Origin of the sequence: Lentzea sp. NPDC058450 (assembly GCF_042721395.1) — a bacterium.
Lineage (GTDB): Bacteria > Actinomycetota > Actinomycetes > Mycobacteriales > Pseudonocardiaceae > Lentzea.
In genome coordinates this window covers 1-110557 of record NZ_JBHXLO010000022.1, presented here as the reverse complement: position 1 = coordinate 110557, position 110557 = coordinate 1, and the positions used below count along the sequence as shown (strand labels likewise).

Annotated in this window: 115 protein-coding genes and 1 tRNA gene (1 of these 116 cut by a window edge); 70 read left to right on the top strand and 46 right to left on the bottom strand. The window is 69.4% G+C overall.

Annotation, left to right across the window (positions count from 1 at the left end; genetic code table 11):
- Positions 1 to 139, bottom strand: partial view of an NUDIX hydrolase gene (locus tag ACFWNN_RS29515; protein WP_382443188.1) — the beginning only. It extends 656 nt beyond the left edge of the window; the window shows 139 of its 795 coding nt (coding positions 1–139); the start codon lies at positions 137 to 139; its stop codon lies beyond the left edge, outside the window.
- A 39-nt stretch (positions 140 to 178) separates the two neighbouring features.
- Here ACFWNN_RS29515 and ACFWNN_RS29510 point away from each other — a divergent pair, with 39 nt between their 5' ends.
- From ACFWNN_RS29510 to dnaN, 3 genes are all read left to right on the top strand, one after another.
- Positions 179 to 535, top strand: coding sequence for a hypothetical protein (locus ACFWNN_RS29510; RefSeq protein ID WP_382443187.1), 357 nt, complete (start codon positions 179 to 181; stop codon positions 533 to 535).
- Between the two features lie 14 nt (positions 536 to 549).
- On the top strand, positions 550 to 1446 hold the full coding sequence (locus ACFWNN_RS29505; RefSeq protein WP_382443186.1) for a Gfo/Idh/MocA family protein: 897 nt from the start codon (positions 550 to 552) through the stop codon (positions 1444 to 1446).
- 516 nt (positions 1447 to 1962) lie between these two features.
- The gene (gene dnaN / locus ACFWNN_RS29500; protein ID WP_382443185.1) at positions 1963 to 3054 is read left to right on the top strand and encodes a DNA polymerase III subunit beta; all 1092 of its coding nucleotides are present in this window, start codon (positions 1963 to 1965) and stop codon (positions 3052 to 3054) included.
- Between the two features lie 228 nt (positions 3055 to 3282).
- On the opposite strand, the gene ACFWNN_RS29495 is transcribed toward dnaN, so the two are convergent.
- From ACFWNN_RS29495 to ACFWNN_RS29485, 3 genes are all read right to left on the bottom strand, one after another.
- A complete protein-coding gene (locus tag ACFWNN_RS29495) occupies positions 3283 to 4530 on the bottom strand; it encodes an MFS transporter (RefSeq protein WP_382443184.1) in 1248 nt (415 codons plus the stop codon).
- Positions 4531 to 4904: 374 nt separating this feature from the next.
- Positions 4905 to 5579 carry a Crp/Fnr family transcriptional regulator gene (locus ACFWNN_RS29490; protein WP_030477589.1) on the bottom strand — a complete coding sequence of 225 codons (675 nt, stop codon included), beginning with the start codon at positions 5577 to 5579 and terminating at the stop codon, positions 4905 to 4907.
- A 259-nt stretch (positions 5580 to 5838) separates the two neighbouring features.
- The gene (locus tag ACFWNN_RS29485; RefSeq protein ID WP_030477588.1) at positions 5839 to 6078 is read right to left on the bottom strand and encodes a hypothetical protein; all 240 of its coding nucleotides are present in this window, start codon (positions 6076 to 6078) and stop codon (positions 5839 to 5841) included.
- Positions 6079 to 6214: 136 nt separating this feature from the next.
- On the opposite strand from ACFWNN_RS29485, the gene nth reads away from it, so the two are divergent.
- Genes nth through ACFWNN_RS29465 form a run of 4 tightly spaced genes read left to right on the top strand, consistent with a single transcriptional unit; the run spans position 6215 to position 9338 of the window.
- Complete coding sequence (gene nth / locus ACFWNN_RS29480) at positions 6215 to 6922, top strand: endonuclease III (RefSeq protein WP_382443244.1); 708 nt, start codon at positions 6215 to 6217, stop codon at positions 6920 to 6922.
- Positions 6919 to 7479, top strand: a complete 561-nt coding sequence (locus ACFWNN_RS29475) for a TlpA family protein disulfide reductase (RefSeq protein WP_382443183.1) — start codon at positions 6919 to 6921, stop codon at positions 7477 to 7479. The genes nth and ACFWNN_RS29475 overlap by 4 nt, the downstream gene beginning before the upstream one ends.
- Complete coding sequence (locus ACFWNN_RS29470; RefSeq protein WP_382443182.1) at positions 7476 to 8135, top strand: NUDIX hydrolase; 660 nt, start codon at positions 7476 to 7478, stop codon at positions 8133 to 8135. Before ACFWNN_RS29475 ends, ACFWNN_RS29470 begins: the two co-directional genes overlap by 4 nt.
- Positions 8136 to 8150: 15 nt before the next feature.
- Positions 8151 to 9338 carry a MarP family serine protease gene (locus ACFWNN_RS29465; RefSeq protein ID WP_382443181.1) on the top strand — a complete coding sequence of 396 codons (1188 nt, stop codon included), beginning with the start codon at positions 8151 to 8153 and terminating at the stop codon, positions 9336 to 9338.
- On the opposite strand, the gene ACFWNN_RS29460 is transcribed toward ACFWNN_RS29465, so the two are convergent.
- Complete coding sequence (locus ACFWNN_RS29460) at positions 9316 to 10014, bottom strand: TetR/AcrR family transcriptional regulator (RefSeq protein ID WP_382443180.1); 699 nt, start codon at positions 10012 to 10014, stop codon at positions 9316 to 9318. The two genes, ACFWNN_RS29465 and ACFWNN_RS29460, sit on opposite strands and share 23 nt — an antisense overlap.
- A 69-nt stretch (positions 10015 to 10083) precedes the next feature.
- On the opposite strand from ACFWNN_RS29460, the gene ACFWNN_RS29455 reads away from it, so the two are divergent.
- Entirely contained in the window at positions 10084 to 11568 is a 1485-nt protein-coding gene (locus ACFWNN_RS29455; protein ID WP_382443179.1) for an FAD-dependent oxidoreductase, read from the top strand.
- On the opposite strand, the gene ACFWNN_RS29450 is transcribed toward ACFWNN_RS29455, so the two are convergent.
- From ACFWNN_RS29450 to acs, 4 genes are all read right to left on the bottom strand, one after another.
- Complete coding sequence (locus tag ACFWNN_RS29450; RefSeq protein WP_382443243.1) at positions 11540 to 12457, bottom strand: alpha/beta fold hydrolase; 918 nt, start codon at positions 12455 to 12457, stop codon at positions 11540 to 11542. The two genes, ACFWNN_RS29455 and ACFWNN_RS29450, sit on opposite strands and share 29 nt — an antisense overlap.
- Complete coding sequence (locus ACFWNN_RS29445; protein ID WP_382443178.1) at positions 12454 to 12894, bottom strand: phage holin family protein; 441 nt, start codon at positions 12892 to 12894, stop codon at positions 12454 to 12456. Before ACFWNN_RS29445 ends, ACFWNN_RS29450 begins: the two co-directional genes overlap by 4 nt.
- Positions 12891 to 14048: a Na+/H+ antiporter NhaA gene (gene nhaA / locus ACFWNN_RS29440; RefSeq protein WP_382443177.1), complete on the bottom strand. Its 1158-nt coding sequence runs from the start codon at positions 14046 to 14048 to the stop codon at positions 12891 to 12893. Before nhaA ends, ACFWNN_RS29445 begins: the two co-directional genes overlap by 4 nt.
- Before the next feature lie 125 nt (positions 14049 to 14173).
- Positions 14174 to 16156, bottom strand: a complete 1983-nt coding sequence (acs, locus tag ACFWNN_RS29435; RefSeq protein ID WP_382443176.1) for an acetate--CoA ligase — start codon at positions 16154 to 16156, stop codon at positions 14174 to 14176.
- 259 nt (positions 16157 to 16415) lie between these two features.
- On the opposite strand from acs, the gene ACFWNN_RS29430 reads away from it, so the two are divergent.
- Entirely contained in the window at positions 16416 to 17144 is a 729-nt protein-coding gene (locus tag ACFWNN_RS29430) for an oxidoreductase (RefSeq protein WP_382443175.1), read from the top strand.
- On the opposite strand, the gene kynU is transcribed toward ACFWNN_RS29430, so the two are convergent.
- Positions 17137 to 18237, bottom strand: coding sequence for a kynureninase (kynU, locus tag ACFWNN_RS29425; protein ID WP_382443174.1), 1101 nt, complete (start codon positions 18235 to 18237; stop codon positions 17137 to 17139). The two genes, ACFWNN_RS29430 and kynU, sit on opposite strands and share 8 nt — an antisense overlap.
- Entirely contained in the window at positions 18234 to 19049 is an 816-nt protein-coding gene (locus ACFWNN_RS29420) for a tryptophan 2,3-dioxygenase (RefSeq protein WP_382443173.1), read from the bottom strand. The genes kynU and ACFWNN_RS29420 overlap by 4 nt, the downstream gene beginning before the upstream one ends.
- Positions 19050 to 19155: 106 nt before the next feature.
- Here ACFWNN_RS29420 and ACFWNN_RS29415 point away from each other — a divergent pair, with 106 nt between their 5' ends.
- The 3 genes from ACFWNN_RS29415 to ACFWNN_RS29405 all read left to right on the top strand — a co-directional run bounded on the left by ACFWNN_RS29415 (position 19156) and on the right by ACFWNN_RS29405 (position 21598).
- Positions 19156 to 19596 (top strand): Lrp/AsnC family transcriptional regulator, encoded by a 441-nt coding sequence (locus ACFWNN_RS29415; protein ID WP_211257779.1) that lies wholly within the window; start codon positions 19156 to 19158, stop codon positions 19594 to 19596.
- A gap of 443 nt (positions 19597 to 20039) precedes the next feature.
- Entirely contained in the window at positions 20040 to 20471 is a 432-nt protein-coding gene (locus ACFWNN_RS29410; RefSeq protein WP_382443172.1) for an RrF2 family transcriptional regulator, read from the top strand.
- Positions 20468 to 21598, top strand: a complete 1131-nt coding sequence (locus ACFWNN_RS29405; protein ID WP_382443171.1) for a globin domain-containing protein — start codon at positions 20468 to 20470, stop codon at positions 21596 to 21598. Before ACFWNN_RS29410 ends, ACFWNN_RS29405 begins: the two co-directional genes overlap by 4 nt.
- Here the strand turns inward: ACFWNN_RS29405 and ACFWNN_RS29400 are convergent.
- From ACFWNN_RS29400 to ACFWNN_RS29390, 3 genes are all read right to left on the bottom strand, one after another.
- Positions 21587 to 22498 (bottom strand): N-acetylmuramic acid 6-phosphate etherase, encoded by a 912-nt coding sequence (locus ACFWNN_RS29400; RefSeq protein WP_382443170.1) that lies wholly within the window; start codon positions 22496 to 22498, stop codon positions 21587 to 21589. The genes ACFWNN_RS29405 and ACFWNN_RS29400 overlap by 12 nt on opposite strands.
- Positions 22495 to 23415 carry a MurR/RpiR family transcriptional regulator gene (locus tag ACFWNN_RS29395; protein WP_382443169.1) on the bottom strand — a complete coding sequence of 307 codons (921 nt, stop codon included), beginning with the start codon at positions 23413 to 23415 and terminating at the stop codon, positions 22495 to 22497. The genes ACFWNN_RS29400 and ACFWNN_RS29395 overlap by 4 nt, the downstream gene beginning before the upstream one ends.
- Before the next feature lie 71 nt (positions 23416 to 23486).
- Positions 23487 to 23933, bottom strand: a complete 447-nt coding sequence (locus ACFWNN_RS29390) for a carboxymuconolactone decarboxylase family protein (protein WP_382443168.1) — start codon at positions 23931 to 23933, stop codon at positions 23487 to 23489.
- 50 nt (positions 23934 to 23983) lie between these two features.
- Here ACFWNN_RS29390 and ACFWNN_RS29385 point away from each other — a divergent pair, with 50 nt between their 5' ends.
- Positions 23984 to 25318, top strand: coding sequence for a PLP-dependent aminotransferase family protein (locus tag ACFWNN_RS29385; RefSeq protein WP_382443167.1), 1335 nt, complete (start codon positions 23984 to 23986; stop codon positions 25316 to 25318).
- Here the strand turns inward: ACFWNN_RS29385 and ACFWNN_RS29380 are convergent.
- The 4 genes from ACFWNN_RS29380 to ACFWNN_RS29365 all read right to left on the bottom strand — a co-directional run bounded on the left by ACFWNN_RS29380 (position 25301) and on the right by ACFWNN_RS29365 (position 31112).
- Positions 25301 to 26824 (bottom strand): serine hydrolase domain-containing protein, encoded by a 1524-nt coding sequence (locus ACFWNN_RS29380; protein WP_382443166.1) that lies wholly within the window; start codon positions 26822 to 26824, stop codon positions 25301 to 25303. The genes ACFWNN_RS29385 and ACFWNN_RS29380 overlap by 18 nt on opposite strands.
- A gap of 7 nt (positions 26825 to 26831) precedes the next feature.
- Positions 26832 to 28037 carry an exo-beta-N-acetylmuramidase NamZ domain-containing protein gene (locus tag ACFWNN_RS29375; RefSeq protein ID WP_382443165.1) on the bottom strand — a complete coding sequence of 402 codons (1206 nt, stop codon included), beginning with the start codon at positions 28035 to 28037 and terminating at the stop codon, positions 26832 to 26834.
- Positions 28034 to 29689: a glycoside hydrolase family 3 protein gene (locus tag ACFWNN_RS29370; RefSeq protein ID WP_382443242.1), complete on the bottom strand. Its 1656-nt coding sequence runs from the start codon at positions 29687 to 29689 to the stop codon at positions 28034 to 28036. The genes ACFWNN_RS29375 and ACFWNN_RS29370 overlap by 4 nt, the downstream gene beginning before the upstream one ends.
- Before the next feature lie 631 nt (positions 29690 to 30320).
- Positions 30321 to 31112 (bottom strand): HAD-IB family hydrolase, encoded by a 792-nt coding sequence (locus tag ACFWNN_RS29365; RefSeq protein ID WP_382443164.1) that lies wholly within the window; start codon positions 31110 to 31112, stop codon positions 30321 to 30323.
- A gap of 458 nt (positions 31113 to 31570) precedes the next feature.
- Between ACFWNN_RS29365 and ssd the strand changes: the two genes are divergently transcribed.
- The 9 genes from ssd to ACFWNN_RS29320 all read left to right on the top strand — a co-directional run bounded on the left by ssd (position 31571) and on the right by ACFWNN_RS29320 (position 37570).
- Positions 31571 to 32605, top strand: coding sequence for a septum site-determining protein Ssd (gene ssd / locus ACFWNN_RS29360; protein ID WP_382443163.1), 1035 nt, complete (start codon positions 31571 to 31573; stop codon positions 32603 to 32605).
- Entirely contained in the window at positions 32602 to 32772 is a 171-nt protein-coding gene (locus ACFWNN_RS29355; protein WP_382443162.1) for a hypothetical protein, read from the top strand. Before ssd ends, ACFWNN_RS29355 begins: the two co-directional genes overlap by 4 nt.
- Before the next feature lie 674 nt (positions 32773 to 33446).
- On the top strand, positions 33447 to 34562 hold the full coding sequence (locus ACFWNN_RS29350) for a TadA family conjugal transfer-associated ATPase (protein WP_382443161.1): 1116 nt from the start codon (positions 33447 to 33449) through the stop codon (positions 34560 to 34562).
- The gene (locus ACFWNN_RS29345; RefSeq protein ID WP_382443160.1) at positions 34559 to 35326 is read left to right on the top strand and encodes a type II secretion system F family protein; all 768 of its coding nucleotides are present in this window, start codon (positions 34559 to 34561) and stop codon (positions 35324 to 35326) included. The genes ACFWNN_RS29350 and ACFWNN_RS29345 overlap by 4 nt, the downstream gene beginning before the upstream one ends.
- On the top strand, positions 35323 to 35850 hold the full coding sequence (locus tag ACFWNN_RS29340; RefSeq protein WP_382443159.1) for a type II secretion system F family protein: 528 nt from the start codon (positions 35323 to 35325) through the stop codon (positions 35848 to 35850). The genes ACFWNN_RS29345 and ACFWNN_RS29340 overlap by 4 nt, the downstream gene beginning before the upstream one ends.
- 8 nt (positions 35851 to 35858) lie before the next feature.
- Entirely contained in the window at positions 35859 to 36020 is a 162-nt protein-coding gene (locus ACFWNN_RS29335; protein WP_382443158.1) for a DUF4244 domain-containing protein, read from the top strand.
- Between the two features lie 10 nt (positions 36021 to 36030).
- A complete protein-coding gene (locus ACFWNN_RS29330; protein WP_382443157.1) occupies positions 36031 to 36330 on the top strand; it encodes a TadE family type IV pilus minor pilin in 300 nt (99 codons plus the stop codon).
- Entirely contained in the window at positions 36327 to 36752 is a 426-nt protein-coding gene (locus ACFWNN_RS29325) for an Rv3654c family TadE-like protein (protein ID WP_382443156.1), read from the top strand. Before ACFWNN_RS29330 ends, ACFWNN_RS29325 begins: the two co-directional genes overlap by 4 nt.
- A 197-nt stretch (positions 36753 to 36949) precedes the next feature.
- Positions 36950 to 37570 carry a bifunctional DNA primase/polymerase gene (locus ACFWNN_RS29320; RefSeq protein ID WP_382443155.1) on the top strand — a complete coding sequence of 207 codons (621 nt, stop codon included), beginning with the start codon at positions 36950 to 36952 and terminating at the stop codon, positions 37568 to 37570.
- 460 nt (positions 37571 to 38030) lie between these two features.
- On the opposite strand, the gene ACFWNN_RS29315 is transcribed toward ACFWNN_RS29320, so the two are convergent.
- Together ACFWNN_RS29315 and ACFWNN_RS29310 are read right to left on the bottom strand one after the other, a co-directional pair.
- Positions 38031 to 38804: an aminoglycoside adenylyltransferase domain-containing protein gene (locus ACFWNN_RS29315; RefSeq protein ID WP_382443154.1), complete on the bottom strand. Its 774-nt coding sequence runs from the start codon at positions 38802 to 38804 to the stop codon at positions 38031 to 38033.
- A 239-nt stretch (positions 38805 to 39043) separates the two neighbouring features.
- Complete coding sequence (locus ACFWNN_RS29310; protein ID WP_382443153.1) at positions 39044 to 41341, bottom strand: DEAD/DEAH box helicase; 2298 nt, start codon at positions 41339 to 41341, stop codon at positions 39044 to 39046.
- A 216-nt stretch (positions 41342 to 41557) separates the two neighbouring features.
- Here ACFWNN_RS29310 and ACFWNN_RS29305 point away from each other — a divergent pair, with 216 nt between their 5' ends.
- The 13 genes from ACFWNN_RS29305 to ACFWNN_RS29245 all read left to right on the top strand — a co-directional run bounded on the left by ACFWNN_RS29305 (position 41558) and on the right by ACFWNN_RS29245 (position 54956).
- Positions 41558 to 43858 (top strand): sodium-translocating pyrophosphatase, encoded by a 2301-nt coding sequence (locus tag ACFWNN_RS29305; RefSeq protein ID WP_382443152.1) that lies wholly within the window; start codon positions 41558 to 41560, stop codon positions 43856 to 43858.
- A gap of 68 nt (positions 43859 to 43926) precedes the next feature.
- Positions 43927 to 44499: a hypothetical protein gene (locus ACFWNN_RS29300; RefSeq protein WP_382443151.1), complete on the top strand. Its 573-nt coding sequence runs from the start codon at positions 43927 to 43929 to the stop codon at positions 44497 to 44499.
- Positions 44500 to 44528: 29 nt separating this feature from the next.
- Positions 44529 to 45089 carry a hypothetical protein gene (locus ACFWNN_RS29295; RefSeq protein ID WP_382443150.1) on the top strand — a complete coding sequence of 187 codons (561 nt, stop codon included), beginning with the start codon at positions 44529 to 44531 and terminating at the stop codon, positions 45087 to 45089.
- Between the two features lie 81 nt (positions 45090 to 45170).
- A complete protein-coding gene (locus tag ACFWNN_RS29290; protein WP_382443149.1) occupies positions 45171 to 45776 on the top strand; it encodes a hypothetical protein in 606 nt (201 codons plus the stop codon).
- Positions 45773 to 46360: a hypothetical protein gene (locus ACFWNN_RS29285; protein WP_382443148.1), complete on the top strand. Its 588-nt coding sequence runs from the start codon at positions 45773 to 45775 to the stop codon at positions 46358 to 46360. Before ACFWNN_RS29290 ends, ACFWNN_RS29285 begins: the two co-directional genes overlap by 4 nt.
- Positions 46361 to 46364: 4 nt before the next feature.
- On the top strand, positions 46365 to 46904 hold the full coding sequence (locus ACFWNN_RS29280) for a hypothetical protein (RefSeq protein WP_382443147.1): 540 nt from the start codon (positions 46365 to 46367) through the stop codon (positions 46902 to 46904).
- 64 nt (positions 46905 to 46968) lie between these two features.
- On the top strand, positions 46969 to 47541 hold the full coding sequence (locus tag ACFWNN_RS29275; protein ID WP_382443146.1) for a hypothetical protein: 573 nt from the start codon (positions 46969 to 46971) through the stop codon (positions 47539 to 47541).
- A gap of 141 nt (positions 47542 to 47682) precedes the next feature.
- A complete protein-coding gene (gene topA / locus ACFWNN_RS29270; protein WP_382443145.1) occupies positions 47683 to 50454 on the top strand; it encodes a type I DNA topoisomerase in 2772 nt (923 codons plus the stop codon).
- A gap of 22 nt (positions 50455 to 50476) precedes the next feature.
- Positions 50477 to 50896, top strand: coding sequence for a hypothetical protein (locus ACFWNN_RS29265; protein WP_382443144.1), 420 nt, complete (start codon positions 50477 to 50479; stop codon positions 50894 to 50896).
- Between the two features lie 72 nt (positions 50897 to 50968).
- The gene (locus ACFWNN_RS29260) at positions 50969 to 52999 is read left to right on the top strand and encodes a bifunctional MFS transporter/dTMP kinase (protein WP_382443143.1); all 2031 of its coding nucleotides are present in this window, start codon (positions 50969 to 50971) and stop codon (positions 52997 to 52999) included.
- A 23-nt stretch (positions 53000 to 53022) separates the two neighbouring features.
- A complete protein-coding gene (locus ACFWNN_RS29255) occupies positions 53023 to 54219 on the top strand; it encodes a DNA polymerase III subunit delta' (protein WP_382443142.1) in 1197 nt (398 codons plus the stop codon).
- The gene (locus tag ACFWNN_RS29250) at positions 54212 to 54604 is read left to right on the top strand and encodes a hypothetical protein (protein ID WP_382443141.1); all 393 of its coding nucleotides are present in this window, start codon (positions 54212 to 54214) and stop codon (positions 54602 to 54604) included. Before ACFWNN_RS29255 ends, ACFWNN_RS29250 begins: the two co-directional genes overlap by 8 nt.
- A gap of 4 nt (positions 54605 to 54608) precedes the next feature.
- On the top strand, positions 54609 to 54956 hold the full coding sequence (locus ACFWNN_RS29245) for a hypothetical protein (RefSeq protein ID WP_382443140.1): 348 nt from the start codon (positions 54609 to 54611) through the stop codon (positions 54954 to 54956).
- Here ACFWNN_RS29245 and ACFWNN_RS29240 read toward each other — a convergent pair.
- The 4 genes from ACFWNN_RS29240 to ACFWNN_RS29225 form a co-directional block, all read right to left on the bottom strand.
- A complete protein-coding gene (locus tag ACFWNN_RS29240; RefSeq protein ID WP_382443139.1) occupies positions 54933 to 55670 on the bottom strand; it encodes an IclR family transcriptional regulator in 738 nt (245 codons plus the stop codon). The two genes, ACFWNN_RS29245 and ACFWNN_RS29240, sit on opposite strands and share 24 nt — an antisense overlap.
- The gene (locus tag ACFWNN_RS29235) at positions 55667 to 56392 is read right to left on the bottom strand and encodes an SDR family oxidoreductase (RefSeq protein ID WP_382443138.1); all 726 of its coding nucleotides are present in this window, start codon (positions 56390 to 56392) and stop codon (positions 55667 to 55669) included. Before ACFWNN_RS29235 ends, ACFWNN_RS29240 begins: the two co-directional genes overlap by 4 nt.
- The gene (gene kduI / locus ACFWNN_RS29230; protein WP_382443137.1) at positions 56389 to 57216 is read right to left on the bottom strand and encodes a 5-dehydro-4-deoxy-D-glucuronate isomerase; all 828 of its coding nucleotides are present in this window, start codon (positions 57214 to 57216) and stop codon (positions 56389 to 56391) included. Before kduI ends, ACFWNN_RS29235 begins: the two co-directional genes overlap by 4 nt.
- Before the next feature lie 84 nt (positions 57217 to 57300).
- Positions 57301 to 58665 carry a hypothetical protein gene (locus ACFWNN_RS29225; protein WP_382443136.1) on the bottom strand — a complete coding sequence of 455 codons (1365 nt, stop codon included), beginning with the start codon at positions 58663 to 58665 and terminating at the stop codon, positions 57301 to 57303.
- A gap of 108 nt (positions 58666 to 58773) precedes the next feature.
- On the opposite strand from ACFWNN_RS29225, the gene ACFWNN_RS29220 reads away from it, so the two are divergent.
- Positions 58774 to 58847, top strand: a tRNA-Thr gene (locus tag ACFWNN_RS29220).
- Positions 58848 to 58907: 60 nt separating this feature from the next.
- Here ACFWNN_RS29220 and ACFWNN_RS29215 read toward each other — a convergent pair.
- Together ACFWNN_RS29215 and ACFWNN_RS29210 are read right to left on the bottom strand one after the other, a co-directional pair.
- Entirely contained in the window at positions 58908 to 59195 is a 288-nt protein-coding gene (locus ACFWNN_RS29215; RefSeq protein ID WP_382443135.1) for a hypothetical protein, read from the bottom strand.
- A gap of 30 nt (positions 59196 to 59225) precedes the next feature.
- The gene (locus ACFWNN_RS29210; protein ID WP_382443134.1) at positions 59226 to 59891 is read right to left on the bottom strand and encodes an HNH endonuclease family protein; all 666 of its coding nucleotides are present in this window, start codon (positions 59889 to 59891) and stop codon (positions 59226 to 59228) included.
- Positions 59892 to 60027: 136 nt separating this feature from the next.
- On the opposite strand from ACFWNN_RS29210, the gene ACFWNN_RS29205 reads away from it, so the two are divergent.
- Positions 60028 to 60861 (top strand): endo alpha-1,4 polygalactosaminidase, encoded by an 834-nt coding sequence (locus ACFWNN_RS29205; RefSeq protein WP_382443133.1) that lies wholly within the window; start codon positions 60028 to 60030, stop codon positions 60859 to 60861.
- Here ACFWNN_RS29205 and ACFWNN_RS29200 read toward each other — a convergent pair.
- Together ACFWNN_RS29200 and ACFWNN_RS29195 are read right to left on the bottom strand one after the other, a co-directional pair.
- On the bottom strand, positions 60834 to 61574 hold the full coding sequence (locus tag ACFWNN_RS29200) for an SRPBCC domain-containing protein (protein ID WP_382443132.1): 741 nt from the start codon (positions 61572 to 61574) through the stop codon (positions 60834 to 60836). The two genes, ACFWNN_RS29205 and ACFWNN_RS29200, sit on opposite strands and share 28 nt — an antisense overlap.
- Positions 61571 to 62173, bottom strand: coding sequence for an ArsR/SmtB family transcription factor (locus ACFWNN_RS29195; protein ID WP_382443131.1), 603 nt, complete (start codon positions 62171 to 62173; stop codon positions 61571 to 61573). The genes ACFWNN_RS29200 and ACFWNN_RS29195 overlap by 4 nt, the downstream gene beginning before the upstream one ends.
- 145 nt (positions 62174 to 62318) lie before the next feature.
- Here ACFWNN_RS29195 and ACFWNN_RS29190 point away from each other — a divergent pair, with 145 nt between their 5' ends.
- Positions 62319 to 62492, top strand: a complete 174-nt coding sequence (locus tag ACFWNN_RS29190) for a hypothetical protein (protein ID WP_382443130.1) — start codon at positions 62319 to 62321, stop codon at positions 62490 to 62492.
- On the opposite strand, the gene ACFWNN_RS29185 is transcribed toward ACFWNN_RS29190, so the two are convergent.
- The 3 genes from ACFWNN_RS29185 to ACFWNN_RS29175 all read right to left on the bottom strand — a co-directional run bounded on the left by ACFWNN_RS29185 (position 62474) and on the right by ACFWNN_RS29175 (position 64718).
- Entirely contained in the window at positions 62474 to 63436 is a 963-nt protein-coding gene (locus ACFWNN_RS29185) for a TIGR03617 family F420-dependent LLM class oxidoreductase (RefSeq protein ID WP_382443129.1), read from the bottom strand. The genes ACFWNN_RS29190 and ACFWNN_RS29185 overlap by 19 nt on opposite strands.
- Positions 63437 to 63449: 13 nt before the next feature.
- The gene (locus tag ACFWNN_RS29180) at positions 63450 to 64166 is read right to left on the bottom strand and encodes an excalibur calcium-binding domain-containing protein (protein ID WP_382443128.1); all 717 of its coding nucleotides are present in this window, start codon (positions 64164 to 64166) and stop codon (positions 63450 to 63452) included.
- A 99-nt stretch (positions 64167 to 64265) separates the two neighbouring features.
- Positions 64266 to 64718 (bottom strand): DUF4442 domain-containing protein, encoded by a 453-nt coding sequence (locus tag ACFWNN_RS29175; protein WP_382443127.1) that lies wholly within the window; start codon positions 64716 to 64718, stop codon positions 64266 to 64268.
- Positions 64719 to 64892: 174 nt separating this feature from the next.
- Between ACFWNN_RS29175 and ACFWNN_RS29170 the strand changes: the two genes are divergently transcribed.
- Together ACFWNN_RS29170 and ACFWNN_RS29165 are read left to right on the top strand one after the other, a co-directional pair.
- Positions 64893 to 65420, top strand: coding sequence for a MarR family winged helix-turn-helix transcriptional regulator (locus ACFWNN_RS29170; RefSeq protein ID WP_382443126.1), 528 nt, complete (start codon positions 64893 to 64895; stop codon positions 65418 to 65420).
- Positions 65421 to 65422: 2 nt separating this feature from the next.
- The gene (locus ACFWNN_RS29165; protein WP_382443125.1) at positions 65423 to 67063 is read left to right on the top strand and encodes an MDR family MFS transporter; all 1641 of its coding nucleotides are present in this window, start codon (positions 65423 to 65425) and stop codon (positions 67061 to 67063) included.
- Between the two features lie 60 nt (positions 67064 to 67123).
- Here the strand turns inward: ACFWNN_RS29165 and ACFWNN_RS29160 are convergent, their stop codons facing one another.
- Positions 67124 to 67630 (bottom strand): inorganic diphosphatase, encoded by a 507-nt coding sequence (locus tag ACFWNN_RS29160; RefSeq protein ID WP_285647754.1) that lies wholly within the window; start codon positions 67628 to 67630, stop codon positions 67124 to 67126.
- 454 nt (positions 67631 to 68084) lie between these two features.
- On the opposite strand from ACFWNN_RS29160, the gene dacB reads away from it, so the two are divergent.
- The 4 genes from dacB to hpt are packed head-to-tail and all read left to right on the top strand — an operon-like array spanning position 68085 to position 72307.
- Positions 68085 to 69761, top strand: coding sequence for a D-alanyl-D-alanine carboxypeptidase/D-alanyl-D-alanine-endopeptidase (dacB, locus tag ACFWNN_RS29155; RefSeq protein ID WP_382443124.1), 1677 nt, complete (start codon positions 68085 to 68087; stop codon positions 69759 to 69761).
- Between the two features lie 28 nt (positions 69762 to 69789).
- The gene (locus tag ACFWNN_RS29150) at positions 69790 to 70833 is read left to right on the top strand and encodes a zinc-dependent metalloprotease (protein WP_382443123.1); all 1044 of its coding nucleotides are present in this window, start codon (positions 69790 to 69792) and stop codon (positions 70831 to 70833) included.
- The gene (gene tilS, locus ACFWNN_RS29145) at positions 70830 to 71741 is read left to right on the top strand and encodes a tRNA lysidine(34) synthetase TilS (RefSeq protein ID WP_382443122.1); all 912 of its coding nucleotides are present in this window, start codon (positions 70830 to 70832) and stop codon (positions 71739 to 71741) included. The genes ACFWNN_RS29150 and tilS overlap by 4 nt, the downstream gene beginning before the upstream one ends.
- Positions 71742 to 71758: 17 nt before the next feature.
- A complete protein-coding gene (gene hpt / locus ACFWNN_RS29140; RefSeq protein WP_030477529.1) occupies positions 71759 to 72307 on the top strand; it encodes a hypoxanthine phosphoribosyltransferase in 549 nt (182 codons plus the stop codon).
- 512 nt (positions 72308 to 72819) lie between these two features.
- On the opposite strand, the gene ACFWNN_RS29135 is transcribed toward hpt, so the two are convergent.
- Positions 72820 to 74481, bottom strand: coding sequence for a substrate-binding and VWA domain-containing protein (locus ACFWNN_RS29135; RefSeq protein ID WP_382443121.1), 1662 nt, complete (start codon positions 74479 to 74481; stop codon positions 72820 to 72822).
- A 366-nt stretch (positions 74482 to 74847) separates the two neighbouring features.
- Here ACFWNN_RS29135 and ftsH point away from each other — a divergent pair, with 366 nt between their 5' ends.
- From ftsH to ACFWNN_RS29100, 7 genes are read left to right on the top strand one after another with little or no spacing between them, the layout of a single operon-like run.
- The gene (ftsH, locus tag ACFWNN_RS29130; protein WP_382443120.1) at positions 74848 to 77037 is read left to right on the top strand and encodes an ATP-dependent zinc metalloprotease FtsH; all 2190 of its coding nucleotides are present in this window, start codon (positions 74848 to 74850) and stop codon (positions 77035 to 77037) included.
- Positions 77034 to 77681, top strand: a complete 648-nt coding sequence (folE, locus tag ACFWNN_RS29125) for a GTP cyclohydrolase I FolE (protein WP_382443119.1) — start codon at positions 77034 to 77036, stop codon at positions 77679 to 77681. Before ftsH ends, folE begins: the two co-directional genes overlap by 4 nt.
- A 32-nt stretch (positions 77682 to 77713) precedes the next feature.
- Positions 77714 to 78499, top strand: coding sequence for a dihydropteroate synthase (gene folP / locus ACFWNN_RS29120; protein WP_382443241.1), 786 nt, complete (start codon positions 77714 to 77716; stop codon positions 78497 to 78499).
- On the top strand, positions 78492 to 78887 hold the full coding sequence (folB, locus tag ACFWNN_RS29115; protein ID WP_382443118.1) for a dihydroneopterin aldolase: 396 nt from the start codon (positions 78492 to 78494) through the stop codon (positions 78885 to 78887). The genes folP and folB overlap by 8 nt, the downstream gene beginning before the upstream one ends.
- The gene (folK, locus tag ACFWNN_RS29110) at positions 78884 to 79378 is read left to right on the top strand and encodes a 2-amino-4-hydroxy-6-hydroxymethyldihydropteridine diphosphokinase (protein ID WP_382443117.1); all 495 of its coding nucleotides are present in this window, start codon (positions 78884 to 78886) and stop codon (positions 79376 to 79378) included. The genes folB and folK overlap by 4 nt, the downstream gene beginning before the upstream one ends.
- Positions 79375 to 79827, top strand: coding sequence for a DUF3180 domain-containing protein (locus tag ACFWNN_RS29105; RefSeq protein ID WP_382443116.1), 453 nt, complete (start codon positions 79375 to 79377; stop codon positions 79825 to 79827). Before folK ends, ACFWNN_RS29105 begins: the two co-directional genes overlap by 4 nt.
- A gap of 50 nt (positions 79828 to 79877) precedes the next feature.
- Positions 79878 to 81335, top strand: coding sequence for a DUF6779 domain-containing protein (locus ACFWNN_RS29100; protein WP_382443115.1), 1458 nt, complete (start codon positions 79878 to 79880; stop codon positions 81333 to 81335).
- Here the strand turns inward: ACFWNN_RS29100 and ACFWNN_RS29095 are convergent, their stop codons facing one another.
- The 3 genes from ACFWNN_RS29095 to ACFWNN_RS29085 all read right to left on the bottom strand — a co-directional run bounded on the left by ACFWNN_RS29095 (position 81336) and on the right by ACFWNN_RS29085 (position 83841).
- Positions 81336 to 82415, bottom strand: a complete 1080-nt coding sequence (locus ACFWNN_RS29095; RefSeq protein ID WP_382443114.1) for an NADH-quinone oxidoreductase subunit D — start codon at positions 82413 to 82415, stop codon at positions 81336 to 81338.
- Between the two features lie 72 nt (positions 82416 to 82487).
- Positions 82488 to 82910 carry a DUF1203 domain-containing protein gene (locus ACFWNN_RS29090; RefSeq protein WP_382443113.1) on the bottom strand — a complete coding sequence of 141 codons (423 nt, stop codon included), beginning with the start codon at positions 82908 to 82910 and terminating at the stop codon, positions 82488 to 82490.
- Positions 82911 to 82926: 16 nt separating this feature from the next.
- Positions 82927 to 83841: an SAM-dependent methyltransferase gene (locus ACFWNN_RS29085; protein ID WP_382443112.1), complete on the bottom strand. Its 915-nt coding sequence runs from the start codon at positions 83839 to 83841 to the stop codon at positions 82927 to 82929.
- A 129-nt stretch (positions 83842 to 83970) separates the two neighbouring features.
- Between ACFWNN_RS29085 and ACFWNN_RS29080 the strand changes: the two genes are divergently transcribed.
- The 5 genes from ACFWNN_RS29080 (at position 83971) to ACFWNN_RS29060 (ending at position 88244) form a co-directional block, all read left to right on the top strand.
- Complete coding sequence (locus tag ACFWNN_RS29080) at positions 83971 to 85074, top strand: PrsW family intramembrane metalloprotease (RefSeq protein WP_382443240.1); 1104 nt, start codon at positions 83971 to 83973, stop codon at positions 85072 to 85074.
- A gap of 102 nt (positions 85075 to 85176) precedes the next feature.
- A complete protein-coding gene (locus tag ACFWNN_RS29075; RefSeq protein ID WP_382443111.1) occupies positions 85177 to 86067 on the top strand; it encodes a Rossmann-like and DUF2520 domain-containing protein in 891 nt (296 codons plus the stop codon).
- A 1-nt stretch (position 86068) separates the two neighbouring features.
- A complete protein-coding gene (panC, locus tag ACFWNN_RS29070) occupies positions 86069 to 86959 on the top strand; it encodes a pantoate--beta-alanine ligase (protein WP_382443110.1) in 891 nt (296 codons plus the stop codon).
- A 9-nt stretch (positions 86960 to 86968) separates the two neighbouring features.
- A complete protein-coding gene (panD, locus tag ACFWNN_RS29065) occupies positions 86969 to 87439 on the top strand; it encodes an aspartate 1-decarboxylase (protein WP_285647731.1) in 471 nt (156 codons plus the stop codon).
- A gap of 10 nt (positions 87440 to 87449) precedes the next feature.
- Positions 87450 to 88244 carry a type III pantothenate kinase gene (locus ACFWNN_RS29060; protein WP_382443109.1) on the top strand — a complete coding sequence of 265 codons (795 nt, stop codon included), beginning with the start codon at positions 87450 to 87452 and terminating at the stop codon, positions 88242 to 88244.
- Here ACFWNN_RS29060 and ACFWNN_RS29055 read toward each other — a convergent pair.
- Positions 88234 to 88989: a class I SAM-dependent methyltransferase gene (locus ACFWNN_RS29055; protein ID WP_382443108.1), complete on the bottom strand. Its 756-nt coding sequence runs from the start codon at positions 88987 to 88989 to the stop codon at positions 88234 to 88236. The two genes, ACFWNN_RS29060 and ACFWNN_RS29055, sit on opposite strands and share 11 nt — an antisense overlap.
- Positions 88990 to 89331: 342 nt before the next feature.
- Here ACFWNN_RS29055 and lysS point away from each other — a divergent pair, with 342 nt between their 5' ends.
- The 5 genes from lysS (at position 89332) to ACFWNN_RS29030 (ending at position 94454) form a co-directional block, all read left to right on the top strand.
- Positions 89332 to 90786, top strand: a complete 1455-nt coding sequence (lysS, locus tag ACFWNN_RS29050) for a lysine--tRNA ligase (protein WP_382443239.1) — start codon at positions 89332 to 89334, stop codon at positions 90784 to 90786.
- Between the two features lie 113 nt (positions 90787 to 90899).
- Positions 90900 to 91250, top strand: coding sequence for an Lsr2 family protein (locus ACFWNN_RS29045; protein ID WP_382443107.1), 351 nt, complete (start codon positions 90900 to 90902; stop codon positions 91248 to 91250).
- Positions 91251 to 91564: 314 nt separating this feature from the next.
- Positions 91565 to 92557, top strand: coding sequence for a FecCD family ABC transporter permease (locus ACFWNN_RS29040; RefSeq protein WP_382443106.1), 993 nt, complete (start codon positions 91565 to 91567; stop codon positions 92555 to 92557).
- Entirely contained in the window at positions 92554 to 93639 is a 1086-nt protein-coding gene (locus tag ACFWNN_RS29035) for a FecCD family ABC transporter permease (RefSeq protein ID WP_382443105.1), read from the top strand. The genes ACFWNN_RS29040 and ACFWNN_RS29035 overlap by 4 nt, the downstream gene beginning before the upstream one ends.
- Complete coding sequence (locus ACFWNN_RS29030) at positions 93636 to 94454, top strand: ABC transporter ATP-binding protein (RefSeq protein ID WP_382443104.1); 819 nt, start codon at positions 93636 to 93638, stop codon at positions 94452 to 94454. The genes ACFWNN_RS29035 and ACFWNN_RS29030 overlap by 4 nt, the downstream gene beginning before the upstream one ends.
- Here the strand turns inward: ACFWNN_RS29030 and ACFWNN_RS29025 are convergent.
- Together ACFWNN_RS29025 and ACFWNN_RS29020 are read right to left on the bottom strand one after the other, a co-directional pair.
- Positions 94442 to 94819: a hypothetical protein gene (locus ACFWNN_RS29025; RefSeq protein ID WP_382443103.1), complete on the bottom strand. Its 378-nt coding sequence runs from the start codon at positions 94817 to 94819 to the stop codon at positions 94442 to 94444. The two genes, ACFWNN_RS29030 and ACFWNN_RS29025, sit on opposite strands and share 13 nt — an antisense overlap.
- Positions 94820 to 94860: 41 nt before the next feature.
- Complete coding sequence (locus ACFWNN_RS29020; protein ID WP_382443102.1) at positions 94861 to 95664, bottom strand: (2Fe-2S)-binding protein; 804 nt, start codon at positions 95662 to 95664, stop codon at positions 94861 to 94863.
- Between the two features lie 317 nt (positions 95665 to 95981).
- Here ACFWNN_RS29020 and ACFWNN_RS29015 point away from each other — a divergent pair, with 317 nt between their 5' ends.
- The 6 genes from ACFWNN_RS29015 (at position 95982) to ACFWNN_RS28990 (ending at position 102686) form a co-directional block, all read left to right on the top strand.
- Positions 95982 to 98543, top strand: coding sequence for an ATP-dependent Clp protease ATP-binding subunit (locus tag ACFWNN_RS29015; protein ID WP_382443101.1), 2562 nt, complete (start codon positions 95982 to 95984; stop codon positions 98541 to 98543).
- Between the two features lie 215 nt (positions 98544 to 98758).
- Positions 98759 to 99448 (top strand): YbaB/EbfC family nucleoid-associated protein, encoded by a 690-nt coding sequence (locus tag ACFWNN_RS29010; protein WP_382443100.1) that lies wholly within the window; start codon positions 98759 to 98761, stop codon positions 99446 to 99448.
- The gene (locus ACFWNN_RS29005; protein ID WP_382443099.1) at positions 99445 to 99765 is read left to right on the top strand and encodes a WXG100 family type VII secretion target; all 321 of its coding nucleotides are present in this window, start codon (positions 99445 to 99447) and stop codon (positions 99763 to 99765) included. Before ACFWNN_RS29010 ends, ACFWNN_RS29005 begins: the two co-directional genes overlap by 4 nt.
- Before the next feature lie 10 nt (positions 99766 to 99775).
- Complete coding sequence (locus ACFWNN_RS29000; RefSeq protein ID WP_382443098.1) at positions 99776 to 100891, top strand: hypothetical protein; 1116 nt, start codon at positions 99776 to 99778, stop codon at positions 100889 to 100891.
- 21 nt (positions 100892 to 100912) lie between these two features.
- Positions 100913 to 101692 (top strand): hypothetical protein, encoded by a 780-nt coding sequence (locus tag ACFWNN_RS28995; RefSeq protein WP_382443097.1) that lies wholly within the window; start codon positions 100913 to 100915, stop codon positions 101690 to 101692.
- Positions 101693 to 101870: 178 nt separating this feature from the next.
- On the top strand, positions 101871 to 102686 hold the full coding sequence (locus ACFWNN_RS28990) for a hypothetical protein (RefSeq protein WP_382443096.1): 816 nt from the start codon (positions 101871 to 101873) through the stop codon (positions 102684 to 102686).
- 1 nt (position 102687) lies between these two features.
- Here ACFWNN_RS28990 and ACFWNN_RS28985 read toward each other — a convergent pair whose 3' ends face one another.
- Positions 102688 to 103320, bottom strand: a complete 633-nt coding sequence (locus ACFWNN_RS28985) for a DUF6928 family protein (RefSeq protein ID WP_382443095.1) — start codon at positions 103318 to 103320, stop codon at positions 102688 to 102690.
- A gap of 144 nt (positions 103321 to 103464) precedes the next feature.
- Here ACFWNN_RS28985 and ACFWNN_RS28980 point away from each other — a divergent pair, with 144 nt between their 5' ends.
- Positions 103465 to 104439 (top strand): endonuclease/exonuclease/phosphatase family protein, encoded by a 975-nt coding sequence (locus ACFWNN_RS28980; RefSeq protein WP_382443094.1) that lies wholly within the window; start codon positions 103465 to 103467, stop codon positions 104437 to 104439.
- Here the strand turns inward: ACFWNN_RS28980 and ACFWNN_RS28975 are convergent.
- From ACFWNN_RS28975 to ACFWNN_RS28965, 3 genes are read right to left on the bottom strand one after another with little or no spacing between them, the layout of a single operon-like run.
- On the bottom strand, positions 104411 to 105205 hold the full coding sequence (locus ACFWNN_RS28975) for an NAD-dependent deacetylase (protein ID WP_382443238.1): 795 nt from the start codon (positions 105203 to 105205) through the stop codon (positions 104411 to 104413). The genes ACFWNN_RS28980 and ACFWNN_RS28975 overlap by 29 nt on opposite strands.
- A complete protein-coding gene (locus tag ACFWNN_RS28970; protein WP_382443093.1) occupies positions 105205 to 105516 on the bottom strand; it encodes an antibiotic biosynthesis monooxygenase family protein in 312 nt (103 codons plus the stop codon). The genes ACFWNN_RS28975 and ACFWNN_RS28970 overlap by 1 nt, the downstream gene beginning before the upstream one ends.
- Before the next feature lie 10 nt (positions 105517 to 105526).
- Complete coding sequence (locus ACFWNN_RS28965) at positions 105527 to 106975, bottom strand: M1 family metallopeptidase (RefSeq protein WP_382443092.1); 1449 nt, start codon at positions 106973 to 106975, stop codon at positions 105527 to 105529.
- A 15-nt stretch (positions 106976 to 106990) separates the two neighbouring features.
- Between ACFWNN_RS28965 and ACFWNN_RS28960 the strand changes: the two genes are divergently transcribed.
- Positions 106991 to 107737 (top strand): alpha/beta fold hydrolase, encoded by a 747-nt coding sequence (locus ACFWNN_RS28960; RefSeq protein ID WP_382443091.1) that lies wholly within the window; start codon positions 106991 to 106993, stop codon positions 107735 to 107737.
- Here ACFWNN_RS28960 and ACFWNN_RS28955 read toward each other — a convergent pair.
- Genes ACFWNN_RS28955 through ACFWNN_RS28945 form a run of 3 tightly spaced genes read right to left on the bottom strand, consistent with a single transcriptional unit; the run spans position 107686 to position 109638 of the window.
- Positions 107686 to 108195, bottom strand: coding sequence for a 2'-5' RNA ligase family protein (locus ACFWNN_RS28955; protein ID WP_382443090.1), 510 nt, complete (start codon positions 108193 to 108195; stop codon positions 107686 to 107688). The genes ACFWNN_RS28960 and ACFWNN_RS28955 overlap by 52 nt on opposite strands.
- 1 nt (position 108196) lies before the next feature.
- The gene (locus tag ACFWNN_RS28950; RefSeq protein WP_382443089.1) at positions 108197 to 109066 is read right to left on the bottom strand and encodes an A/G-specific adenine glycosylase; all 870 of its coding nucleotides are present in this window, start codon (positions 109064 to 109066) and stop codon (positions 108197 to 108199) included.
- Between the two features lie 59 nt (positions 109067 to 109125).
- A complete protein-coding gene (locus ACFWNN_RS28945) occupies positions 109126 to 109638 on the bottom strand; it encodes a carbonic anhydrase (RefSeq protein WP_363845665.1) in 513 nt (170 codons plus the stop codon).
- Positions 109639 to 109792: 154 nt separating this feature from the next.
- Here ACFWNN_RS28945 and ACFWNN_RS28940 point away from each other — a divergent pair, with 154 nt between their 5' ends.
- Entirely contained in the window at positions 109793 to 110461 is a 669-nt protein-coding gene (locus ACFWNN_RS28940; protein ID WP_382443088.1) for a hypothetical protein, read from the top strand.
- The last annotated feature ends 96 nt before the right edge of the window (positions 110462 to 110557 follow it).

The following is a 110557-nucleotide window of genomic DNA, read 5'->3' as shown; positions in this document are numbered from 1 at the left end:
CGCGGCGCAACAGGAAGGCCTCCAGGCCCTCGGCGCCGTCGCGCAGCAGCACGACGGTGACGGCGTCCTTGGCTTCGGCGGGTTGGGAGACCGGCTTCGCGGGTACCAGGTTTCCCGGCAAGGTCATGTCGTCGGGCATCCTCCGAGCGTACGACCGCGCTAACCCGAGGATGGTGTGATGGCGACGAAGGTCTCCGGTTGTCTGGTGCAGGTGCTGCTGTTCCTCCTGGGGGCGGTGCTGGCCACCGGCCTGACGGCGGTGGCGGGCGTGGTGATGTTCGTGCCCGACCGCACGACCGTGATCAGGGTGGATCCGACGGCCGACACCCCCGGCGTGTACGTCAAGGAGGTCTCGCGGCTAGTCGGCGGCACCTACTACGAGATCTGGCTGGGCCCGACCGAGGACCGCGGCCACGTCGTGACGGTGCCCACCGGCTGGGACCACGACCCGAGGCGCGAGTCGTCCTCCGACGGCATGCGCCTGAAGTTCGGCAACGGCGGGGAGATCTTCGTCCCCAAGGCCAGTTACTCCTGAGGCAGGATGGGCGAGTGGACGAACAGCTGCGCGTAGGACTTGTCGGCGCCGGACCGTGGGCGGAGATGATCCACGCCCCGGGCATCGCGAACCACCCCGGCACCTCCCTGACCGGAGTCTGGGCCCGCCGCCCGGAAGCCGCCACCTCCCTGGCGTCCTCCTACGGCGCCGAGGCCTTCGCGGACTACGACGCAATGCTGTCCACTGTGGACGCAGTGGCGTTCTGCGTACCTCCGGGCGTCCAGGGCCCGATGGCCCTGAAGGCCGCACAGGCAGGCAAACACCTGATCCTGGAAAAGCCGATCGCCTCCTCCGTCGAGGAGGCCGAGGCCCTGGTCTCCGCCGTAGAAGCAGCAGGCGTCGCGTCCCTGGTCGTCCTGACCCGCCGCTACGCCCCGGAAACCAAGGAGATGCTCGCGCAACTCCACCGCACCGGCGGCTGGACCGGCGCCGACAGCCGCTGGATCTCCGGAGCCCTTCTATCCGGCCCGTTCTCCGACTCCCCGTGGCGCCACGACAAGGGCGCCCTCGACGACGTGGGCCCGCACGCCTTCGACCTGCTGGACGCGGCCCTGGGCGAGATCACCGACGTCCTCGCCGCCAACGTCACCGACACCGGCCTCTGGCAGGTGATCCTGCAACACTCCGGCGGCGCCACCAGCACCGTCTCCTTGTGCCTCTCCTTGCCGGTGCAGCCACCTTTCGCCGACTTCACCGTCTTCGGCGAGAACGGCCACCGCACCCTGACCAACCGCGACACCCCGGCCGCCGAGTGCTTCACGAACCTGCTCGACGACTTCGTGGCCATGGTGCACAGCGGCACCGTCACGCACGAGTGCGACGCACGCCGAGGCCTGCACCTGCAACGAATCATCGACCAGGCCCGTCGCAAGGCAGAAAGCACTTCCTGACCACCACGCACGCACGCAACCGCAGTCGTCAACGCAGGCCAACCACGCACGCAAACCAGGCGCGCGCCCTCAGCCGCAGTCGTCAACGCAGGCCAACCACCTACGCAGGCCCGGCGCGCGGTGCCAACCGGATAGCCGTCGACGCAGGCCAACCACTTACGGAACCTGGCACGCGATGCCGAAGGCGAGCCCGAACGGGCTGATGCCCGCCACAGAGCCGGTTCCACCCGCGCATGGCGATTGGGGCTTGACTTTGGGTGCGAGGTGCTAGCTTCTCGAGCTCGGCCGGGCGCTTTTCAGCCCGGCCTTTTCCGGCCGACCAGCGCCTCGCAAGGGCCCCGAAGTCAAGCCCCAATCGCACACCCCAGGTCTTTCGTCGAGACCCGCGCAACCAACTCTCGCAACCGCAGCCCAAGCAACCCAACGCAACCCACCCCGCTGGAACAGGAACCCGACCACAAAACTCCACCCGCGGACCCCAAAAATTGTCAGGGGTGCCCGCTAGCGTCCAGAACCATGGACCTAACCGCCACGACCAGCGCCTTGGCCGCAGCCGCCGCCGAGGTGGCGCGCCTGCTCCCCACGCGCGTGCTCGACCCGGTCCTCGCAGGCCTCCGCCTCCGCGCCGGCACCGACGTGGAGGTAGCGGGCAGCGACCAGGAACACGGCGTGCGCCTCACCATCAACGCCACCGTCCACACCGAGGGCGAGGTCCTGGTCCCGGCGAAGCCACTGGCCGCCACCCTCCAGGCCCTGGACGACCCTCAGGTCAGGCTGAAGGTCGAGGGCCAGCGGCTGGCCGTCCGCACGCCCACCTCAAGGTTCGCCATCCCGCTGCTCGACCTGGACCACCACCCCGGGGTGCCGCAGCTACCGGTGCTCCGGGGTCACGTCGAGGCCGATAAGCTGAAGATCATCGCGGCGGTGGCCGGCGCAGCCAGCCGGGACGACGCGTTGCCGATCTTCACCGGCATCCGGGTCTGGTCGGACGCGGGCAGGTTGCACTTTCTGGCCACCGATCGCTACCGGATGGCCCACGGCACGGTGCCGTGGGAACAAGAAGGTCAACTCGACCTGTTGGTACCTGCGAAGGCAATTGTCGAAGCAGCCCGGCAGGCCCAAGGCCGTGTCGCCCTGCACGCGAACGAAGACCGACTCGGTCTTGCCTGGGGAAACAACTCGATCTCCACCGCGCTCCTGGCCGCTCCGTTCCCGGACGACCGCGCGCGCCGACTCCTGGAGGCAGTCATCGACAGCACGGTGCTCGTGGACGCCGACGCGCTGGCGCGCGCCGTCCGCCGAGCCACGCCCTACGGCGGACCTCACCAGGCCGTGACCATCCAGGTCGAGGACTCCGAGGTCAGAGTCAAGGGCAACGACCCGCAGCAGGGCGAGTCGGAGGAGTTCGTCAAGGCCACGGTCGAGGGCGACCACCTGACCAAGACCTTCCAGGCCCGCTACCTCGCGGACGCGCTGAAGGCGTTCGCCGGCCGCCGGATCGAGCTGAAGATCCAGGACGGCCTGCGCTCGACCGTGCTCACCTCGGAGCCAGGTGAGGACGGCGTCGAGCTCACGTACCTCGTCGTGCCGATGCGCTCGGTGGCCTGACCGGCCTGCACGCAAAGGGCCGGCCCGAAACCGGACCGGCCCTGCAAGGCAGCGTCGACACGAGGCGAGCCCAGCTATCTCAGCGCAAGCTCACCTACTCACGCGAGCTGAACACATCCACCTCGCACAAGCCGAACTCAGCGCAAGCTCACCTACCTCAGCGCGAGCGGAACTTCGCTCACCTCAGCGTGAGCCCACCCACCCTCACGCGAGGTGGGCTCATCCACCTCAGCGCGAGGCGAGCTCCATCTCCGACCGCGCCGGCACCTCGGCCGGCACCCCGCGCCGAACCGTCCCGCGCAGCAGCCACACCGCGGCGGCGATCAGCAGCCCCGCCACACCGGAGGCGACGAACGCCGGCCGCGTGCCGAAGTGCTCGATCAGCTGCCCGGACAGGCCCTGCCCGATGGCGAGGCCGACGGTCACCGAGGTGATCACCCAGCCGAACGCCTCCGCGGCCATGCCGTTGGGCGTGACCTGCTCGATCGCCGCGGAGTGCGCGGTCGACTGCGGCGTGATCAGCGTGCCCACCAGGAACAGCGCCACCGCCAGGCCGACGAGCGTCGCCGGGATGGCCAGCAGGAACGCCAGCAGCGCGAACCCGCCCAGCAGCACCGGCAGCCGCAGGTGCATCGGGCGCGGCCACGGGCGCATGCCGTAGAGCACGCCGAAGATCACCGAGCTGATCGACCACAGCGACAGCATCAGCCCGCCCATCGAGGCGTGGCCCGCGGCCTTGGCGAACGCCGGCACGGCCACCTCGACGAAACCGATCGTCACACCGAAGCCCAGGGCGGCCAGCGCCACCGTGCGCATGCCGGGGTAGGCGAACGCACCGAGCAGCGGACGAGGAACCTGTTCGACCGGGCCCCACGCGCGGACCACCGGGTTGAAGGCGAACCACAGGGCGCCGATGACCATCAGCACGCCACCGACGACCACGCCGGTGCCCGCCCACGGAGCCGCCAGCAACAGACCGGCGAGACCGGGGCCGAGGATGAAGAAGACCTCCATCGAGATCGCCTCGTAGGCGTAGCCCGCCATCCGCGTCGGACCGGCCGGCACCATGCGCTCCCACAGCGCGCGGGAGGCCGAGCCCACCATCGGTTCGGTCGCGCCGACGCCCAGAGCCAGCGGCACCAGCACGAACACCGACGCGCGCGCCTCGACGGCCAGCACCGAGACCAGCACGAACAGCGCGAACAAGCCCGTCACGTACAGCAGGGGACGGGTCGGGCCGAAGCGGTCCATCAGCCGGCCCTGGATCACCGACCCGAGCGCCACGCCCACCAGTGCCGCCGCCGAGACCATGCCGGCGACCGCGAACGACCCCGTCGCGCGCTCCACGTAGAGCAGCAGCGAGAGCCCGACCATCGCGATGGGCAGGCGGGCGAGCAGAGACGCGACAACAGGGCCGCGCATGCCGGGGGTCGTCAGGGCAGCACGGTAGTCGGACAGGCGAGCAGAGTGGGACATGTGTACCAGTATGCCAAACCTGGTACGGATGTACCAGATCAGGTGCGCAGGGTCACCAAGGTTGCGATTGGGTCACGGGAATGGGATGACCGGGTGAAACATGCAACGAATAGGCCTCGGACGAGGTCCTTGAGGGTGAAAGGGCTTGAGCGGTCGGGGTGGAGACATGCGAAAGTTGACTCATCCACCGAGACCAACCTCTGGCTTGAGGGTCGGGGCCTACGCGCCAGAGGGATGGAAGGCACGGTTCGTCGGGGGATGGGCCGTGCACCACAAAGGACCGGTGCGCCACGTCGGGGGTGGCGCCCGGTCCTTTGTGTACTCCAGGAAAAGCGAACGGGCTCGTCGGTGAAGACCGACGAGCCCGAATACAGCTAGCGGGCGCGGCGCGCGAGGCGCTCCGGGTCCAGGATCAGCACGCTCTTGCCTTCGAGCCGCAGCCAGCCGCGGTGCGCGAAGTCGGCCAGAGCCTTGTTCACGGTCTCGCGGGACGCGCCCACGAACTGGGCGATCTCCTCCTGCGTCAGGTCGTGCGTGACGCGGAGCAGGCCGGCCTCCTGCGAGCCGAAGCGCTGTGCGAGCTGCAACAACGCCTTGGCGACGCGGCCGGGCACGTCCGTGAAGATCAGGTCGGCCAGCATCGAGTTCGTCCGGCGCAGCCTGCGGGCCAACGCCCTCAGGAGCTGCTCCGCGATCTCCGGCCGGTTGGTGATCCACTGACGGAGCGCGGGGCGGTCCATGGACACCGCGCGCACCTCGGTCACCGTCGTCGCGGTCGACGTGCGGGGGCCGGGATCGAAAATGGACAGTTCGCCGAACATGTCGGAGGGCCCGAAGATCCCCAACAGATTCTCGCGGCCGTCCGGCGACTTGCGGCCGATCTTCACCTTGCCGGACTGGATGATGTACAGGCGATCGCCCGGCTCACCCTCCGCGAAGATCACGTGGCCACGCGGGAACTCCACCGTCTCAAGAGTCGTCGCCAGCGCCTCTGCAGCTGCCGGGTCAACACCTTGGAAGATGCCCGCTCGCGCCAGGGTCTCGTCCACCTCGTCCCTCCTAATCGACGCGACGGCACGCCTACCACCATCTTTGGTGGAGTCAGCGCCGTGCCGCCGATCACTGCGTTGCAGTCTAAGGGCTCTCTTGTGGATCGCCGCTCGGCTCGCCGTCTTAGTAGGAACAACGCGACTGACTCGATCCAGAGCCCAACGAATCAGTCTACGCCATTCGGGTGCTGGTCAGCACGGGGCCACCTGCGACCGGCGCATATGTCCGGTTCGCGAAGGCCGGCGACCGTGCCGGTACCTAGCGGACGCGCTTGCGGGCACCACCGCGGCCGCGGCGACGCAGGCGGAACATGTCGAGTGCGCGACCGATGCCGTGTCCGTAGAGCGCCTTGACCTCTTCGGGCCTGGCGGACTCCAGGAACTCCTCGACCTCGTTCTCCTGCACGGCAACGTGCCGGAGCTTCGCTTCAACCCGCTCCATGAAGAGCGCGAAGAACATGATCACGATCGGAACGACGATCACAAGCCAGGCAGTCATGATGCTCCGAAGTGTGGCGCATGAGGGATTCGAGTGCGGATCTAGGGGTCGGTTCCGGCGTGTTGACTACTCTGGATCAGTGCCCGCTACCAAGAAGCCGGAAACCAAACTAGGTCTGACGCGCAGGGCCCGCCGGATGGTGCGCGTGCTGGCCGAGGGCTACCCCGACGCGCACTGCGAGCTGGACTTCACCACGCCGCTCGAGCTGGTCGTGGCGGTCATCCTCTCCGCGCAGTGCACCGACAAGAAGGTCAACGAGGTCACCCCCGCGCTCTTCAAGAGGTATCCGACGGCCGCCGACTACGCCGGTGCCGATCGGACGGAACTCGAAGAGATGCTCCGCCCCACCGGTTTCTTCCGGAACAAGGCGACGTCTCTGCTCGGTCTCGGTGCCGCCCTTGTGGAGCAGCACGACGGTGTGGTGCCGGGAAACATGGAGGAGCTGGTCAAGCTCCCTGGTGTAGGACGCAAGACGGCCAACGTGGTTCTCGGCAACGCGTTCGATGTGCCCGGGCTCACAGTCGACACCCACTTCGGCCGGCTCGTGCGCCGCTGGGGCTGGACCGATCTCGAGGACGCCGTGAAGGTCGAGCACGCCATCGGCGAGCTGATCGAGAAGCGCGACTGGACCATGGCCTCGCACTGGATCGTCTTCCACGGCCGCCGCGTCTGCCACGCCAAAACCCCTGCTTGTGGTGCCTGTCTGCTCATGAAGGACTGCCCGTCGTACGGCCTCGGCCCGGAGGACCCGGACAAGGCCGCCAAGCTCGTCAAGGGCGATGAGAAACCACACCTGATCGAGCTCGCCGAGCGGGTTCGGGCGGGTGAGAAGCTGGGAGGGTGAACAACCGCACGCGCTGGCTCGTCGTCGTGCTCGTCCTCGGCGTGGCGGGCGTGGTCGCGCTGTGGCCGCGTGACGAGTCACCGCCGCCGCCCACGCCCTCCCGCCCGACGCAGGACATCGCGGCGTTGCGCGTGCAGGCCCAGCTACGGCCGTGCGTGCCCGGTGCGCAAGAAGGCATTGGTGTGACGTGCCTCGGTGACGGCACCCGGACGGCCCTCGCGCTCAAGGGCCCGCTCCTGATCAACTTCTGGGCGACCTGGTGCCAGCCGTGCCAGGAGGAGCTGCCCGTGCTGGATTCCTACGCGAAGCAACCAGGTGCCGTGCCGGTCGTCCCAGTTCTTGTGGAGAGCAGGGAGGCGGACGGCCTGGAGCTGCTCGCCCGGCTCGGCGTGCGGCTGCCGTCCGTCCACGACGAGGCCGACGGGCTGCGCAAGCAAGTCAAGGCGCCGAAGTCGCTCCCCGCCACGTATTACGTATCAGCGGACGGTCAAGTCCGGCAGATCACCGATCCGCCGTACTTCACCGCTCCGGACCAGGTGGAGAAGGCGGTTCGATGACGGAGGCGGCAGAGCCACCCGACTGGATGCGGCGCCTGGCCAAAGCTACCGAGGAGATCGACGCACGAACGTTCATGCGGGACCCGCGCACCTCGCAGCGGGCCTACCGCAAGGCGGCCGTGCTGATGCTGTTCGGCGAGTCCGAGGACCACGGGCCGGACGTGCTGCTGCTGCGCAGGGCGGACACGTTGGGCTCGCATCCGGGTCAGGTGGCGTTCCCCGGCGGAGCGCAGGACGACACGGACGACGGCCCGGTGGGCACGGCATTACGCGAGGCTTACGAGGAGACCGGTGTACTTGAGTCAGGAGTGAGACCACTGGCTTTGCTGCCGGAGCTGTACGTGCCGGTGTCGGGGTTCGTGGTCACGCCCGTGCTCGCCTACTGGGAACAGCCGAGCCCCGTCGCACCGGTCGATCCGGCGGAGACCGCCGCGGTCGCGCGTGTGCCCGTGGCGCATCTCGCGGATCCCGCCAACAGGTTCCGCGTGCGTCACCCCTCGGGCTACGTCGCGGCGGCGTTCTCCGCGCCGGGCATGCTGGTGTGGGGTTTCACCGCGGGGTTGATCAACGGCCTGATCGCACTCGGCGGCTGGGAACAGCCGTGGGACGCGACCGATGTGCGTGACCTTGAACTAGCGTTGCGCGCTACACAGTGAGGCGGAGGTTTCGGGTTGAACTGGGTTGACCTGCTCGTGCTGGGCCTTGCCGCGATCGCCGCGGTGTCCGGGGCCAGGCAAGGCATGGTCGTCGCGCTGCCCGCGTTCGTCGGTGTGCTCGTCGGCCTGATCCTGGGCACGCAGATCGCACCGCTGCTGGTGTCCCAGTTCGAGAACGTCGTCACCAAGGTCGTGTTCGCGGTCGGCATCGTCGTGCTGCTCGTGGCGCTCGGCGAGACCATCGGCGTCTACATCGGGCGGACCATCAAGGCGAGGGTCAACGCGTCGCCGTTGAAGGGCGCGGACAACGCCCTGGGCGCGATCGTGCAGGGCTTCGTCGTCTTCATCGTGGCGTGGATGATCGCGCTGCCGCTGACCTCGGTCGTCGGCCTTCCCGACCTCACGTCGTCGCTCAAGCAGTCGGTGATCCTCGGCAAGGTCGACGAGACCATGCCGCAGGCCGCCAGGGTGCTGTCCAACGACCTGCAGAAGCTCTTCGACGTGTCGGGCTTCCCGCAGGCGATGGACCCGTTCAACCGCACGCCGCTCAAGGAGGTCGAGCCGCCGAACAGCCAGCTCGCCGACTCCCCGGTCGCGAAGCGGCTCCAGGCGAGCGTGCTCAAGGTCCGCGGCCGGGCGCCGTCGTGCTCCCGTGCGCTGGAAGGCACCGGTTTCGTCATCGCGCCCGAGCGGGTCATGACGAACGCGCACGTCGTCGCCGGCACGAACGAGGTGACGGTCGAGGTCGGCCGCGGCCAGTTCGACGCGACAGTCGTCTCCTACGACCCGCGCACCGACGTCGCCGTGCTCGCGGTGCCGGACCTGGAGGCCACGCCGCTGCAGTTCCGCAGCGACGAGGTGCAGCCGGGCGAGGACGGCATCGTGCTCGGCTACCCCCTCGACGGCCCGTACAAGTCGTCTCCCGCCCGCGTTCGCGAGCGGATCCCTCTGCTGCGCGGCCCGGACATCTACGACGCCCAGACGGTCACGCGTGACGTCTACACGGTGCGCGCGGAGGTCCGCTCGGGCAACTCCGGCGGCCCGCTGGTCGACCCGAACGGGCGCGTGATGGGCGTGGTCTTCGGTGCCGCGGTGGACGACCCGGAGACGGGCTTCGTGCTCACGGCCCAGCAGGTGCAGTCGATGGTGCAGAAGGCGCCGACGCTGACCCGGAGGGCCTCTACCCAAGGTTGTGCTTCGTAGCGACGCCGGCGAGCACGTAGTCGAGGCCGATCTCGAACCTGTGCGCCGGGTCGGTGTCGCTGGACTCGTGCATGACCCTGGCCAGCGTCGGGAAGCGGCCGGTGGCGAGCATCCGTTGCATGTACGGACCGGAGGCTCGCTGCCACTGCTCCTCGGTCAGGCCCGACGACCGTTCCGCGCGCAGTTCGGTGATCTCGCCGCGGACCGCGCCGAAGACGTACGCCATCACCGCGCCGACCACGCCGAGCACCTGGTCGATGTCCTCGAACCGGACCGTGGCGAGCGTGGTCTCCATGTGGGTGAGCGCGTGCGGGCCCTGGTGCGGGCGGTTGCTCAGCAGGTCGATGAACCACTCGTGCCGCTTCGCCGCGTCCCGGACGCCGTGCGCGACGTGCCGCAGACCCGCGCGCCAGTCCGCTGACGGCGGCGGTGGCGTGATCTCGCCGTAGACCTCGTCGACCATCAGGTCCAGCAGTTCGTCCTTGGTCTCGACGTAGCCGTACAGGCGCATCGGGCCGGCGCCGAGAGCCGCCGCGACCTTGCGGAACGACACCTCGTCGAGCCCGCCCTCGTCGGCGAGCCTGATCGCGGCGCTCACGATCAGGTCCCTGCTCAGCGGGGTCGGGGACGGCTTGCTGGGCGGCTCTGGGCGGTCCCACACGGCTTCGTTCGACATCGGGCTGGACAATACAGCGTCTCATCGCGATACAGTGTATTGAGCGATACAGCGTATTGGGAGGATGCGATGAGGACTTCGGTACTGGTGGTCGGGGGAGGCCTGGCGGGCACGTCGGCCGCGCTGTTCCTGGCGTGGCGCGGGGTGGACGTGATCCTGGTGGAGAAGCATCCGGGCAGCTCACCGCACCCGCGAGCGGTCGGGTTCAACGGCCGCGTCGGCGAGTTGCTGCGGGCGGTCGGCCTGGAGGGCGCGCTGCCGGCGAGCCGGATGGCGAAGGGGTTCGGCATCCGGCGCGTGCGGTGCGCGAGCCTCGTCGGGGAGAGGTTCGAGGAGACGTTCTGGACGCCTCCGGCGCAGCTCTCGGACGTCGAGTACTCGCCGACGGCGGGGGTCGGCGTGGCGCAGGACCGGATGGAACCGCTGCTGCGCGACAAGGCCCGCGAGCTCGGCGCGGACATCCGGATGAGCACCCGGATGCTGGAGTTCGCGCAGGACGACGAGGGCGTTACGGCACTCGTCCAGGGCGACGGCGAGCCGTACGAGATCCGCGCGGACTACCTGGTCGCGGCGGACGGCCACCGCAGCCCGGTGCGCGAGCAGCTCGGCATCACCCGCACCGGCCGCGGGTACATGCACACCTCCCGCAGCGTGCTGTTCCGCGCGCCGCTGGAGGAGTACCTCAAGGACGGCGTCGGCCAGTTCGCCGTCGAGGGCGTCGGCTTCCTGACCACCTACGGCGACGGCCGCTGGGTCCTGATGCTCGACGACCGCGAGTACACCGAGCCGGAGCTGATCGACAAGATCACCCAGGCCATCGGCCGCGACGACCTGCCGATCGAGATCATCACCACGGGCCGGTGGACGATCTCCGCCTCGGTCGCCGACCGGTTCTCCGAGGGCCGGATCTTCCTCGCCGGCGACGCGGCGCACACGTTGCCGCCGAGCCGCGGCGGGTTCGGGGCGAACGTCGGCATCGAGGACGCCCACAACCTCGCCTGGAAGCTCGCCGCGGTGATCGGCGGCGAGTCGGCACCGTCCCTGCTGGACACCTACGACGAGGAGCGGCGGCCCGTCGCCACCCTCTGCCACCAGCAGATCTTCGCCCGCAACGACGGCCACAACCGCGACGGCGAGGCCGAGGACGCCACGCTCTACGACAACAACGCCATGCACTACGGCGTGCTCTACCGCTCGTCGGCCGTGCTCGGCGCAGGACCAGAGCTCCCGCCCGCCGCGCTCCCGGAGGAGTGGAACGGCCAGCCGGGCACACGCGCCCCGCACGCGTGGGTCGAGCCAGGCCGGTCCACTGTGGACCTCTTCGGCCGCGGCTGGGTGCTCGTGGCCGACCACCCGCAGTGGCAGGAGGCCGCGGAGGGCCTGACCGTCCACTGCGAACGGATCGAGCACCTGGACCTGTTCGGACTGTCCGCCAAGGGCGCGTCGCTGGTCAGGCCCGACGGCTACGTCGCCTGGCGGTCGACCGACCTGCCGGACGACCCGGCCGGTGCGCTCAAGGCCGCGTTCAGCTCAGTTTCTGCAGGAACTCGGTGATCAGCCTGCTCGTGGTGTGGGACGCCTCCTGGTTGGGGAAGTGGCCCACCCCGGGCAGGTAGCGGAACTCCGACGACGGCCCGAGCCACGGCAGCGAGTCGCGTGCGGCCGACTCGGGCACGATCGGGTCCACCGAGCCGTGGATCTGCAGCACCGGCACCTGCATCGGCTTGTCGACGGCCTCGGCGAACCGCCGGCCGTCGCTGCGCAGCTGCGAGCGCACCGCCCAGCGGTAGTACTCCAGCGCGCTGTGGGCGACGCCCGGCACCGTCATGGCCTGCCGGCAGCGGCGGATGACCTCGTCGAACTCCGGCGCGGACCGCCACTTCGGGCCTGCCCAGGCCGAGATCAGCTTGGCGACCTGCAGGCCGTTCTCGCCGGTCAGCCAGCGTTCGGGGTAGACCGGCAGCTGGAACCGCAGCACGTGCGAGTTCCGGCGCGGATGCCTGCGGAACGCCCGGCGCGTGACCAGCGGGTGCGGTGCGGACAGCACGGAGACCGACGAGACCAGGCGCGGGTGCAGGGCGCCGACCGTCCACGCCGTGGCGCCACCCCACGCGTGTCCCACCAGGTGTGCGCGTTGGGCGCCGAGCGCCTTGATCAGGCCCGCGATGTCACCCGCGAGGGTGAAGCCGTCGTAGCCGCGCGGGGGTTTGTCCGAGTCGCCGTAGCCGCGCAGGTCGACGGCCACCGCGCGGTAGCCGGCCTCGGCCAGCGCGGTCAGCTGGTGCCGCCACGACCACCAGAACTCGGGGAACCCGTGCAGGAGCAGCACGAGCGGTCCCTCACCGAGCTCGGCGACGTGCAGGCGGATGCCGTTCGCCGACACGTCGCGGTGCGTCCACGGACCCGCGACCCGCACGACGGACGGGTCGGGTTTGCGGCTCAGTTGTCGTCGCCCCTGCGCGTGAGGGCCGCGACGGTGTCCTTCGCGGCCGCGATCGACTTCTCCGGCGCCTTGATCTTCTTCAGCTTCCGGATGCCGAGCCAGACCATCGCACCCGCGGTCAGCAGCATCACGAGGAAGACGAGGCCGAAGCCCGCCCACCGCGGCCAGCCCCACCACTCGGAGAAGCCGAAGCCGAGGGCCATGAAGAAGAAGAACATGCTGAACGAGACGACGGCGAGGGCGACGACGAGGAACGCACTGCCCTTGGCGCCCTTCTTCAGCTCGCCGACGAGCTCACCCTTGGCGAGCTCGACCTCCGCTCTGACCAAGGTCGACACGTGCGCGGTCGCGTCGCGGACGAGGCCGCCGATCGAGGCCTCGGCGGTGGGGTCGTCTGCGGTCAGCGGAATCGACGCGATGTGCTCCCTGGTGGTCACTCGGACATGGTGCCATGTGCCCGGCTGCGACGAATGAGCAACACCGCGGCGAGCAGCGACGCGATCATCGAGGCGAGCAACACAGCGGCTTTCGCGGTCTCCGGGGTTTCGAGCGAGAGATCGGCGATCAGCAGGCTGACGGTGAACCCGACGCCGCCCAGCGTCGCCACCGCCACGATGTCGCGCGGCCCCGCCCCGGACGGCCACACGGCCGCCTTGAACCACACGGCGAGCGCGGACGCCCCGACGATCCCGATCACCTTGCCGATGATCAACCCGGCCATCACGCCCAGCGCGATCTTGTCCGAGAACAGCTTCCCGAACGCCTCCGCGCCCACCGGCACACCCGCCGCGAACAGCGCGAACACCGGCACCGCCACCCCGGCCGAGAACGGCTGCAACCGGTGCTCCAGCCGCACGGCGGGCGCCTCGGCCTCGTACGGGTCGCGCCGCACCCGCGTCAGCAGCGCCAGCGCGACGCCCGCGATCGTGGCGTGGATGCCCGACTCGTGCATGAACCACCAGGTGGCGAGCGCGATGGGCACGTAGAGGAACGGGCTGGTGATCCTCTTGTGCTGGAGGAACCAGTAGAGCGCCAGCAGCAGCACGACCGCGCCCGCCGCGAGCAGGTTGAACTTCGCGGTGAACAGGATCGCGATCACGATGATCGCCCCCAGGTCGTCCACGACGGCCAGGCTGAGCAGGAACACCCGCAGGCTCGACGGCAGCCCGGACGCCGTCAGCGCCAGCACCCCGAGCGCGAACGCGATGTCCGTCGCGACCGGGATCGCCCACGCCTTCTCGATCCCCGGCTGGCCCCAGCCGACACCGAGGGCGATCAGCGCGGGCACGATCATCCCGCCGATCGCCGCGATGATCGGCAGCACCGCGGCCTTGAAGTTCGACAGCTCGCCGACGACGAGCTCGCGTTTGAGCTCCAGCCCGGCGACGAAGAAGAAGATCGCGAGCAGACCGTCCTTGGCCCAGTCGCCGACGCTCAACGGGCCCAGGTGGAGGTCCCGCAGTCCGAAATAGGCGGACGAGAGCGGGGAGTTGGCCCACAGCAACGCGATGGCCGTGGCGCCGAGCAGAACGGTGCCACCGACGGTCTCGGTGCGGAGGTAACGGGCGAAGTCGGCGATCTTGCTGGACACAGCGCTCCCGGGGCGGTCGAGGTACACGAATACTCGTGCCGACCAGACTTCCCGGCTCACCTAGATGCGATCTTAACGCCAACGGGCGCCCTCGCGTGAGGACGCCCGTCACGTTTCGCAGCTGATCAGTCCTCGGACTTGCCCGACTGCAGGCCGGCCGAGATCAGGTCCATGACCGACGAGTCGGCCAGCGTCGTCACGTCACCGACGGTGCGGTTCTCCGCGACGTCGCGCAGCAGGCGGCGCATGATCTTGCCCGAGCGCGTCTTCGGCAGCTCCGGCACGACCATGATCTGCCGCGGCTTCGCGATCGGGCCGATCTCCTTGGCCACGTGGTCGCGCAGCGCCTTGATCGCCTCGGCGCCACCGGCGTCCGCACCCGCGCCACCGCGCAGGATCACGAACGCCACGATGCCCTGGCCCGTCGTCTCGTCGGACGCGCCCACGACAGCGGCCTCGGCCACGGTCGGGTGCGACACGAGCGCCGACTCGACCTCGGTGGTCGAGATGCGGTGACCCGACACGTTCATCACGTCGTCGACGCGGCCGAGCAGCCAGATGTCGCCGTCGGCGTCGTACTTCGCGCCGTCACCGGCGAAGTAGAAGCCCTGCTCGCCGAAGCGCGACCAGTACGTGTCGCGGTAGCGCTCCTCGTCGCCCCAGATGCCGCGCAGCATCGACGGCCACGGCTCGTCCAGCACCAGGTAGCCACCGCCGCCGTGCGGGACCTCGACGCCCTCGTCGTTGACGACCTTCGCGCCGATGCCGGGCAGCGGGCGCTGCGCCGAACCGGGCTTGGTCGACACCACGCCGGGCAGCGGCGAGATCATGATCGCGCCGGTCTCGGTCTGCCACCACGTGTCGACGATCGGGGCGGAGCCGCCACCGACGTTCTCGCGGTACCAGATCCACGCCTCGGGGTTGATCGGCTCGCCGACCGAACCCAGGACCCGCAGCGAGCTGAGGTCGTACTTGGCCGGGATGTCCGCGCCCCACTTCATGAAGGTGCGGATCAGCGTCGGCGCCGTGTAGTAGATCGAGACGCCGTACTTCTGCACGATCTCCCAGTGGCGGCCCTCGTGCGGGGTGTTCGGCGTGCCTTCGTAGACGACCTGCGTCACGCGGTTCGACAGCGGGCCGTAGACGATGTAGCTGTGGCCGGTGACCCAGCCGATGTCCGCGGTGCACCAGTAGACGTCGGTGTCCGGCTTGAGGTCGAACACGTAGTTGTGCGTGTACGACGCCTGCGTGAGGTAGCCGCCGGACGTGTGCAGGATGCCCTTCGGCTTACCCGTCGTGCCCGAGGTGTAGAGGATGAAGAGCGGGTGCTCCGAGTCGAACGCCTGCGGGGTGTGCTGGTCCGACTGCGAGTCGACGAGCTCGTGCCACCACACGTCCTTGTCGGTCCACGCGACCTCGGTGTCGGTGCGCTTGACGACGATGACCTTCTCGACCGACGGCGCGTTGGCGACGGCCTCGTCGACGGCGGGCTTGAGCGGGAACGGGTTGCCGCGGCGGAACTGGCCGTCGGTCGTGATCACGAGACGGCACGAGGAGTCCTCGATGCGGGTGCGCAGCGCCTCGGCGGAGAACCCGCCGAACACGACGCTGTGCATCGCGCCGACGCGGGCGCAGGCCAGCATCGCGAAGATCGCCTCGGGGACCATCGGCATGTAGATCGCGACGCGGTCCTCGGCGCCGATGCCCAGCGACGTCAACGCGTTCGCGGCCTTGGAGACCTCGCGCTGCAGTTCGGCGTAGGTGATGGCGCGGCTGTCGCCGGGCTCGCCCTCCCAGTGGATGGCGACCTGGTCACCGTGGCCGGACTCGACGTGGCGGTCGACGCAGTTGTAGGCGACGTTGAGCTTGCCGCCGACGAACCACTTCGCGAAGGGCGCGTCCGACCAGTCGAGCACCTGGTCCCACTTGGTGTCCCAGTGCAGCCTCTCCGCCTGCTTCGCCCAGAACGCCTCGCGGTCGGCCTTCGCCTCCTTGTACAGCGCGGGCTGTGCGTTCGCCTGTGCCGCGAACTCGTCGGAAGGCGGGAACGTCCTGCTCTCCGTGAGCAGGTTGTCCAGAGCGTTGCCCTGGCCTGGCGACTGCGTCATGGTGCGAGACCTCCTGGAAAGTCCAGACCGGTTGGGGATGCGGGTACTGACCGTAGTGCGAGCCAGTTCACTTCCAACAGGTTCCTCCCCAAAAAGGTTCAGACCAATCTGGGGAGGTCGGTTACACGGCTGTCATTGTGTAACCCGTTTTGTCTGGTCCGGGCACGTGTGGCGCGTTGAACGGGCGAAGTTGCGCGCTCAACGGTCTTCTCCGTGAGCTGGGTCACCCGTTTCACCTGGTCAGGTACTCTGCGCGACCGTGACCGATCCTCTCGCTCCGCTGCTTTCCTTGCCTGGTGTGGCAGACGCCGCGAACGCCGCCAAGGACGCCGTCTTCCAGGTGCACCGCCATCGGGTGAACCTGCGCGGCTGGGCCACGACGGCGGCGGAGGCGTCCGTCCGCGCGGCCCGTGCGTCGGCGGCCCTGGAGGGCGGTCCGACCGAGATTCCGTCGTCCGGCGAGGTGTCGGACCCCGTGCTGGCCGGGTCCTTGCGGGTGGCCGAGGCGCTGGGCGGGCTGGTGGCCACGTGGCAGCGCGCGCCGTTGCAGGCTCTCGCGCGGTTGCACGTGCTGGCCGCCGCGGACCTGACCACCGAGGTCGGCCGTCCGCGCGTGTCCGAGGACGTGTCGGGACGGCTCGACATGCTCGGGTCGCTGGTCACCGGCGGGACGTCCGTGCCGGCGCCCGTCGTCGTCGCGGTGGTGCACGGGGAACTGCTCGGGCTCGCCCCGTTCGACGTCGCCAACGGTGTGGTCGCGCGGGCGGCCGCGCGGATGACGTCGATCTCGACCGGGCTCGACCCCAAGGGCCTCGGCGTGCCCGAGGTGGCGTGCCTGCGCCGTTCGGCGGAGTACGAGGCGGCCTCGGTGGCGTTCGCGTCCGGGTCGTTGGAGGGCCTGGCCGAGTGGATCCTGTTCGTGTGCTCGTCGTTGGAGGCGGGCGCCCGCGAGGCGCGCAGCATCGCGGACGCCGCTCTCGCTAGTTGACGATCTCCGCCAGTGCTTCGGCCGCCCTGATCGCGTCGTCGTCGGTGACGTAGAGCGGGGCGAAGCCGAACCGGAGGATGTCGGGCGGCCGGTGGTCGCCGATGACACCCCGGCTGATCAGTTCGTCCATGACGTGTTCTGCGTTGTCGCAGCGGACCGAGATCTGGTTGCCGCGGTGCTCCGGGGTGATCACCTCGAGGCTGGTGAGCTTCTCGACGTGCGTGCGGAACAGGGCCGTCAGTTCGAGGCCGCGCTCGCGCAGTTCGGCGAGGTCGACGTCGTCCCACACGTCGAGGGCGGCGTCGAGCGCCAGCATCGACAGGATGTCCGGCGTGCCGACGCGGGCCCTGGCGATGCCGGGGTCCGGTTCGTAGTGCGGCTTCATGCCGAACGGCTCGCTGTGGCCGTTCCAGCCCGAGAGCGGGTTGTCGAACGTTTCCTGCTTGTGCTTCGGGACGTAGATGAACGCCGGTGCGCCTGGTCCGCCGTTGAGGAACTTGTAGCTGCACCCGATGGCGTAGTCGATCCGCAGCGCGTCGAGCTCGATCGGCAGCACGCCCGCGCTGTGGCAGAGGTCCCAGACCACTTGTGCCCCAACGGCGTGAGCCTCGTTGGTCAGCCGCGCCATGTCGTGCAGCCGGCCCGTCCGGTAGTCGACGTGGTTGAGCAGCACCACGGCGGTGTGCTCCGTCAGGTCCGAAGCAGACGGGTCGGCGAGGCGGAGGTCGAGGTTCCTGAGCCCGGCCACCGACTGCGCGATGTAGCCGTCGGTCGGGAACGTCGACTCGTCGCACACGATCTCGGTGCGCGTGGTGCCCTTGGTCGCGCCCATCAGCGCCTTGAAGACGTTGACCGACGTGGAGTCGCCGACCACGACCTGCCCCGGTGCGGCGCCGATCAGCCGGCCGATGCGGTCGCCGACCCGTTGCGGCGTCTCCCACCAGCCCTCGCTCCACGACCGGATCAGCCGCTCGCCCCACTGGTGCCGCACGACCTCCTGCATGCGTTGCGCGACGTGCTTCGGTGGTGCGCCAAGCGAATTGCCGTCCAGGTAGATGACACCTTCGGGGATGTCGAACAGCTCCCGCCTCACACGTAACTCCTCGCGGTCCACAGTTCCGGGAACACCGCACGCTGGGTGCGCTTCTCCAGCCATGCAACACCAGCCGACCCGCCCGTGCCGACCTTCGACCCCATCGACCTGCGGGTCGCCAGCAGGTGGTCGTACCGCCACCGCGCGAACTCCTCGGCGATGTCCGTCAACGCCTCACCGAGCTCGAGCAGGTCCCGGTCGTCGCCGCGGTAGATCGCCGCCCACACCTGCTCGACCTCGGGCGACGGCTCGTAGGCCTTCGTCAGGTCGCGGTCGAGGACGCTCTGAGGGATGTCGAAACCCTTGCGCTGCAGCGCCGCGAGGACGTCGTCGTAGAGGGAGGGGAGGGAGAGCGACTTCTCCAGCTGGTCGTGCATCGCCGGCACCGCCCGGTGCGGCACGAGCATCGAGGCGGACTTCTCGCCGAGCAGGAACTCCATCTCGCGGTACATGCCGGACTGGAAGCCCGAGCCCTCGCCCAGGGCGTCGCGGAACGAGTTGAACTCGGTCGGGGTCATCCTGGCGATCGGACGCCAGGCCGCCGACAACGCCTGCAGGTGCAGGTCGGACCGGCGGAGGGTCCGCACGGCCGCGCGGATGTCGTCGGTGCGGAGTTCGTTCTGGGCCTGCCGCCACTCGAAGCAGAGCAGGCCGAAGTACAGCTCCATCACCTGCGTGATGACCAGGAACGACATCTCGCGGGGATCTTTGGACCACTGCTGTTGAAGGGTGTGCAACACCGACGCGTGCACGTAGTCCTCGTACGGCGTGGTGCCGCCGAAATCCAGCTTGGGGGACACGGGGCAGCTCATGGTGCTAATCGTCGCTGCTGGCTCCCGTCACCTGAATGGGCGTCTGAAGGCGTTCGGGCCGAACTTCTTTCGATCGTGAGGCATCTCGGCGCGTAGCTTTGCGTTCATGTTGGACGAGGTGGACAAGGCCCTGTTGGAGGCCCTCCAAGAGGATGCGCGGCTGTCGTACAACGAGCTGGCGCGCCGGGTCCACGTGTCGCCGCCGACCGTGGCTCAACGGGTGCGGCGGCTGGAGAACATGGGGGCCATCACCGGGTACCGGGCCGTGGTCGATCCGACGGTGGTGGGGCGGCCGGTCGTGGCGCTGGTGCGGATGAAGTGTTACGGGCCGCGGTGCATCACGGTGCATCCGGAGTTGCTGGACGACCTGCCCGAGGTGGTCGAGGTCGTGCGGTTGACCGGGGACATCTGTTCTGTGGTCAAGGTCGTGACCACGTCGATCGTGGAGTTGGAGCGGTTGCTGGTGCGGTTGGCGGCTCATGGGGAGACGTCCAGCGCGATGGTGTTGTCGACGCCGATCCCGTGGCGTCCGGTGTTGCCTGGGTGAGGCTGCGTGCGTTGGTTGCGTTCCAGCGGGGTTGGTCGCGTTTTGTTGGTTGGGTTGCGGTTGCGAGGGTTGGTTGCGTGGGTCTCGACGAAAGACCTGGGGTGTGCGATTGGGGCTTGACTTCGGGGCCCTTGCGAGGCGCTGGTCGGCCGGAAAAGGCCGGGCTGAAAAGCGCCCGGCCGAGCTCGAGAAGCTAGCACCTCGCACCCAAAGTCAAGCCCCAATCGCCATGCGCGGGCGGAACCGGTTCCCGATGGGGCATCAGCCCGTTCGGGCTCGCCTTCGGCTTCGCGTGCCAGGCCTCGTAGGTGGTTGGCCTGCGTTGACGGCTGCCGGTTGGGAGCGCGCGCCGGGCCAAGACGGTGGTCGCCTTGCGTTCGCGACTGCGGTGCGTGGCCTGGATAACATGCATCTGAGATACCAATTAAGTTAGTCTCGATCTCGTGAGGCTGACCAAGAGCACCGACATCGCGCTGCGGATCGTGATGCGGCTGGCCGTCGCCGACGAGGCGAACCCGACCACCCGCGAAGTCGCCGAGGTCATGGGCGTGCAGTACACCCACGCGGCCAAAGTCGTTGCCCAGCTCCAGCATCTTGGGGTCGTCGAAGCGCGGCGCGGTCGTGGGGGCGGGCTCTCGCTCACCGCCACCGGCCGGGCGAGCTCGATCGGGTACCTGGTGCGGGAGCTGGAAGGTGTCGGCGACGTCGTCGACTGCGAGGGCGACGTGCCGTGTCCGTTGGCCGCCGCCTGCCGGTTGCGGGGTGCGTTGCGCCGGGCGCAGGAAGCCTTTTACGCCTCGCTCGATCCACTGAGCGTCGAGGACCTCGTCGCTGATCCCACCGGACCCGTGCTGCTCACCCTGCAGCTGAAGTGAGGAAGACGATGCTGTCCCCGAAGTCGGCGGAGCTGGTCGAGGCCACCCTGCCCGCGGTCGCTGCCGCGATCGGCGAGATCAGTCAGTTGTTCTACGCGCGCATGTTCGAGGAACACCCCGTGTTGCAACGGGATCTGTTCAACCGCGGCAACCAGGCGAACGGCACGCAGCCGCAGGCGTTGGCCGGGTCGATCGCGGTCTTCGCGACCGGGTTGATGGCCGGGCAGACGCCCGATGCGATGTTGCGGCGGATCGCGCACAAGCATGTTTCCGTCGGTGTCACGCCGGGGCAGTACGCGGTGGTGCACAAGCACTTGCTCGGAGCGGTGGCGGACGTTCTCCAGGTGTCGGAGGAGGTGGGCGCGGCCTGGAGCGAGGTCTACTGGTTGATGGCCGACACGTTGATCGGGATGGAGAGGTTCCTGCCGCGCGGCTGGGAGGAGCACCGGGTCATCGCGCGGTTCCAGGAGACCGAGGACGTGGTGACGTTCGTGGTGCGGCCGCTGGACGGACCGGTGCCCGCCAGCAAGCCGGGGCAGTACGTGTCGGTGCAGGTCGAGTTGCCGGACGGGGCTCGGCAGATCCGGCAGTACAGCCTGTCCGGGCGGACCGACGACGCGGTGCAGTTCTCGGTCAAGCGGGACGGCGAGGTGTCGAACCACCTGCACGACTTCGCGTCGGCGGGCGCCACGATCAGCGTCAGTCAGCCGTCCGGGGACGTGACGCTGCTGCCGGGGGACGGGCCGGTGATCCTCGCGTCGGCCGGGATCGGGTGCACGCCGATGGTGGCGATGCTCGCCGAGCTGGCGGCCGTCGACTCGCCTCGCCGGGTCGTCGCGATCCACGGTGACCGCGACCAGTTCACGCACCCGTTCCGCGCCGAGTTCGCCCAGCTCGTGGCGAAGCTCGACGACGCGCAGGCGCACGTGTTCTACGAGCGGCCAGTCGGGGAGTGGCCTGCGGAACGGACCGGGTACGTCGACCTCGCCGAAGTGGAAGTGCCCGCGAACGCCACGGCGTACCTGTGCGGGCCCACGCCGTTCCTCAAGGCCATGCGGGCCCAGTTGCTCGAAGCGGGCGTCACGGACATCCACTACGAGGTGTTCGGGCCCGACCTAACCCGCTAGGCGGTCCAGCGCGTTGCGGACGTGGCCCTTGGTGTCCTCCAGCGCGGCGGCCGCACGTTCGGCCGTCACGCCCGCGAGCAGGTGGACCAGGGCCACCTTGAGGTCACCGGACGCGTCCGCGAGCGCCTGTTCGCAGGCCGTCTCCGGCTGGCCGGTGGCCTCGTGGAGGATGCGGATCGTGCGGCCGCGCAGCTTGGCGTTGGTGGCGCGCATGCTGACCATCAGGTTCGAGTAGGTGCGGCCGAGCTTGACCATCACCGCCGTGGAGAACGAGGTCAGGACGAGTTTCTGGGCCGAGCCCGCCTTCATCCGGGTGGAGCCGGCGATGGCTTCCGGGCCGGTGTCGAGGACGACCAGGACATCCGGCGTGAACGGCACCGAGGTGTTGTTCGAGACCAGGACGGTGTGGGCGCCAAGCGCTTGCGCCTCTTCCAGAGCGCCGATCACGAACGGCGTGCGCCCGGAGGCTGCCACGCCCACGACCAGGTCTTTCGACGTGGCGTGACGGCGGATCTGGGCGGCGCCGGAGTGGTCCTCCACCTCTTCGACGGCACGGACGAGGGCTTCCGGACCGCCTGCGTGGTGGGCGACGAACCAGTCCGCCGGGGCGTTGAACGTGGGGACGAGCTCAGCGGCGTCCAGGGTGGCGAGCCGCCCGGAGGTGCCCGCGCCGACGTAGTGCACGCGGCCGCCGGACATGATCGCCGCGACGCCCAGGTCCACCGCGCGGGCCAGGTCCGGCAGGGCCTGGGCGACGGCGGCCGGGACCGTGCGGTCCTCGTCGTTGATCATGCGGAGCACGTCGATCGTGGGGACCCGGTCGATGTCCGCGGTGCGCGGGTTCCGTTGCTCGGTCGGAGATTCCACGCGCACCACCACACCGTTCCGGGGGGAGGTCATTTAGACGTCTCCCGCGGCCGCCGCCGGCCGTCTGGTCTCGCGCCCAGCCGGTGGCCGGAGACCGCCTCGTAGGTCGCTTCGAGTGCCGTCTTCGCCGTGTCCACGTGGTGCTGGGCGACTCCGATGAACAGGCAGTCGATCACCGTGAGCTGGGCGATCCGGCTCGCCATCGCGCCGGAGCGGAACGTGGTCTCGCGCGCGGCCGTGGTCAGCACGTGGTCGGCGACCTCGGTGATCGGCGAGCGCGGGAAGTTCGTCAGCGCGACGGTGGTGGCGCCGGACTCGCGGGCCACCCGCAGCGCCTCGACGGTCTCCGCGGTCGAGCCGGTGTGCGAGATGCCGACGGCGACGTCCGCCTCGGTCAGCACGGCGGCCGACGTGAGCGCGATGTGCGTGTCGTTCCACGCGAAGCAGGTGAGCCCTATGCGGTGCAGCTTCTGCTGGAGGTCGAACGCCACGAACGCGCTGGCGCCGAAGCCGTAGACGTCCACGCGGCGGGCGCCCGCGACGGCCTGGACGACCTTGTCGAGCGACTCGACGTCGAGCTGCTCCGCGGTCTCCTCGACGGCGCGGGCGTCGGCGAACGCGACCTTGCCGACGACCTGCTTGAGGTCGTCGCCGGGGCCGATGTCGCCGCCCATGTCGTGGTTGGCCCGTGCCTGGCTGCGCGCGGTGTCGGCAGCCAGCGCGATCCGCAGTTCGGGGTACCCACCGACGCCGATGGCCTTGCAGAACCGCGTCACCGTCGTCTCGCTGGTGCCCGCCTGCTCGGCGACCTCGGTGATGCTGCGGTGCGCGACCGTCCCCGGGTTCTCCAGCACCACCTTCGCGACGCGCTGCTCGGCGCGCGCGAGACCCGGCAACAACGACCGGATCCGCACCAGCGGGCTGGACTCGGCACTGCTCTCAGTGGACACGTGGGAAACTTACTAACCGCAACACCGACGGTCAACGGACTGTGTCCGAAAGTCACTCTCTCGCGAGCGGTCTAGTGGACGTCCGGCTTCATCCGGGTGGACACGGCGATCCGATTCCACGCGTTGATGGTGAAGATCAACGCGATGAGCTGCGCCAGTTCCTCCTCCCCGAAGTGCTTCTCGGCCTGCGCGTACACGTCGTCGCTGACGAACTCGTGGCTGCTCAGGACCGTGATGGCCTCGGTGAGGAGCAACGCGGCCCGCTCCTTCTCGGTGTAGACGTCGCCCGCCTCCTCCCAGGCGTTGAGGAGGTAGATGCGGGCTTCGGACTCGCCGAGCTTGCGGGCGTCGGCGGTGTGCATGGCGATGCAGTGGGCGCAGTGGTTGAGCTGCGACGCGCGGACGCGGACCAGTTCGGCGAGGTTCTCGTCGAGGCCTTCGCGTGCGGCGGCGTCCAGCGCGATCATCGCGCGGTAGACCTTCGGGGCCTTCTTGGGGAAGTTGATGCGGTTCGTCATGACTACGAAGTTATGCCGCGGATTGGCCCCGGGCATGGTGCAATCTCCTGGTGGAATCGTGGGCCAATCTTGACTTCCACCTGGATCTGTCCGGTCCGGGTGGGTTGCGGCAGCGGTTGACGGCGTCGTTGCGCGAGGCGGTCCGGTCGGCGCGGCTGCCGGCCGGGACCCGGTTGCCCGCCTCGCGCTCGCTCGCCGCCGACCTGGGGATCGCGCGCAACACCGTCGCCGACGCGTACGCGGAGCTCGTCGCCGAGGGGTGGCTGACCGCGCGCCAGGGTTCGGGAACCGTTGTCGCGCAACGGGTCGAGCCGCCTCCGCCGGTGACGCGCCGGGCGGCGGAGGCCGTGCGGTTCGACCTGTCGGTGTCGACGCCGGACGTCACCGAGTTCCCGCGTGCGGAGTGGGTGCGGTCGACGCGGCGGGCGGTGATGGCGGCGCCGTCGGAGGCGTTCGGGCCGGGCGATCCGCAGGGCCGGATCGAGCTGCGGGAAGCGTTGGCCGAGTACCTGGCGCGGGCCCGCGGGGTGCGGGCCGATCCCGAACGGATCGTGCTGTGCTCCGGTTTCGGCGGCGCGATCAAGATGTTCGACCGGCTGCTGAAACCGCCGGTGGTCGTGGAGGAGTACGGGCTGGGCTTCCACCGGTCGATGTGGACGTCGACCGTGCCGTTGGCGGTGGACGACCACGGGGCGAACACCGAGCAGTTGCCCGATCACCGGCGTGCGTGCGTGTTGACGCCCGCACACCAGTTCCCGTTGGGCGGCCCTCTGCACCCGAGGAGGCGCGCGGCGGCGGTGGCGTGGGCACGGCGCGTGGGTGGCGTTGTGCTGGAAGACGACTACGACGGGGAGTTCCGTTACGACCGGCAGCCCGTCGGTGCGGTGCAGGGGCTCGATCCGGAGCACGTCGTGTACCTCGGCACGTCCAGCAAGGCGTTGTCACCGGCGTTGCGGATCGCGTGGATGGTGGTGCCGGACCGGTTCGTGGATCCCGTGCTGGCTTTGAAGACCGACCGTGAGCAGCACATCAGCATGATCGACCAGCTCACGTTGGCGGACTTCCTGTCGTCGGGCGCGTACGACAGCCACGTGCGCCGGATGCGGTTGAAGTACCAACGGCGGCGGGACCAGCTCGTGCAGGCCGTGTCGCCTTACGTCTCGGTGTCGGGCATTGCGGCGGGGATGCACGCCGTGCTGGAGACGCCTCACGAGGAGGAGGTCGTGCGCACGGCGCGTGAGCGTGGCATCGAGGTCAGTCCGCTCTCGTGGTTCCGGCACGAGCTGAGCGACGACGACCGGACGGGGATCGTGGTGAGCTTTGGAGCGCCCGCGTTCCCACGGGCGCTGCCAGGCTTCGCCGAGGCGCTAGCGGCGTGCCACTGACCAGCCGTCGGCCGTGACGTCACCACGGGCGTGCACGTAGACGCCGCGTCCGTTGTACTGGCCGGCCTTGGTGTAGACGAACCTCGACTTCACGGATTCCGTTGGCAGCCAACGACGTCCGGTCGTCGTGACGGTGCGGGCGTCCTGCCAGTCCGTGCCGTTCCAGTGCTGGATGGTGAGTTTGTCGCCCTTGTCGACGTCGACGAAGACCTCGACCGGGCGTTCGGCGGTCAGGGTCGCGCCGGAAGTCGTTGCACGCCACTGCTTTCCGTGTGACTTCACGGCAAGCGCGTTGGCGAGGCCGTCGGCCACTGCGCGGCGGGCCGGGTTGACGCTGCCCCAGTCACGGCTCGGGTGGACGCGGTTGGTCAGCAGGATCGCGATCGAGCGCGAGGCCTTGTCGATCACGAACGACGTGCCGGTGTACCCCGTGTGACCTGCGGTTCCCTGGCCGCTCAACGCACCCATGTACCAGCGTTGGTCGAGCTCGAAGCCGAGGCCGTGGGCGTTGTCGGGGAACTGCTGGTTGAAGTTCGTGAGCATCAGCTCGACGGAGTGCTCGCTGAGGATCCGGCGGCCGTTGTAGGTGCCGCCGTTGAGGATCGTCTGGCCGAGGATCGCGAGGTCCTTGGCCGTGCCGAACACACCGGCGTGGCCCGCTACTCCTCCGAGGGACCACGCGTTCTCGTCGTGCACCTCACCGCGGACGATGCCGCGTGGTGGTGCGGACTGGAACTCCGTGGCGGCCGTGCGGTCCTTCGCCGTCGGGTTGTAGCCGGTGTCCTTCATGTTGAGGGGCCTGGTGATGCCGTCCTTGACCGCCTGGTCGAGACGCTTGCCGCTCACCTTGAGGACCAGCTCGCCGAGCGTGATCAGGTTCAGGTCCGAGTAGACGTACGTGGTGCCGGGCGTGGACTTCGGCGTCACGTCCATCACGGCTTTGATGCGTGACGGGACGTCCGGGTACTTCTGCCACAACGGGATGAACGGTTCGAGGCCGCTCGTGTGTGTGAGCAGCTGCTTGACGGTGATGTTCTCCTTGCCGTTCACGCCGAACTCGGGCAGGTAGGTGGCGACCTTCTCGTCGATGCTCACCCGGCCCTGCTCGACCTGCTGGATCACCGCGATCGACGTGAAGAGCTTGGAGATGGAGGCGAAGTCGAAGATCGTGTCCTTCTTCATCGGGACGCGTTCTTCTTCTGGCAGCTGGGTTTGCTGATCCTTGTAGAGCACCGCGTAGCCCGTGCGGTCGTGCGTGACGATCTTGCCGTCGTGCACGTACATCGTGACGGCGCCGGCGAACAGCGGTTTGCCGTTGGCCTGCGGTTTCTGGAAGTCGCGGAGCTGGCGCAGGGCGGTGTTGATCGGCTCGGGGTCGAGGTTCGCCCAGTACGGGTTCGACTCGCGCAGGGTCGTCCAGGGCTGCGCGAAACCGTCCTGGGGCTGGTCGAAGTGGCCGGGGAGCGCGGTCGTCACGAGTGCGACGGCCAGGGCAGGGATGAGCATGGCGTCCTCACCGGTAGCGCAGGTAGGGCAGGCGGGTGCGGCGGAACTGCTGGAGCTCCTGCTGCCACGCGCCGGTGATCTCCGCCAGCGGCGCCTGGGCGTCGATCATCCTGCGCAGCCGGTCGGAGCCGCTGAGCTTGTCGATCCAGTTGTCGGGACGCCACGCGAAGACGCCGGGGTACAACGACTTCGCGGTGATCAGCATGGCGACGGCCGCCTGGATCGCGTCGAACTTCGCCGCGTCGGTGACGTGCAGGGTGACGCCGCCGCAGGTCTTGCCCTGGAACTTGTTGAAGGTGGGCGAGAAGTAGGTCTCGCGGAACCGGACACCCCTGAGGTTCAGGGCGTTCAGCGCTTCGGCCCAGCGCCAGTCGATGCCGGGGGCGCCGACCGTCTCGAACGGGCGGGTGGTGCCGCGGCCCTCGGACAGGACCGTGCCCTCGAACAGGCACGTGCCGGGGTAGACCAGCGCGGTGTCCTGGGTGGGCATGTTCGGGCTCGGCGGAACCCACGGGAGGCCCGTGTCGAGCTGGGTGCGGCGCCAGTTGCGGACGTTGACGACTTCCAGGTTCGTCTTGAGGCCGAACTCGCCCTTGAAGAGCCTCGCCAGTTCGCCGACCGTCATGCCGTGCTGCTGCACGATCGGTTTCAGGCCCACGAACGTGGCGTAGGCCGGGTCGAGCTGCGGGCCGTTCGCCGTGCCGCCGATGGGGTTCGGGCGGTCGAGGACGATGAAGTCGAGGTTCTGCGCGGCCTCCATCGCCTGGTACAGCGACCAGATGTAGGTGTAGAAACGCGCGCCCACGTCCGCGATGTCGAACACGACCGTGTCGATGCCCGCCTTCTCGAACATCGCCTGGATCTTCGCGGGAGTGGCCTGATACGTGTCGTAGACCGGGATTCCGGTGCGCGGGTCGGCGTAGTCGCCCTCGGAACCGCCTGCCTGGGCGGTGCCGCGGAAGCCGTGCTCCGGGCCGAAGACGGCCGTCGGCTTGGCGTTCTGGGCGACCATCGAGTCGACGATGTGGGTCTGGTCTTCGAGGATGCCCGTCGGGTTCGTGAGCACGCCGACCTTGCGGCCCTTGAACTTGCGCCAGCCCTGTTGGGCGAGTTGTTCGGAGGCGGTGGCGAGTTTCGGGGCCGCTTCGGCCGTTGCGGTGCTGGCGAGAGGAACGGACAGGGCGCCTGCTGCGAGGAAGCTCCGTCGCCTCACCACGTCACCCCGTGGCCGAACGGGTAGGGGGTCGGGCCGGGGACGTCGACCGGCAGCTTGCCCTGCGGCTTCGCCTCACCGAGCAGGATCCTCGCCAGCGCCTCGATCGACACCGTGGTCGTCGAGTAGGTGGCGAGCCAGGTCTTGGCGTTGCTGTGGGCGACGTCGTAGGGGTTGGCGGTGGCGGCCGCGACGACGGGCTTGCCGGTGGCGACGAGCTGGTTGATCAGGTCGACCTGGGCCGGCCTGGTGCTCGCGTTGTTGGTCAGCACGACGATCTTGTCGGCGTTCGCGGCGGCTGCCACGGCCTGCTGGATCTGCGCCGGCGTGGGACTCGTCGCCGTGACGACCTTGGTGCCCTTGAGGCGCGTGGCCAGTGCGGACGCCTGGGCGTCGCTGGTGCCGACGACCAGGGGCGCGGTGGCGTTGAGGGGGAGCGCCTGGCCGTCGTTGCGGACGACCGTGATGGTGCGGTCGGCGATCTTCTGCGCCTGCTCGGTGTTGGAGCCGACGACCTGGTCGACCTTGTTCTCGTCGACCTCGGCGGTGAGCATGACGCCGCGCAGCAGCTTCATCTTGAGGATGCGCAGGACGCTCTGGTCGATGCGCTGCTCGGTGATCTCACCGGCCTTGACCGCCTTCACGACGCTGTCGATCGCGAGGCCGAGGTTCGGGGGCATCAGCAGCTGGTCGACGCCCGCCTTGATGGCCAGCACGGGGATCTCGGCGTCGGAGTGCAGCTTGCGGACGCCCGCCATCTCCAGCGAGTCCGTGACGACGACGCCGTCGTACTTCAGCTCGTCGCGCAGCAGGCCGGTGATGATCTTCGGGCTGAGCGTGGCCGGGTTGCCCGACGGGTCGATCTGCGGCACCTGGATGTGCGCGGTCATGATCGAGTCGATCTTGGCGGCGATGGCGGCCTGGAACGGGGGCGCGTCGATCGTGCGCCACTGCTCGAGGCTGCGGTTCGAGACCGGCAGGGCCGTGTGGCTGTCCTCGGAGGTGTCGCCGTGGCCGGGGAAGTGCTTGGCGGTCGAGGTCACCGAGGTCATGTCGAACCAGCGGCGGCCCTCGTAGCCCTGGACCTGGGCCCGCACCATGTCGGCGGCGAGCTTCGGGTCGCTGCTGAAGCTGCGCACGCCGATGATCGGGTTGGCCGGGTTGGAGTTGACGTCGGCGTCCGGCGCGAAGTTCTGGTTGATGCCCATCGCGCGGAGCTCCTGGCCCGTGATGCGGGCGGCCTCCTCGGCGTCTGCCGTGCTGCGACCCGCGCCGAGGGCCATGTTGCCCGGCAGCTGGGTGGCCGGCGGGCCGATGCGCGTGACGAGACCCATCTCCTGGTCGGTCGAGATGAGGAGCGGGATCTTGCTGGCCTTCTGCAGGCCGTTGGAGAGTTTCGCGATCTGCTTGGGGGTGTCGATGTTGTCGCGGCTCGAGTTGTTGAAGTAGATGACGCCGCCGGGCTGGTACTTGCGCACCATGTCCGCGGGCGTGGCCACTCCGAAGTCGGTCTGGTTCTTGGGGTGCGGGACGTCGGCGGCCTGGCCGTTGACGTACGTGACGAAGAGCTGGCCGACCTTCTGTTCCAGCGACATCCCGCGCAGGGTGGTCACGGCGGCGTCCGCTCTCGCCACCGGCGTGAGGGCGACCATGGCTGTGACCAGCGTCAACGCGGCGAACTTCCGCACTTGTCCGTGCCTCCCGGTGATGTTCCCACAGGTAACTGGCGCATTTCGCAAGTTACTCACGGCTGCGTGGTGGGTCAACGGGCGCACATTCTGCCGTTCGGTGCCAACTTTTGACCGAACAAGCAGACGGGGCACCCCCGGAAGGGTGCCCCGTCTTCAGCGCGGGCTTGCGAGTTACCAAGCGTGCAACTCCAGTCGTACAACCCTGGCCTCGGCGTCCGGCGTCCCGGTACGCAGGCCCTAGACGACAAGCCTCCCGCGGCGTGCTGCGCGTGGGTACTCGAAGTCCGCGCACGGAGCCCTGCCGGGGTGGATTCTGGCTTCTCTTCGCCAGGTCCCTGGCCGACCCGAGTTCCGCACCACCTATTTAAGTGCGTGGGCCAGGTCACGGCAAGGGCTCGGACGGGTGCACCGTTCAAGCCACGTTCAGTAAGGAAAGTACTGGCGTTTCTGGATTTGTGAGCTCGTGTTCGTGTTCGGGTACCGCTGGCCGGGCGGCTTGGGACACTCACGCGGGCACCACGTGCGCAGTGCGTCGCCGCTACTCGTCAGTACCCGCCACTTCCCGGTGCATGTGGTTGTGAGGGCTTGACTTTCAGCTGTTGCGGCGGCGGCGCAGGCCGTACCAGGCGGCCCCCGCGGCGGCGACGGCACCGAGGCTGATGGCCGTGACCGCGACCGCCTTGCCCGACGGGGTGGGGATGCGGGCGCGCAGGCTGACCGGGTCGACGAACTGCTGGATCGGCCAGTCCTTCTCGGCGGCGACGCGGCGCAGGCCCCGGTCCGGGTTCACGACCGTCGGGTGGCCGACGACCTCCAGCATCGGGAGGTCCGTGACGCTGTCCGAATAGGCATAGCTCTTCGCGAGGTCGTAGCCGTGCTCGGCGGCGAGCTGCTTGATCGCGACGGCCTTGTTGTCGGCGGCGCAGTAGAACTCGACGTCGCCGGTGTAGCGGCCGTCCTGGATCACCATCTTCGTGCCGACGCTGTAGTCCGCCCCGATCATCTGGGCGATGGGGGCGACCAGTTCCTCGCCCGACGCGCTCACGATGACCACGTCGTGGCCCTCGGCCTTGTGGTCGGCGATCAACTGTGTCGCTTCTTTGTAGACGAGCGGGTCGACGATGTCGTGCAGCGTCTCGCTGACGATGCTGCGGATCTGTTCGACGTCCCAGCCGGCGGCCAGCGCCGTGATGTGCGCCCGCATCCGGTCCATCTGATCCGCGTCCGCGCCTGCGAGCATGAAGACGAACTGCGCATATGCGCTCTTCAGCACCGCGCGGCGGTTGATCAGTCCCTCCTGGAAGAAGGGTCGGCTGAACGCCAGCGTGCTCGACTTCGCGATCACGGTCTTGTCGAGGTCGAAGAAGGCGGCGATCCGGCTCATGGGGCTCAGCTTAGGTGTACTCGCCAGTAGGCCGTTCGGGCGGCATTTCGTTCGTGTACGAAACCGTTGCGCTGCACGGTTACCGAAACTTGGCCCTCAGCTGTTGCGGAAGTTGCGCGCGGCACTGGCGCATGGGGATACAGTAGGAGAGTCCGGTTCGACGGACGGGTTCAGTCCGACCCCCCGGGACTGAACCATTGACGACCCCCGTCCCTCCCCCCTGGCGGGGGTCGTCCCATATCCAGACCCCGTTTCCAGCGGGGTGGGACTGGACCTCTGCCTCTCTCGCGGCCTGTGTCCGCGCGCCGTGCGCCCAACCCTCCAGAGTCGCACGCACCCCCGACAGTTCCGCGCTGGCAAGGCTTTCAAGATCGCGACTTGTCCACAGCCGCTGGTTTGTCCACATGTGGATCTTCACCCCGTTGTGTCGTTCATCACGACCGACCAGGTTCGATCCCATGACCCACCCCACCGCCCTGCTCACCGACCAGGACCTCCTCGACGAGGTCCTCCGCGTGGCCGCCGCAGCCGACTGCCACCTGACCTGCGCCCCGGACGTCACCGCGCTGCGAGCCGCCTGGCACACCGCTCCTCTCGTCGTCCTGGACCCGGCAGCGGTCATCGCCTGCCTGGACGCGGGCCTCCCGCGCCGCCCGGGCGTCCTGGTGGTCCACGGCGGCGACCCTCCCTGGTCCCCGGCGGTGGCCCTGGGAGCAGACGGCGTCCTGGAACTCCCGGTGGAGGCCCGCGCCCTGGTGACAGCCCTGACCGACCTGGGCGAAGGCCCGCCCTCGGACCGAGGCCGGGTCGTCTCCTTCATCGGCGGCCGAGGCGGAGCGGGCGCCTCGACCCTGGCCGTGGCCTGCGGCCGGGAGGCGGTCCAGACCGGCGGCGAGGCCATGCTGGTCGACTGCGACCCGCTGGGCGGCGGCATAGACCTGGCCCTGGGCACCGAATCCGACCAGGGCGCCCGCTGGCCAGGCGTCCACGCCACCGGCGGCAGAGTCCCGATGTCAGCCCTGCGAGCAGCCCTCCCGACCTCCGGCAACCTGAGCGTCCTGGCCTGCGACCGAGCAGCCCCGGACCCAGACCCGGCAGCCGTCGCGGCCGTCCTCGACGCAGGCCGCCGAGCAGGCTGCACGGTGATCTGCGACCTCCCCCGCTTCCCCACCTCGTCAGCCTCGGCAGCCCTGGACCGCACAGACCTGACGATCCTGGTGGTCCCGGCCGAAGTGCGAGCCACAGCGGCAGCCAGCCGAGTGGCCACCCACCTCCTCACCAACGGCCGCAACCTCCGCCTGGTAGTCCGAGGCCCGTCCCCAGGCAACCTCCGCCCCGCCGAGATGGCGGACGTGATCGGCATCCCCCTGCTCACCTCGATGCGAGCAGAACCAGGTCTGGCCGAAGTCCTCGAACGGGGCCGCTTCCCCCGCAACCCCAAGGGCCCGCTGGCAACAGCGGCAAGAGCGGTCCTGAAGGAGCTGCGCCCATGACCCCGGCCGCCTGGACAGAAGTGGCCGCGGAGACCGAAGAGGCCGAGTGCCTGGCGACCCTGGAGGAACTCCCGCCGCCCACCTGGCAAGCCTGCGGCTGCGTCCCGACCTTCTACGGCGAACCGGGCCCGGAGATCCCGTTGGCGCGAAAGGAACTCGAGCCGTGATCGTCCTCCAGATCCTGTGGGGCATGGCCCGCAACCTGGTGCGCTACCGCCGCCTCTTCCCACCGGAGTACGTCTTCAAGAAGGAGCCGAAATGACCCGCTTCCTCGCCTGGTGCCACGAAACCTGGCAACGCCTTCAAGGCCGCGAGCCCACCCGAGGCCGCCACGCCCGCCGCCCAACGCCCGCAACCTGACCGCCAACCAACGAACTCCGCCCAGCCCCAACCCTTTCCAGTCCCGTCGCGCACCTCGAACCCCGCCGAGCCCCAGCCCTCTTCAACCCGACCCACTCTCGCGCTCCCACCACCCATCGGCGCCTCCGCCCGAACCTTCTTCCTGAGCCCTGACCGCTCACCCCTTCCGCCGCACCCCGCCTCACTCCGCACCCCACCTCGCCCTGCCCCGCACTCCGCCCTGCCTCCATCCCGCTCCGCGTCCGAACCGCCCGCGCCCCTCTAACCCCCGCAGCCTTCACCCCACCCCTCCGGCACTCACCTCGCCTTGAACCCACCCCACCCCTCCTCTCGAACCTTCCGCCGCACCTCATCCCCCACACCCCACCTCGCCTCGAACCCACCTCACCCCACCGCCCACACCTCAACCCCTCCTGCCTCCCGCAGCCCTCACTCCGCCCCGAACCTCAACCACAGCAACCACTTCCGCGAGGTATCCGCCATGACCTCCACCCTCATCGACCGAGTCCGGCATCGCCTTGCCGGCACCGCCACCGACGTCGAGATGACCGCGGCCGTAGTGGCCCACGCGGTCCGCTCCGAAGCAGGCGGCGTCCTGGCCGACTCCGACGTCCTGGACGCACTCCAAGTCCTCCGCCAGGAGTTCAGCGGCACCGGCCCCCTCGACCCGCTGCTCGCCGACCCCGGCACGACCGACGTCCTCGTCACCGCACCGGACCAGGTCTGGGCGGACGGCGCGAACGGCCTGCACCGCACCACCGTCGCGTTCCCCGACGAGGACGCCGTCAGACGCCTCGCTCAGCGCTTGGCCGTGGCAGCGGGCCGAAGACTCGACGACGCCTCGCCCTGTGTGGACGGCTGGCTCCCCGGCAGCGGAGTGCGCCTGCACGCCGTCCTGCCCCCGATCGCCGACCAGACCTGCCTCTCCCTGCGCGTCCTCAGACCCGCAACGCACGACCTGCCGGCCCTCCAGCAACTCGGCACGTTCGACGAAGAGATCGCCGACACCCTGCGCGCGATCGTCAAGCGCCGCATGGCGTTCCTCGTCATCGGCGGCACCGGCTCGGGCAAGACGTCGTTGCTGTCGGCGTTGCTGGGCTGCGTGCCGACGCACGAACGGATCGTGTGCGTCGAGGACGCGAGCGAGCTGAATCCCGACCATCCGCAGTTCGTGCGACTCACGGCGCGGCCCGCCAACGTCGAAGGGGCCGGCGAGATCACCACCCGGCAGTTGGTGCGGGAGGCGTTGCGGATGCGGCCCGACCGGATCGTGGTCGGGGAGGTGCGCGGGGCTGAGGTCAGGGAGTTGCTGACCTCGTTGAACACCGGGCACGAAGGTGGCGCGGGGACGTTGCACGCCAACTCGGCGAGTGAGGTGCCTGCGCGGCTGGAGGCGCTGGGTGCGTTGGGCGGGCTGGAGCCGCGGGCGTTGCGCAGTCAGGTCGCGGCGGCCATCAGGGTCGTGTTGCACATGCGTCGCGACGGAAATGCCCGCTACCTCAACGAGATCGGCGTCATCGAGAGCCACAACGGACTCGAAGTGCGTCCTGTCTGGACGCGGGAGCACGGGTGGCGGGAGAAGGAGTTGCTGTGGTGAGCCTTCTCCTGACAGCGGCGGCCTTGCTCGTGTGGCCGCACGTCAGGTCGATCCGGCGGCTGAGGCCGCAGGGCAAGCGAGAAATCGTTGTGCCGCCGTACATCTGGCTGGCGGCGGTGGCCACGGCGACCTACCTGGCGGCAGGTGTGGGCGGACTCGTCGCGGCGGCCGTGCTGGCCATCACCACGCGGAGGATTCGCAAGCAGCGCAAGAAGGACAAGGCGCAGAGGGAGGCGGCCGAGGCGCTCAGCAGTGGGCTGGGCGGGGTGATCGACGAACTGCGGGCCGGTGCGCATCCGGCGCACGCGGCGGAGGGTGCGGCCGAGGACACGCCGGCGCCGGCCAAGGAGGTGCTGAGAGCGGTTGCGGTGGCGTCGAGGCTCGGTGGTGACGTCGAGCGGACGTTGCGCGAGCTGGAACAACCCCTGCTGGGCACCGCGGTGGAGCAGTTGGCCAGGGCTTGGCGGGTGTCGGCGCGGCACGGGGTGGCGTTGGCGGACGTGCTGGACGCCACCAGGCGGGATCTCGATCAGCGGGCGGCGTTCGCACGGCAGGTGCACGCGCGGATGGCGGGGCCTCGGGCCAGTGCGGCGGTGCTGGCCGTGTTGCCGGTCGTCGGGGTGCTGCTGGGGGAGTTGAGCGGTGCCGGGCCGGTCCACGTGCTCACGGCGACGGTGGCGGGGCAGGTTCTGCTGGCCACCGGGGCGGTGTTCGTGGCGGCCGGGGTGTGGTGGACGCAGCGGATCACGGAGGTGCGGCCGTGACGTTCCTGCTGCTGGCGCTGGCCTTGCTCGTCCTGCCGAAGCCACCGAGGGCGATCGAGCGGCTCAGGCCGAGGGGGCACGATCCGCCTCCCGCAAAGAACAAGCCGCACGGGCCGTTCGAACGGGCCGCGGCCTGGGATCTGCTGGCCGCGTGCCTGAAGGCCGGGTTGCCGGTGCCCACGGCGATCCAGGCGGTGGAGATCGAGGAGCTCGCGCGGGTCGCGGAGCTGCTGCGGCTGGGCGCCGACCCGGTCACGGCGTGGGCGTCCGCGCTCGACCAGCCGTCCACCGCCCTGCTGGCCAGGGCGGCGCGCAGGACCGCGCGGTCCGGAGCGGCGCTGGCCAGGCAGACGGCCGAACTCGCCGCGCGGACCAGAGAACAGGCGGCCGACGAGGCCGAGGCCAAGGCGCAGCAGGCCGCCGTCACGGTGGCCGCGCCGCTCGCACTGTGTTTCCTGCCGGCGTTCCTGTGCCTCGGCGTCGCGCCGGTGGTGCTGGGACTGGCCGATCAATTCCTCGGATAGGAGAAGAGATGGAACTGCTCAAGGACGACAGCGGCATGAGCACCGTGGAGTACGCGATCGGGACGTTGGCCGCGGCCGCCCTCGCCGCGTTGATGTACGTGATCGTGACGAGTGACGGTCTGCGGAACCAGCTGCAGGAGCTGATACAGGGTGCGCTGGAGAGCGTCTGACGATCGCGGGATGGTCACGGTCGAGGCCGCCATCGCGGTCAGCGCGTTGCTGGTGGTCCTGTGGCTCGGGGCGAACGGGCTGGCGGCCGTCACCGAGCAGATGCGGTGCGCGGACGCGGCCCGGGAGGCCGCCCGGCTCACGGCTCGCGGTGAACGGGAGCGCGGTGAGGAGGCGGCCGGGCGGATCGTGGGTGGTGCCCAGGTCTTGGTTGACGTCCAAGGCGATGCGATCTCGGTCGTCGTCAGCAAACGGGGGCCGCTGGGCTTACCGCTCAGCGCTCGGGCGTTCGCCGTGCCGGAGCCGCGATGAGCGGTGAACGGTCGGGTTGCGAGCGGGGTTCGGCCGCGGTGAGCGGTGTGGTGGCCATGTTGTTGCTGATCATCGTCGTGGTGGCCGGTGCGCAGGTCGGTTCGGCGGTCGTCGCGCGGCATCGGGTGACCGGTGCGGCCGATCTGGCGGCGCTCGCGGCGGCCGCTCGGCTTGCCGATGGCGACGAAAGTGCTTGTGAGCAGGCAAAACGCGTGGCGCTGGAGAACAGGGCCGAGTTGACGAGCTGCACGGTGAGCGGAGAGGAGGTGGTTGTCGAGGTGTCGGCGATTACGCCGTTCGGCCCGGCGAACGCCCGGGCCAGGGCAGGTCCGGCCGAAGATCGAAGCGTTTGGAGCACGACGAGCGGTCGGCTCACAGCGGTGAGCGGACTCACACCCGCGCCGGGACATGCTGAACGGTGATCGAACCAAACGCGCGGAGTTCAGTGGCCCGTTCTGGCAAAGGACGTTCGCCGTCCCGTAGCTACCAGTTGTCGAGCGGGGGTTACGGAGGCCGGTGCCGGTGTCGTTAGTTGTAGTGGCGGCACCGACGCGGTGTCCCTACGGAAACCGGCACCACGTCGATGTCGAGTCAGAGCCTAGGAAGAAGGCGACGGAAGATGGATTGGTCGGACAGCTGGCGCGGGGCCTTCCGCATCGAACTGCGTGCCGAGGCCATCAGCCTCGCGTACCGCGGTTGGCCCGTACTGCCCGGCACGTACCCGGCCGGTTCGGAGAACGGCGTCACCCAGTGGGCGGGCCGCAGCGGCCTTGAGCTCCACGGCCCCATCCCCGTGCACCGCGACTGGGTCGACCGGATCGGGACGCGTCCCGAGCAGGTCGCCACGTGGTGGGCGGGCCGTTCGTACAGCCTTCTCGTCGCCACCGGCCACGTGGTGGACGCGATCGAGGTCGGCACCGACCTCGGCCGTCGCGCGGCCGTCGCCCTGCGGCAGATCGGTGTTCCCGTGCCGATCGCCGCGACCCCGTCCGGCCGGTGGATGTTCCTCGTGAAGTCCGGCTCGAAGCTCAACGCCGAGCTCGCGAACAACGCGGACGTCCACCTGTACGGCAAGGGCGAGTACATCCCGCTGCCCCCCACCACGATGGCGCACGGTGTCGTGCACTGGCGGGTCAAGCCGCAGGTCTGCGGCTGGAACCTGCCGGACGCACACGTCGTGCAGGACGCGCTCGTCGAGGCCGTGCACGCCCCGTCGCGCTTCCAGCTCGAAACCGTCTGACCCACAAACTAAAGGAACAAAGCCCGGCCGCGCTGGGTGTCGTCGTGGACTCTCCCCGACAACCCCGAAGACGATGCCCTGCGCGGCCGTTCCACCAAGCCCGATCCGATGGTCGGCCTCCGCACCCCGCACGTCGGGGGCCGCAGAGGAACGGGTGAAAAGCCGAACACGCACCCCGAAGGACAGCCTCCCGTTGTAGTGACCGGACCGAGGAACGTTAGTGGCGGAGCACCAGCTCCGCCGCGGTCGGTGAAGCCGGCTCCTCCCCGGAGTTCGTCAGCAGACAGTCGACACCGTCGCCTCCCGCGTGTCCTGTCGAGACGAACGAACCTGATTCCACCGATGTTCTGCGGAATCCGGTCACGAAGCGGTAGCAGGCGGGAAAACAGTGTTCGGCACGTGGAGAGCGCGGCGGGGGTACCCGTGAGCCCCCGCCGCGCCCACGAAAGCATTGCCGGAGCTAGAACTTCAGCCCCTCCGCGTAGACCGCGAAGGCGAAGGTCTCCTCCATTGATCCGGGCCGCGGTACCGCGTCGGCGTCCCAGCCGAGGTCCCGGTCCTGCAGGACCTGCTCGATCAGCGGGTGCCACCGCTGATCGAGCATTTTCTTCGCCCACACCAGGGCGCCGCGCTTGGACTCCACCTCTCCCGTGTGGATGGTGTAGAGCGTGCGGCAGTAGGCCGAGACGATGTAGCGCTGCGCCCAGGCGTTGCCCATCGGCGCCCACTCCTCGATGCCGGACAACACGTGCGGCAGCTCAGCCCGCATCGACTCCCGCAGCACGGACGCGGGCACCTCGTCGACCAGCGACGTGATCGGCGGCCCGGCCAGCGCGATGCCGTGGTGGCGCAGGATCCAGCGGGCGTGCGGGCTGTTGCAGTGCAGGTCCCACGCCAGGGTGCGCGTGCCGTGGTCGTTGAACAGCCACGGAACCCCCAGGCCCGCCACCGAGCGGAGGGAATCCAGGTCGGCGTAGGAACCCTCGATCTCCGTCGACCAGCGGCCGGGCCGGGTCGGGATCTCGGCGTGCAGGGCGCGGAGACCGGCTTCGCGGTCGCCGGACGGGAGTTCGGTGCAGGCGACGATGAAGTCGCAGTCGCTGTGGACGTCGCCGGCGCCCAGGGCGAACGAACCCTGGAGGTACGTGCCGACGTAGGTGGGGCCGAGGATCTCGCGCTGGGACGCGACGAGGTCGGCGAGAAGGGCGTTCAGGTCGGAAAAGGGCGTGAACAAGGCAGACTCCAATGAACCCGTGGCCGGAAGGTGCGGAAGGGCGCGGCGGAGCGATCGACGTCAGCCGCGCGGAGGCGCAGCGGGATTCGGCCCGACCACGCCAGGCGCGACGGGCTGCCGGCCGCGCTCGGTGGCGCGACAGGCGTCCGGCTCGCCGCGCTAGAGGCGACGGGTCCGGTCGGTGGCGTTGCAGCTGCAGGCGTTCACGCCACCACCGTAACCGGGCGGCCTGACACCGGTCAGGCGATTTTGCCCAGCACCACGTCCAGCACCAGCACGGCGCCGGCCTTGTCGAGCGGGTCGTTGCCGTTGCCGCACTTGGGCGACTGCACGCACGACGGGCAGCCCATCGGGCACGCGCAGGCGGTGATCGCCGCACGGGTCGCCGTCAGCCACGCCCGCAACGCCGAGTGGCCCCGGTCCGCGAAGCCCGCTCCGCCGGGGTGGCCGTCGTGCACGAAGACCGTCGGCATGCCGGTGTCGGGGTGCACGGCCGTCGACACGCCGCCGATGTCCCACCTGTCGCACGTCGCGAAGAGCGGCAGCAGGCCGATCGCGGCGTGTTCGGCGGCGTGCAGGGCGCCCGGGATGCGCTTGGGTTCGACGCCCGCGGCCACCAGCAGCGACTCGTCGACCGTGTACCAGACGGCACGGGTCTGCAGGGACTGTTCCGGCAGGTCGAGCGGGATCTGGTCCAGGACCACGCCCGACGGCAGGCGCCGCAGGTAGCCGACGACCTGGGTGGTCACCTCGACCTCGCCCAGGGACACCGTGACGCCGTCGAACGACGAGCGCTCGACCTCGCCGATCACGGTGATGTCGACGCAGTCGCGGGGCTGGGTGGTCCACTCCGGGTCCTCGCGGTGCACCATCGCGAGGCCGCTGTCCAGGTCGAGCTCGTCGACCACGTAGGCGCGGCCCTGGTGCAGGTACACGGCGCCGGGGTGCACCTGCCAGCAGGCGGATCCGGGGTCGACGGTGCCGAGCATGCGGCCCGAGTCGGACTCCACGACGGCCACCTGGTCGCCGCCGGAGCCGCGGATGTCGACGCCGGCGTGCGGGCGGTCGTGCGAGGCCCAGTACCAGCCCGCCGGACGCCGGCGCAGCAGTTTCTCCGCCACCAGGTCGGCCAGCACGGCTTCGGCGAGCGGGCCGCCGAAGTCGTCCAGGCACGCCGGGGTCAGCGGCATCTCGGAGGCCGCGCAGGCCAGTTGCGGGCCCAGCACGTACGGGTTCAGGGGGTCGAGCACGGTGGCCTCGACCGGGCGGTCCAGGACGGCGGCCGGGTTGTGCACGAGGTAGGTGTCCAACGGGTCGTCGCGCGCGACGAACACCACCAGGGCGCTGTCACCGGAACGGCCCGCGCGGCCCGCCTGCTGCCAGAACGACGCCAGCGTGCCGGGGAAACCGGCCACCACCACGGCGTCCAGGCCCGCGATGTCGACGCCGAGCTCCAGGGCGTTGGTCGTCGCGACGCCGAGCAGGTCGCCGGTGGACAGCGCCTTCTCCAACGCCCGGCGCTCCTCCGGCAGGAAGCCTCCCCGGTACGCGGCGACACGCGGCGGCAGCTCACTGTCCACTTCGGACAGGATGCGCTGGGTGCCCAGCGCGGTCAGCTCGGCGCCGCGGCGGGAGCGCACGAAGGCGAGCGAACGTGCGCCTTCGACCACCAGGTCGGCCAGGATGCGCGACGTCTCCGCGCCCGCCGACCGCCGGACGGGCGCGCCGTTCTCACCCTCCAGAGAGGTCAGTGGGGGTTCCCACAACGCGACCGTGCGCGACGCGCGCGGCGAAAAGTCGTCCACGACAGCGGAAACGGGCACGCCGAGCAATCGCTCCGCCGAACCAGAAGGATCAGCCACAGTGGCCGATGCCAAAACGAAGATCGGGTCCGCGCCGTATTTCCGGGCGACCCGGCGGAGACGCCGCATCAACAACGCGACGTGCGACCCGAAAACGCCCCGGTAGGAATGGCACTCGTCGATCACCACGTACTTCAGCCTGCGGAAGAAGCGCAGCCATTTCGGGTGCTGCGGAAGGATTCCGCGGTGCAGCATGTCCGGATTGGTGAAGACCCAGTTGGCGTGCGCCTTGACCCAGTCGCGTTCGGCCATCGGGGTGTCACCGTCGTAGGCCGACGCGCGCACACCCTTGATCCCCAGCTCCTCGAGCGACCGGAGCTGGTCCGCCCCAAGGGCTTTGGTCGGGGACAGGTACAGCGCGGTGGCCTTCGTGTCCGCCAAAAGAGTGGAAAGCACGGGCAACTGGTAGGCAAGTGACTTGCCCGACGCCGTGCCCGTCGCGAGGACCACGTGCTGCCCGGACCACGCCAGCGACGCCGCCTCGGCCTGGTGCCGCCACGGCTCGCGCACGCCCGTCTCCACGAACGCCTCGACGACCGCGGGGGCCGTCCACGCAGGCCAGTCCACGTGATCTGCCTGCCGCAACGGGAGATCGCGCGCGTGCGTGAGGGGCGACTCCCCGGCGGGAACCCCCGCCAGCACGCGGTCCAGCAGCCGGCGTCCCTGATCCACCACGGGATCGAGCTTCGCATACACCACCGACAGTCTTGACCGGGCCGCACTCGACTTCCTGCGCAGATAACGGTGTGTGCACGGATCGGGACGTTTCGTTGCCTCCTTGCAACCAGCCCCTAGACTCCCCGCTCATCGCATCCAATGAGGGATGCGTCACGTCGCGCTGGGCGGCTGGTCTGCCTTGGCGCTGCACATGGCAACTCACCAGGAGGACGGATGTCCCGGCAATTCCTCGCGGAGAGCCTCGAGCTCTCCGGGGGTGATCGCGGCGTCGTAGCCGTGGTCGCCGTGGTCGCCCTGGCTGCTCTCGCCGTCGGGTACGTGCTGCTCAAGGAGGTGCTGGCCGCCGGCCAGGGCACCGACAAGATGCAGGACATCGCCAAGGCGGTTCAGGAGGGCGCAGCGGCCTACCTCAACCGGCAGTTCCGCACGCTCGGCATTTTTGTCGTGATCGTGTTCGTTCTGCTGTTCGCGCTTCCGGCAGACGATTTGGCCGAGCGAATCGGTCGATCATTGTTCTTCCTCGTCGGTGCCGCGTTCTCGGCGACTATCGGCTACCTGGGCATGTGGTTGTCCACGCGCGCCAACGTGCGTGTCGCCGCCGCCGCGAACGAAGAAGGCGGCCGGGAAAAGGCGACGCGCATCGCGTTCCGCACGGGCGGCGTGGTCGGCATGACCACGGTCGGTCTCGGCCTCTTCGGTGCGGCGCTCGTCGTGCTCGTCTACGCCGGCCAGGCCCCGAAGGTCCTGGAGGGCTTCGGTTTCGGTGCCGCGCTGCTCGCGATGTTCATGCGCGTCGGTGGCGGCATCTTCACCAAGGCGGCGGACGTCGGCGCGGACCTCGTCGGCAAGGTCGAGCAGGGCATCCCCGAGGACGACCCGCGCAACGCCGCGACCATCGCGGACAACGTGGGCGACAACGTCGGTGACTGCGCCGGCATGGCGGCGGACCTCTTCGAGTCCTACGCCGTGACGCTCGTGGCGTCGCTGATCCTGGGCACCGCCGCGTTCGGCGTGCAGGGCCTGCTGTTCCCGCTGATCGTCCCGGCGATCGGCGTGCTCACCGCGGTCATCGGCGTCTACACGACCAGGGCGAAGGCGGGCGAGAACGGCCTCGCGGCCATCAACCGCGCCTTCTACATCTCTGCGGTCATCTCCGCGGTGCTGTGCACCATCGCGGCGTTCACGTACCTGCCGAGCTCCTTCTCGGACCTCAACGGCATCAGCGACTCGCTCAAGGGCGACAGCGGCAACCCGGCGCTCATCGCGTCCGTCGCGGTGATCATCGGCATCGTGCTGGCGGGCATCATCCTCTGGCTGACCGGCTACTACACCGGCACCGACCACAAGCCGGTGAAGGAGGTCGGCGAGACCTCGCGGACCGGTGCGGCCACGGTCATCCTGTCCGGCATCTCGGTCGGTTTCGAGTCGGCCGTCTACACCGCACTGGTCATCGGTGCCGCCGTCTACGGCGCGTTCCTGCTGTCCGGCTCGGTCGTCGTCGCGCTGTTCTCGATCGCGCTCGCCGGTTGTGGTCTGCTCACGACCGTCGGCGTCATCGTGGCCATGGACACCTTCGGCCCGGTCTCCGACAACGCGCAGGGCATCGCCGAGATGTCCGGTGACGTGCACGGCGAGGGCGCGCAGATCCTCACCGAGCTCGACGCGGTGGGCAACACCACCAAGGCCATCACCAAGGGCATCGCGATCGCGACGGCCGTGCTCGCCGCGACGGCGCTGTTCGGCTCCTACCAGGACGCCATCTCCCAGGCGCTGGCGAAGGCCGGGCAGACCGCGCTGGACTTCACGGACTTCGTGGTGTTCTCGCCGAACGTCCTGGTCGGCATCGTGATCGGTGCGGCCGTCGTGTTCATGTTCTCGGGCCTCGCGGTCAACGCCGTGACGCGCGCCGCCGGTGCCATCGTGTTCGAGGTGCGCCGTCAGTTCCGCGACAACCCCGGCATCATGGACTACTCGGTGAAGCCCGAGTACGGCCGCGTCGTCGACATCTGCACCAGGGACTCGCTGCGCGAGCTCGCGACCCCCGGTCTGATGGCCGTGCTCGCCCCGATCGCCGTCGGCTTCGGCCTCGGCGTCGGCCCGCTGGCGGGCTACCTCGCCGGTGCGATCGCGACCGGCACGCTCATGGCGGTCTTCCTGGCCAACTCCGGTGGTGCCTGGGACAACGCCAAGAAGCTGGTCGAGGACGGCAACCACGGTGGCAAGGGCTCCGACGCCCACGCCGCGACGGTCATCGGCGACACCGTCGGCGACCCGTTCAAGGACACCGCCGGCCCGGCCATCAACCCGCTGATCAAGGTGATGAACCTGGTCTCGGTGCTGATCGCGCCCGCCATCATCACCTTCTCCATCGGTGACAACGCGTCCGCGCCGATCCGCGTCGCGATCGCCGTGGTCGCGGTGCTGATCATCGTGGGTGCGGTGGTCGTGTCCAAGCGCCGCGGCACGTCGATCACGGACACTCCCGCGGAGACCGTGAGCAACGGCGCCGCGTAGGTCCAGCGCCTCCGGTCGGGGTACGTTCGGGTCTTCCCCCGACGTACCCCGACCGAGGAGTTTCCGACATGAGGCGCAGCCTCGTCGCCACTGCCGCTGTGGCCGCCCTGGCGTTGACCGGGTGCACCACCGGCGGCAACTCCGGCAGTTCCCCGACGCCCACCAGCGGCGTCAACAACGCGGCCGCCGTCGAGTACATGAACAAGGTGTGCTCCGCCGCCTCCGAGTTCGCCAAGATCGAGAAGACCGCCCCGAAGGTCGATCCCGCGGACACGTCCAAGCTCAAGGCCGAGATGGCCGCCTACATGGGCCAGCTCGCCGACGCCTTCGCCAAGTCGGCGGAGGGCCTCAAGAACGTCGGCCCGTCGCCCGTCGCGGGTGGCGAGGAGGCCGTGAACAAGATGGCCGAGACGTTCACCTCCCTCGGCACGGTGTTCACCGAGGCCAAGACCAAGATCGAGCAGGCGAACGCGAACGACGCCACGGGCGGCATCCAGGCCGCCGGTGAGGCCATCGCGAAGCTCTCCGAGCTCGCCGACCCGCTGCGCGACCTCCAGGGCGTTCCCGAGCTGCAGAAGGCCACGCAGACCGCGGAGAAGTGCCAGGAGATGCAACGCCTCAACGTCACGCCGACGAGCTGAGCGCGGCCGTCCGGAGTAACTTCCGCCCCATGCGCCGCACAGTCATCGCCGTTGTGACGACCTGTCTGCTCGTGGTCTCCGCGTGCAGCAGTGGAGGGTCGTCCACGTCCACGCAGGCCACCCCGAGCGAGGCCGACGTCGTGGCGTGGATGGACAAGGTCTGCGGTGCCGTCGGCGGCACCGTGAAGTCCCTGTCCGACGAGCCCCCGATCAACATGAGCGACCCGTCCACGCTCAAGACCGGCATGTCCGAGTGGCTCGGCACGAAGGTGGCCGCCGTCGACAAGTCGATCGCGGACCTCAAGAGCCTGGAAGACGGTCCGCACCCGAAGTCGAAGGAGCTCGCCACCGCTGCCGAGGACGGCATGGGGCAGATCAGGACGTTGCTCGCCGACACCAAGTCGAAGCTCGACTCGTCGACCGACGTCAACCAGGTCGTCGCCGCCTTCACCGAGATGGCCTCGAAGGCCGGTGAGATGGAGAAGGCGGGCGCCGACGTGCAGAAGAAGTTCGACGAGACGGGCCTCGGCGGCGCCGCTGCGAAAGCGGCCAACTGCAAGGAGTTGCAGACCTCTCCGCCCACCACCTGACGAGCTCGAATCACGTCTGACCGGATCGCCCGAACGTGTACTGTTCGGCGGTCCGGTTAGACCTTTCTGGGGGATTCACCAATGAACGCACGTTTGTCGATCGCTGCTGCCTGCGCCGGGGCCGCTCTGGTCCTCACCGGCTGTGGCACCAGCGCCGCGCCGTCCGCGCAGAGCACCGCGCCCACGACCACCACCACGACGGCCGCCGCGGCCGACCCGGTCAAGTGGGCGGGCGCGTTCTGCGCCGGCACGACGCCGGTCCTGACGGGCGCGGTCGAGCTCATCACCGTCGTCGCGGCCAACGCCGAGAACCCGGCCGCCATCAAGGAGGGCATGCTCAAGCTGCTCGACACCGGCGCCAAGGCGATGGCCGACACCGAGGCCAAGCTCAAGGAGGCCGGCGCGCCCGGCCCCGAGCACCAGGCCATGCACGACGAGCTGCTCAAGATGTTCGGCGACGGTGCCAAGGAGTACAAGTCCGTCCACGAGCAGATCAGCAAGATCGACGCGACCGCGCCCGACTTCCTGGGCCAGGTCGAGAAGATCGGTGGCGACTCCGCCGACCCGTCGAAGCTCTCCGACCAGATCAAGAAGCTCGACGCCGACCCGAAGCTCAAGGACGCCATCGCCAAGGCGCCCGAGTGCACCGAGATGCGCACGAAGCTCGGCAAGCTGATCGGTCAGTGACCAGGTCTCGCCTGATCGCGGCCGTGCTGAGCGCGGCCGCGTTGACCGCTTGCGGCACCCCGCCGCCTGCCTCGCCAGTGCCGCAGGCCGCACCCACGACCACCACGACGGCCGACGTGCCGGGCGCCGACCCGGCGGCCTGGTTCGACGCGTACTGCGGCCCGATGGGCGTGACCGAGATCGCCCGCGTGGCCATCGGAGCCGACGGCGCGCGGGGAGCCGAAGCCATGAAGGCGGCCGCGGTGCGGTGGGCTTCGACAGCCGCCGCGTCGGACCGCAAGATGGCGGACGACCTGGAGAAGGTCGGTGCGATGAGCTCCGACGTGCAGAACCTGCACGATCGTCTGGTGAAGTCGTTGCGGCTGGAGGCGACCGGCTGGGACGACGTGGCTGGCCGCCTGCAGGGGCTCGCGGCCGACGCCAAGTTCCCAGAGCGGTTCCAGCAGGTCACCGCCACCCGCGGGGGCAACTCCGACGGGGTGGCGGCGCTGTTCGAGCAGATCGTGAAGATCCCCGCGTACACCGAGGCGTTCCGCGCCAACAAGGTGTGCTCGGGGTGGCAGGAACTGGCCAGGGGAAACTAGCGGCGTGAGGACACGCCTGATCGCCGCCGTGCTGGCCGCAACGACCGTTCTGACCAGCGCGTGCGCGTCCGACGAGGAGAAGCCGCTCACCGACGCGCAGGGCCGCTGGGTGGACGCCTTCTGCGGCGCGTTCGTGCCCGGTCTGAAGGCCGGCAAGGCGCTCCAGGCGTCGGACGCGGCGAACCCGGCGGCGGTCAAGACGGCCTACCTGAAGCTCGTGAACGACAACGCGGCGGCGTTCACCGACGCCGAGAAGAAGCTCAAGGAGCTCGGGCCGCCGTCCGACGACCTCAAGGACCTGCACGACCGGCTCGTCACCTACGTCGGCGAGTCGGCCAGGTCCTACGAGGCGGCGAAAGCGCCGGTCACGGCCCTGGAGGCGAACGACGGCTTCTGGGACGCGGCGGAGAAGGCGCTCACCGACACCTCGCAGGTGAGCAACCCCGAGCAACTGCGGGCGACGTTCGACACGCTCGAGAAGTCGCCGAAGTACTCGGACGCTATCGGCAAGGCGCAGGCGTGCGACGAACTGAAGGCCGGGTAGTCCGACCGGGGTGTCACAGCCGCACCACTGGTCACAGTCGAACGTCTGTTCTACCCTGTGGGCCGTGGTTGGGCAGCTGTCCTTCTTCTCGGCCGAAGCGCGCACGCCGGCCAAGGCGGACCTCGCCGGCTTCCTCTGCGGGCCGGGTCAGGCCGTCAGCTTCGCGCGCGGTACGGCCGCCCGCGTGTACACCGAGCTGCGCGACGACTGGCGGCTGAGTCCCCTCAAGCAGGCCTGCGCCGAGCGCGGCGTGACCACGGAGCTGTGCGTCAACGAGGCGGGCACCCACTTCGTCCGCACGCCGTTCCGCACGGATCTCACCCCTCTGGCCGCCCGCTGGCTGACTGGTTCGGTCAAGACCGTCCCTCCGGACTTTGAGCTGAACGGCGCAGTGCTGCGCGTCTGGGCGCTGGCGGCGGGCAGCTGGATGGAGTCCGCGTACCTGCTCGGTTTGGACCCCAACGCACCGCAGACACACCTACCGTTGCAAAATGCTCTGCTCGCATCCGGACTTCCGTGCACCCTGGTAGGGGCACCGGCGTTGCGGGTGACCGGCCGGCGACGGCTGGCGCGGCTCGCTGAGCTGGTCGGAAGCCCTCCTCAGGGAGTGGCGATGAGCACCTGGCCGGCGGCCTGAGCGGGCGGTCCGGCATGGTTGTGTCACTCTGTCTCGTCGTACAGGCGTCGCGGAGACATGACGGACAGGTGTGCTTTTCGGCCGACGCTGGGCAACACTGGCGGGCCTGGGAACCGGGTTTGGAAGAGAGCGGGACGGCGAGTGGCTGGATCGACACGGACGAGAAAGAGCAGCGGAGGCGGGGGCAGCACCCGACGACTGGTGATCGTCGAGTCGCCCACGAAGGCGCGCAAGATCGCCTCGTACCTCGGCGCCAACTTCGTCGTGGAGTCCTCCAGGGGACACATCCGGGACCTTCCGCGCGGTGCCGCCGACGTCCCCGCGAAGTTCAAGGGCCAGGCCTGGGCCAGGCTCGGCGTGGACGTCGACCACGACTTCGAACCCCTCTACGTGGTCTCCGCCGACAAGAAGTCGCTGGTCACCGAGCTCAAGGAAGCGTTGAAGGACGTCGACGAGCTCTACCTCGCGACAGACGGTGACCGCGAGGGTGAGGCCATCGCCTGGCACCTCCTCGAGACCCTGAAGCCGAAGATCCCGGTCCGCCGGATGGTGTTCCACGAGATCACCGAGTCCGCGATCCAGGCCGCCGCCGCGAACCCCCGCGACCTCGACCAGGACCTGGTCGACGCGCAGGAGACCCGCCGCATCCTCGACCGCCTCTACGGCTACGAGGTCAGCCCGGTGCTGTGGAAGAAGGTCATGCCGAAGCTCTCGGCAGGCCGCGTGCAGTCCGTGGCGACGCGTCTGGTCGTGGAGCGCGAACGCGAGCGGATGAAGTTCGTCTCGGCGAGCTACTGGGACATCTCCGCGCAGATGGACGCCGGTGCCGAGGCCACGCCGCGTCAGTTCGGCGCGCGTCTCGTGGCCGTCGACGGCACGAGGCTCGCCACGGGCCGTGACTTCGGTTCGGACGGCAAGCTCACCGGCAAGGCCGACGTGACCGTGCTGGACGAGCAGCAGGCCCGCGCCATCGCGGCCGGACTGCAGAACGCGCCGGTCAAGGTCTCCTCGGTCGAGGAGAAGCCGTACACGCGCAAGCCGTACGCGCCGTTCATGACCTCGACGCTGCAGCAGGAGGCAGGCCGCAAGCTGCGCTTCTCCGCCGACCGCACGATGCGCACGGCCCAGAAGCTGTACGAGAACGGCTACATCACCTACATGCGTACCGACAGCACCACGCTGTCGGAGACCGCGATCAACGCGGCCCGCACGCAGGCCACGGACCTGTACGGCGCGCAGTACGTCGCCGACAAGCCGCGCCAGTACACCCGCAAGGTCAAGAACGCGCAGGAGGCCCACGAGGCCATCAGGCCGGCGGGAGAGGTCTTCCGCACGCCGGGCCAGGTCGCGGCGGAGCTCGACTCGGACGAGTTCAAGCTCTACGAGATGATCTGGCAGCGCACGATCGCGTCCCAGATGGCCGACGCGCGGGGCAACACGACCTCGATCCGCATCCAGGGGCGTGCCGCGACGGGCCAGGAGGTCACGTTCGCCGCGTCCGGCCGCACGATCACGTTCGCCGGCTTCCTCAAGGCCTACGTCGAGACCGTCGACGCCGAGGCCGGTGGCGAGTCGGACGACGCGGAGTCGCGCCTGCCGTTGCTGGTCAAGGACCAGGACCTGACGATCGCGGAGCTGTCCGCGGACGGGCACACGACCTCGCCGCCGTCGCGCTACACCGAGCCGTCGCTGATCAAGACGATGGAGGAGCTCGGCATCGGCCGCCCCTCCACCTACTCGTCGATCATCAGCACCATCCAGGACCGCGGCTACGTGTGGAAGAAGGGCGCGGCGCTGGTCCCGTCCTGGGTCGCGTTCGCCGTGGTCGGGCTGCTGGAGCAGCACTTCGGCCGCCTGGTCGACTACGACTTCACCGCGGCGCTGGAAGACGAGCTGGACGGCATCGCCGCAGGCCGGCAGGGCCGCACGAACTGGCTGTCCGGGTTCTACTTCGGCGGCAGCGTCGGCCCGGACGGCTCGATCGGCCGTTCCGGCGGCCTGAAGAAGCTGGTCGGCACGGGTGTCGAGGACATCGACCCGCGTGAGGTCAACTCGATCCCGCTGTTCAGCGACGACGAGGGCCGCACGGTCGTCGTCCGCGTCGGCCGCTTCGGGCCGTACCTGGAGCGCGAGGTCGACGAGGCCGCGCAGCGCGCGAACCTGCCGGACGACCTGGCGCCCGACGAGCTGACCAGCGAGATCGCCGAGAAGCTCTTCTCGACGCCGCAGGAGGGCCGGTCCCTGGGCACCGACCCGGTCTCGGGCAACGAGATCGTGGCCAAGGAAGGCCGCTTCGGTCCGTACGTCACCGAGGTGCTGCCGGAACCGGCCGAGAACGGCACCGCCGCGAAGTCCAAGGCGAAGGCCCCGAAGCCGCGCACCGGCTCGTTGTTCAAGTCGATGTCGCTCGACACGATCACGATCGACGACGCGCTGAAGCTGCTCTCGCTGCCGCGCGTGGTCGGCAAGGACCCGGAGACGGGTGCCGAGATCACCGCGCAGAACGGTCGTTACGGCCCGTACCTGAAGAAGGGCACGGACTCGCGGTCGCTGACCGACGAGGCGCAGATCTTCTCGGTCACGATGGAAGAGGCCCTGAAGATCTACTCGGAGCCGAAGAAGCGTGGTCGTGCGGCCGCCGCACCGCCGTTGCGCGAGATGGGCAACGACCCGGTGTCCGGCAAGCCGATGGTGATCAAGGAGGGCCGCTTCGGCCCGTACGTCACCGACGGCGAGGCGAACGCGTCGCTGCGCAAGACCGACAGCGTCGAGTCGATCACCGACGAGCGCGCGGCCGAGCTGCTGGCCGAGAAGCGCGCGAAGGGGCCGGTCAAGAAGAAGGCCCCCGCCAAGAAGCCGGCGGCGAAGAAGCCCGCCGCGCCGAAGAAGGCTCCGGCCAAGACCAAGAGCTGACACGTCGCAGGGGGTGGTGGCGGTGCCGACGAACGAGTTCGGACCCGACGGGACTCAGGCCCCGCCGCCTCCCCGGCTGTACCCGGACCCCCTCGCAGGACTGGTGACGGCGGACAGTTACGTCACTCCTCAGTGGACGGCTTTCAGCTCACCTGTGGCGGTGCCGACACCTCCGGCGCCGACCGAGCAGATGCGGCAGGCGATCCACGAGCAGATGCAGCGCGAGCAACGGCGTCCGCGTGGCCGGGCGCCGCGCCCGCAGCACCAGTACGCTCCGCAACAGTTCGCTCCCGCTTACCAGATGCCCGCGCAAAACCCTGCGCAGCAACAACAACAGCCCACACAACAGACGAGTGGCGTGGCCGCGTTCATCGGCTGCCTGGTCGTCATCGGGTTCTTCGTGCTGGTCCTGGTCAGCATCCTCGGAGCGATCTTCAGCTAGCCGTGTCCCGAGTCCGTCATCCTGGCTCACCACATCCGGTTACGCTGATCGCACGGGAGTGGCGACTTAGGGGTGACGGAAATTCAGGACGCGGACACACCGGCGACCGAGGCAGGCCAGGCAGGGCAGGCCCAGTCCAGCGTGTCCACGGTTCACCGGCTTCGATCGGTACTCGCCATCCGGCCGTTCCGGCGGCTCTGGCTCGTCACCTACCTGTGCAGCGTTGGTGACTGGCTGTCACTGCTCGCGTTGACCGGTCTGGTCTCCACGATGATGAAGAGCTACGAGTGGCAGTCGTTCGCGCTGCCGCTGGTCGTGCTCACCCAGCTGCTGCCGGGCATCCTCTTCGCGCCGATCGGCGGCGTGCTCGCGGACAAGTTCGACCGCCGCAAGGTCATGGTCGTCTGCGACGTCCTGCGCGGGTCGCTGTTCATCTCGATCGCGCTGGTCGGCTCGCCGATCTGGCTCTTCATCGCGAACTTCCTGGTCGGCTGCTGCGCAATGCTGTGGATCCCGGCCAAGGAGTCGGCGGTCCCGAACCTGCTGCGCCGCCCCGACCAGGTGGAGTCGGCGAACCAGCTCGGCCTGGTGATGACCTACGGCATCTCCACGATCAGCGGCTTCGGCCTGTACTCGCTGATCTCGGGCATCCCCGCGTACCTGAACCTGCAGGGCGGGAACCTGGAGTTCAGCATCGCGACGATCGCGGTGGTGATCAACGGCCTGCTGTACTTCACCTCGGCGATCCTGGTCGCGACCCGCCTGCCGGAGCTGTCCGGCCGCGTCTCCGCCGCTCCCGCGAAGGACGCCGGGGACAAGCCCGGCTTCGTCGCGATGCTGCGCGAGGGGCTGCGGTTCGCCGGCCGGACGCCGCTGGTCCGCGGCCTGCTCATCGGCATGGTCGGCGCGTTCGCCGCGGCCGGTGTCGTGATCGGCACGGCGAAGACCTACGCGTTGTCGCTGCTGGGCGGCGCCTCGACGTTCGGCCTGCTGTTCGTGGCCGTGTTCCTCGGGCTCGCGGCCGGCATGGCGACGGCGCCGCGGCTGGCCCAGCGGCTCGCCTACAACCGGCTCTTCGGCGTCACGATCGTGCTCGCCGGCATCTCGCTCGCGCTGGTCGCGCTGGCCCCGCACCTGTGGATCGCGCTGCTGACGGTGGCGCTGGTCGGCGCGTGCGCGGGCGTGGCGTTCCTGACGGGCCTCACGATCGTGGGCTCGCAGGTCCAGGACGACATGCGCGGCCGCACGGTCGCGTTGATCCAGACGTTGCTGAAGGTCGTGCTGTTCGGTGCGTCGGCAGGCGCGCCGCTGCTGCTCACGTTGCTGCAGAAGCGGCAGGTCAGCGTGTTCGGCCACCCGATGGAGGTCGACGCCAGCCGTCCGGTGATGGTCGGCGGCGCGGTGATCGCCATCGTGCTGGGCCTCGTCGCGTACCGGCAGATGGACGACCGGCGCGAGGAGCCGGTGCTGTCGTCGTTGTTCGCGGCGATCCGGGGCCGGCGGCACACCACGGGCATGCTGATCGCGATCGAGGGCGACACCCGCGAGGACACGTCGGTGCAGGCCAGGCGCCTGGCCGCCGCGTTGCGCGCGGAAGGGCTCGACGTCGTGCTGGCCGCCGACCCCGAGCACGACGAACGCCGGTTGCGCACGATGTTGTCGTCAGCGGAGCTGGCGGGCGTCCGCGCGCAGGCTCTGGTCGCTGCCGCCGTGCGGGCCGATGTCGTCGAACGGCAGGTGCGCCCCGCGCTCGACTCGGGTTCCGTGGTGGTGATGGAGCGGTACGTCGACTCGCCTTTGGCGCACTTCACCGCGACCAGCACGCTGGAGCACCAGGAGCTCGAAGGCCTGGTCGACTGGGCCACCGGCAGGCTGCGTCCCGACCTCACGATCCTGCTCGACCGGCCGGTGACCGACGGCAAGGGCATCGGTCCCGAGCACCACTGGCGTGTGCAGCGGCTGCTGAGCGAGATGGCGGCGGCTGACCCCGACCGGTACCTGGTGGTCGACGCGGACGGCGACACCGACGAGGTGGCCGAACGGGTCCGCGCCGCCGTGGTGCCGTTGCTCGCGACCCGCAGGCGCCCGGTCCCCGCGGTCTGACCCGCCGCTGGAAGACTGCACTCATGAGCGTGTGGCACGAGGTGGTCGGCCAGCCCGACGCGGTGGCGACCCTGTCGGCGTCCGCGGAGGCAGCGGCCACGATCGTCTCCGGCGGCACCCCCGCACCTGGTGTGATGACGCACGCCTGGCTCTTCACCGGCCCGCCCGGCTCCGGCCGTTCGTCCACCGCCCGCGCGTTCGCCGCCGCGTTGCAGTGCGTGGTGACCGACGACCGTCCGGGCTGCGGCGAGTGCACCGGCTGCCGCACGACGTTGCACGGCACCCACGCCGACGTGCGCGTAGTCGCCCCAGAAGGCCTCTCGATCTCGGTCGCCGAGATGCGCTCGCTCGTCCAGATCTCGGCCCGCCGCCCCACCTCGGGCCGCTGGCAGGTCGTGATCATCGAGGACGCCGACCGCCTGACCGAGGGCGCCGCGAACGCCCTGCTCAAGGCCGTCGAGGAACCCCCGGAGCGCACCGTCTTCCTGCTCTGCGCCCCGTCCGACCACCCGGACGACGTGTCCGTGACGATCCGCTCCCGCTGCCGCCTGGTGTCCCTGGGCTCGCCGCGCCCCGCCGCCATCGCCTCGGCGTTGGAGGAGGTCGACGGCATCTCGCCCGAGATGGCCCAGTGGGCGGCCTCGGTCTGCGGCGGTCACGTGGGCCGGGCCCGCCGCCTGGCCTCGGACGAGCAGTCGCGCTCGCGCCGCGAGTCCGTGCTGCGCATCCCACTGGCCCTGCGCCGCCCCGCCGACGTCTTCACCTGCGCCGACGAGCTGATCAAGGCCGCGGAGGACGACGCCTCCACGGCCAACGAGGCCCGCAACGAGGCCGAGCGCGAGGCCCTGGAGACCGCGATGGGCGCGGGCGGCACCGGCAAGGGCACCGCCGCCGCCACCCGAGGCGCGAAGGGCGCGTTGAAGGACCTGGAGAAGCGCCAGAAGTCCCGCGCCACCCGGACCCAGCGCGACTCGCTCGACATGGCCCTGGTCGACCTGGCCGGCTTCTACCGCGACGCCCTGGTCGTGCGCAGCGGCTCCGAGGCGGCCCTGATGCACCCGGACCGCGCCGCCGACTCGCGCACGGCCGCGGCCCAGTGGACGCCGGAGTCGATCCTGCGGCGGCTGGAAGCCGTGCTGGCGTGCCGCGAGGCGATCGAGGTCAACGTGAAGCCGCGGATCGCCGTCGAGGCGATGGTCACCACCCTGCACCGTGGCTGACTTCGGCGTGACCATGACGCCGGAGACGGCGGCGCGGCTCCGGCCGGACCTGGAACGGCTGATCGCGGAGTTCCGCGCGCTGGCGCACGCGCTGGTCGGCGCGCTGCCGAACCCCGACGACATCTCGGACGAGGTCTTCGCCGTCGGGCGGACGTGGTGGCTCCACCACCACGACCCGCACGTCCTGTGCGAGGACGACGACGGCGTGACCGTCGAGGCGCACCTCTACAACCCGGACCTGCTCGATCCGTGGTTCCTGCTGCTGTACGCGAAGTCCGTCACGGGACACGAGGCCGTCGTGGAGGCGTGCCCGGCGGGGTTCCACGACATCGCCCGCCTGCTCGACCTCCTGCCGGAGGTCTCAGAGCCACCCCAGCGCGGCTGATCCGGTGGCGAGACGAGGGGCGAGGTCGTTGCTGATCGGCACCGACCGGTTCGTCTGGTCGGTGCGCCACTCCTGCGGCGACGGCTGCCGCGAGGTCGTGCGGCTGCACCGCGAGGGCGAGTCCGGGCGGCTCGTGATCGTGTTCCAGGCCGGCGAAGAGCGCCACGTCGCAGACGGCCTGATGCACGCCGGCGAGGTGCTCACTGGCGGCCGCAGTCTGAACCTCAACCGGCCCGGCGTGATCCGCGCGCTGCTCGACGTGGCTGGGTGGCGGTCCGAGGTCCGCGAACTCGACGGCTGGGACCTGTTCGACGCGGTCGCCGCGCGGTCAGAGCCACCCCAGCGCGGCTGACACCTCGTCCGCCGCCCGCAGCACCCGCGGCCCGAGCGCGATCAGCTCGGGCAGCGAGTGCTCCAGCGCGAGCGTGGACGCCGACAGCCCGCCGATCACCGTGCCCGCGTGGTCGCGGACTGCGGCGCCGACGCAGCGCACGCCCACCTCGTTCTCCTCGTCGTCCAGCGCGAAGCGGGACCTGCTGACCCGCGTGAGCTGCGCCTTCAGTCGAGGAGAGGAGGTGATCGTGTGCGGCGTCCGGCCGGGGAGGCCGGTTCGGTCGAGGTAAGCGTCCAGTTCGGTGGCGGAGAGCGAGGCCAGCACGGCCTTGCCGATGGCGGTGCCGTGGGCGGGCAGGGACATGCCCAGCCGTGACGCCATGCGGTACGGCTTGTCGGCCTCGATCTTGTCCACGTAGACCAGTTCGTCGCCGAAGAGCACGGCCAGGTGCACGGTGCAGCGCGTCGACTGCTGCAGTGCGCGCAGGGCCGGTCGTGCCCGCTCGACCGTGTCCATCGGCCGCAGCACCTTGCCCGCGAGGGCGAGGACGCGTGGGCCGGTGAGGTAGCCGTCGGCGGTCGGGGTCGCGAAGCCGCGGTCCACCATCGCCTGCAGGAGGCGGTGGACCGTCGACTTCGGCAGACCCGTCACCCGCGCGATGTCGGTGATGCGCGGGTGGTCGGCCAGGGCCTCCAGCACGGCGAGCGTCTTCTCGACGGCGGTGTCGGTCATCTCGCCAGCCAGCCTCCGTCCACGACCAGAACGTGTCCGGTCACATAATCGGACGCGGCGCTGGAAAGGAACACCGCCGGACCCACCAGATCTTCCGGCGTGCCCCAGCGGCCGGCCGGGATGCGGGTCCTGATCGCGGGCTCGCGGTCGGGGTCGGCACGTAGCGGTGCGGTGTTGTCGGTGGCGATGTAGCCCGGCGCGATGGCGTTGACCTGCACGTTCGACTCGGCCCACTCGTTCGCGAGCAGCTTGGTCATGCCGACCAGGGCGTGCTTCGAGGCGGTGTAGGCGGAGACGAGGATGCCGCCCTGGAACGACAGCATCGAGGCGATGTTGACGACCTTGCCGCCGCCGTTCGCGATCATCTGCCGGCCGCAGAGCTTCGAGATCTCGAACGCCGAGTCGAGGTTGACCGCCATGATCCGCTGCCAGTCGGACAGCGAGACGTCGACGGCGGCACCCCGGTGGATCGTGCCGGCGTTGTTGACCACGACGTCGACGCGGTGCTGGTCGAGGATCGGGGCCAGGGCGGGTTCGACGGACTCCGGTTCGGCGAGGTCGATCGAGACCGTGGCGAGCGCCGGTGCCACGTCGGACAGGTCGCCGCGCCCGACGAGGACGAGCTGGGCGCCCGCCTCGTGCAGACCGCGGGCGATGGCCCGGCCGATACCCGTGCGTGCGCCCGTCACGAGAGCTGTCTTTCCTGCCAACGAGAAGCTCATCGCAGCTCCGTCACGGCGACCTGGTCCATGTCGTCGTAGGCCTGGTTCTCGCCACCCATCGCCCACACGAACGTGTACGAGTGCGTTCCTGCTCCACTGTGGACGGACCAGGACGGGGAGATCACCGCTTCCTCGTTGCGCACCAAGATGTTCCGCGTGTTCTGCGGTTCGCCGCACAGGTGGACGACGCGGTGGTCCTCCGGCAGGTCGAAGTAGAGGTAGCACTCCGTGCGCCGGTCATGGGTGTGCGGCGGCATGGTGTTCCAGACGCTGCCGGGCGCGAGCGACGTCACGCCGAGCACCAGCTGCGACGAGCGGATGCCGTCGGCGTGCACGAACTTGCGGATCTCCCGGCGGTTCGCGGTGCTCTGGTCGCCCGCGTTCATCACCTCGACCTCGTCGTAGCGGGCGACGGCCGTGGGGTGCTGCGCGTGCGACGGCGTGGAGAACAGGTAGAAGCGGGTGTCCTCATCGGACGCGTGGAACTCGACGTCCTGAGCGCCCTGTCCGATGTAGAGGCAGTCACGGGTGCCCAGTGCGTGCTCCGTGCCGTCGACGGTGATCGTCCCGGTGCCGCGGACGGCGACGACGGCGAGCTCGCGCCGTTCGAGGAAGTACCGCGACCGCAGGGGAGAAGCGCTCTTCAGCGGGAGCGGCTCGCCCGGTTTCGGGGTTGCTCCTCCCAGCACGATGCGGTCCTCGTGCGTGTAGACGGTCCGGACCTCACCCGGTGCGAAGAGGTCGTCGACGAGGTAGTGCTGCCGCAGTCCGTCCGTGTCGAAGCCCGGCAGCTGGGCCGGGTGGGTCGAGTGCCTGACCTGCATTGCGTGCGTGCCTTCCGATCTGGCGGCGGAATGGCTACCCGCATGGAACTACGTTCCGCCAGACAGAACAACCCCGGGCGTCCGTCAGTTGGGACTGGAGGACTTCCCGGACGGCCGCCGGGACGGCAGCGCGGCGAAGAGCACGACACCCGCGAGCAGCAACGCCGTTCCGGTCCAGAACAACGGGATCGAGTTGTACGCGGCGTTGGTGTAGGCCAGCGGCGGCGCGCCCTTCGGCGGTGCGGCCGGCGCACCAGGCTGCTGCGGCACGGTCGTCTGCGGCGGCTGCGACGTCCCGCAGATCACGCCTCCCTGCGGCGCCGCGGCCCGCACGATCTGCTCGCCCAGCGAGATCTGCGCGAGCGCCGTGGGCAGGGTCGGCAGCTTGAGCTTGTCCGTCGGCAGCAGCTGCACGTCGAGCATCCGGGCCGTGGCGCCGAGCTGGAACCCGCTGAACCCGTTGCCGGAGAACGCCGCCTTCTTCTCGTTGAGCCCGGCGATCTGGAGCTTCACCACGACCAGGTCCAGCAACAACGGGATGTCCAGCGTCGGGTGCGCGGCGTCGAGCGTGCCGAGCTCCTTGCCGTTCTGGCTGACCTTCAGCACCGGCGCGGAGTACGTGATCTTCGACGTCCGCTCGTCCCCGGTCGACGTGGCCGTGAGCGTCGGCGGCGTGGCCACGTCGATCTTGATGCCCCCGGCCAGCTCCACGCTGACCGCGCGCATCGTCGACGTCGACTCGACCGCCTTGTTCTTGCTGCCCGGCAGGTCGACGAGCTTGACCACCGAGCTCGCCTCGAACGTGTCCGGAATGCTGATCAGGCTGGTCTTCACCGGCAACGGCACCTCGGCCGGCAACGCACTCAGCACCTCGAGCCCGGCCAGCGACGTCCTGGCAGTCGCCAGCGGACTGACGCACGGCCCGACCTTCTCGTCCCACCGCGCCTGCACGCTGCCGTTCAACGCCTTGAGCTTCGCGAGCGGCGTCTCCGGAATCGGCAGCCCGCCGTTCGTCGGCTGCGGGTTGTCCGGAATCGCCGTCTGCACCAACGTCCCCGGCGTCTGCGGCGCCCGCCCGGCCACCGCGAACCCGAACGGATTGGCCTGCGTCACCACCCGCTCGGTGGCGAGGAACGCCTCGGTGTTGACCTGCGCACTCGCGAGCCCCAAGCCGAACTCGGACACCGACTGCTTCGGCAGCTGATCCCCGAACCCGGGCAGGATCGTGTTCGTCGGCACCCCCTGCGGCCCGAGCCGCAGCACGCTCAACCCGGTCCCCGCGTCCCCCACGGCGTGCGCGAGGGGCTGGGGCCCGTTCGGCGCCGACGCCGGCGGCTGGTTCGGATCACGCGGCCCCGGCACCGGAGTGGTCGGGGGCTGCGCGAGCGCGGGCATCGCGACGAGCGCGAGCAGCAACCCGGCCAGCGGCACGGACAACGAACGGCGCATGGACCACTCCTCGGCGGTGGGGAGGTGGTGACCTCGGTCACTGTCCGTACAACGAGGGGGACCCCCGTGAGTAACGCGCTTGCGTGTCGGTTATAGTTATCGCGTCTCGCCGCCTTAGCTCAGTCGGCCAGAGCGGCTCACTCGTAATGAGCAGGTCATCGGTTCGATTCCGATAGGCGGCTCGGTGAGACGGAAGGGCCAGGTCATTCGTGACCTGGCCCTTCTGCATTTCCCGCACAGGCTCAGCGCGGTACCGCGGATTTCATCTCCAGGCTCGCCGCCACGATCGCCAGCACGATCAACACTCCCGCCGCGATTGCCCAGACGAACACCTGCCCGTAGGTGGACCGACTGCGAATGCGGAACGTCGCGAACGCGGCGCCGAAGGAGCAGAGGACGGGCGGCAACCACAGCCAGCTCGGGTAGCGCACTACTGCGGCGACGGACGACACGATCAGCACGGCCGGGATGACGTAGCCGGCCCAGTGGTAGCGCCGGAGGTTGAGGTCGTGCTCGAAGGGCGGACTCACTCTCGCGGACCTTAGGGCCGCGCGAGCAGGTCAGCCACACGTGGTGAGGGCCTGCTCCAGCGCCGAACGCTCCGCCGGCGCCACCGACAGCCCGTAGGCCGCCTTCACCGTCACGTAGATCCGCCCGTACGAGCACGCGTACCCGGCGGCCGGCGGCATCCACTCGTCCGGCGTCTTGTCGCCCTTCGACTGGTTCACCTTGCCCGCCACCGCCACCAGGTTGCGGAGGTCGTTGGCCGCCGCCAGCCGTTGCTCGGGAGCCCAGGAAGCCGCTCCGCTGCGCCACATCTCGGCCAGCGGCACCACGTGGTCGATCTGGATCTTCGACACGGTCTTCTCCTGGGACCCGGTGTACGGGTCGTCCAGGACGCCGGACTGCACGCTGCACCGGCCCGGCTTGCGGGTCACCTCGGCCAGGTCGCGGGCCAGCACCTGGCTGCGCTGGTCGCAGCCGTCGCCGTCGGTGTCGAACCAGGGCTGTCCGAAGACGCACGCCTTGCCGTCGTCGCAGTCGCGCACGTATCCGTCCATCCGTCCCTGTGCCGCGACGGGCAGGGCGGCGAGCGAGGTTCGTGCGGCCGCGGCGTCGAGCGTTCCCTCCGGCACGCGGTCCACCTGGGCCGCGGAGGGCGCCGAGGGCGACAGGGGGATCGCGGAACAGCCCGCCAGGACGAGGATCAGCAGCAACCACCGCATGTACGGGTGATACCCGGCCCCAACGACTTGATGGCCGCCCAACGGCGTAATCCTCACGCCAGTGAGACATGCGGTGGAGCAGGCTGAGTGGCTGCTGTGAACGGCCTGAGGGCGTCGAGACCGGGAAGGTCGTCACGTGGAGCTCAGAACACTGGTCAAACCTGTTGCGGCACTTGCCGTTCTGGTCCTGCTCGGCGGCGGGTGCGCGAGCGAGCCCGAGATGCCGCCGCGGGAGAACCCGCCCGCTGGTGGGCAGCTCGACTACCAGCTCGGGGGCGCCTACCAGCCCGACGTGCCGGTGAAGATCGTGGTGCGGGACCGCAGCAAGATCATCGACGGCCGGCGGTACAACATCTGCTACCTCAACGCCTTGCAGACGCAGCCGAACTCGGCCGAGGGCGGGCTCGACTGGTGGCGCAAGAACCACGACGACCTGCTGGTGAAGCGCAACGGTGAGCCGGCGATCGATCCCGAGTGGCAGGAGGGGATTCTCGACATCTCCACCGGCGAGAAGCGGGCGAAGATCCTGGAGATCCAGAAGAAGTGGATCAAGGACTGCAAGACGTCGTTCTTCAAGGGCATAGAGCCGGACAACCTCGACTCCTACCAACGCTCACAGGGCGCGTTCGACCTCAACGCCACCAAGGAGTTCATGAAGGCGTTCGTGCGGTACGCGCACGAGCAGGGGCTCGCGGTGGCGCAGAAGAACACGGCCGAGCTGGGGGACGCGGGGAAGAAGGAGATCGGCTTCGACTTCGCGATCACCGAGGACTGCCAGGTCCAGAACGAGTGCGGGACCTACGCCAACGCGTTCGGCCGCGACTTCTTCCAGATCGAGTACACCGAGGCCGGGTTCAACAAGTCGTGCGCCGATCGCGGCGGCAAGGTGTCGATCATCCGCCGCGACCGGCTCGTCGTGCCGTACGGGCACGAGGACTACGTCTACGAGGTCTGCCCGCCGACGGTCTGAGTCAGGAACGCCTGCCAGCGCTCGGCTTCACCGGAGGCGTCACCGAAGACGTGGTGGCCGAACGCGCTCGTGCCGTGGAAGCGGTAGATGCCCTGAGGCCCGCGCACGCCGAGGAAGTTGTGCAGGTCGTGGCGCACCACGTAGTCCACGACGCCGTGGATGCCGAACGGCTGCAACGTGACCTCGTCGCCGACCTCCGGGTCCAGCGGCACGCCGAGCGCGGCGAGCAGCACCGGCCAGTTGTTCGCGCCTTCCGGCTGTTCGGGCCACTGCGCGAAGACGTACGTGCCGGGCTGCCCGGGGAAGTGCTCGACGTACGACGCCAGCGTGGACAGGTACATGTCCCAGCCCTTCGACTGCTGGTCGACGAACTCGTCGCCCCAGCCGTCGGCGAGGATGCCGCTGTGCACGAACCGCAGCACGGTGGTGCCCTGCTCGCGGCCCTCGATCAGGTACTCCATCGCGTGGAACGTGCCGTCCTCGCCCTTGTCGCTCTCGTAGGCGAGGTGCTTGCCGGGCTCCCACGTGGTGATCGTCGAGGACTCCTGGAAGAAGCCCAGGTCGAGCGTCATGCGGCCGCCCACGCGACCGTCGACGGTGTGCGGGCCCATGAACCACGAGTCGATGCCGGGCCCGGTCGCGATGGCCTCCCAGACCTGCTCCGGGGTTCCCGCGACCTCGACCTCCTTGCCGATCTCGAACTGGTGGGTCACGACTCGTCCTCCTTGGCGGCGGCGTTCACGCTCGGGTGCAGGGCGACGACGACTCGGTGCGGACGCCCTCCTTCTGACTGTTCGTCGTGGTACTTCGCGACGAGCTGCGTCATGAACCCGGCGAGCTCCTCGGCGAACGCCGCGCGGTCGGCCGCGGAGGCGAAGCGGACCTCGCCGTCCAGCGCGAACGTCGCGAGCCGCTTCTTCGCCCTGGTCGCCCCCGTGATCAACGTGCCGACGTCGCGCACCAGCCGGGCCGAGACCGCGAGCAGCCACCGCGCGGACAACCGGTCGGGCGACCGCGCCGGGTCGGGCTGCACGGCCGCGAGCGCCGTCGGGGAGATGACGTAGGACGCGGCGGTCGCCTGCAGCAGGCGTTCGTTCACGTTGCCCTTGCGTCGTTCCTCGACGAGCTCCACCAGGCCGTGCTGCTCCAGCGTGCGCAGGTGGTAGTTCACCTTCTGCCTGGGCAGCCCGACCTTCGCGGCGAGCATCGTCGCCGATCCTGGCTCCACCAGCTCCGCGAGCAGTCGCGCCCGCACCGGGTCCAGCGACACCTCGGCCGCGGACGGGTCCTCGATCACCGCCACTTCGAACATGGACCCAGCGTCACACCGAAAACAAAATTAGTCAAGACACAGTCGACTGTCGGTGACTTTGCTCCACCTGGGTGGCGTTCGAGCCGGTACCGTAAGCGACGTCTCGATTGGTCGTTGCTTGTTCGCAACCCCCTGAGGAGACGAGATGACCATCGCGATAGTCCTGACCCTGCTCGCCCTGCCGTTCGCCCTGACCGCCGCCAACGTCGGCAGACGCAGGTGGATCCGCAAGAGGGGTGTCGCCAGGGTGCGCGCCGAGCTCGACGGGTTCCACGCCGAGCTGGCACGGCACGGGCTCAGTCACTTCTCCGGGCGCTGAAGCACGTTCCGCGACGGAGAGATGCGGGTGACGACGTCGCCGTACCGCTCCAGGAGCAGGTCCGTGACGGTCTCCGGCGTGCCGAGCACGCAGAACTCGGCCAGCACCTCGTCCGTGATCAGGTCGCTCATCTCCGCCCACTGCTGCCGCCGTGACATGCGGTGCAGGTCTTCGTGCAGCGCGCCCCAGCCGTGCAGGTCCAGCACCGGCTTGTACGCGGGCGTCGACCCGTAGAACGCGATCTGCCGCTTGACGTCGGCGATCTCGTCGTCGTTCGTCGCGGTGAACACCGGGCCGCTGATCTCGAAGCCCTCCAAGGACCTCCCCGCCTTCGCACGGCCGCGTTCCAGCGCCGGCAGCGTCACCTCGCGCAGGTACCGCTCGGTCGTGAAGTTGTGGCACAGGAAGCCGTCCGCGACCTCGCCCGCCACCTCGGTCATCAGCTCGCCGACGCCCGCGAGGTAGATCGGCGCCGGGCCGTGCGGGTTCGTGCCTGGATCGAAGAACGGCGTCATCAGCGTGTGCTTGTAGAACTCGCCGCGGAACGCCAGCCGCTCACCGGTCTCCCAGGCGTGCCAGATCGCGCGCAGGGCCAGTACGAACTCGCGCATGCGCGCGGCCGGCTTGCTCCACGGCATGGCGAACCGCTTGGTGATGTGGGCCTCGATCTGCGAGCCCAGGCCGAGGTTGAACCGGCCCTCGGACAACAACCGCAGGTCGTTCGCCGTGGTCGCGACGGTCATCGGGTTGCGCGCGAACGCCACCGCGATCGCCGTGCCGAGCTCAATCCGCTCGGTCGCCGCGGCGGCCCCGGCCAGCGCGAGGAACGGGTCGTGCTTGGTCTCGGCGAGCCAGAACCCGTCGTAGCCAGCGTCTTCCGCTCGCTTCGCGATGTCCCCGGCGCTCGCGGGGCTGTACTCGACAGCGGCCTTGTCCAGCTTCATGCCGCTGAGGTTATTAGCGGTACCGGGATTCGCAGGCGATGCCGTTGCGGTTGTCGTCGAGCTCGACCCGGTAGCCCGGCTGACCCCAGTAGAGCGGCGCGGCACCGGCCCTGCGCGCGTCGTCGCAGGTCGCGAAGAAGGTGGGCTTCGGCGGTGTGGTCGTGGTCGGCGGCTTCTTGGTCGTGGTCGTCGTCGCCGGAGGGGGTGGTGGAGGCGGGGGAGTCGAGGTCTCCAGGACGTCCTTGCCGCCGCACGGCACGCCCCACAGGCCCATCGGCACGCGCTGGGCGGCGCCCTCGGCCTCCTTCTGACCCGGCGTGGGGGAGCCGATCGCACGGCCTGCGCCGTTGCCCAGCGCGAGCAACGCGTAGTCGGTGCCGTCGGTGAGCGAGAGAACGCCGGTGGTCCGGTCGTAGCGCACCTGCTGGTTCAGCAGCATGCTCTTGGCGAAGCTCGTGGCGGCGTCCGCCCAGCACGCGCCGGGCTGCGCAAGGCCGCTGACCTCGGCTTTCGAGCCGTCGGAGAGCATCACGGACCGGCCGTCCACGATCGCCGCCACGCTGATGCCGAGCTGGGCGGGAGGGACCGACGCCGAAGACGACGCCGTCACCGGCGCGTCGTCCTGGGCCGGTTTCTCGACGGCGACCGGCCTCGACTGCTGCACCTGTGCGGCACATCCCGCGGTGAACAGGACCAGCACGACCCCGCCCACAGTTCTCCACCCCGACATGACCTCGATGGTGCACGCGGGGCGGAGAGCCGCCAAGGTTACGTATTTCGCGAGTTTCGGTTCATTGCGATTTCCAACCGAAATACGGAGACGCCCAGTTCAGCGTGCGGGCTTGAGCGTCCAGACGACGGTCATCTCACCGGTGGTGACGCCCTCGGCGTTGCTGATCGTGATGGTGACGGGGAACTCGGGCCGCGTACCGGCCTCCAGTTCGGCCAGGACCTCGTCCGCGGACCGCCCGAGCACGGCCTCCGCGCGCAGCGGGCCCATGGCGATCTTCTTGTAGGAGATCTCCGCGCTGACGGCGAGCGGCGTGGCCTTCGCGAGGTGCGCGGCGAACGCGGCCATCACGACGGCGCCGGACGCGGACTCGCCGAGGCCGAACATCATCGCGGCGTGCGGGCCGCCGATGTGGTTGTGCAGCTCGGGGGTGTCCGGCAGGGACGCCACGATGCGGCTCGCCGACACCTCCTCGAACTCGATGCCGGTCGTCTTCACGTACGGCACTGCCTGCTTCATGGCGTCGGCGATGAACGACACGTCTTGGCTCATGAGACGGATGCTACCGGCGGGTAACCCCGTGGGCTACCCGTCAGTAGCGGCTACTCGGAGCGTGCGTACCACTCCACTGTGGAGTGAGACCTGAAACTCACTTGCAATCCGGTGGACCGAGATGGATGCTTGTACCGAGCAACTAGTTGGGTGATACAAGCAACGAGGTGTCAGATGGTCGATCCGGGCAGGTGTCCAGGCGTCGTCTTCGACGTCGATCCGGAGCACGAGCTCGCGGACCGGGTCGGCATGGCGATGGTTCGGCTCAACAAGATGCACGCCCAGGTCACTCACCAGATGGCCAAGCAGGGCATGGACAAGTCCGCCTTCGTGCTTCTCGCGACGCTCTCCGGACTCGGGGAATGCCGTTCGAGCGCGCTCGCGGAGGCGGTGCTCTCCGACCCGTCCACGATCAGCCGGCAGGTGGCCGCGCTGGTGAAGGACGGGCTCGTCGAGAGGCGTGCTGACCCGGCGGACGGCCGGGCCAGTGTTCTCGCGGTCACCGAAGCGGGCCGCGAGCTGATCATGACGCGACGCCGGCAGCGCAACGAGGCGATCGAGCAGGTGTTCGCGGACTGGGCCGACGGGGACTTCAAGGGCTTCGCGGACCTGTTCGAACGCTTCGTGCAGGACTACGAGCGCGTCATTCCAGCGCTTTTGACCTACCGCGGGACGGGGCCCCGCGCAGAAGGGGAAGACTAGAAATGTCATCGACAACCGAGGCGACACCCACGCCAGGGGTTTCCCTGTCGCATCGCCAGATCATGACGATCCTGTCGGGTCTGCTGCTGGGCATGTTCCTCGCGGCGCTGGACCAGATGATCGTCGCCAGCGCCATGAAGACCATCGCGGACCAGTTGCACGGACAGACGTTGCAGGCGTGGGCGACCACCGCCTACCTGATCACCGCGACCATCACGACCCCGTTGTACGGCAAGCTGTCGGACATCTACGGGCGCAAGCCGATGTACCTCGCGGCGATCTCGCTGTTCCTCGTCGGCTCGCTGCTCTCGGGCATCGCGACGTCGATGTACGAGCTGGCCGCGTTCCGCGCGGTGCAGGGCCTCGGCGCCGGCGGTCTGATGTCGCTGGCCTTCGCGATCATGGCGGACATCATCTCGCCGCGTGAGCGCAGCAAGTACTCCGCGTACTTCATGGCCGTGTTCGGTTCGGCCAGCGTGCTCGGGCCGGTCATCGGCGGCGTGTTCGCCGGTATGAGCTCGTTCCTGGGTGTCACCGGCTGGCGCTGGGTGTTCCTGGTCAACGTGCCGATCGCGCTGCTCGCGCTGTTCGTCGTGGCCCGCGTGCTGAACATCCCGCACCAGCGGGTGAACCATCGCATCGACTTCGGTGGCGCCATCGCGCTGACCGTCGGCCTGGTGCCGCTGCTGATCGTGGCCGAACAGGGCCGTGAGTGGGGCTGGGCGTCGGGTCTGTCGATCGCGATGTACGTGATCGGCGTGCTGGGCCTGGTGGCGTTCGTGTGGGTCGAGAACCGCATGGGCGACGAGGCGCTGCTGCCGATCCGGATGTTCCGCAACCAGACGTTCTCGCTCGGCAACACGATCAACTTCGTGCTCGGCATCGGCATGTTCGGCGGCATGGTCTCCATCCCGCTGTACCTGCAGATCGTCAAGGGCGTCACGCCGACCACGTCGGGCCTGATGCTGCTGCCGATGACGTTCGGCATCATGTCGGCCACCGCGATCGCCGGTCGCGTGACCTCGAAGACCGGCCGCTACAAGATCTTCCCGATCATCGGCGCCGGCCTGATGGCGATCGCGTTGTTCCTGCTCAGCACCATCGGCACGGACACGCCGAGCTGGCTCGTCATGGGCTACATGTTCCTGATGGGCGCGGGCCTCGGCCAGTGCATGCAGACGCTGCTGCTGGCGATCCAGAACGACGCCGAGCCCCGTGACATGGGCGTGGCGACCGCTTCGGCGACGTTCTTCCGCCAGATCGGTGGCACCGTCGGCACCGCGGTGTTCCTGTCGATCCTGTTCAGCACGGTCGGCGACAAGATCGCGGAGGGCCTGCGGGCCGCCGCGCAGACCGACGCCTTCCGCGCCGCTCTGGGCCAGAACCCGGAGTTCGCGAAGATGCTGCAGGGCGGTGGCGGGTCCGGTGTGGACATCAACAACACCGAGTTCCTCAACGGGCTCGACCCGGTGCTGGCCAAGCCGTTCCTCGACGGGTTCTCCAGCGCGATCGACACGGTCTTCCTGACCGGCGGCATCGTGATGATCGCCGCGTTCGTCCTCGTGTGGTTCCTGCGCGAGAAGCCGCTGTCGACCAAGTCGGGTCTGGAGCGGGTCGCGGACGCCGAGGCCATCGCGGTCTAGTCGCGGAAACGAAGAAGAGGGGGACTGCTCCGAGCAGTCCCCCTCTTTTCGCGTGTGTCCCTAGTGGAACGACTCGCCGCGTGCCTCGGCGTCCTTCAAGCGCTGGTAGGAGCGCTTGATCTCGGCCTCGGCCTCGGTGCGGCCGACCCAGGAAGCGCCCTCGACGCTCTTGCCCGGCTCGAGGTCCTTGTAGACCTCGAAGAAGTGCTGGATCTCCAGGCGGTCGAACTCCGCCAGGTGGTGGATGTCGCGCAGGTGCTCGTGGCGCGGGTCGTTGGCCGGGACGCACAGAACCTTGTCGTCGCCGCCCTTCTCGTCCGTCATGCGGAACATGCCGATCGCACGAGCGGCGATCAGGCAGCCGGGGAACGTCGGTTCCTGGACGAGCACGAGGGCGTCCAGCGGGTCGCCGTCCTCACCCAGCGTGTTCTCGATGAACCCGTAGTCGGCGGGGTACTGCGTCGACGTGAACAACGTCCGGTCGAGGCGGATGCGGCCACTCTTGTGGTCCACCTCGTACTTGTTGCGCACGCCCTTGGGGATCTCGATCAGGACGTCGAATTCCACTGGTCCTCGCTCATGTAGCCCATTCGTGATGCCCACTAGTGTGGACCACAACGCCTTGTCAACCCTCATCGGAGCCGCGGTTGGTGGGTGTGAGATTGCCCGTACCGAGCTAGCGGAGGCCCACTTGCCGGACGAGCCCCAGTGGCCGACCGAGGACGACGACGCAGGGTCGGTCGCCGCCGCGCAACAGCCAACGGTGCAGGTCAACCGCCCGTCGGTGGATCAGCCGACGATGCGTTTCCCGCTCGCGGCCGTGCTTTCGCCGCCGTCCACACCGGAGCCGCCGCGGTCGTCGCCGATCCGTTCCGTGCCGAACGGTCCGGGTGCCGGTGCCGGCCCCTCGGGTGTGCCAGTGCCCGGTTTCGGAGGCGCTCCGGCGCCCTCGGCGGAAAACGCCGGTGGGAAGTCTCACGGCCCGATTGGTCCGGAAGTCGGCCAACCTCGGGCCGTCCCGGTGCGCGTCGAGCCCAAGGCCGACCAGCGCACGACCGAGCTGGCCGTGCCGAACGCCAAGACGGCGCGCGTCGACCAGTTGCCGCACCTCGAACAGTCCTGGTTCGACCAGGCGGTGAGACCGGAGTCCGCGCCGCCGCGTCCTGAACCGACGAAGCGCGTCGACCAGCTGCAGAGTGCCCCGCCGCCTCCCGCGCCGCCGCGTCCTGAGCAGACCCGCCCGGTGGCGCCTCCGCCGCCGCGGCAGGAACCGCGGGACCTGCCCGTCACGGGCTACGAGGAGGAGCCGGAGGACCGCCTCTCGGCCGACGAGCCGCGCAAGAGCCGCAAGGGCCTCGTCGTCGTGCTCAGCCTGGTCGTGGTGGCCGCTCTCGCCGGCGCGACGATCTACGCCGTGCAGGAGTTCGGCGGCACGAAGGCGGTCGAGACCAAGCCTCCGGCCGCTCCCGCGAACGTCCAGACGCTGGTCAAGGCCGTCACCGCGGGTGGTCCGGCCCCGTCGGCGACGGGGGTGAAGGGCGTGCTGACCGGACCGGCGGGCAACAGCGCGCTCGGCACGTTGACGGGCAGCGTGATCGACCCGGCGAGCGGCACGGCGCTGTGGCAGCAGGGCGACACCACGCCGGCGACCCCGGCGTCCAGCCTGAAGATCCTCACGGCCGCGGCCGCGTTGCTCAGCCTGGAGAAGACCGACCAGCTCTCCACCAAGGTCGTGGCGGGCGCGGAGCCCGGCACCGTCGTGATCGTCGGCGGCGGTGACCCGACGATCTCCGGCGTGCCCGGCAAGTCGGTCTACCCCGGCGCGGCGACGCTCGACGACCTCGTCAACCAGGTCAAGGCCAAGGGGCCGGTGACCAAGGTCCAGTTCGACCTCAGCCGGTACGCGGGCGAGGCCCTCGGGCCGCAGTGGGAGACCGCCGACATCGCGGGCGGGTCCGTCGCGCCGATCGTGCCGTTCATGCTCGACGGCGGGCGGGTCGACCAGTCCAACGTCAACGGCGCCCGCACGGCGAGCCCCGGCCAGGCGGCGGCGGACGCGTTCGCGCAGCGGATCGGGGCTCCCGGTGCCACGGCCGGTGCCGCTCCGGCCGGCGCGCAGGTGCTCGGCGAGATCAAGTCGGCGCCGATCGAGCAGCTCGTCGACAACATGATGCAGATCTCGGACAACGTGCTGACCGAGGCCGTCGCGCGCGAGATCGCTCTCAAGACGGGCAACGAGGCGTCGTTCGCGGGAGGCGTGAAGGCCGTCCGGGACACGCTGACCAAGGCGGGCTTCGACCTCACCGCCGCGAACCTCGTGGACGGCAGTGGACTGTCCGCCTCGAACAAGATCCCGGCCAAGCTCCTGACCGACGTGCTGACCGCGGCGGCCAAGCCCACGCTCGACGACGCGCGCACCGCGAAGCTGCGGCCGTTGCTGACCGCGCTGCCCGTGGCGGGCGGCAGCGGCACGCTGGCCGGTCGCTACGACGGCGACGCGGCGTCCGGCAAGGGCTGGGTGCGGGCCAAGACCGGCACGCTCACCGGCGTCAACGCGCTCGCGGGCGTCGTGGTCGACGTGGACGGACGGGTGCTCGTGTTCTCGTTCATGTCCGCGAGCAACCGCAACCCGGAGACCGAGGTGCGCCCGGCGCTCGACGTGATGGCCGCTGCGTTGCGGGGTTGTGGCTGTTCGTAGCGGCCCGTGCGCAGGTAGCGTCGGAAGCGTGAACGGCGCGACGGAGGCAGAGCTCGGCCCGGTGGACTGGGAGCTGGCGGTTTCGACCGCCACACGGCTCGTCAGGCCCGGCCCGGTGATCGGCAAGGACGAGGCGGACCACGTCGTCGGCAGGCTTCGCGAGCTCGCGCCACAGGCGGAGGTGCACGTCCGCGAGCTGACCGGGCTCGGACCGGGGCTGCCCCTGCTGCCGGGCGAGGTCGTGGACCGGCCGGCCTGGGTGGCCGCTGCCGCGCAGGGTCTTGCGGCGCTGACAGGGCCCGCGATGCCCCGGCAGACAGGGCCGATGGCCGGCCTTCTCGCCGGGACCGCGGGCGTGCAGGCCGGTGTCGTGATGGCGTTCCTGTCGTCGCGCGTGCTCGGGCAGTACGACCCGTTCAGCCCCAACGACCAGCTCGCCGGGCGGTTGCTGCTGGTCGCGCCGAACATCGTTGGGGCGCAACAGGCTCTCGACGTGCCGGACGACGACTTCCGGATGTGGGTGTGCCTGCACGAGTGCACGCACCGGCTGCAGTTCACCGGCGTGCCGTGGCTGCGGCAGTACTTCTCCGACCAGGTCACCGCGCTGCTGTCCTCTATGGACGAAGAGCGCGCGCCGCTGACCGACCTGATCCGCGACTTCCGCACCAAGCTGCGCGCGGGCGACGGACCGATGGGCCTGATCGAGCTCATCCAGTCGCCGCAGCAGAAGGCCGTGCTGGACCGCCTGATCGCACTGTCCACTTTGCTCGAAGGCCACGCCGACCACGTGATGGACGCCGTGGGCCCGTCCGTCGTGCCGTCCGTGTCGACCATCCGCACCCGGTTCAGCGCCCGGCGCAAGGGCGGCGGCCTGCTGGACCGCGTGCTGCGCACCGTGCTGGGCGTCGAGGCGAAGGTGCGGCAGTACGAGGAGGGCGCGGAGTTCACCTCGTACGTGGTCGAGCGGGTGGGCATGGACGGCTTCAACGCGATCTGGACGTCCGCCGACACCCTGCCGACGCGTGCGGAGATCGCCGAGCCGATGAGCTGGCTGCGCCGCGTGTCGCCGTGAACGGTCCGGTCGCCGAGATCCGTTCGGCGGTCCGGCGGTTCCTGGACGCCGTGCGGCCCGAGGCCGTGACCGTGGCCGTGTCCGGCGGGGCCGACTCGCTGGCACTGGCCGCGTGCGTCGGACGGCTGGTGCCCGGTGCGTCGGCCGTGGTGGTCGACCACCAGCTGCAGCCGGGGTCCGCCGACGTGGCGTTGCGCGCCGCCGCGCAGTGCGCCGAATTCGGGCTCCTGTCGCGTGTCGAGCCCGTGGTGGTGTCCGGACCCGGTGGGCCTGAGGGCGCGGCCCGTGCGGCTCGCTACGCGGCGCTGAGGCCCGCGGCCGGGGTGGTGCTGCTGGGCCACACGCTGGACGACCAGGCCGAGACCGTGCTGCTGGGGCTGGGCCGCGGGTCCGGGCCCCGGTCGATCGCCGGGATGCGGGTGTTCGACGCGCCTTGGGGACGGCCGTTGCTCGGGGTGTCGCGGAGCACGACGAGGGCCGCGTGTGAGGACCAGGGGATCTCGGTGTGGGAGGACCCGCACAACTCCGACCCCTCGTTCACCCGCGTGCGGCTGCGCGCCGAGGTCCTGCCGTTGCTGGAGTCGGTGCTGCAGGGCGGGGTGGCGTCGTCGCTGGCGCGGACCGCGGCCCAGCTGCGGGAGGACTGCGACGCACTCGACTCGCTGGCCGCGGCCTTCGCCGGCGACTGCTGTGCCGTTGATGACATCTGCGAGCTGCCGGTCGCACTGCGCCGGAGGGTGCTCAGGGCGTGGCTGATCGAGGAAGGCGTGCCTGAACTGTCCGATTCACACCTGCGCCGGGTCGACGCACTGGTGAGTGAATGGCGCGGTCAGGGCGGTGTCTGGCTACCTGGCGGCTTTGTCGTGCGGCGCGCGCATGGCAGGCTCGTTGTGGAACCACAGTCTTAAGCAGAGGGGACCTGTCCGTGTACGACGGCGACATCGCATCCGTGCTCATCACCGAGCAGGAGATCAGCGACAAGGTCACCGAACTCGCCAAGCAGGTCGCGGCTGATCACCCAGAAGGTGACTCCGACCTCGTGCTGATCACGGTGCTCAAGGGCGCCGTGATGTTCATGGCCGACCTGGCGCGGGCCCTGCCCGTCCCGGTGCAGCTCGAGTTCATGGCAGTGTCGTCCTATGGGTCCTCGACCTCGTCCTCGGGCGTGGTGCGGATTCTGAAGGACCTGGATCGCGACATCGCGGACCGGAACGTGGTGATCGTCGAGGACATCATCGACTCCGGGCTCACGTTGTCGTGGCTCTTGAAGAACCTGCAGTCGCGGAAGCCGCGGTCGTTGCAGGTGTGCACGCTGCTGCGAAAGCCGGACGCCGTGAAGGTGGAGGTGCCGGTCAAGTACGTCGGGTTCGACATCCCTAACGAGTTCGTCGTGGGGTACGGGCTGGACTACGCGGAGCGGTACCGGGACCTGCCCTACATCGGCACGCTGGACCCGAAGGTCTACTCGAGCTGATTACGCGGGTCGGTTTGCCGTTGCCGGTTCCTGTTCCAGCGGGGTTGGTCGCGTTGTGCTGGTCGGGCTGCGGTTGCGAGGGTGCTCGCGCGGGTCGTGACGAAAGACCCCGGGGTTGCGATTGGGGCTTGACCTTGAGCCTCTGGCGGGATGCTGGTCGTCCGGAAAAGCTGGGCTGAAAAGCGCCCGGCCGATCCGAGAGGGTGGCATCCCGCCCCCTCAAGGTAAAGCCCCAATCGCCTTGAGCGGCGTAACCGGCTCTGTGGCGGGGATCAGCCCGTTCGGCTCGCCTTCGGCTTCGCGTGCCAGGTTTCGCAGGTGGTGGGTTTGCGTTGACGGCTGCCGGTTGAGAGCGCGCGCCGGGCCAAGACGGTGGTCGCCTTGCGTTGACGACTGCGGTTGGGTGCTCGCGCCGGGCCAAGGTGGTGGTCGCCTTGCGCTGGCGCCCTGCCGTTGAGACAAAGAAAAGCCGGGCCTCCCCTTCGGGAAGCCCGGCTTCGTCGTTCGGCGGGTCAGCAGTTCGGGCGGCAGCGGCGCTGCGAGACCGCGTCCAGGAGCACGGAACGGATGTCCTCCGGGTTGCGGGCCTGGTAGGCCTTGCCGCCGGTCGCCCCCGAGATGGCGCGCAGGGCGTCCATGTCCACCTCGTCGCCCAGGCCCACCATGATGATCGGCACGGGCTTGGCCGGGTCGGACTCGCGCTTCAGGGTCTCGATCAGGGCCTGGGTGTCGATCGACGAGATGTCGTCGTTGACGCCGTCGGTCATGAGGACCACGGAGTTGACCTTCGAGGCGTCGTAGCCCTGCTTGACGTGGCGGAAGGCCGCCAGCGTCGTGTCGTTCAGGGCCGTGCCGCCGCCCACCAGGCCGGGGAGCTGGGAGGCTCCCGCTTCCAGGCGCTTGCGGCGGGTGACGCCTGCCAGGGGTTCTCCGAGCGGGCCGATCGGGACCAGTTCGATCCAGTCGTTCGGCGGCTTCTTGTCGGTGGAGAACGCCCAGAGGCCGATGGCGGTGGTGTCCGGGAGCATCGAGAGGGCCGTCATGGAGGCCTCGGTGGCGGCTTCCACTCGGGTCTTGCCGTTGCTGCCGCTCTTCTCGATCATCGAGCCGGAGACGTCGATGACGGTCAGCATGCGCATGTCGAGGCTGATGGCGCCCCAGGTGCGGAGGAGTTCGGAGACCTGGTCCGCGTTCGGGGTCTCGATCAGCTTCACGTCGCCCGCCTGGACGCCTTCGACGTCGGTCGACCACTTGGCCGGGGCGGCGCCCTGGACCGTGCGGAAGCCCGCTTCACCGAAGCGCTTCGAGGTCTCGGAGGAGCGCAGCGCCTTCTCGAACTCGGCCGCCGCCTCGCCGAGGCCCTCCGGCTCGTTCGGGCGGGAGACCCGGACCAGGGGGTAGTCGAACGAGAGGGTGCCTTCCTTCGGCGGGGCGCCCAGCACGACGTTGTCCTTCACGGCCCTGTTGTTGGCCACGACGGACTGTTCGGTCGCGGCGAAGAGCGGGGCCTTTTCGGCGTCGGTGGTGACTTTGCCGAAAGCGTCGCGGACGGAAGGAACGGCACTGCGGCCGACGCGGAGGAGGGTGCCCACCAATTCCGGTTTGGGCGTTCCGTCCGCATTACCCAGCAAAGTACGAATCACGAAGAGCGAGGCGAGACCCTCCGAGGTCATCGTCGGGTCGCTCATCGAGATCTGGACGCGCGGGTCGACGACCTTCGACCACGAGACCGGGGTGACCGGGAAGCCGATCTTGGACATCGCCTGCTCCGAACCGGCCATGACCAGCGGGCTGGTGGCCAGGGACGGCTTGATGTCCAGTTTCGGGGCCTCCGGGCCGGTCTCGGCCGACTGGCGCTGGGCCTCTGCCGCCCACATCGACGAGTCGGGGATCCACAGGGAGTGGGGGTTGATCTGCGCGGTCGGGAGCTCGTTCGCCACGTCGGCCGCGTTGCGGGACTCGACCTGGACCTGGACGCAACGGCCGTTCACGACCGGCTGTGACCGCTGGTAGTCCTGCGCGGCGGCGTTCACGACATCCAGGGCGGCCGGGGTGACGGCGACCTTCAACGGCAGTGCTCCGGAGCAGTCGGCGCCGCTGGTGACACGCAGTGCCACGACCGTGACGCCCGCCGCCGCGACCACTCCCAGCAGGGCGGCCACGGGGACGGCCACCCGCCGGAACAATCCGGGGGACGTATGACGTGCTGACATACAGTTACTTACCTTCGGTCACGTGTTCACTCTTTCGAGTGGCGGGGGAACACTCGGGGGATGAATGAGGATGACATGTGACCGCCAAACGTACTGAGACGGCGTGACCTGCGTCACTCGTCTGGGCGGCGGTATTTGTTCCGGATGAACCAAAGTGCGTGAACATGCGTGGTGGGGGTCACCCGTGGGAACCCCGGACCGCCGCCGCCCGTTGGTTGTCCAGTACCCGGCCAGCGAGCGGTAGGCTGGTCGGACGCGGTATGTGGGTCTTCCACTGCCCGACGCGCAAGTCAGGGAGGGTCGAGGCCGCCCGCCGGCCGTAAGTGCATGGACCGCAAGCGCCTGCTTCGCAACCCGCTGCTGTGGATCGCTGCGGTGTTGCTGCTCTACTTCGTCTTCACCGTGCTCTTTGACGACTCACGGGGGTACCACCCGGTCAAGACGTCCCAAGCACTGCAACAGGTCAGGGACGGCAACGTCAAGGAAGCCACGATCGAGGACAAGGAGCAGCGTCTCCGACTCACCCTCGCCGACGGCAAGTCCTTCGAAGGCAGCAACCGCCTGATCACGCAGTACCCGGCCAGTGCGACGGACGAGATCTTCACCGTCCTCGACCAGGCCAGCAACAAGCCGACCGTCGAGACCAAGGTCAGCCAGGAGTCCATCCTGATGCAGATCTTGATCTACCTCGTGCCGCTCGGCCTGCTGTTGCTGCTGCTCATGTGGATGATGAACAACGCTCAGGGCGGCGGTAACCGCGTTCTGAACTTCGGCAAGTCCAAGGCCAAGCAGCTCTCCAAGGACATGCCCAAGACGACGTTCGCCGACGTCGCCGGCGCCGAGGAGGCCGTCGAGGAACTGGAAGAGATCAAGGACTTCCTCCAGAACCCCGGCCGCTACCAGGCGCTCGGCGCGAAGATTCCCAAGGGCGTGCTGCTGTACGGCCCGCCGGGAACCGGTAAGACGCTGCTCGCCAGGGCCGTCGCCGGTGAGGCGGGCGTGCCGTTCTACTCGATCTCCGGTTCGGACTTCGTCGAGATGTTCGTCGGTGTCGGTGCCTCGCGTGTGCGCGACCTGTTCGAGCAGGCCAAGCAGAACGCGCCGTGCATCATCTTCGTCGACGAGATCGACGCGGTGGGCCGCCACCGCGGTGCCGGTCTCGGCGGCGGGCACGACGAGCGCGAGCAGACGCTGAACCAGCTGCTCGTGGAGATGGACGGCTTCGACTCGCGCGGCGGGATCATCCTGATCGCGGCGACGAACCGTCCCGACATCCTCGACCCGGCCCTGCTGCGCCCCGGCCGCTTCGACCGCCAGATCCCGGTGTCCGCACCGGACCTGAAGGGCCGCAAGCAGATCCTGCGCGTGCACTCCAAGGGCAAGCCGCTCGCCGCGGACGCCGACCTCGACGGCCTCGCGAAGCGCACCGTCGGGTTCTCCGGCGCCGACCTCGCGAACGTCATCAACGAGGCCGCGCTGCTCACCGCCCGCCAGAACGGCCACACCATCACGGGTGCCGCGCTGGAGGAGTCGGTCGACCGCGTGATCGGCGGTCCGGCCCGCAAGAGCCGGATCATCTCCGAGAAGGAGAAGAAGATCACCGCGTACCACGAGGCCGGGCACGCCCTGGCCGCGTGGGCGATGCCGGACATCGACCCGGTCTACAAGGTCACGATCCTCGCCCGCGGCCGCACGGGTGGTCACACCCTCTCGGTGCCGGAAGAGGACAAGGACCTGATGACCAGGTCCGAGATGATCGCGCGACTGGTGTTCGCACTGGGTGGCCGTTCTGCCGAGGAGCTCGTCTTCCACGAGCCCACGACGGGTGCGTCCAACGACATCGAGCAGGCGACGAAGATCGCCCGCGCGATGGTCACCGAGTACGGCATGAGCGCGAAGCTCGGCGCCGTGAAGTACGGGCAGGAGCAGGGCGAGCCGTTCCTCGGTCGCTCGGCCGGTCGCCAGGCGGACTACTCGCTGGAGGTCGCGCACGAGATCGACGAGGAGGTGCGCAAGCTCATCGAGGCCGCGCACACCGAGGCGTACGAGGTGCTCAACACCTACCGCGACGTCCTCGACGACCTCACGCTCGAGCTGATCGACAAGGAGACCCTGCACCAGAAGGACCTGGAGCGGATCTTCGCCCGCGTCGAGAAGCGCCCGCGGATCACCCAGTTCAACGACTTCGGTGACCGCCAGCCGTCCGACATCCCGCCGGTCAAGACCCCTGGCGAGCTCGCCAGGGAGCGCGGGGAGCCGTGGCCGCCGGTCGTCGAGGACGCGATCGAGGAAGAGCTGCGCAAGGACGACGAGGCCGCCGCGGCGGAGCCCGTCACCGAGCAGCTGCCCTCGGCCAACGGCTCGAACGGCGCGCACCAGCCCGGCCAGCCGAACCAGGCGGTCCCGCCGAACTACGGCGCGCCTCCCGGCTGGACCCCGGCGACGGTGCCCGGCAGCAAACCGCACAACGTGTGGGAGCCGAAGAAGCCCCAGTCCGACCAGGACGAGCGGCAGTGACAGAGCAACAACAGCTCGACGGAGACGCCGGCCTCACCCACCACGGGGAGGCCGGCGTCTCCGCGCGGCGGGTCTTCGACCAGGCGCGGGCAGAGGCTGCGGTGCGCGAACTGCTGATCGCGTGCGGTGAGGACCCGGACCGGGAGGGTCTGCACGAGACACCCGCACGGGTGGCGCGTGCCTACAAGGAGTTGTTCGCGGGTCTCTACACCGAGCCGGACAGCGTGCTGGAGAAGACGTTCGGGGAGAGCCACGAGGAACTCGTGCTCGTCACGGACATCCCGATGTTCAGCTTCTGCGAGCACCACCTGCTGCCGTTCCACGGCGTCGCGCACGTCGGGTACATCCCGAACGAACAGGGCCGCGTCACGGGCCTGTCGAAGATCGCCCGCCTGGTCGACCTCTACTCGAAGCGGCCGCAGGTGCAGGAGCGGCTGACGTCGCAGGTCGCGGACGCCCTGGTGCGCAAGCTCGAACCGCGCGGCGTGATCGTCGTGATGGAGGCGGAGCACCTGTGCATGGGCATGCGCGGCGTGCGCAAGCCCGGTTCCCGCACGACGACGTCCGCGGTGCGCGGGCTGCTGCGCACGTCGGCGTCGACGCGGGCGGAGGCGATCGAGCTGATCAGGGGCCGGACGAGGTGAACGGACTGCCTCGTCCCGGCCGCTGTGTCGTGATGGGCGTGCTGAACGTGACGCCCGACTCGTTCTCCGACGGCGGGCGCTACATCGACCGGCGGGACGCGGTCGCGCACGGCGTCGAGATGTTCAAGCGCGGCGCGGACGTGATCGACGTGGGCGGTGAGTCGACCCGGCCCGGCGCCCTGCGCGTCGAACCGGCCGAGGAGATCGCCCGCATCGTGCCGGTGATCCGCGCGCTGGTGTCCGACCAGGTGCCGGTCAGCGTCGACACGATGCGTGCTTCCGTTGCGGCGGCGGCGTTGGAGGCGGGCGCGTCGATCGTGAACGACGTGTCCGGTGGCCTCGCCGATCCGGAGATGGCGTCGGTCGTCGCCGCTGCCGGTGTGCCGTACGTGCTGATGCACTGGCGCGGGCACAGCACCGAGATGGACGAGCTGGCCACGTACGACGACGTGGTGACGGACGTTCGTTCGGAGCTGCTGGAGCGCGTCGAGGCCGCGCTGGCCGCCGGCGTCGCGGAGTCGTCGATCGTGCTCGACCCCGGACTGGGGTTCGCGAAGCTCGGCGACCACAACTGGGAGTTGTTGCAGCGTCTGGACGAACTGGTCGAGCTGGGCTTCCCGGTGCTGGTGGGGGCGTCACGCAAACGCTTCCTCGGCACGTTGCTCGGCAACCGGCCGCCGGACGGCAGGGAGGACGCGACGGCGGCGATCTCGGCGCTGGCCGCGTTCAACGGGGCTTGGGGTGTGCGGGTGCACGACGTCGACCGGACGCTGGACGCGGTCGCCGTCGCCGGTGCGTGGAGGCGGGGACATGGCTGACCGGATCGCGTTGACGGGGCTGCGGGTGCGCGGCCACCACGGGGTCTTCGAGCACGAGAAGCGCGACGGGCAGGAGTTCGTCGTCGACATCACGCTGTGGCTGGACCTCTCGTCCGCGTCCCGCACGGACGACCTGAAGGAGACGTACCACTACGGCGAGCTCGCCGAGATGGCCGCGAAGATCGTCGGGGGCGAGCCGTACGACCTCATCGAGACGGTGGCGGGCAAGATCGCCGACGCCGCGATGACGGACACGAGGCTGCACGCGGTCGAGGTGACGGTGCACAAGCCGTCCGCGCCGATCCCGCTGACGTTCGACGACGTGTCGGTGACGATCCGCCGCTCACGCCGCCTCGCCGCCCCGCTGCCTCCCAGGGAGAAGTCTTGAGCCGCGCCGTTCTCTCGATCGGCTCGAACCTCGGTGACCGCTTCGCCTTCCTGCAGTCCGTGGTGGACGGGCTGAAGCCGCACGTCGTGGCGGTGTCGCCGGTGTACGAGACGGCGGCGTGGGGCGTCGAGGACCAGCCGGACTTCCTCAACGCCGTCCTGGTCGTCTCGGCCGGCGACGTGGACGAGTGGGGCTGGCTGCGCCGCGGGCAGGCGCTGGAGAACGCCGCCGGACGCGTGCGGGAGCAGCGCTGGGGACCGCGCACGTTGGACGTGGACGTGGTTTCGGTGGACGGGGTGACCTCGGACCACCCGGAGCTGCTGCTGCCGCATCCTGGGGCGTTTGAGCGCGCAACAGTCCTCATCCCGTGGCTCGACGTGGAGCCCGATGCCGTGCTGCCGGGGCACGGACCCGTTGCGGGGCTGGAGTTCTCGGCCGACGGCGTGCGACGGCGTGACGATCTCGTGCTTTCCGGTTGGATGGACTCGTGAGGTTCACCCGTCCCCGCGACCTGACCGCCGTCGCGCTCATCGCCGCGTTGCTGGCTCATCTGCTGCTGCGACTCGCGTACGACACGTTGCCGCCGTTGCCCGTGCTGGCCGGGTCGACGTTGTTCGTCATCGCGGTCGTGGAGGTCGTTCTCGCGTTCTCGCTGCGGGCGCGGATCCAACGCCGTCCGGGGGCGCGGGCGGTGCAGCCGCTGACGGCCGCGCGGGCCGTCGCTTTGGCAAAGGCTTCGTCTGTTTTGGGCGCTTTGATGTTGGGTGTCTGGACCGGTGTCCTGGTGTACGTGATCCCCGTCCGCGACTCGTTCCCGGCGGCCTCGAACGACCTGGTGGCAGCCGTGATCGGGATGATCTCGGCCGCTGCGCTGACCGCCGCAGCGCTGTGGCTGGAGCACTGCTGCAAGACGCCCAATGAGAGTTCCGGGACGGAATAGATACCCGGCCGTAGGTCTCAGTCGCATAACTACGCGGTACCGTAGTGCGCATGACCGGGCGAGGCGCGTCGACCGACGACGAGCAAGAAGATCACGGTCGTGGCTCCGGGCGGTTGCTGTTAGTAGCAGCACTGGCGCTCGCCCTCGTGGCCGCGGCGGTGCTCGTGCTGAGCGATAGCGCCCGAATGCTGCGTCTGGCCGTGGTGGCCGCGTTGTGGGCGGCTCTGGTGGGTGCTTTTCTCGCCGCCAAGTACCGCAAACAGGTCACCGAGCGTGACGACGAGGTGGCCGACCTCCAGTCGGTCTACGAGCTCGAGCTGGAGCGTGAGGTAGCCGCCCGGCGCGAGTACGAGCTGGAGATCGAGTCCGAGACCCGCAAGCGGATCGAGGAGGAGTCGCGGGCCGACATCGAGGCCCTGCGCGCCGACCTCCACGCCCTGCGCGACAACCTCCAGGGCCTGCTGGGCGGTGACGTCCTGGTCGAACGCGTGGCGTTGCGCGCCGAGTCGACCCGGCTGCGATCGCTCGCCTCCGAGGCGTCCCGCCTGACCGCCGGCGCCGAGCAGCGCATCATCAACGCGAAGCCCGCGATCACCGCCTCCGTTCCGGCCGAGAAGCCGTCCGAGCGCACCGAGCTGATCGAGCGCGTCGCCCACGAGGCCGCCAAGGTGCAGCCGCCGCGCCGCGAGCCCGTCCGTCCCGAGCCGGTGCGCCCGGAGCGCGTGCAGAGCTCGCCGCGCCCGCAGCCCGCCGTGATCCGCCGCGAGCCCGTGAAGGCCGCCGTGAAGCAGGAACCCCCGCGCCCGCAACAGCGTCCGGGTGCCGCCGCGGCCTCCGTCTCCGCCCGCCTCGCCAACCCCGCCGCCAAGACCCCGCCGCCGCCGACCGTGCAGGCGCAGCCCGTCCAGGCGCAGGTCCACCGCACCGAACGGGTCCAGCGCCCGCAGCAGCCCGTCGCCCGCGCCGAGGCTCCCGCGGCTCCGAAGCCGACCCCGAAGCCGGTCGAGACCCGCAAGGCGCGTCAGGCCGAGCGCACCGAGATGATCGACCCGAAGTCGCTCCAGCAGACTGGCGGAGGCCGTCGCCGCGCCGACGACCGCCCTGCCGCCGCGGCCGCGCCGGCTCCGGTGCAGGACAGCGGTTCGTGGGAGACCCTGAAGCCGGACGCGCCTTCGTCCAGCCGCCGCCGTGAGGAACCGTCCCGCCGCACCGCGTCCGAGGACTCGCTGGTCTCGCTTCCGCCGGTGGGCCGTCGTTCGGCCTCCGAGCAGTCGTCGACGAGGCTCCCGGCCGTGACGCCGAGCCGACGCCCCGCGGACGAGCCCTCCGTGTCCGGCCGTCGTGTCGCCGAGGACTCCTCGACGCGGCTGCCGGTGGTCTCCACGGGCCGCCGAGCGGCCCCGGAGGACCCGTCAGGGGCCCACGCGGACGGCAAGTCCGTCAGCGAGCTGCTCGCCTCCCTGGGCGGCGGGGACGCCCCGCGCCGCCGCCGTCGCCGCGACGACTAGCTACTTGTCGATGTCGCCGACGATGACGGCGAACGAGCTCAGCACGTGCGGCAGGTCGTCGACCTTCGTGCCGGGCAGCAACGCGGACAACGCCTGCACGTTGTTGAACGACGGCGTCCTGAGCTTCAGCCGCCACGGCGTCTTCTCGCCCCGTGACGACAGGTGCACCCCGGACGTGCCGAGCGGCGCCTCGACCCGCGTGTAGACCGATCCCTCCGGCGCCTTGATCGCCTTGGGCAGCCGGAGGTTCACCGCCCCCTCCGGCAGTCGCTCGAGGCAGGCCCGGGCGAGCTCGACCGACCTGGCGACCTCGTCCAGGAGGCAGCGCACCCGTGCCGCCGCATCGCCTTCGGTGCGGACGATCGGCGTGAACCCGAGCGCCCTGTAGGCGGGCAACGGGTCGTCGCGCCGGAGGTCGAAGTCGACCCCGCTGGCCCTGCCGATCGGCCCGGTGACCCCGTACTGCTCGGCGCTCTCCCTGGTGAGCACGCCCAGCCCTTCGAGCTTCCCGAGGTCGATGTCGAGCGTGTCCACAGTGGACAGAAATGCCGCGACCCGGTCCGTCCAGCCCGCGGGGACGTCCTCCCGCAGCCCGCCGATCCGGTTGAACATGAAGTGGATGCGCCCGCCCGAGGCTTCCTCCATGAGCGCCTGCACGCCCTCGCGGTGCACGGCGGCCTCGGGGGCCAACGGCGTCAGGAACACCATGTGCGCCATCAGCCTGTTGAGCTCGCAGAGCAACGCCCGCAACCACTGCGCTCTCGCCGGAACGTCCATGCCCGTCATGCGTTCCACGGCCAGCGCCACCGCGAGCTCGTTGCAGAAGGCCGACAACCAGTCGTGCCGGTTGGCCAGCGTGAGCACCTGCCGGTAGTCCCGCACCTCGAACAGCTTCTCGGCCCCGCGGTGCAGGTGCCCGACCAACGGCTCGGCCCGCGTGATCACCAGCTCGGGCGTGACGGTCAGCCTCAGGCGGTACGCGCCGTGGGCGGAGGGGTGCAGGGGCCCGAGGTCGACGACGCGGTCGACGCCCAGGTACCGGGCGCCCGCGCCCACGCCGACGGTGATCTGCTCGCTCACCCGAGCATGGTTTCACGGGGGCGGGAGCAGGGTGCGCACGGTGGAAGCGAGCCCGCGGCGAGGCGGCGGTCGTCAGTCCCTGGTCACCCCGAAGAAGAAGCAGCCGTGCGACACGCTCCGCACCTGCACCGCCTCGATCGAAGGATCGTTGAACAATCCCTCGATCTCGCGATCGAACGCACCCGGCTCGACCACGACGCCGTCGTGGATCTGACCTGCGGCGTTGTAGGAACGAAGGATCCGGGGATTGTTCAACAAGTCAACAGGGAGACGATCCAGCAACGCCCCACCAGGGCACTCCACGTGCGTGAAGACCGGCCCCGTCTCGGCGTAGGGCCCGGCCCCGAACGGCGGCGAGTAGCGGAACAACCAGACCGGCTCGTCGGCCAGCGACTTGCGCAGGCAGCACCGCAACGGCACGCCGGGCTCGGACGCGCGGTACTCCCGGCCGGGGTCGGCGAAGGAGGCATCAGGCGACACGGTGTGAATCAGCATGACCCAACGATCGCGGTCAGCAGTCGCGAAAGCTGGCGGGATTCGGACGCCAAGCAGGCAGCGCCGGCAGCAGGTCCGCCACCGCCACCCCGCGCCCGTGCAGCAACCACCCGAACGCCCCGAGCCCGGCCTCGGACCGCAGTTCGGACACCCGGCCGGCCCGGGCAGCGGACTCCAGCCAGGACCACCCGGACCCGGACACCTCCGAGCTCAACCCCAAGGCACCCAACGCATCCCGCTGCGACACGAGCACGAAGTCCCCGTCGGCGGCCTCGGCACAGGCGTCCAGGGCCACGTGCGCGGTGATGTCACAGGACCCGTCGAACACCACCGGAACCTGACGTCCGTCCCGGTACCCGGTCAGGGAGAAGTGCCGCGACGACACCAGATGCCCGTAGTCGATCGCCAGGGCGGCCCCGCGCACCGAAGCGACGGCCGCGGCCCAGGCGGCATCCCGGGGCGCCCCGACCTCAGCCTGCTCACCAGCGCGAAGCGAAGGCCACCACCGGGTGATCCACGGGTCGGCGGAAGGCCCGGTCACCACCGGACACGGAACGGCGTCCAACCACTCGTGCGCGACCAGCAGCCCAACGCACGAAGGCACCTCCGAAGTCCAGGAAACGCCGGGCAGCGGAACGAAAGGACCGACCTCGACGGCCGTCACCCGAAGCCGCGAAGCCAGCGAACCAGAGGCGAGCGAACGGACGGCGTAGGCGAGCTCACCGCCGCCGGCCCCGACGTCGACGAAGTCCAAGACCGGGGGAGATCCGAGCGCGGAGTCCACCCTGGACAGCAGCTCCACCAGCGCCTCGGCGAGTTCCGGACCGACCAGCGGAGACGTCCGGAAGTGCGCCGCGGGCTTCTCGCCGCGGGCGAAGAAGCCACCGGGGCCGTACAACGCGGCGTGCCAAGCGGCTTCCCAGTCGAACATCGGACAAGTGTGCATCTAAGGTCATTTCTCGTGACCGACGCCGACCTCACGCCGACGCCGAAGAGGCCACCAACGCCGCAGACACCGGCCGGCCCGGGTGGTGCCACCGCCGCGCCCACCAAGAAGCGCATCGAGCAACGCCGCTGGACCGTCCTGTTCCCGGTCGTGGCGCTCATCGCGCTGGCCGCGGCCGGGCTGGTGCTGTTCGCGCTGGGCACGTCGAGCATCGGCATCGAACCGCTGCTGGTGGGTGCCGCGGCCGCGCTGATCCCCGTCGCGTTCGTCGTGAGCGCGTTCCTGTGGATCGACCGGTGGGAGCCGGAGCCGGCGAAGATGCTGCTCTTCGCGTTCATCTGGGGCTCGTGCGGCGCCACGATCAGCTCGCTCGCGTTCAACCAGACGTCCAGGGTCCTCGGCGACCTGCTGACCAACGACGGCGCCACGTTCACGGCCGTCGTGGGGGCGCCGATCGTGGAGGAGGCGACGAAGGCCGCGTTCCTCATCGCCGTGTTCCTGCGCCGCAGGCACGAGTTCGACGGCGTCGTGGACGGCATGGTCTACGCGGGCATCACGGCCGCGGGCTTCGCGTTCACCGAGAACATCTGGTACTTCGGCCGGGTCTTCCTCACCGACGGCCTCGGCAACATGGGTGGCGGCGTGGTCGCGTTGTTCATCCTGCGCGGCGTGCTGTCGCCGTTCGCGCACCCGCTCTTCACGGCCATGACGGGCATCGGCGTCGGCATCGCGGCGATGACGAGCAACGCCAAGGTGAGGATCTTCGCGCCGATCGGCGGCTACGTGCTGGCGGTCGGGCTGCACTCGTTGTGGAACTTCAGCACCACCGTCGGCACGGGCGCGGAGTTCATCAACCTCTACTTCCTGATCATGGTGCCGGTGTTCGCCGGTGCGGTGGCGATCGTCGTGTGGCAACGCAGACGAGAGCAGCGGATCGTCGCCGGGCAGCTCGCCGCGATGGCGCAGAACCGGTGGATCGCCAACAGCGAGGTCGCTCTGCTGGCGAGCCTCAACGGCCGGCGCAACTGGCTGCGGGCGGTCAAGCGCAAGTCGGGGGAGCAGTCGGTGAAGGCCGTGAAGAGCTACCAGATCGCGGTCACCGAACTCGCCTTCCTGCGGCACCGGATCGAGCAGGGAACGGCCGGTCAGAGCGCCGAGCAACGGCACGGCGTGCTGCTCGACACCCTGCACGCCGCCAGGGCCGCCGCCCGCCGGTGAGACCGGTCACCGCCAGCGGAATGCCAGGACCGGCGGGGCTACCCTCGGCCACGTCGTCCGGTACCCGTGCCAGGGACTGGAACGTCAGAAGGAGTTAGTCGCATGGACGCGACCCCACGTCCGGCGAGGCTTGCCGTAGGTGTGATCTCGGCCGGCCGCGTCGGTTCCGTGCTGGGCGCCGCGCTGGCCAGGACGGGCCACGTGGTGACCGGCGTTGCCGCCGTCTCCCAGGCCTCCCGCAACCGCGCGGAGGAACTGCTGCCCGGCGTCCCGATCGCCGACCCCACCGAAGTCGCCCAACGAGCCGACCTGGTGCTGCTCGCGGTGCCGGACGACGCGCTGGAAGGCCTGGTCAAGGGCCTGATCGCCACGGAGTCGCTGCGCGCGGGCCAGATCGTCGTGCACACCAGCGGCGCGCAGGGCGTCAAGGTCCTCGAACCCGCCGCCGAACTGGGCGCGCTCACGCTCGCGCTGCACCCCGTCATGACGTTCACCGGCCGTCCGGAGGACCTGCAGCGGATGAACTCGGCGTGCGTCGGCGTCACGGCCGCGGACGGCGACGAGGTGGCCTGGAGCGTCGGCGAGGCGCTGGTCGTCGAGATGGACGCGGAACCCGTCCGGGTGCCGGAGGCCGTCCGCCCGCTCTACCACGCGGCACTGGCCCACGGCGCGAACCACCTGATCACGCTCGTGCGCGACGCCGCCGACCTGCTCACGAACGCGGGCGTGGCCAACGCCGAACGCCTGCTCGGCCCGTTGCTGTCCGCCGCGCTCGACAACGCGCTGCGCCACGGCGACAGGGCCCTCACCGGTCCGGTCGCGCGAGGCGACACGGGTACCTTGCGCAAGCACCTCGGCGTGCTCGCGCAGCAGGCGCCCGAGACACTGCCCAGCTACCGCGTGCTCGCCCGCCGCACCGCCGAGCGGGCCGAGCGGTCCGGGCTGCTCAAGCCCGACGCGGCAGAAGACGTTCGCACCACTCTTGAGGACTGACGTGACGAAGCCACTGACCAAGGACGACTACCGCCCGGACGACGTCACGGTGCACCGCGACCCCGAGCGGCTGAACAGGGTGATCAAGGCCCTGCGGGGAGCCGGCCGCAACGTCGCGCTGGTGCCCACGATGGGCGCTCTGCACGCCGGCCACCGGCAGCTGATCCGCGAGGCCAAGGTCATGCAGAACACGGTGATCGTCGTGTCGATCTTCGTGAACCCCCTGCAGTTCGGGCCGAACGAGGACCTCGACAAGTACCCGCGCCAGTTCGAGTCCGATGTGGACATCTGCCGCGAGGAACGCGTCGGCATCGTGTTCGCGCCGTCCGTCGAGGACATGTACCCGGCCGGTGCACAGGTCACGATCAACCCCGGTCCGCTCGCCGACGAGCTGGAGGGCGCGGTCCGCCCCGGTCACTTCGCGGGCGTGCTCACCGTCGTGTCGAAGCTGTTCAACATCGTGCAGCCCACGTACGCGGTGTTCGGGCAGAAGGACTACCAGCAGCTCCAGCTGATCCACCAGATGGCGCGCGACCTCAACTTCCCGCTCGACGTCGTCGGCGTGCCGACGGTCCGCGAGCACGACGGCCTCGCGCTGTCGTCCCGCAACGCCTACCTGACCCCGGAGCAGCGGCACAGCGCCGTCACGCTGTCGGCCGCGCTGACCGCCGGCGCGCACGTCAGCGCGCAGGGCGCCGACGCGGTGCTCAAGGCCGCGCACGACGTGCTGGCGCAGGCGCCCGAGGTCGAGCTCGACTACCTGGAGCTGCGCGGGCCCGGCCTCGGTCCCGCGCCGGAGAACGGCGACGCGCGGCTGCTCGTGGCGGCACGCGTCGGTTCCACCCGCCTGATCGACAACATCGCGGTGTTGCTCGGCGAAGGCGACGAGTAGGGGGATGCCATGTTCCGCACGATGCTGAAGTCCAAGATCCACCGGGCCACCGTGACGCAGGCGGACCTGCACTACGTCGGCTCGGTGACGGTGGACGAGGACCTGATGGAGGCCGCCGACCTGCTGGCGGGCGAACAGGTCGCCATCGTCGACGTCACCAACGGCGCCCGCTTGGAGACCTACGTCATCCCCGGCGAGCGCGGCACCGGCGTGCTGGGCATCAACGGCGCCGCGGCGCACCTCGTGCACCCCGGCGACATCGTCATCCTGATCGCCTACGGGCAGATGGACGACGCGGAGTCGCGGTCGTACAAGCCGCGCGTCGTGTTCGTGGACGCCGACAACAAGGTCGTCGACCTCGGCGCCGACCCCGCGCACGCGCCGGAGGGGTCCGGTCTGGTGAACGGCTCCACGAGCGCGCCTTCTTCTGAGACCGTTGAGGCGACGGCGCTCGACGCGCTGATCCAGGCCGAGAACTGAGGGATCACACGTGCTGCTCGCCATCGACGTCGGCAACACCAACATCGTGCTCGGTCTGTACGACGGGGTCGGTGACTCGGCCCCGCTCGTGCGCGACTGGCGGATGCGCACCGACGCCAGGATGACCGCCGACGAGCTCGCGCTGACCATGCGCGGCCTGCTCGGCGAGTACGCCGACAAGATCACCGGCATCTCCGCGCTGTCCACCGTGCCCGCGGTGCTGCGCGAGCTGAGGGTCATGCTCGGCCGCTACTACGACGCCGTGCCGAAGATCCTCGTCGAGCCGGGCGTGAAGACCGGCGTCCCGCTGCTCGTCGACAACCCGAAGGAGGTGGGCTCGGACCGCGTGATCAACACGCTGGCCGCGCACCACCTCTACGCGACCTCGTGCATCGTGGTCGACTTCGGCACGTCCACGAACCTCGACGTGATCTCGTCGCGCGGCGAGTTCCTCGGCGGCGCGCTCGCGCCCGGCATCGAGATCTCGGTCGACGCGCTCGCGTCGCGCGCCGCCCAGTTGCGCAAGGTCGAGCTGGTCAAGCCCCGCAACGTGATCGGCAAGAACACCGTGGAGTGCCTGCAGTCGGGCATCGTCTACGGGTTCGTCGGGCAGGTGGACGGGCTGGTGCGCAAGATCACCGAGGAGCTCAAGCAGACCGACCCCGGTCCCGTGACGGTGATCGCCACGGGTGGGCTGGCGCCGTTGGTCGTGGCGGAGTCCTCGACGATCGCGCACCACGTGCCCGACCTGACCTTGCTGGGGTTGCGCATGGTCTTCGAGCGCAACATGCCGGCTAGTCGCTGAGCCGCACCATCCGGTAGGCCTCCGCACGCAGGGGGACGTCGAACGGCCCGTTCGACGTCTCCGGGCGTTCGCGCAGGAACGCCAGCATCTTCTCGTTGATCGCCGCGCGTTCGTCCTCCTCGATGACGATCATGCGCGAGTACGTGTTGGTCGTGGCGACGAGCGCCTCCGGCGAGTCCCGGCGCAGCGAGTGCGTGAAGACCTCGCCCTCCACCGGACCGAACGCCGGGTGAGCCATGATCTCGCTCGGGGTGTTCCGGCCGGACTCGACGCTGCCCTCGGAGACCTTGGAGAGCTCGGACAGCCACTCGACGTCCGGGTCCTCCACGATCCACATCGCCACCAGCACGCCGCCGGGCCGCAGCACACGGGCGATCTCCGGCAGCGCCTTGTTCTGGTCGAACCAGTGGAACGCCGTGCCGACGAACACCGCGTCGACCGTCTGGTCCGGCACCGGGATGTGCTCGGCGTGGCCCGGTAGCGCGCGCACGCCGTGCACGCGACGCACCAGTTCGGACAGCATCTGCTCGTTGGGCTCCACGGCTGTCACGCGGTGCCCCTCGGCGCACAGGACAGAGGTCAGCTTGCCGGTGCCGGCGGCCAGGTCGAGCACGTCGAGGTGCTCGGTCGTGCCCAGTGGCTCCAGTGCCCACCGGATCGCCGCCACGGGATAGTCAGGCCGGTGTTCGGCGTAGGCCTCGGCCTGCGCACCGAACGAGTCCGCTCGCCTCGCGTGTAGATCCATCTGTCCAACCTAGTGGCGTAGTGCAGAACGTTGGCGAACGGATTCACGCTCAGCAGGGTGCGTCGCGGCACCGCCCCCACGCCCCCGTACAACCAGTACGAGGACGTGGGGGCGGCACCACGACGCACCCGTCTGACCGCGAATCCGTCGGCAACGTTCTGCACTACGCCACTGGTGAGAAGACGGGCACACGGGTTGGTCTGGTCGGACCGATCCGCCGATCTTCCAACGAATTAGTGGTATCCGGTTCGCTTTGGGTTCGCAGGTGTCCGTACCCTTCTCCGCGTGAGTGAGCAGCCGAAGCAAAACCTCGTGACCAGCGAAGAAGACCTGCCAGAGCAGATGCGCGTGCGCCGGGAGAAGCGTGCGCGGCTGCTCGCTTCCGGTAAGGAGCCGTATCCCGTCGAAGTCGCGCGCACGCACACGTTGCGCGAGATTCGCGACGCGCATCCCGAACTCGAACCCGACACCCAGACCGGTCAGGTCGTGGGCATCACCGGACGTGTGATGTTCATGCGCAACACCGGAAAGCTGTGCTTCGCGACGTTGCGCGAAGGCGATGGCACCGAACTGCAGGCGATGCTGAGCCTCGCCGGTGTCGGTGAAGAAGCGCTTTCCGAGTGGAAGACCGACGTCGACCTCGGCGACCACGTTTTCATCCACGGCGAGGTCATCAGCTCGCGCCGCGGAGAGCTTTCCGTGATGGCCGACGAGTGGCAGCTGACGTCGAAGTCGCTGCGCCCGTTGCCGACGCTGCACCAGGAACTCGGCGAGGAAACCCGCATTCGTCAGCGATACGTCGACCTGATCGTGCGGCCGATGGCGCGTGACACTGTTCGGACCCGTGCGAACGTGGTTCGTTCCTTGCGCGACTCGTTCCACCGGCGTGGATTCCTCGAAGTCGAGACGCCGATGTTGCAGTCGCTGCAGGGTGGTGCGTCCGCACGTCCGTTCATCACGCACTCGAACGCGCTCGACATCGACCTGTTCCTGCGCATCGCGCCGGAGCTGTACTTGAAGCGCTGCGTCGTCGGTGGCATCGAGAAGGTCTTCGAGATCAACCGCAACTTCCGCAACGAGGGTGTGGACTCGTCGCATTCGCCCGAGTTTTCGATGCTGGAGTACTACGAGGCGTACGCCACGTACGACACGAACGCGGTACTGACGCGCGAGCTGATCCAGGAAGCGGCGGAAGCCGTGACGGGTTCTCAGATCGTCACGTTGGCGGACGGCACCGAGTACGACCTCTCGGGTGAATGGACGACGCTCAGCATCTACGAGTCGTTGTCGGATGCTGTTGGTGAGGAAATCACCCCCGAGACGTCGCCTGAGGCGCTGCGCAAGCTTTGTGACCGGCACGAACTCGAGGTCAACCCGAAGTTCGGGCACGGCAAGCTGGTCGAGGAGCTGTGGGAGCACCTGGTGTGCGACTCGCTCTACGCGCCCACGTTCGTGCGCGACTACCCGGTCGAGACGTCCCCGCTGACCAGGCAGCACCGCAGCAAGCCGGGTGTCGCCGAAAAGTGGGATCTGTACGTGCGCGGATTCGAACTCGGCACCGGTTACTCCGAACTGGTGGACCCCGTCATCGAGCGGGAACGCCTGGAAGCACAGGCGCGTCTTGCGGCCGCGGGTGACAACGAGGCGATGCCGGTCGACGAAGACTTTCTGCGATCACTGGAGTACGGAATGCCACCGAGTGGTGGCGTCGGAATGGGTATCGATCGCCTCCTGATGGCCCTCACGGGTCTGGGTATCCGCGAGACCATCTTGTTCCCGCTCGTTCGCCCTGAATGAGTAACTTTCCGGATGTCGATAGGTGCAATGCGGCACCCGTGCGCTAACCTGCCTCGCAGAAGGCTTTAGTTGGCGACGCGGGTGACCGCGCATTCGGGGTCCTGGAGGAACGCATGGCGCAGAAGGTCACGGTGACCCTCGTCGACGATCTGGACGGTTCCACTGCGGAGGAGACCGTCGAGTTCGGGCTGGATGGTGTCAGCTACACGATCGACCTTTCCCAGGGCAATGCGGGCAAACTGAGGGACGCTCTCGCGGACTTCGTCGGAGGCGCTCGTCGCGCCGGTGGCCGCAAGCGCATCGGACCGGGTCGTCCGGCGGGCAGCGTGAAGGCGCGCCCCGCATCGGCGGATCGTGAGCAGAACCAGGCCATTCGCGAGTGGGCCCGCAAGCAGGGCATGAAGGTGTCGGACCGCGGCCGCATCCCGGCCGAGGTGCTCGACGCCTACCACCAGCAGGGCTGAAATTCGGTAAAGCACGAAGGGGTTCCGGGGAAGATTCCTCGGAACCCCTTCGTGTTATTTGAGTGACTGATCAACTACTTGCGGGCAGAACGATGCGATCCAAACGAGGTCGGGAAACGTTTTGCTTCTGATCATTTAGTTGATCTGACAACGGGTTGGTATTTCTCTGCCCGCCTCCGAACCTCGGCCGCGATCCACGCGTGGTGCACGTGGCCGATGTTGGGGATGTGACCAGAACCTGACCCCGCCACCTCGGCCTTCCCGGCCGCGTCAGTTAGGGTTACCTGTCCTAACTGGAGCTAGGAGGGTGGGCCTTGGGTCGTAGGTCGCTGGGCCTGCTCTTCCTGCTGGTCGTGCTGGTCGCCGTCTGTCTGGCGAGCATCGCGATCGGCTCGAAGGAGATCCCGTTGTCCGGGGTCTGGCACGGTCTCTTCACGCCGACCGGCGTCGAGGACGACGTGGTGATCCGCGAGCTGCGGATCCCGCGCACGTTGCTCGGCGTCGTCGTCGGCATCGCACTCGGTGTGGGTGGCGCTCTCATGCAGGGCCACACGCGCAACCCGCTGGCCGATCCCGGCATCCTCGGCGTCACGCACGGCGCGGCGCTCGCGGTGGTGCTGTCGATCTTCCTGCTGGGCGTGAACTCGCTGGTCGGCTACATCTGGTTCGCCTTCGCCGGCGCGATGATCGCGAGCGTCCTGGTGTTCTTGCTCGGCTCGGCCGGGCGGGGCGGCCCGTCGCCGGTGACGCTGGCCCTGGCCGGTGCCGCGGTGTCCGCGCTGATGAACGGCCTGGTGTCGGCGATCGTGCTGCTCGACCAGCAGTCGCTCGACGCGTTCCGGTTCTGGCAGGTCGGCGCCATCGCGGGCCGCGACCTGACCGTGCTGACGCAGGTGGCGCCGTTCCTCTTCATCGGCCTCGGCATCGCCGCGTTGAACGCGCCGGGCCTCAACGCCATGTCGCTCGGTGAGGACGTGGCGAAGTCGCTCGGCGTCAACGTGAGCCGGACGCGCGGGCTCGGCATCTTCGCCATCACGCTGCTGGTGGGCGGGGCCGTGGCCGCGTGCGGGCCGATCGGGTTCCTCGGGCTCGTCGTGCCGCACATCGCGCGGGCGTTCACCGGCCCGGACTACCGCTGGATCCTGCCGTACTCGGCACTGCTCGGGTCGATCCTGATCCTGTTCGCCGACATCGTCGGCCGGGTGGTCGCCCGCCCGTCCGAGGTGGAGGTCGGCGTGATGCTGGCGCTCATCGGGGCGCCGTTCTTCATCTACCTCGTGCGCCGCAAGAAGCTGGTGAAGATTTGACGACGACCGAGGTGAAGAAGGCCCCTGCGGCCGCCAAGCCCGCGCTGCGGATCGGCGCGGCCTCGTTCCGCCTGCGCCGCCGCCCGATGCTGGTGGTGGCCGCGGCACTGGTCGTGCTGGCCTGCCTGCTCGTCGCCGACATCATGATCGGCGACTTCCCGCTGTCCGTGTCGCAGGTCGTCAACACCCTGCTCGGCGGAGGCTCGCGCCGCGACCAGTTCGTGGTGATGGAGCTCCGGATGCCGCGCGCGCTCACGGGCCTGCTGGTCGGCGCCGCGCTCGGGCTCTCCGGCGCGATCTTCCAGGCCATCGTGCGCAACCCGCTCGCGTCGCCCGACATCCTCGGCGTCACCTGGGGTGCCGGTGCCGGGGCCGTCTCGGTGATCACCTTCGCCGGGTCGCTCGGCGTGGTCACGGGCAGCGCGGCCTCGGTCGGCGTGCCGCTCGCGGCCCTGGTCGGCGGCCTGTCCGCGGGCCTGCTGGTCTACGCGCTGGCGTGGCGGCAGGGCATCGAGGGCTTCCGGATGGTGCTGGTCGGCATCGGCATCACCGCCGTGGCCGGCAACTTCACGCACTACCTGCTGACCGTGGGCGACGTGCTGGACGCCGGCCGCGCGATGGTGTGGATCACCGGCTCGCTCAACGGCCGCGGCTGGGAGCACGTGGTCCCCGTCGCCATCGCGCTGGTGGTGCTGATCCCCGTCGCGCTGATCGGCGGCCACGTGCTCGGCGCGCTCCAGTTCGACGACCAGACGTCGCGCGGCCTGGGCATCCGGGTCAACGTCGCCCGGTCGTTCCTGATCATCGTGGCGATCGTGCTGGCGTCCGTGGCGACCGCCGCGGCGGGCCCGATCACGTTCGTCGCGCTGGCCTCGCCGCAGATCGCGCTGCGGCTCTGCGGCACCGCGCAGCCGCCGTTGTTCGGCTCGGCGGTGATCGGCGGCGCGCTGGTCATGCTGTCCGACCTGGTGGCCAGGACGATCTACACCACCGAGCTGCCGGTCGGTGTCATCACCGCCGTGCTCGGTGCGCCCTACCTGATGTTCCTGCTGATCCGAAGCCGCCGGGAGGCGCGGGTATGAGTGTGCGTCTTGAGGCTTCGTCGCTGTCGATCGGCTACGGCGAGCGGCTGATCGTCGACAGCCTGGACCTGTCGATCATGGGAGGGACGGTCACCGCGGTGATCGGTCCCAACGGCTGCGGCAAGTCGACCCTGCTGAAGGCGTTGGGGCGCCTGCTCCCCGCCCGGTCCGGCGCCGTGCTGCTGGACGGCAAGCAGATCGAGTCGATGTCGACCCGGGACGTGGCGCGCGTGCTGGGGATGCTGCCCCAGTCGCCGTCCGCGCCCGAGGGCCTGACGGTCGCCGACCTCGTCGCGCGCGGCCGGCACCCCCACCAGTCCTGGTACAGGCAGTGGTCCTCGGACGACGCCGCCGCAGTCGACGCCGCGCTGGAGATGACCGGCATCCTCGACCTGGCCGAACGGACCGTCGACGAGCTGTCCGGCGGGCAGCGGCAGCGGGCCTGGATCTCGATGGCGCTGGCCCAGGGCACGGACCTGCTGCTGCTCGACGAGCCGACGACCTACCTGGACCTCGCGCACCAGATCGACGTGCTGGACCTGGTGCAGGAGCTGCACGCGTCGATGGGCCGCACGATCGTGATGGTGCTGCACGACCTGAACCTGGCCGCCCGGTACGCGGACAACATCGTCGCGATGCGGGCGGGCAAGATCGTGTCGCAGGGGACGCCCGCCGAGGTCCTCACCGAGCAGATGCTGCTGGAGGTCTTCGGACTGGACGCCCGCGTCGTCGAGGACCCCGTCTCCGGTACGCCGCTGGTGGTCCCGGTCGGATCGCGGCACCGGCTGCCGGAGCCCGAGGTTCAGAGCGGGTAGGGGCCGAACCGGGCCCAGGCGACGAACACCGGCGGGAACGCGAGCCAGATCGTGCCGAGGACCCAGAAGCCCGGCCCGATCTCGCCGGCGCCGAACTGCCGCGCGGGGAGGTAGCACGCGGGGGCGACGAGCAGCAGGGCGGCGATCGGCGTCAGGATCGTCGCCTTTCCGATCAGGCCGGGGATGATCAACGCCGTTCCGCACGCCACCGACGCGAGGCCGCGCGCCACCGCGGCCGCGCGGTCGCCCACCTGGACCCACCTGCCGTGCAGGTAGACCCGGTCGGGGTCGAAGACGGTCATCAGGCCCGAGGGAATGGTCAGGAACGCCATCACGCCTTGGAGAACCCACAGCAGCACGTTCACGAACGGCACGTTAGGGACGAACGCCCGGGAGGGGTCCCGCGTCAGTTGCAGGTGCGCGGGCAGGCCGTGCAGGGCTCGGCGTTCGGCAGCACGTAGTGGAAGCAGCAGCTGTTCCGCTTGCGCTTCCAGCCTTCCTCGGTGAAGTGCAGCGTCGAAGCCGACACGAACGGCTCCAGCTTCTCCGGCAGGATCATCGCCGCGTCCGTGACGCCCGCGTTCTCGTCGCCGAACAGCCGGCCGGCGGCCCACGGGCCGTACTCCAGCATGTCGGTCGCGGCTGCCCAGAGCGTGCGGCGGCCGAAGCGGACCACCTGGCCGAACGACGCGACGAACTGGGCCGCGTGGGCGGCGTAGCGGGCGCGCAGGATCGCGGCCAGCGCGGACTCGGAGGCGACGACGGTGGCGGCCGGGTGGTTCGAGGCCGGGTCGTCGGGCAGGCACGCGAACTCGTCGCACATCAGCGCGATGCCGTCGGGGTGCGGGCGGCCCTCGGTGTTGATCCGGAACGCCAGGTCGGACGGCTTGAGCGTCGGCACCCGGCGGGCGGTGTGGAAGAGCAGACCCGCGAGATAACCGGGCTGGTGCAGGTACCAGCCCATGATGTAGCCGGCGGTGGCGCGGTCGTCGGACTCGCCGTACTGCTCCACCATCCACTCGGCCAGGTCCTTGCGCCACAGGTCGAACCGCGACGGCTCGGCCAGCAGGTCCGAACAGATCGTCCAGTCCTGCGCGGGGGTGGGCGTGCCGAACCTGATCTCGGAGCCGGTCTGCAGGCGGGCGATGGATTCGGCCAGTGGCGTGAGCGCACGCGGGTTCTGCTGTGAGACCCTCGCAGGTACGGTCAACGCGCAAGTCCAATCTCATCTATGAGGCTTGCCTAACCTTACCCAAGATCGCGCGTCTTATGCCTCCTCAGGTGGCCCCGGTCACAGGAGTATCGCTCAAAGGTGGCTTGTTCGCGTTCAGCGGACATCGCCCGATACGTGGAATCCGTTGCTTCCGACCTGCGTTGATGCAGACGTCAACGTTCACCGGACGCGGCTTGCCGCTGATGGGAACCACAGGCCTCGGTACCGCCCACTACAGTGGAGCCACGGTGCCGCGCTCACCAGGGTAGATCGGTGGAGCCGAGGACCGCCGACGCAGCAGTCAGGGAGTGCGAATGTTCGAAAGGTTCACCGACCGCGCGAGGCGGGTGGTTGTCCTTGCCCAAGAAGAGGCACGGATGCTCAACCACAACTACATCGGCACCGAGCACATCCTCCTGGGTCTGATCCACGAGGGTGAAGGTGTCGCCGCCAAGGCGCTCGAGTCGTTGGGGATTGCGCTGGAAGGCGTCCGCCAACAGGTCGAGGAGATCATCGGCCAGGGGCAGCAGGCCCCCAGCGGTCACATCCCCTTCACCCCACGTGCGAAGAAGGTCCTGGAGCTCTCACTGCGTGAGGCGCTTCAGCTCGGCCACAACTACATCGGCACCGAGCACATCCTGCTCGGCCTGATCCGCGAGGGCGAGGGCGTCGCCGCCCAGGTCCTGGTGAAGCTCGGCGCCGACCTGAACAGGGTGCGTCAGCAGGTGCTCCAGCTGCTGTCCGGTTACTCCACCGAGAAGGGTGCGGCGGAGTCGACCGGTCGTGGCGAGGGCACGCCGTCGTCGTCCCTGGTGCTGGACCAGTTCGGGCGCAACCTCACTGCCTCGGCGCGTGAGGGCAAGCTCGACCCGGTCATCGGTCGCACCAAGGAGATCGAGCGGGTCATGCAGGTGCTGTCCCGCCGCACCAAGAACAACCCGGTCCTCATCGGCGAGCCCGGCGTCGGCAAGACCGCCGTCGTCGAGGGTCTCGCGCAGATGGTCGTCAAGGGCGAGGTGCCCGAGACGCTCAAGGACAAGCAGCTCTACACGCTCGACCTCGGCTCGCTGGTCGCGGGCTCGCGCTACCGCGGTGACTTCGAAGAGCGCCTGAAGAAGGTCCTCAAGGAGATCCGCACGCGCGGCGACATCATCCTGTTCATCGACGAGATCCACACGCTCGTCGGCGCGGGTGCGGCCGAGGGCGCGATCGACGCCGCGTCGATCCTCAAGCCGATGCTGGCTCGCGGTGAGCTGCAGACGATCGGTGCCACCACGCTCGACGAGTACCGCAAGCACGTCGAGAAGGACCCCGCGCTGGAGCGCCGCTTCCAGCCGATCCAGGTGGGCGAGCCGTCGCTCGAGCACACCATCGAGATCCTGAAGGGCCTGCGCGACCGGTACGAGGCGCACCACCGCGTCTCGATCACCGACTCCGCGCTGGTCGCCGCCGCCACGCTGGCCGACCGGTACATCAACGACCGGTTCCTGCCGGACAAGGCGATCGACCTCATCGACGAGGCGGGCGCGCGCATGCGCATCCGCCGGATGACCGCGCCGCCGGACCTGCGCGAGTTCGACGAGAAGATCGCGGACGTGCGTCGCGACAAGGAGTCCGCGATCGACGCGCAGGACTTCGAGCGCGCCGCCAAGCTCCGTGACGCGGAGAAGCAGCTCCTGGGCCAGAAGGCCGAGCGGGAGAAGCAGTGGAAGGACGGTGACCTGGACGTCGTCGCGGAGGTCGACGAGGAGCAGATCGCCGAGGTCCTCGCCAACTGGACCGGCATCCCGGTGTTCAAGCTCACCGAGGAGGAGACCTCGCGTCTGCTCCGCATGGAGGACGAGCTGCACAAGCGGATCATCGGCCAGACCGACGCGGTCAAGGCCGTGTCGCAGGCGATCCGCCGCACCCGCGCCGGCCTGAAGGACCCGAAGCGCCCCTCCGGCTCGTTCATCTTCGCCGGCCCGTCCGGTGTCGGTAAGACCGAGCTCTCGAAGGCGCTCGCGAACTTCCTGTTCGGCGAGGACGACGCGCTCATCCAGATCGACATGGGCGAGTTCCACGACCGCTACACGGCGTCGCGGCTCTTCGGTGCCCCTCCCGGTTACGTCGGCTACGAAGAGGGCGGCCAGCTCACCGAGAAGGTGCGCCGCAAGCCGTTCTCCGTCGTGCTCTTCGACGAGATCGAGAAGGCGCACAACGAGGTCTACAACACGCTGCTCCAGGTGTTGGAAGACGGCCGCCTGACCGACGGTCAGGGCCGGACGGTGGACTTCAAGAACACCGTCATCATCTTCACCTCGAACCTGGGCACGTCCGACATCAGCAAGGCCGTCGGCCTCGGCTTCACCTCGGGTCAGGACACCGCGTCCAACTACGAGCGCATGAAGAACAAGGTCAACGACGAGCTGAAGAAGCACTTCCGCCCCGAGTTCCTCAACCGCATCGACGACATCATCGTCTTCCACCAGCTGACTCAGGACGAGATCATCAAGATGGTGGACCTGATGATCGCCCGCGTCGAGACGCAGCTGAAGAACAAGGACATGGCTCTCGAGCTGACCGACAGGGCCAAGTCCCTGCTCGCGAAGCGCGGGTTCGACCCGGTGCTGGGCGCTCGCCCGCTGCGCCGCACGATCCAGCGCGAGATCGAGGACCAGCTGTCGGAGAAGATCCTGTTCGGCGAGATCCAGCCGGGCCAGATCATCATCACCGACATCGAGGGCTGGGACGGCGTCTCGGACGACCACGACAAGGCGAAGTTCGTCTTCCGCGGCGAGGCCAAGCCGAACCGCGTGCCGGACGCCCCGCCGGTCGACCTGACCGCCTCGGCGGCCGTCGAGCCGCAGGACGCCCCGGCGACCGAAACCGAGTGATCTAGAGGCAGTACCCGCAGACCGGCCCCCAGGCTTTCGAGCCCGGGGGCCGGTCTCGTTTTCGCGGCGCCCGGATCGACGGCGTCGTGTGACATCAATCCGCCTCGCGGATTCGCCCGTTTTGCTGCCGGAACGGCAGTTCGCTGCCAGCATTGGCCCTCGGCCCGCACGATCAACTCGATCGCGCATCGGTGGGATTCGAGGAGGACGTGGTCGTGTCGGCGGAATTCGACCAGCTGGTCGCTCAGTTCGAGCGGTTCCAGGCCCAGATGCAACGCGTCGACCAGCAGTTCGCCAACATCGGCGACATGCAGCAGCAGCTGGTCGAGCTGGAGGCGGTGGCGACTTCGGCGGACCGGGCGGTCACCGTGGTCGCGGGACCCTCCGGTTCGATCAAGGACATCCGGCTCACGGACCAGGCCATGCGGCGCCCTCCGCACGCGCTGGCCGCTGAGCTGATGTCCACCCTGCAGAAGGCGGTCGCGGAAGCGGCGCGCCGGCAGGCGGGGATCGTCGAGGGCGCTCTGGGTGACGAGATGCACCTCAAGGACCAGGTGCTGGAAACGCAGGCGCAGCTCTTCGGAATGTCCAAAGAGGACCTTCGGCGGGTGACGGAGGAGGAGGCGCAGGCCCCTGCGCCGCAACGACCTCCGATGCCGCCACAGGGTCCACCGCCGCCGCAGGGAGGCCCGGTCCGCCAGCCACCTCCGGCGCCGATGCCGCCGGACCGGCAGCAGCCGCCTCCGCGCAGGCAGCCGCCGGAACCCGCGGAGGACTTCGGCGACCAGAACGTGCTGCGCGGCGACTCGTGGCAGTCGCGGTCGTCGCAGCCACCACCACCTTCAGCGCCACCGAAGCAGGGCGGCGGCTACCTGAACCTCTACGACGATGAGGACGGCCGATGAGCGGCTTCGAGGTCGACGCCGAGGAGTTGACGGCGTTCGCGGGCAAGCTCGACGGGCACAAGGGCACGGCGGGACAGATCGCCGGACTCGTGGACAAGGCGGACGTGGGCGACAAGTCCTGGGGGATCGTCGGGCTGTTCGTGAAGGACGAGTACGACCAGATGCTCGGCGACCTCAAGGAACTGATGAAGGACCTCCAGACAGGTCTGCAGTCCGCCGGCGACAAGTTCCGCGGCACCGCGCAGGGCTACCAGGAGCAGGAGGACGCGTTGAAGGCGATCTTCAGCGGCGTCGACATCGACTTCAGCGGGAAGTAGGGGCGCCGGCATGGCGGAAGAGGAGTTCGAGGCCGGCGGCGTCAAGATCACCGTCGGCGAGAAGACCACCGGGCAGAAGGCGGCGGAGGCCGCGCCGTTCTACGGCAGCTACCTCAAGACGAAGGAGGCGTTCGGCAAGAGCGGGGAGACCGGCGGCAGCGCCGCGCTGGCCTCCGAGGGCAGCGCGCTGATCAGCGCGGTCGGCACCGCCGCCCAAGGCATCGCGCTCGACCCGATCGGCTGGCTCGTCGGGCAGGGGCTCAACTTCCTGATCAGCGTCGTCCAGCCGCTGGAGGACGCGATCCACTTCGTCAGCGGCGACGGCCCCGCGCTCAGCCAGGCCGGCGAGAACTACGCGGCGATCGCCGAGGGCATCGGCAAGCTGCGGGAGACGTTCGATCAGGACCTGTCGAGCTCCGTGCAGTCCTGGGGCGGTCAGACCGCCGAGGTCGCCAGCACCAAGCTGGGCGAGTTCGCCAACGGCATCGACGGCGTCGCCGGTCAGGCCGGTGAGCTCGCCCAGACGCTGATGATCTCGTCCATGATCATGACGATCATCGAGGACATCATCAAGGCGATCCTGACCGAGCTGATCACCTGGATGATCATGATCTGGATCCCGGCGCTGGCCGCCGCGGTGCCGAGCTTCGGCGCCTCGACCGCCGCCGCCGGAGCGGCCACCGGCGTCCGCGTGGCGTCGACCGCGAGCCGGGTGTCCCGCATCGTCGCGAAGCTGCGCCAGTTCCTGCAGAAGATCATGGATTTCCTGCGCAACGTGGGCAGCCGCCTCAAGAACGTGCGGACCGCGTTCCAGAAGTCCATGGCGGACAAGAAGGTCGCGAGCCACGCGGCCGACGTGCAGCTCAAGGACCTGAGCAAGCTGGAGAAGCTCAAGGCCAATCCGCTCACCCGTCTGAACAGCAAGGACGGCATGATCGGCGAGCGCGTGCAGCAGGGCCTCGGCCTGTCCATGAAGGACGCCGTCGGCAACGAAGCCTTGGCGCAGGTCAACCCGACCCATGAGAAGGGCCTGCGCAACCAGGGCATGAGCGACAAGGCCAACTCGTACGACCAGACCGGTTCGGACCACTCGAAGCAGCGCATCGAGGGCTACCTCGACATCTGATCGACCGGGGGAACGGAAGACATGGAACCGTGGAAGCTCAAGCTGGGACTGCTCGTGCTGATCCTGGTGGCGTTGCTCGCGCTGATGTTCTGGTGGGCACGGCGCCAGGAACACAAGCAGGCCCTCGACCACGCCACCGAGCTGGAGAAGTTCGCCGCGAGTCTCGGCGGGACGCTCGGGCTCGCGCCGGCCTGGTCCGCTGACCTGTGCCGCCCGTTCGCGCGGGAGTACGGCAACGCGATCGGCTGGTTGCGCCGGGCGTCCGAGGCGCGGTTCGACCACACCCTCGACTTCGAGCGGCACGGCTGGCGGGTCCGGGTGACCGAGGCGTCGATCGAGCTGAACAGCGCGTCCACCCAGGACAAGGTCGTCACCCACGTCGAGCACCGGATCGAGGTGGCCACCGCCGCCCTGCCACCGCTGAAGCTCGCCATCAGCAGCCTGGGAGAGGGCCGTGCCGCGCGGCGGTGGGTGACCGAGGTGCCCCAGTCCGTCGCCTCCGGCCCGCAGCCGCAGTGGCACGAGCTGAGGTTGCCCGCCGGCTTGCAGGAGCTGTACCTGGCGGCCTCCGCAGACCCGCACCGGGCGACCGCGATGTTCACCCCCGCACTCGTCGAGAGATTGCAGGGCGAGTCGCAGATGGGCAACCTGCGGACGCTCACGGTCGAAGCAGGCATCTCCTACAGCGTGTCCGCGGGACCGATCGAACCGAAGCTGGTGCTGCCGGCGATCGACGCGATCATCGCTGTGCTCGAACGCATTCCCGGCGCCCAGCCGAGGAGCTCTGCGCCCACCGCGTGAGTCAGCCTCGGTGACGGTGCAATCCGCCGGAGCTCAGCAAGAAGGACATGGTGTGCGGCTTCCCGAAGGCGATGGGCAAGCCCGTGCGGAACGTCGGCAATTACCAGAAGAGCACCGAGTACGACGACATGGGCACTGACCGTCAGAAGCGGCGGATCCAAGGGGACCTGGACCTTTGATGGAGTTCTTGTCGCTGGTGTGGCCGATCGCCGCCGTGGTGGCGTTCTCGCTCAGCGCCGTGGCCGTGCGGCGTTGGTGGCAGCTTCGCCGCAACCGCAAGGCCGATGCCGACCAGGCCGTCGCGCTGACGCCGCTGGCCGCCGCGCTCGGCGGCGAGGTGGTCGGCGCCGAGCGGGCGGCCGCGTGGTCGGCTGATCTCCGGGGGCCGCTCGCGAGCCACGTCACCGGGTTCGTGGACAAGCTCCTTCAGCGCTCGAAGCCCAGGTACGACCTGGCGTTGGACTTCCGGCGCGGGCCCTGGCACGTGCGGGTGGCGCAGGCCTCGATGAGGCAGCAGGGTTCACGCGGGGTGATCAGGCTTCAGGAACACCGGTTCGAGGTGGCCACGGCGCGCATCGCTCCCATGCGGCTCACCCGACGTCAGCACGCCGACTTCCTCGGCCGCGCGGTCGCGCCGGGCTACCTGAGCGGGTGGCTCGCCGCGCAGCCGCTCACCGTGGCGCGCGCGAACGCCGAGTGGTTGCCGCTGCGCCTGCCGCCTGAGGCCGACCACAAGTTCGCCGTGTTCGCCAACGACCTCGCGGTCGCGTCCCGGGCCTTCAACCCCGAGGCGCTGGAATGGCTGCTGGACCAGGCCGACGCGCTGCCTGTCGTGGTCGGGCGCTTCCTCTCGCTCACGTTCGAGGACGGCATCGTCTACACGACGATGCGCGGTCCCATCGACGAGCAGACGTTGCTGCCCGTCGTCGACGTGATCGTCGGGGCGCTTGATCGCATGCCGGACGTCCGGTCGCGTCATCCCGCGGCTGTGTGAGTCAGCGCGGGGTGACGGTGTAGCCCGCCAGCACCACCTCCTCCAGCTCCGGGTCGTCGTCCTCGTACGCGCCCTCGTAGTTGAAGCCGAACAGCTCGCGCAGGGCCGCCTCGGCCAGGTCGAGCGGGTGGAAGCGGAACGGGTACTCGTCGTCCTCGTCCAGGGACTCCAGGAACTCCGGGTCGCCTGCCCGGTACTTCTCCTCGAACGGCAGGGGTGTGCCCACGTCGGCGATGACGCCGCTGTCGGGGGAGAGGCTGTACGCGCGGCGGAGGGTGCCGTCCGGCTCCCAGATGGCGTAGGAGAAGAAGTCGACGACGCTGTGCATGGCGTGCAGGTAGAGGGTGCGGCCCGCGCCCTCGGCGATGAAGCGCGGCGGGAGATCAGTGTGGGCGTCGCCGGCCGCCTCCCAGGTGCAGATGATCGAGAGGCCCGGGAAGACGCCCGCGTAGACGGTGCCGTCCGGTGGGTTGCCGTAGTGGAGGTTGCCGTCCTCGATCCGGGTGAGGTCGTGGGACGGGTAGAGGCGGCGCACGAAGGCCTCCGTGGCCTCGCGGTCGATCTTCGGCGACGCTCTCAGCACCTTGCTGACGTCGTCCGATGCGTAGAAGAGCATCCAGTCCTTGGCGCCCATCGGTCCCCCTGGTGAGTCGGTTGTGTTCAGGATGGCGGAGGGGTCTGACAATTTCTGGAGGGCAACGAGAGGGGCCTGCCGGCCGTCCTGTGGAGCATGGGGACCACACCGGAGACTGACGAGCGTTCGGCGACACTGCACGGCGTGGTCACCACCGAGGTGAAGGCGCCGAGGAGCGGTTTCGCCACGTTCTTGCTGTTCCTGTGTGCGCTGGCGTTCGTCACGGCGGCGCTCGTCAGGCTGCTCGGCATCGACGGGACGCGGTACATGATCGCCACGACGTCCCTCACCCCCTACATCACCGTCGTGGGGTTGCTGATCGGGTTGTTCGCCCTCATGCGCCGACGGTGGGTCATCGGGCTGACGATGACGCTCGTCGGGATCGTGCTGGTCGCGAACGTGGCGCCGCGGGCGTTCTCCGACGCGCGGCCCAACGGGGTGGGGCAGCAGGTCCGGTTGATGACCTCGAACCTGCTCGTGGGGATCGCCGACGCCGAGTTCGTCGTGCAGGAGGTGAAGAGGCGCGACATCGACGTCCTGGCGATGCAGGAGCTGACGCCGGACATGGTGCGCGACCTCGACCGCGCCGGGTTGAACCAGGTGCTGCCCAACCGGGTGTTCATCGCCGAACCCGGCGGGTCCGGCAGCGGGCTCGCCTCGCGGTACCCCCTCCAGCAGCGGACTCTGACGCCGCCCGGCTCGTTGCAGCAGGCAGGGGCGATGGTGGACCTGCCGGGCAGGGACATCGAGGTCGTGTCGGTGCACCCGCTGCCGCCCGTGGTCACCGCCGGGCCGGAGGCGTGGCAGCGCGAGCTCGCCGGGCTGCCCGCGCCGGACTCGACCGGCGCGCTGCGGGTGCTGGCGGGCGACTTCAACGCCACGCTCGACCACGTCGGGCTCACCCGGCTGATCAACAAGGGGTACGTGGACGCGGCCGACCAGGTCGGCAAGGGCCTGATCCACACCTGGCCCAGCAACAGCGGGTTCTGGCCGCCGCCGGTCACCATCGACCACGTGCTGGTCGACTCGAAGATCATCGTCGACACGGTCGACGTGTTCGACGTGCCCGGCAGCGATCACCGGGCCGTCGTCACGCAGTTCGTCGTGCCAAGGCTGTGAGAGCCTCCAGGGCGCCGGCGGGCAGGGAGACGCCCCTGCCGTGCCGGACGTCCGGTTCGCGCGTGTTGATGCGGATGAGAGCCCCGGAAGCGGCACTGGCCAGCTCGGCCTGACGCCGCACGGTCGGCACGGCGGTGCCGGCCCCGATCTCGACCACGGCGAGGTTCCGGTGCGCGCGCCGCCACTCGTTCAGCTCGTCGAGCTGCCGCTGGCTGCGGTGCGGCACCCAGCCCCAGTCGCCGAACATCAGGATGTTGGGCCGCGCCAGGCCTCCGCACGAGGGACACGACGGCAACGGGCCCACCGCCCGCATCGTCACCGGGTCGACCTCGACGTCGAACGCGCACTCCCAGATCTCGTCCGTGCACGGCTCGACGCACTGGGCGTGGTGGATCGACCCGTGGACCTCGGCGACGTCCGCGAAGCCCGCCTTCTGGAACTGACCGTCCACGTTGGACGTGAACACCCGTGCACCCCACGACCGCAGCACCGCGAAGCCCTCGTGCGGCACGGTCTCGCGGTACAGCCGCAGCCGATGCCCGTAGAAACCCCACGCCAGCGCGGGATCGTCGACGAAGTGCACGGGGTCGGCGATCTCCTCGAACTTCAGCCCGAGCCGCTCGTACGGCGGGTACGCCCGCCAGAAGCCCTCGGTGCCGCGGAAGTCCGGCAGGCCGGAGTCGACCCCGATGCCGGCGCCGGCGCAGACCAGGACGGCGTCCGCGCCGGCGATCAGCTCGGCGGCTCTGTCGTAAGCCTCTTCGATCACTGCTTGGGCTTGCTGCCCAGCACGACCTCGAACTCCAGCAGGTCGGCACCGGAGGACACGGGCCGGGCGCGCTCGCCGGAGTGCGCTGCCGCACCGGCCTCACCGTCACGCCACGCCACGAAGTCCTCGTGCGTCTCCCAGTGCGTCACGACGAAGTAGCGGTCCTCGCCGGCGACGGGACGCAGGAGCTCGAAGCCCAGGAAGCCGGGCTGGTTGTCGACCGCACCGAGGCGGGCGCCGAACCGCTTCTCCAACTCGGGGCCGTTGCCCTCGGGAACCTTGATCGCGTTGATCTTCACGACTGCCATGACACCGACTCTAGCGGCGCACACCGACAGGCAGCAGGTACTGATCGTCGGGAATGCCCGAGTCCCGGAACCACGCCTTGAAGAACCCGGTCAGGTCCTGCCCGGACGCCTTCTTGAAGTGCTCCTCGAACTCCGGCCACGACGCGTTGCCGTCGCGGTGCTCGCTTACCCACGACTGCAGGGCCTTGAAGAACACGTCGTCGCCGACCTGCTTGCGCAGCGCGTGCATGCCCAGCAGACCCTTGTCGTAGACGCCGCGGAACTCGTTGCCCTTGCCCATGTCGTAGAGCTTCGGCGCCCAGAACGACGACCGCTCGCGCCGTTGCTCGACCTGGTCGCGGTAGCGCTCGTCGAGGTCGGTGCCCTCGTGCTCCAGCCACAGCCACTGCGCGTAGGAGGCGAGGCACTCGTTGATGCAGATGTCCGCCCAGCTCTTGATCGACACCGCGTCGCCGAACCACATGTGGGCGTTCTCGTGCACGAGCGTCTCGAGGTCGGCCCAGGCGGCGTAGATCGGCCGGGTCTGGGTCTCCAGCGAGAACCCGATCTGGTCGGCCACCCAGATGCCGCCGGCGGCGCGCTGCGGGTACGGGCCGAACCTCGTCGCCAGGTGCGCGAGGACCTCAGGGCCCTGGTCCTGGATCGGCTTCTTGGCCGCGGAGGTGCCGGGCGCGTAGGCGTCGACCACCGGTGTGCCGTCCGGCAGCGTCGACCGCACGACCTCGAACTTGTCGATCGCCACCGTGGCCACGTAGGTCGCGAGCGGGGTCTCCTCCGACCAGTTGAACGTCGTCCAGCCGCCGTCGCGCGTGACCGGTCCCTCGATGCCGTTGGAGATCGCCGTCCAGCCGTCCGGGACGCGGGCCGCGATCTTGAGCGCCGCCTTGTCCTTCGGGGTGTCGTTGGCCGGGAACCACGTCGTCGCGGAGTGCGGCTGACCTGCGGCGAAGGCGCCGCCGGTGGACGAGATCTGCCAGCCGCTGCGGCCGAGCGAGGCGTCGTTGATCGTCGTGGGCTCACCGCCGTAGGTGACGACGGCCGTGAACGGCTTGCCCGAGGCGAGCGGCGCGGACGGCGTGATCACCAGCTCGTGGTCGCCCTCCTGCGCGAACTTCGCGGCCTGCCCGCCGACCTTCACGTCGCTGACCTTCAGGCCTTCGAGGTCGAGGTTGAAGCGCGAGAGGTCCTCGGTCGCCGTCGCGGTGATCGAAGCGACGCCGTCGAGCTTCTTCGCCTCCGGGTCGTAGGTGATCGCGAGGTCGTAGAGGGTGACGTCGTAGCCGCTGTTGCCGTCCGTCGGGTAGTACGGGTCGCCCGCGCCCGCCCCGGCCTCCACCGCTGCCTCCGGCGACGTGGCCTGCTGCTTCGCCGGGTCGTTGCTCGGCGTTCTGAACACGACGAGCAGACCTGCGACGAGCACGATCAACACCAGGGCGATCAGGTACGGACGGGCCTTCATGCGTTAATCATCCCTGTGTCGGTGGTCGAGTTCGGCGGAACGGGTCAAGGCGTGCTGCTCCTGCACGGCCTGATGAGCAGGGCCACCGCCTGGTGGCCGGTCGCGCAGTGGCTCCAGCCCTTCGGTCGGGTGGTGGGCGTCGACCAGCGCGGACACGGCCGCAACCCGACGCGCGGCCCGTTCCGCACCGAGGACTTCGTCGCCGACGCCGCCGCCGCGATCGAGGACCTCGGTCTCGGGCCCGCCGTGGTCGTCGGGCACTCCATGGGCGGGCTGCACGCGTGGTGTCTCGCGGCGACCCGTCCGGACCTGGTGCGCGCGATTGTGGTCGAGGACTTCGCCCCGGACAACAGGGGCCGCACCGTCGACGAGTGGAAGTGGCTCTTCGACGCGTGGCCGGTGCCCTTCCAGTCTCTCGGGCACATCACCGCGTACTTCGGCTCGCCGCTGTTCTGCGAGTACTTCGAGGAACGCGCGGACGGCTGGCACCTGATCGCCTCGATGGACGACCTGTACGAGATCGCCGGCCACTGGGGCACGCGCGCGTACTGGGACTTCATCGACGCCGTGCGCTGCCCGTCGCTGGTCGTCGAGGCCGGCAAGGGCGGGCAGCTACCAGGCCAGATGGAGGAGGCGGCCCGCCGGTCGAACGGCCAGTACCTCTACGTCGCGGAGGCCGGGCACGTCGTGCACGACAGCGCGCCGTGGGTCTACCGCGGGGCCGTGGAGGCCTTCTTGAGCACGTCGATCTCGCCGGTCTGAGTGTCGACGACCGACACCTCGCGGACCTTCGCCCGGATCGGCTCCACCGGGAAGACGGCGGCGAACGCGGCCTTCATCGCCTCGTCGTCGACGTCGTGCACGAGCGTGCAGTGCGGCACCCAGTTGCCCGGCAGGTAGTAGGCGCTCGGGTTCTTCACCTTGCTCGCCAGGACGTCGTGGATGGCGCTGTGCACCGCCAGCAGCTCGGTGTCGACGACGGCGGCGAGCATCAGCACGTTCTCGGACGTCGAGAACGTGCTGAGCGAGTGCAGGTAGAGGTCCGGCATCCACAGCCGTTCGAGGTCCTCGCGCAGCTCCTTGCGGACCTTGGGGCCGATGGTGGTGGCGACGGCGTACGTGAGGTGCGGCGGGTACTTGTGCTTCGCGCCCACCTTCGTCTGGAGCGCGCGCACCTTCCGGTCCGCCTCGTCGTCGAAGAACGCCACCAGCGCGTGCATCTCAGTGCTCCCCGGGAAGTGCGAACAAGCCGTCCTGCGTCTGCTCCACCAGGCCGTCGTCCAGCAACGAGACCAGGCACTTCTCCCGCTGCGTCACGTCGTTCCAGACGATGTCGAGCTGGATCTTCGGCACCGGGCCGGGCGACCCCCGCAGCACGTCCAGCAGCTTCCCGCGCACCTGCCGGTCGGTGCCGGCGAACTTCTGCACCTTCTTCTCCGGCCCCGCGTAGGCAGGCCGGCCACCCAGCTGCCAGGCGCAGTCCGTGAACAACGGGCAGTCGGCGCACTTCTGGTTCTTGGCCGTGCAGATCAACGCCCCGAGCTCCATCAACGCGGCCGAGAACACCGCCGCGTCGTGCTGGTCCTCGGGCAGGATCGCCTCGACGTCCCGCAGGTCGCGCTTGGTCGACGGCGGCCCGGCGTCCCCGGCCCCGTGCACAGCGCGCGCTACGACCCGTCGGACGTTCGTGTCGACGACGGCGCACTTCTGCCCGTACGCGAACGTCGCCACCGCACGCGCCGTGTAGCTGCCGATACCCGGCAACGACTCCAGCGTCTCGATGTCGGACGGCACCACGTCGCCGTGGTCGCGGGCGATCGCGGTCGCGGCCTCGTGCAGGCGCATGGCCCGGCGCGGGTAGCCGAGCTTGCCCCACATCCGCAGGACCTCGCCCTGCGAGGAGGCGGCCATCGCGGACGGCACGGGCCAGCGCGCCAGCCACTCGTGCCAGATCGGTTCGACGCGGGCGACCGGCGTCTGCTGCAGCATGATCTCGCTGATCAGCACGCCCCAGGCGGTGCAGTCGGGACGGCGCCACGGCAGGTCGCGGGCGGCGGTGTCCCACCAGCCCAACAGCAACTCGTGATTCATCGCCGACCATTGTCGCGCAACGAAAAGGGCCCCCGAAGGGGCCCCGTCGCAAACGACCGTCAGGCGGCCGCGGTCTCCGCCGCGTCGACCTCGCGCAGCTCACCGGTGTGCACGTCGTAGACGAACCCGCGGATCTTGTCGGTGTGCGGGATGAACGGGCTGCGCCGCAGCCGCGCCATCGAGCCGCGCACGCTCTGCTCAACCACCTTGAACGCCTCGACGGCCCAGGTCGGCCGCAGACCGGTGTCGGCCTCCAGTTCGTCCTTGAAGTCGTCCTCGGTGACCATCTCCAGGCCGCAGTTCGTGTGGTGCACGAGCAGCACCTCACGCGTGCCGAGCTTGCGTTGGCTCAGCGCGAGCGAGCGGATCGCGTCGTCGGTGACGACACCGCCCGCGTTGCGCAGCACGTGCGCCTCACCCTGCTTCAAGCCGAAGATCTCGAACACCCGGATGCGCGAGTCCATGCAGGTCAGAATGGCTACCTGCAGAGACGGCTTCGCGGACGAACGGTCTCCGGGAACCACGTTCCCGAGTTCGTAGTTCCGCTTGAGCAGTTCGTCGATCGCGGTCATGTGACACACCTCCATGGCCTACCGGCGGACCCCGCGTCGATTGGAACCGGAGTTAGCGCACGTTCACAAGGGGTTTCCGCTCTATGTCACGTTCAACCGATCGAGCGATGCTCGCCTACGCCTGGATTCCCCCAGGTCCGGTTACGTTCGGGCCGTGATCGAGCCCACAGGTCCGCTGCCGTCCACGGTGTACTGGCGCCGCCGCATCGCCGCGATCGCCGCCGCCCTGGTCACACTCCTGCTCGTGATCTGGATCGTCGGGATGTTCGGCTCCGACGCCGAGACCTCGAAGCCGACCAACGCGGCCGCGACGTCGGCCTCGAACCCTCCGCCGAGCGGCTCCGAGAGCCCGGCGGCCGCGTCGTCGTCCTCCACGACCCCGCCGCCCTCACCGACGGAGACCACCCCGCCGCCCCCGCCTCCCGGACCGCCGCAGCCCTGTCCGGACGACGTGATCGGGGTCGTGGCGAAGGCCAACAAGCCGTTCTACACCATCGGTGACCAGCCAGAACTGTCCATGGACCTGGTCAACAACGGGCCGGTGCCGTGCATCAAGGACATCGGCCGCCAGCACCGCGAGCTCACGATCCTCACGGCGGACGGCGCGACCGTGCTGTGGTCGAGCAACCACTGCCTCGCGGCCGTGGGCACCGAGACCCGCGTGATGCAGCCGAAGGAAGTCTTCAACTACGGCACGAAGTGGGCGGGCTCGACCTCGCAGCCGGGCTGCGGCGCGCACACCCGCGTGGGCGCCGGCGACTACCTGCTGGTGGCGAAGCTGGCCGGAAAGGCCAGCTCACCTGCCGTCTTCAGGCTCGAGTGACAGGCGCTGGGACCGCTGGCCTTCACCGCTTGTTCCGGCGCTCAGCAGGGCACCTCGCGACGCCGCCCCCGCGCCCCCGTACAACCAGTACGAGGA

What these genes read in the sequence shown, in the direction of transcription:
- ACFWNN_RS29510 (WP_382443187.1), top strand. Translation starts at nt 179, where the DNA reads ATGGCGACGAAGGTCTCCGGTTGTCTGGTGCAGGTGCTGCTGTTCCTC.
- dnaN (WP_382443185.1), top strand. Translation starts at nt 1,963, where the DNA reads ATGGACCTAACCGCCACGACCAGCGCCTTGGCCGCAGCCGCCGCCGAG.
- ACFWNN_RS29495 (WP_382443184.1), bottom strand. Translation starts at nt 4,530, where the DNA reads ATGTCCCACTCTGCTCGCCTGTCCGACTACCGTGCTGCCCTGACGACC.
- ACFWNN_RS29485 (WP_030477588.1), bottom strand. Translation starts at nt 6,078, where the DNA reads ATGACTGCCTGGCTTGTGATCGTCGTTCCGATCGTGATCATGTTCTTC.
- nth (WP_382443244.1), top strand. Translation starts at nt 6,215, where the DNA reads ATGGTGCGCGTGCTGGCCGAGGGCTACCCCGACGCGCACTGCGAGCTG.
- ACFWNN_RS29470 (WP_382443182.1), top strand. Translation starts at nt 7,476, where the DNA reads ATGACGGAGGCGGCAGAGCCACCCGACTGGATGCGGCGCCTGGCCAAA.
- ACFWNN_RS29460 (WP_382443180.1), bottom strand. Translation starts at nt 10,014, where the DNA reads ATGTCGAACGAAGCCGTGTGGGACCGCCCAGAGCCGCCCAGCAAGCCG.
- ACFWNN_RS29455 (WP_382443179.1), top strand. Translation starts at nt 10,084, where the DNA reads ATGAGGACTTCGGTACTGGTGGTCGGGGGAGGCCTGGCGGGCACGTCG.
- acs (WP_382443176.1), bottom strand. Translation starts at nt 16,156, where the DNA reads ATGACGCAGTCGCCAGGCCAGGGCAACGCTCTGGACAACCTGCTCACG.
- ACFWNN_RS29420 (WP_382443173.1), bottom strand. Translation starts at nt 19,049, where the DNA reads ATGAGCTGCCCCGTGTCCCCCAAGCTGGATTTCGGCGGCACCACGCCG.
- ACFWNN_RS29415 (WP_211257779.1), top strand. Translation starts at nt 19,156, where the DNA reads ATGTTGGACGAGGTGGACAAGGCCCTGTTGGAGGCCCTCCAAGAGGAT.
- ACFWNN_RS29400 (WP_382443170.1), bottom strand. Translation starts at nt 22,498, where the DNA reads ATGACCTCCCCCCGGAACGGTGTGGTGGTGCGCGTGGAATCTCCGACC.
- ACFWNN_RS29390 (WP_382443168.1), bottom strand. Translation starts at nt 23,933, where the DNA reads ATGACGAACCGCATCAACTTCCCCAAGAAGGCCCCGAAGGTCTACCGC.
- ACFWNN_RS29380 (WP_382443166.1), bottom strand. Translation starts at nt 26,824, where the DNA reads ATGCTCATCCCTGCCCTGGCCGTCGCACTCGTGACGACCGCGCTCCCC.
- ACFWNN_RS29370 (WP_382443242.1), bottom strand. Translation starts at nt 29,689, where the DNA reads ATGGTCGCCCTCACGCCGGTGGCGAGAGCGGACGCCGCCGTGACCACC.
- ACFWNN_RS29365 (WP_382443164.1), bottom strand. Translation starts at nt 31,112, where the DNA reads ATGAGCCGGATCGCCGCCTTCTTCGACCTCGACAAGACCGTGATCGCG.
- ssd (WP_382443163.1), top strand. Translation starts at nt 31,571, where the DNA reads ATGACCCACCCCACCGCCCTGCTCACCGACCAGGACCTCCTCGACGAG.
- ACFWNN_RS29355 (WP_382443162.1), top strand. Translation starts at nt 32,602, where the DNA reads ATGACCCCGGCCGCCTGGACAGAAGTGGCCGCGGAGACCGAAGAGGCC.
- ACFWNN_RS29350 (WP_382443161.1), top strand. Translation starts at nt 33,447, where the DNA reads ATGACCTCCACCCTCATCGACCGAGTCCGGCATCGCCTTGCCGGCACC.
- ACFWNN_RS29335 (WP_382443158.1), top strand. Translation starts at nt 35,859, where the DNA reads ATGGAACTGCTCAAGGACGACAGCGGCATGAGCACCGTGGAGTACGCG.
- ACFWNN_RS29330 (WP_382443157.1), top strand. Translation starts at nt 36,031, where the DNA reads ATGGTCACGGTCGAGGCCGCCATCGCGGTCAGCGCGTTGCTGGTGGTC.
- ACFWNN_RS29325 (WP_382443156.1), top strand. Translation starts at nt 36,327, where the DNA reads ATGAGCGGTGAACGGTCGGGTTGCGAGCGGGGTTCGGCCGCGGTGAGC.
- ACFWNN_RS29320 (WP_382443155.1), top strand. Translation starts at nt 36,950, where the DNA reads ATGGATTGGTCGGACAGCTGGCGCGGGGCCTTCCGCATCGAACTGCGT.
- ACFWNN_RS29305 (WP_382443152.1), top strand. Translation starts at nt 41,558, where the DNA reads ATGTCCCGGCAATTCCTCGCGGAGAGCCTCGAGCTCTCCGGGGGTGAT.
- ACFWNN_RS29300 (WP_382443151.1), top strand. Translation starts at nt 43,927, where the DNA reads ATGAGGCGCAGCCTCGTCGCCACTGCCGCTGTGGCCGCCCTGGCGTTG.
- ACFWNN_RS29295 (WP_382443150.1), top strand. Translation starts at nt 44,529, where the DNA reads ATGCGCCGCACAGTCATCGCCGTTGTGACGACCTGTCTGCTCGTGGTC.
- ACFWNN_RS29290 (WP_382443149.1), top strand. Translation starts at nt 45,171, where the DNA reads ATGAACGCACGTTTGTCGATCGCTGCTGCCTGCGCCGGGGCCGCTCTG.
- ACFWNN_RS29255 (WP_382443142.1), top strand. Translation starts at nt 53,023, where the DNA reads ATGAGCGTGTGGCACGAGGTGGTCGGCCAGCCCGACGCGGTGGCGACC.
- ACFWNN_RS29240 (WP_382443139.1), bottom strand. Translation starts at nt 55,670, where the DNA reads ATGACCGACACCGCCGTCGAGAAGACGCTCGCCGTGCTGGAGGCCCTG.
- ACFWNN_RS29235 (WP_382443138.1), bottom strand. Translation starts at nt 56,392, where the DNA reads ATGAGCTTCTCGTTGGCAGGAAAGACAGCTCTCGTGACGGGCGCACGC.
- kduI (WP_382443137.1), bottom strand. Translation starts at nt 57,216, where the DNA reads ATGCAGGTCAGGCACTCGACCCACCCGGCCCAGCTGCCGGGCTTCGAC.
- ACFWNN_RS29225 (WP_382443136.1), bottom strand. Translation starts at nt 58,665, where the DNA reads ATGCGCCGTTCGTTGTCCGTGCCGCTGGCCGGGTTGCTGCTCGCGCTC.
- ACFWNN_RS29210 (WP_382443134.1), bottom strand. Translation starts at nt 59,891, where the DNA reads ATGCGGTGGTTGCTGCTGATCCTCGTCCTGGCGGGCTGTTCCGCGATC.
- ACFWNN_RS29195 (WP_382443131.1), bottom strand. Translation starts at nt 62,173, where the DNA reads ATGTTCGAAGTGGCGGTGATCGAGGACCCGTCCGCGGCCGAGGTGTCG.
- ACFWNN_RS29190 (WP_382443130.1), top strand. Translation starts at nt 62,319, where the DNA reads ATGACCATCGCGATAGTCCTGACCCTGCTCGCCCTGCCGTTCGCCCTG.
- ACFWNN_RS29185 (WP_382443129.1), bottom strand. Translation starts at nt 63,436, where the DNA reads ATGAAGCTGGACAAGGCCGCTGTCGAGTACAGCCCCGCGAGCGCCGGG.
- ACFWNN_RS29180 (WP_382443128.1), bottom strand. Translation starts at nt 64,166, where the DNA reads ATGTCGGGGTGGAGAACTGTGGGCGGGGTCGTGCTGGTCCTGTTCACC.
- ACFWNN_RS29175 (WP_382443127.1), bottom strand. Translation starts at nt 64,718, where the DNA reads ATGAGCCAAGACGTGTCGTTCATCGCCGACGCCATGAAGCAGGCAGTG.
- ACFWNN_RS29170 (WP_382443126.1), top strand. Translation starts at nt 64,893, where the DNA reads ATGGTCGATCCGGGCAGGTGTCCAGGCGTCGTCTTCGACGTCGATCCG.
- ACFWNN_RS29165 (WP_382443125.1), top strand. Translation starts at nt 65,423, where the DNA reads ATGTCATCGACAACCGAGGCGACACCCACGCCAGGGGTTTCCCTGTCG.
- ftsH (WP_382443120.1), top strand. Translation starts at nt 74,848, where the DNA reads ATGGACCGCAAGCGCCTGCTTCGCAACCCGCTGCTGTGGATCGCTGCG.
- folP (WP_382443241.1), top strand. Translation starts at nt 77,714, where the DNA reads ATGGGCGTGCTGAACGTGACGCCCGACTCGTTCTCCGACGGCGGGCGC.
- folB (WP_382443118.1), top strand. Translation starts at nt 78,492, where the DNA reads ATGGCTGACCGGATCGCGTTGACGGGGCTGCGGGTGCGCGGCCACCAC.
- ACFWNN_RS29100 (WP_382443115.1), top strand. Translation starts at nt 79,878, where the DNA reads ATGACCGGGCGAGGCGCGTCGACCGACGACGAGCAAGAAGATCACGGT.
- ACFWNN_RS29090 (WP_382443113.1), bottom strand. Translation starts at nt 82,910, where the DNA reads ATGCTGATTCACACCGTGTCGCCTGATGCCTCCTTCGCCGACCCCGGC.
- ACFWNN_RS29085 (WP_382443112.1), bottom strand. Translation starts at nt 83,841, where the DNA reads ATGTTCGACTGGGAAGCCGCTTGGCACGCCGCGTTGTACGGCCCCGGT.
- ACFWNN_RS29075 (WP_382443111.1), top strand. Translation starts at nt 85,177, where the DNA reads ATGGACGCGACCCCACGTCCGGCGAGGCTTGCCGTAGGTGTGATCTCG.
- panD (WP_285647731.1), top strand. Translation starts at nt 86,969, where the DNA reads ATGTTCCGCACGATGCTGAAGTCCAAGATCCACCGGGCCACCGTGACG.
- ACFWNN_RS29055 (WP_382443108.1), bottom strand. Translation starts at nt 88,989, where the DNA reads ATGGATCTACACGCGAGGCGAGCGGACTCGTTCGGTGCGCAGGCCGAG.
- lysS (WP_382443239.1), top strand. Translation starts at nt 89,332, where the DNA reads ATGCGCGTGCGCCGGGAGAAGCGTGCGCGGCTGCTCGCTTCCGGTAAG.
- ACFWNN_RS29045 (WP_382443107.1), top strand. Translation starts at nt 90,900, where the DNA reads ATGGCGCAGAAGGTCACGGTGACCCTCGTCGACGATCTGGACGGTTCC.
- ACFWNN_RS29030 (WP_382443104.1), top strand. Translation starts at nt 93,636, where the DNA reads ATGAGTGTGCGTCTTGAGGCTTCGTCGCTGTCGATCGGCTACGGCGAG.
- ACFWNN_RS29015 (WP_382443101.1), top strand. Translation starts at nt 95,982, where the DNA reads ATGTTCGAAAGGTTCACCGACCGCGCGAGGCGGGTGGTTGTCCTTGCC.
- ACFWNN_RS29005 (WP_382443099.1), top strand. Translation starts at nt 99,445, where the DNA reads ATGAGCGGCTTCGAGGTCGACGCCGAGGAGTTGACGGCGTTCGCGGGC.
- ACFWNN_RS29000 (WP_382443098.1), top strand. Translation starts at nt 99,776, where the DNA reads ATGGCGGAAGAGGAGTTCGAGGCCGGCGGCGTCAAGATCACCGTCGGC.
- ACFWNN_RS28995 (WP_382443097.1), top strand. Translation starts at nt 100,913, where the DNA reads ATGGAACCGTGGAAGCTCAAGCTGGGACTGCTCGTGCTGATCCTGGTG.
- ACFWNN_RS28990 (WP_382443096.1), top strand. Translation starts at nt 101,871, where the DNA reads ATGGAGTTCTTGTCGCTGGTGTGGCCGATCGCCGCCGTGGTGGCGTTC.
- ACFWNN_RS28985 (WP_382443095.1), bottom strand. Translation starts at nt 103,320, where the DNA reads ATGGGCGCCAAGGACTGGATGCTCTTCTACGCATCGGACGACGTCAGC.
- ACFWNN_RS28970 (WP_382443093.1), bottom strand. Translation starts at nt 105,516, where the DNA reads ATGGCAGTCGTGAAGATCAACGCGATCAAGGTTCCCGAGGGCAACGGC.
- ACFWNN_RS28965 (WP_382443092.1), bottom strand. Translation starts at nt 106,975, where the DNA reads ATGAAGGCCCGTCCGTACCTGATCGCCCTGGTGTTGATCGTGCTCGTC.
- ACFWNN_RS28955 (WP_382443090.1), bottom strand. Translation starts at nt 108,195, where the DNA reads ATGCACGCGCTGGTGGCGTTCTTCGACGACGAGGCGGACCGGAAGGTG.
- ACFWNN_RS28950 (WP_382443089.1), bottom strand. Translation starts at nt 109,066, where the DNA reads ATGAATCACGAGTTGCTGTTGGGCTGGTGGGACACCGCCGCCCGCGAC.
- ACFWNN_RS28945 (WP_363845665.1), bottom strand. Translation starts at nt 109,638, where the DNA reads ATGACCGCGATCGACGAACTGCTCAAGCGGAACTACGAACTCGGGAAC.